This window comes from Myxococcus hansupus, from assembly GCF_000280925.3.
Classification (GTDB): Bacteria; Myxococcota; Myxococcia; order Myxococcales; family Myxococcaceae; genus Myxococcus; species Myxococcus hansupus.
Genome location: NZ_CP012109.1, coordinates 4,305,212 through 4,420,554 on the forward strand (window position 1 = coordinate 4,305,212; position 115,343 = coordinate 4,420,554).

Sequence of the window (115,343 nt, forward strand, 5' to 3'; positions counted from 1 at the left end):
AAGCTGAACGCGGACGAGCTCTTCGCCGAGGCGCCGACGCAGGCGATGAAGGAGTACCGGGACATCCACGAGAACACCATCGTGGGTGAAATGCCCGCGGCGCAGGTGGCCATCGAGTTCGAAATCGAGAGCCTGTCCACCATCATCGGTCCCCCGCTGCTCGAGCAGGCCAAGCGCGTCTGTGGCGAGGAGATCCTGGAGGGCATGTCCTTCCTGAAGGAGCACACCGAGATCGACGTGGGCCACACCGCGCTCAACGAGGTGATGCTCGGCAAGCTGCTGTCGCAGGTCCCGGACAAGGCGCCCATCATCGGGAAGACGGGCGCGGACGCGCTCGACATCTACCTGCGCTTCCTGGGTGATTGCGTGGATCGCGCCGGCAAGCTGGCCCAGCCCGCGGCTGCCTGAGACTCACCGCAGCAACGTTGCAAGGCGCCCCGGCCCGGGCGCCCGCACCCCGAAGCACCTCCGCGCGCGCCGCCTCAGCCCGCCCGCCGGACCTCCGCTCCCTTCTGCCGGGAGTGAGGACGGACGCGGCCCTTGAGCGAGCCCAGGAGGTGTCCCCGCATCCCATCCCGGGAAACACCAAACACGTAGTGGTCCGGACGGAGCACGACCAGGTCGGCCGAGTACTGGGCGAACCACGCGCTCAGACGGCCCTCCAGGTCCACCACCGCGCCCGGCCGGCCCTCCCCCGCTCGATGGGCGGGGGACACGTGCAGCCACCGCGCCCCCAGCGCCTCCACGAGGGCTGTCGCCTCCTTGTGCGCCTCGGGCGGCGCGCCCGGCCGCGTGAGCACCACGAAGCCCTCGCCCAGGACGTCGTCCAGCAGCGACGTCTCGCCGTCCGGACCTTCCACGCGCGGCTGCGGGAAGTACGAGCCTTCTGGCACGTCGCCCTTGGCGCGCTGGCCCCCCTGCAACAAGCCGCGCCGCAGCGGGAACGTCGGCTTCGCCTTGTACTGGCGGATGAAGTCCCCCGCCACCGGCAGTCGATAGAGGAGCTGGATGAGGGCGTTGCGCGCGCGCGCCGCCACGCGGCCTCCCGACATCATCACCCGGCCCATGGCGTCCGAGCCGCGAATGACCTCCGCCACGTGCCCCCGGCGCTCTTCCTCGTAGCTGTCCAGCAGTGACGCATCCGCCGCGCTCCCGAGCACCAGCCCCAGCTTCCACGCCAGGTTCGCCGCGTCGCGGAGGCCCGCGCAGAGGCCCTGGCCCAGGAAGGGCGGCATCAAGTGCGCCGCGTCTCCCAGGAGGAACGCGCGGCCCACCCGCCACTTCTCCGCCATGCGGCTGTGGTACGAGAAGATCTTCACCGAGACGATCTCCACCGTCGCCGGGTCCAGGTAGAAGCTGATGAGCCGGCGCACGTTGTCGAGCTCGCGCGCCGCCGCCAGGTCCACGCCGGGCTCCAGGATGATGTCGAACCGCACTTCATGCGGCGCGGTCCGCGCCACGAAGCCGCGGCGCACCGGCCCACACAGGTAGCTGGACATCTCCGGCTCGGCGGAGGCCGTCTTCACGGTGATGGCCAGTGAGTGCTCCAGCGCCGTCGTCCCCTCCAACCGCAGGTCCAAGCGCCGCCGGATGGAGCTGTGCGAACCGTCGCAGGCCAGCAGGTAGCGCGCGCGCACATTGACGGCGCGCTCGTCCGACAGGCTCTTCACGCGAACGGTGATGCCCTCGTCATCCTGGACGAAGGACTCCACCTCGTGGCCCAGCCACAGGTCCACGTGGGGATACCGCTTCATTCCCAGACGCAGCGCCGACTCCATGCGCGGCTGCTGGAAGAATGTCGCGGGGACATAACCAAACGGCCGGTCCAACCCGAGGAAGTCCACCTCCGCCAGCGCGCGGAGCGAGTCGTTCAAGTACCGGAGCCGCTTGCATGGATAGAACCCCGGGTCGAGGTGCCCCACCAGGCCCGCCGACTGGAAGATGCGCTGGGCCTCGTCGTCCAGACTGAAGGCTCGCGGCTGACCATGGGGCGTGGCTTCCCGCTCCACCACCAAGGTCCGAATCCCCTGCTGCCCCAGGAGGTTCGCAGCCATCGCCCCCACCGGACCACACCCCACGATGATGACATCAACGGATTCCGGAGCCATCTATCCCTCTCACTGTGAGCACGCGTTCTGAGCTGCGTTTGACCCGTCGCAATATCAAAACAACTCGACAATCCTCTCGCAAGGAATCAATCACAGGAAATTCCTGGATTCATTCAGCACGCCGGCAGGAAATACTCACGGGTCCCAAGCGGCCCGCTCCCTCGAAGACTGGCGTCATTTACAACCCGCCCCTGCGTTGTCTCTTCAACTCTTCAACGCGTGAAGGGGAAATCCTTGCATGTTTGAGTTTTCACCTTGGGATTGAAAGGTTGCAGCCGTATCAGCAATTACCCAGGGCGGCGGCGTGGGAGCGACGCAAGAATGACCACTTCCGCCCCGGCTCCGCAGGAATTGCACGCCCCACCTCGGAGGGCAGGCGACCACTCAGGTAACGAACAGGCCGCCACGGGTTTTGAAAGATGGCGACCAGGTCCCACGGTTGTGACGGCGACCCCTGTCGGGAAACCGGCACTGACGCTGCGCGCCAACGCGCGGCGGCGTGATTTTCCCGGCGCGAAGAGGTCGGATGCGCACGAACACTGCGGCGCGAAGGAGCACGCACATGGAATGGCTCGAGTTCACCCGATGGTCCCCGGAGGTGGAACAGCAACTGTCGATGCAGGCGGCCCGGCTGGGTGCCGTTGACCACCCCAGGACCTCGGCCCACCGTCGGCCGGGCTCCGGAACCACGGTGTCGGCCACGTGCCGGCTGAGCACCGTCCTCCGGCAATTCCCGCGCACCAATCCCTGGGGACACCCCGTCTCCGAGAGCTGAGGCGCGGCACCTCGGCAAGGTGGAGCGGAAGTGCCGGCGTCAGCGGAGGTTCTGCTTCCGCAACACCGTGCGCTCCACCTTGCCCATGGCGTTGCGGGGTAGCGCGTCCAGCCAGACGAACCGCGCGGGCACCTTGAAGCCCGCAAGGGAACTCCGGCACCACGCCTCCAGCGCCTCCCGCCCAGGCCGCTCCTGTCCCACGCGTGGGACGAGAAAGGCCACGGGTACCTCTCCCCACCGTTCGTCCGGGAAGCCCGCAACGGCCGCTTCCTGTACCGCGGGGTGATTGAGGAGCACGGCCTCCACTTCCGCCGGGTAGAGGTTCTCTCCACCCCGCACGATGAGGTCCGTTCGGCGTGACAGCACGGTGAGCCGCCCGCGCCCGTCCAGCACCCCGACATCCTTGGTGCGCAGCCAGCCGTCGCGGAGGGTGTCCCGCGTGGCCTCCTGCCGTTGCCAGTACCCGGCCATCACCGTGGGGCCACGAACCTCGATGTCGCCTTCGGCCCCTGGCTCCTGGACGAGGCCCTCTGCGCCAACGATGCGGACCTCGACGCTCGGAAGCGGGACGCCCGCGGTACGCCCGTCCGCTTCGCTCGGACGCTCGGTCGTTACCTGGGAGCAGGCTTCCGTCAGGCCGTAGGTCTGGAGGGCATGGAGGCGCGCGGCGCGTGCCCGGGCCAACAGGGGGACGGGCACCGGGCCTCCGCCAATCAATGCCAGCGCGAAAGACGGCGGCAGGGGCCGGTCGTGTCGCGCGTCGAGCACCCGCTCCAACGTCGTGGCCACGAGGCTCGCGTGGGAGACCCGTTCTGTATCGAAGGCACGGTTCGCGGCGTCGGCGTCGAAGCGCTCATGAAGGACCAGACAGCCTCCTTCGTACGCCGTGCGCGTGAGCATCGCGATGCCGCCCACGTGGAAGAGTGGCAGCGTCCCCAGCCACCGGGGCGCGGGATGGGCTCCCAGGTTCGCCGCCGACGCCCGTGAGGATGCGCGGAAGTTGCCTTCGGTCAGCACCGCGCCCTTGGGGCGGCCTGTCGTTCCACTGGTGAAGAGGACGACCCGCGGGGAGGCATCTTCCAGCGCGCCGCAGGTCTCCGAGGCCGTGTGGGCGGGTTTCACGAAGGCTTCGAGCGGAAGCGCAGCGGGCAGGCGCGGCAGGAGCGACTCCAGCGCCAGGATGAGTTGCGGCTGGAGGTCGTCCACCATGGGCGTCAGCTCCGCCTCGGTGAGACGGGCGTTGAGCGGAGCCAGCACCGCCCCCACACGCCCCAGTGCCCAGTAGAGGAACACCGAGGCCGCATGATTCGTGGCCAGCGTGGCGACACGGGCCCCCGCGCCGATGCCGTGGGCCTCGAGCGCCGCCACCCAGCGGGACACTTCCGCGTCCAGCGCGCGGTAGGTCCAGGCACCGCCGGCGAACGTCAAGGCCTCGGCGTCTGGGTGGTGGCGAGCACCTTCGCGAATGGGACAGGCATGGACCGGCATCGCATCACCTCGGGCCGGGTCCGCGCCCCTCCGCCCCATCACACCAGGGTCCGGGCGTTGAGTCCGAGGCCCGATTCCCCGGACAGACGGATGACGCCCTGCTGAGGCTGATACGGATGGTCCTCCGGCTCCTTCGCCAGCAAGCGCCCCACCGCGAGCCCGGACGCCAGCGCCCCCGAGGGCAACGCCGCCGCGAGATGCGCCGCGCCCGCCCGAGCCACGACGCCGTCGATGGAGCTCGTCACATAGGCCTGCATGCCCAGACGCGCCGCGCGCATCGCGACGACGAGACACGGGAGCAGCCCGCCCAGCACCATGGGCTTCAGCACCACCGCGCCCACCGCAGGACCTCCGCCCAACAGCGGGTCCACGGTCAGCAGCGCTCGCAGCGCCTCGGGGGCACTCAGCGACTCGTCCGCGGCCACGGTGCAGGGCGAACGGCGCTGGACCCGCCACAGCGCGGCGAGGTCGTCGGGCGGCGTGGGCTGCTCCACCAACTCCAGGCCGTACCACCCGAGACGATCCAAGGCGCGCTTGGCCTCCGGTTCAGACCAGCCGCCATTCGCGTCCAGACGGAGCTTCACGTCCGGCCCCACCGCGTCGCGGACGGCCTTCACGCGGGCCTCGTCCACGTCCAGCGGCCGCCCCGCGACCTTCAGTTTCAGCGTGCCGAAGCCCTCCTCCACGGCGCGGCGGGCCTCCTCCGCGAGGGCCTCCGGCGTGTCGGCGCCCAGAAGGGCATTGACCGCCACCTCCGTCCGGGCCTCCTCCGCGAGCAGCCAGCATAGGGGCACCCCCTGGCGCTGCGCGAGCAAGTCCAGCAACGCCAGCTCCAGGGCGTGCTCGGCGGCGGGCATGGGCCCCTGCGGCGTCGCCTGACGCGCGCGGATTCGCACGCCGTCGCCCCGCGCCACGGCCGGCGGGAAGGGAGACAGCGTGTCCTCGATGGCCCGGACCGAGTCCCCCAGGAACTGGCCCTTCAGCTCCGACAACCACGCCGTCAACGTGGCACCGCAGTCCGCGAGTGTCTCGGTGCCAAAGGCCGGGAGGGGCATGGCCTCGCCCAGTCCCTCGCGGCCCTCCTCGTCGACCACTCGGACGATGAATCCTTCGCGAGACGTGTGCGCGCCCTGGGACGTCTTCAGGGGCTGACGCAGCTCCAACCGGTGGGGAATGAGCGAAACCTGGGCAATCCGCATGGACTCACATCATCGCAGGTAGAGGCCCAGCGCGAACAGCAGTCCGAACACGAGTTGGAACCGCGCCGTGCCGCCCAGGGCGGGATTCAGCGCCGCGCCCGCGTCCTTCAGCACCAACTTCAGCGGGGGCACCGCCAGCGGCAGGCTCACCAGCGAGAGGAAGACCCAGGGGCTGGCCAGCTTCAGCGCGAACATCGCGAACGGCGTGGCGAACGAGACGACCAGCAGCAGCACGTACTCCGCCTTGCCCATCCCCGTGCCGAAACGCACCGCGAGGGTCCGCTTGCCCGCCTTCACGTCCGTCGTCACATCCCGCAGGTTGTTGACAACGATGAGCATGGTGCCACTGGCACCCACGGGCACCGCGGCCCACCACGCCGCCGGGTCCACCGTCCCCGCTTGCACGAAGTAGGTGCCCGTCACCGCCACCAGGCCGAAGAAGATGAAGACGAACAGGTCGCCCAGCCCGTTGTAGCCCAGCGGGAACGGGCCGCCCGTGTAGGCATAACCACACAGCAGCGAAGCGACGCCAATCGCGATGATGGGCCAGCCGCCCACCATCACCAGGTAGAGCCCCACGGCGGTGGCCAGCGCGAAGCACACACCCGCGCCCGCCAGGACGGTGCTCGGAGCGATGAGGCCGCTCTGCGTCACGCGCTTGGGGCCGAGCCGCTCGTGCGTGTCCGCGCCCTTCTTGAAGTCGTAGTAGTCGTTGATGAAGTTGGTGCCGATCTGGATGAGCACCGCGCCGAGCAGCGCCGCCAGCGCGGGCAACCACCGCCCCACGCCCAGGCCGAACGCGAGCCCCGTGCCCACCGCCACCGGCACCAGCGCCGCCGTCAGCGTCTTGGGACGCGCCGCCATCACCCAGTGCTTCACCCCAGGCCGCGGCTTCACCGACAGCGGGCCGGGCGCCGGAATCGAGGTGCTCACGACGTCACCCTTCCCTCACCCTGGGCCACGGGGCTTTCGAACTGCGGCGCCTCGTACCAGGGCGTCTGGAGGAACCCGAGGACCTCTCGGGCATAGTCCTCCGGGGACTCCAGGTGCGGCGCATGGCCACACCCCTCGAAGGCATAGCGCCACACCACCGGCAGCTCCGTGGCCATGCGCCGGGCGAGCTGCGTGAACTTGGTGTCCTCGGCGCCCGTCAGCAGCAGCGTGGGCAACCGCTGAGCGTGCAGCTCGGGCCAGAAGTCCGGCTGGACGCCCAGGCCCATGCACTCCAATGCGCCAGCGAGGCCCTCGGGCGTACACGCGCGGCGGAGGGCGCGCAGCGTGTCCTTGCGCTCCTGCGGAAGCCGGCCCAGCCCCTGGAACAGCGGCAGTTGCTCCCAGCGGTCCACGAACGCGTCCACACCGCGTGCGCGGATGAACGCCGCGAGCTGCCCATCCGAGTCACGCCGCGCCGCGCGCTCCTGACGCCGATGCAGTCCCGGGGAACCACTCTCCATGATGAGCCGCCCGAAGCGGTCCGGCGCGTGCACCGCCGCGGCCAACGCCACGCGGGCGCCTTGCGAATAGCCCAGCAGGTCCACGGGGCCTTGGCCCAGCGAGTCCACCAGCGACACGAGCGCGTCAATCGTCTCGATGAAGCCGTCGCGGCCCGGCTTGTCCGGCAGCGGCGTGGCCCCGTGGCCCGGCAGGTCCACCGCCACCGCGCGCACGTCACGCCCCAGGAGGGGACGCAGCCCGTCAAAGGCCCTGCGGCTCCCGGTGAAGCCATGCAGCAGCACGAGTGGACGGGAACCTTCACCCCACGTCTCGTAAGCCAGCTTCACGCCCATGGTCCTTCTCCCAGGGAAGCAGTCATTCGAGCGAACAGCCGCCGGTGCTCATCCACGTTGGCGTGCCGGTCCACGCGCACTTCCACCAGGTGGAAGCCGCCTTCCAGTCCCTCGCGCACCGCCGCGCGGAGGGCCGTGGGCGTCTGAGGCCGGTGCAGTCGCGCGCCGCCCAGCGCCGCCGCATGCGCCAGGTCGACCCCGTGCGGCGTGCCGAAGAGCGACTCGAACGCATCACGCGGCGCGGACTGGGCGATGGGCAGGAACGAGAAGATGCCGCCGCCGTCGTTGTTCACCACCACCACCGTCAGCGGCACCCGGGCGCGCGCGGCGGTGACGAAGGCGCCCACGTCGTGCAACAGCGCCAGGTCTCCGGTGAGCAGCACCGCGGGACGGCCCGCCGCCGCGGCCACGCCCAGCGCGCTGGAGACGATGCCGTCGATGCCGTTGGCCCCGCGATTGGCCAGCACACGCAGGGGCACGCCACCCGCCGGCGCGAAGGCGTCCACATCGCGAATGGGCATGCTGCTCGACACGAACAGCGGCGCACCTTCGGGCAGCGCCGCCACCACCTCGCGGGCGATGCGCGGCTCCGACAGTGCGTCGGCCTGCTCCGCGAAGGCGGCCTCCAGCGCCGTGCGGACGCGCTGCTCGGCGTTCAAGAAGCCGCGCGCCCACGGTCCCACGCCTCGCGCGAGGCCTTGGGACAACGCTTCACACGCCACCACCGCCGAGCCCTCCACCACCGTCGCCGCGCGATGCGCCGGGTCGAAGAGCGCGCCCCCGTCACTGAAGAGCACGATGTCCGCGCCGGAGCCGTCCAGCCACTGCTGCGGCACCTTGGGCGTCAGTCCACCGCCGAAGCGCAGCACCAGCTCCGGCCGGTGCGCCTTGGCGAAGGGCGCGTGACGCAACAGCGCGTCGTAGAACGACACGGTGAGCGGACCGCCGCCGTATCGGGCCTGGGAGGTGGCCTCGGCCAGCACGGGGTAACCCGTGGCCTGCGACAGGGCGCTGATGGCCTCGGCGAAACCATCCGTCTCGTCACGAGGTCCACAGACGATGACACCCCGCGGTGTGGCCGCGATGCGCTGGCGGACCGCATCCAGGACGGCCGCGTCCGGCAACGGCGCGGACGGCACGATGCGCGTGAGCGGAGCCCCGGGCCGCCCCGTCTTCGCGAGCGCACTCAACGACGCCTCCGCGAAGGGCTCCGCCACCGGCGCCAATGGCTCGCGGAACGGAACGTTGAGCTGCACCGCGCCCCGGGGCGAGCGCCATGCGCTCACGACCGCGCGCGCGACGGTGGCCCGCATGTGCAGCAGCGCCGCGTCATGTGCTTCGGGCAAGCCCAGGTCCGCGAAGAACCGCGCGTGCTCTCCGAAGTAGCGCGCCTGCGGCACCGTCTGCGGCGCGCCCCAGCCCTGGAGCTCCAGGGGGCGGTCCGCCGTGAGGACCAACAGCGGCACCTGCGACAGCGCGGCCTCGATGACCGCCGGATAGAAATGCGCGCCCGCGGAGCCACTGGTCGCAACCAGCACGGCCGGCGTCCGCGACTGCTTCGCGAGCCCCAGGGCGAAGAAGCCCGCGCTGCGCTCGTCGACGACGGACCAGGTGCGCAGTCCCTCCGCGCCAGCACAGGCCAGGGCGAGCGGCGACGAGCGAGACCCCGGACACACCACCGCGTGCCGGACTCCGCCGCGCACGAGCTCTTCCAGCAGCGCGCGCGCCCACAGCACGTTGAGGTTAGCGTCGGACGACATCCCCGCCTCCCAGCGCCCGCAGCATGGCCAGGCTCTTCATCTCCGTCTCCCGCCACTCCGAATCGGCGTTGGAGCCCGCCACCAGGCCCACCCCGACGAACAGCCGGGCCTTCGCGCCCTTCACCCGCGCCGAGCGCAGCGCCACCATCAAGTGCGCCCGCCCCGGCCCCACCCAGCCCACAGGCCCCGCGTACCAGCCGCGGTCCAGACCTTCGTGCTCCACCAGGAACGACAACGCTCGCTCCCTCGGCGTTCCACCCACGGCCGGCGTGGGATGCAGCGCCGCCACCACCTGCGCGGGCGTCACACCGTCGCGCAGCTCCGCGCGAAACCCCGTCCGCAGATGCACCACGTTCTTCAACGTGAGCAGCGTGGGCTCCGGGTCCGAGGCCACCTGCTCCGCCAGCGGCTTCAGCGCCGCGACGAGGTAGCGCACCACCGACTGGTGCTCGCGCACGTCCTTGTCGTGGCCCCGCAGCCCTTCCGCCTGTCCGGGCGCGGCCGAACCCGCGAGGGCCTCGGTCTCCAACACCTGCCCGTCCACGCGGCACAGCGTCTCGGGCGTCGCCCCCAGGAAGCACGTCTGGTCCGGGGCCTGGAACAGAAAGGTGGCGCAGCGCGGGTTCTGTTCACGCAGGCGCGCCAACACGTCCACCACATCAAAGGGAACGGGGCCCTCCGCGTCCAGGGGGCGGGCCAGGACCACCTTCTGGAGGTGGCCGGACGCAATCGCGTCCAACGCACGCTGCACCCGGGCGTCGAAGTCCGGCCGCGACGCGCTCAACTCCAACGCCACCGGCTCGCCGCGCGCATGCCGGTAGGTATCCGGAAGACACGCACGCACGCGATCCAGCCGCGAGCGCACCACATCCTCCCCCCCCCGGCCCTCCTCCGCGAACGCCACGACACACACGCCGCGGCTGGTGCGGAACACCAGGACCTCCGGGAGCGCCCAGCGCGTCACGCCGTGCGACGCCCACTCGGAATCCACCGTTCCGGAGACACCGAAGCGCATGCCGCCGAACCACGGACCCGGCATCGACTCCGGGGCCTCGCCCAGCCAGCGAATCGCCGCGCCACCCAACGAGGCCAGCACGCCCGGGATTTCGGAAGCGTCCTTCGCCTCCACCACTGCCGCCTCGCCCCACCCCGCCGCCGCTTCCTGGGCCAGCGGTCGCTCCCAGTAAATCGTTGGAACGCCCAGGACGTCCGCACCCGCGAGCGGATCCACCACCGCCAGGGGCATCATTCCGGCCACCCAGCGCTGGTTCTCAACGGGATTGAGCGTCTTCATCAGCGTTCCTCATCGGCGATTGCGTCGCAATCACCTTCGGTTGTCTTCTAAGCCATCTCGGCTATACATGCACCAAGGAGTTCAAAACCTCTTGAACTCGATGAATGGGAGGGTCCGTGGGAGGCAAGCGGCCAGACGAACCAGCCGGGTCCGGACGGGCCCCAGGCGCGCTGCGGGTGCTCCGCGCGGAGCGCCCTGAAGGCACCCGAGTGCGGGTGGGACCGGTGGAGTTCGGAGGTCCCGGCTTCGTCGTGATGGCGGGCCCCTGCGCGGTGGAAGGCGCCGAACAGGTGCAGCACGCGGCGTCGGTGGTGGCCGCGGCGGGCGCCCACGTCCTGCGCGGTGGCGTATTCAAGCCTCGCACCAGTCCCTACGCATTCCAGGGCATGGGCGAGCCGGGCCTGCACGTGCTGGCGGAGGCGGGAAAGCGCCACGGCATGCCCATCATCAGTGAGGTGATGGAGCAGGCGCAGATTCCGCTCATGGAGGAGTCCACGGACATCCTCCAGGTGGGCGCGCGAAACATGCAGAACTACTCGCTGCTACGAGCGCTGGGAAAGGTGCGCAAGCCGGTGCTGCTCAAGCGCGGCCTGGCGGCGACCCTTCAAGAGTGGCTGCTGGCGGCCGAGTACATCCTCGACGGTGGCAACGAAGCGGTGATGCTGTGCGAGCGCGGCATCCGCACCTTCGAGACCGAGCTGCGCAACACGCTGGACCTGGCGGCGGTGGCCTGGGCGAAGCAGCGCACCCATCTGCCCGTCATCGTCGACCCCTCGCATGCGACGGGCGACCCGGCGCTCATCCTCCCCATGTCGCTGGCGGCCGCGGCCGCGGGGGCGGACGGATTGTTGATTGAAGTCCACCCGAAGCCCGAGCAGGCCATGTGCGATGGGCACCAGGCCCTGACGCCGGAGCGCTTCGAGACGTTGATGCGGCGGCTGCCAGCCGTGCTAGACGCGGTGGACCGACACCTTTGGAGGCCGGAGAGTCCGGCCCAGGTCGTGAGGGCGCGATGAGTACCGAAGTCCGTGAGATGTTCTCTTCCATCGCCACGAAGTACGACGTGACGAACGAGGTCCTCTCCTTCGGCATCCACCGGCTGTGGCGCCGGAAGGCCGTCCGGCTCAGCGCGGCCAAGGAAGGTGACCGGGTCCTCGACTGCGCGTCGGGAACGGGCGACCTGGCCCTGGTCTTCAAGCGGAAGGTGGGCACCTCCGGCCGCGTCGTCGGCACCGACTTCTGCCCGGAGATGCTGGAGAGCGCTCCCGCCAAGGCGGAGAAGGCGGGCCTCCAGGTGGAGTTCCAGGTGGCGGACGCCATGGACCTCCCCTTCGCGGCCAACAGCTTCGACGTGGCATCCATCTCCTTCGGCATCCGCAACGTGGATGACCCGGTGAAGTGCCTCAAGGAGATGGCGCGGGTGGTCCGGCCCGGCGGCCGCGTGATGGTGCTGGAGTTCGGCCAGCCGACGGGCGTTTTCGGCGCGCTGTTCCGCTTCTACAGCAAGACGGTCATGCCCGCGGTGGGTGGCCTGCTGACGGGCAACCGCGCCGCGTATCAGTACCTGCCGCGGACCTCCGCCAACTTCCCCGCGGGCGACAAGTTCCTGGAGCTCATGGACCAGTCCGGCGCGTACGCGGAGCGGGCGGCGCACCCCCTCACGTTCGGCACCGCCTACATCTATGTCGGCACCGTCCGCTGAACAGCGGCGGCACCTCGTCGAAGAGATACTGTCCTCGGTGGATCCCCGGCTCGCGCCGGGACTGAGGGAGGCGGTCGCCCGCCCGGGGCCCGCCCACTACCCTGTCGTTGGACAGACGGTGGTGATTGCCGGGCACCGGAGCGCGGGCAAGTCGCGCCTGCTGCCCATGCTGGCGCGGATGCTCGCCCGCCCCGGGTTGGACCTGGACGCGCACCTGGAGCGCCTGCATGGGCGTCCGCTGCGGACCTGGGTGGCCGAAGCGCCCCAGGCGTTCCGAGCCGCCGAGCGCCAGGCCCTGCTGGAGCTGCCGCCCGGAGGGCTGGTGGCCGTGGGCGGCGGTTTCCTGTCGCACCACCCCAGCGCGCTGACCGGGCTGTTCACCCTGGTCGTCCCCGTGTGCTTCGACACGTACCGTGAGCGCCTGCTCGCGGACCAGACGCGCCCGCGCCTGCGTGCCGGGGTGTCGCTCGAAGAAGAACTGGCCACCGTGTTCCATGAGCGCGAGGCGCTTCACGCCCGCGTACCCACCGTGGCCCTGGAGGACTTCCTCCGGGGCTGCCTTGCCTCCGAGGTGCCCCTGTGACGCCCGCCCGGCGCGTCGTCACCCTGCCCCCCACCGTGCTCGGCGACGACGCCGTCCGCTTCGCGCGTGACGGCCAGCGCCGGGGCGCGGAGGTCCTGGAGATTCGCACGGACCTGCACGCACCGGATGCCGTGTCGCCCGAGGCGCTGGCCGCGGTGCTGCCCCTGCTCGTCTCCGAGCGCGGCAAGCCGGTGCCAGACGCGTGGGCCGCCGCCGCGTGGCGCGTGGACCGGGACCTGCTGGATGCGTCGGGACAGCACGCATCGCTGGCGGCGCCGCCGGGCAAGCTGCTCGCCTCGCACCACGCCAGCCGCCCCTTGTCCACGGAGGAGGCCCTCCAGCTCTGGGAGCGGGAAGTCCCCGCGGATGCCCTGGTGAAACACGTGGAGCCCATGACGGACCCGGCCCACGTGCGCACGCTGCTGGAGACGCAGCGGCGGATGGTGGAGCGCTTCGGCGTCACGCGCGTCACGGTGCTGGGCATGGGCGCGGTGGCGCTGCCCACGCGGACGCTGCTCGCTCGAAACAACGTCCTCGACTACGTCGCCACCGGAGGCACCTGGGCCGCGGCGCCGGGGCAGCGGCTGCTCGACGATGTCGTGCGCGAGCTGCGCGGCGCGGACCGGTACACGCTGGAGCCGCCGCTGCGCCTGGGCATCCTGGGGACGTCCATCGTCCACTCGCGCTCACCGCGCATCCACCGTCAGCCCTTCGACCGCATCGACCTGCCCGAGGACGGTCCCGTCGAGGCCATGGTGGACGCGCTGCTGCCGCACTACGCGGGCTTCGCTGTCACCAGCCCGTTCAAGCTCCGGCTGGCGAAGCACACCGGTTCGGCGCTGGACGCCATCAACACGCTCGTCCGCCGGGGCACCCGGTGGGAGTCCTTCAACACCGACACGTTCGGGGCGCACAAGGTGCTCGAACGACTCGGGGCCCGAGAAGTCTTCGTCCTGGGAGACGGCGGCGCCACGGCGGCGCTCCGCACCATGGCGAAGGACACGGGCTGCACTTTGCGCGTCTTGCGACGCGCGGACATCCAGGCGCCTCTCACAGGGGCGGGCGTCTGGACCTGGCCCGACAGGGTCCCCGCTCCTGACGACCTGCGCTTCGACGGAGCCCGTGTGGCGGTCATCGCCTACGGTGCTCCGGGACGGCGCATCGCCGCGGAGATTGTCCGCCGCGGCGGCACCCCCGTCCTGCTGGGCGCGGCCTGGTTCATCGCCCAAGCCCGGCAGCAGCGACAACTCTGGGAGTCCGCGACATGAATACCTTCGGCGAACTGTTTCGCCTGACGACGTTCGGTGAGAGCCACGGTCCCGCGCTGGGCGCGGTGCTGGACGGATGCCCTGCCGGCGTGCCCCTGACGCGCGAGCAGATTCAAGTCGCGCTGGACCGCCGCAGGCCCGGCCAGTCCACCATCACCACCGCGCGCAGCGAGCCGGACCAGGTGGAGATTCTCTCCGGTGTCTTCGAGGACAAGACGCTGGGCACGCCCATCGCGGCCATCGTGCGCAACACGAACCAGCGCTCCGGCGACTATGAGAAGCTGAAGGCCCAGGACCGGCCCGGCCACGCGGACGCCGTGTGGCGCGAGCGCTTCAAGCACCGCGACCACCGAGGCGGTGGCCGGACCAGCGGGCGCGAGACGCTCTGCCGCGTCATCGGTGGCGCCATCGCGGAGGCGTACCTCCAGCGCGACCTGCCCTCCATCCGCACCGTCGCGTACGTGTCGCAGGTGGGAGACCTCGTGGCCGCGGTGCCGGCGCCGGGCCTCACGCGCGAGCACGTGGACGCCCACGCCACGCGCTGCCCGGACACGAACATCCGCGACGAGATGTCACGCCGCATCCTCGCCGCGAAGGAGGCCGGTGACAGCCTGGGCGGCGCCATCGACGTGCGCGTGGAAGGCCTGCCCGTGGGCCTGGGCGAGCCCATCTTCGGCAAGCTCAAGGCGCGCATCGCGCAGGCGCTGGGCAGCATCGGCGCCGTCACGGGCGTTGTCTGGGGCCCGCCGGACCTGCTGGAGCGCATTGGCCAGCCCGGCATCCAGTTCCACGCGGTGAAGGACGCGTACGGCGGCATCCAGGGCGGTCTCGCCAACGGGGAGCCGATGCAGATCCGCACCTTCTTCAAGCCTCCTGCCACCCTGCAGGAGCACGCGAAGGGCGGCCGACACGACCCGTGCATCATGCCGCGCGCGGTGCCGGTGCTGGAGGCCATGGTGTCGCTGGTCATCGCCGACCTCGTCCTCCACCTCAACGCCAGGCCCCACACCCTATGAGCCCGCTCCCTCCTGGCGCCTACCGTCCGTCCACCGACCGCTGGGGCACCTTCGCCCGGCTCGCCAAGGGCCTGCCCGAGGGCAGCATCGCCGTGGTGGACCGCACCGTCGCGAAGCTCCACCCCACCCTGCTGCCCACGCTGGCGTCGCGAAACCCTCGCGCCATCATCCAGCTCACGGGCGGCGAGAGCGCCAAGACGTTCACCGCGCTGGAGAAGGTCCTCGCCAGCAGCCTGGCCCTGCCGCGCTCCGGCACGTTGCTCGCGGTGGGCGGCGGCACCATCGGTGACGTGTCGACCGTGGCCGCGCACGTCCTCAAGCGCGGGGTGCGGCTGGTGCAGGTGCCCACCACGCTGCTCGCGGCGGTGGACAGCAGCGTCGGCGGCAAGGGCGCGGTGGACATGACGGTGCGCGGGCGCGTGGTGAAGAACCCGGCCGGCGTCTTCCACTACGCGGACGTAGGCTGGGTCTGCCCCGAGTTCTTCGACACCCTCTCCGACGCCCAGCGGCGCGAAGGCGCGCTGGAGGCCTGGAAGATGGTGGTCAGCCTCGACGCGCCGCTCTTCCGCCGCTACGTGCGCAAGCCGCCCGCGATGGAGAAGCTGGTCAAGGACGCCCGCGCCATCAAGGAGCGCGTCTGCGCCGAGGACCCGTATGAGCAAGCCGGCCTGCGGCGCGTGCTCAACTTCGGCCACACCTTCGGACACGTGCTGGAGAGCGTGTCCCACTTCAAGCTGGCGCACGGTGACGGCGTGGGCCTGGGCATGTTGCTGGCCCTGGACGTGGGCCGCCACCTCGGCGTGACGCCAGAGCCGGTGGCCGCCGAGGTCGAGGCCGCGCTGGCGCAGGGGCCGGGTGTCCTCGGCCGGGAACGCGCCGCCGCCCTGCTCCGCCGCGCGCCAATGAAGGACATCCGGGCGCTGCTCACCGCCGACAAGAAGGCCGGCGCCAAGGGCGAGCTGCGCATGGTGCTGCTGACAGGCATCGGCACCACCGAGGTCCGTGACGTCACGGAGCCCGAATGGCGCGCGCTGTGGCCCGCCTGGACGAAGGGAGTGCGACCATGAGCACGACGGACAAGGCTTCTCGAATCCGCGTCGACCCGTCCGCGCTGCGCCCCGCCGCGCTCACGCCGCCGGTGTCCAAGTCGGACGCGCAGCGGGCGCTGGTGCTGGGGCACCTCACGGGCGCGTGGCCCTTGCCCTCCGTTCAAGCCGAACCCGACGAGGACCTCCCCGCCGACGTGCGCGTCCTTCGCCGGGGCGTCGAGGCCCTCCGGCTGCCGCCCGACGCCGTGCGCGACATCGACTGCGCGGACGGTGGCGCCCCCTTCCGCATCCTCGTCACCCAGGCCGCGGTGACGCCGGGGGCGCAGGCGCGCTTCACCGGCACGCCGCGCCTGGGCGAGCGGCCCCATGGCCCGCTCTTCACCTCGCTGCGCGAAGCCCTGTCGTCCGCCGGCCTCACGCTCACCGACGGCGCGCCCTGGCCCGTGACGCTCCACGCGCCCCGTGACACCTCGAATGTCACAGCCGTGTTCCGAGTCCCGGGCTCCCAGAGCAGCCAGTACGCCTCCAGCCTGCTGCTGGGCTGCGCGGCGCTGTACCTGCGCGAGCGTCGACCGTGGCGTGTGGAAATCGAAGGGGGCCTCACGAGCGCCGGTTACCTGGAGCTGACGCTCACGTGGCTGCGGCGCTTCGGCTTCGACATCCAGTCCGCGCCGTCCAGCTACACCGTGGCCGGCTACACGGCGCCCGCGTCCGTCCCCACGCTTCCGGGGGACTGGTCCTCGCTGGGCTACCTGCTCCTGGTGGCCTGGAAGACGGGCGGCACCGTGGTGCGCGCGGACACGGGAAGCGCCCATCCGGACGACGCGATGGTCCGGCTCATCGAACAGGTGGGCCTGCGCGCCGTCCCCACGGGTGAGACATTCTCACTGAAGGTGGAAGGGCAGCTATCAGGGGGCCTGCGTGCGTCCGGCGAGGAATGCCCGGACCTGCTGCCCACATTGGCGGCGCTCGCGTGCGTGCTCCCCGCCCCTTCGACGCTCACCGAGGTGGGCATCCTCCGCGTCAAGGAGAGTGACCGCCTGGAGGGCATCCGCACACTCGTGGCGGCCTTCGGCGGGACGACGGAGCTCCAGGGGGAGCGGCTCCAGATTCACCCACCCCGCACGCCACCCTCCGGGTTCGAAATGAGCAGCCAGGGCGACCACAGACTGGCGATGACGGCTGCCACACTGTGTGTCCTGTCCGGTAGCCCGCTGACCCTCACGGGGCCGGAGTGCGTGGAGAAGAGCTTTCCGGGGTTCTGGCGCCAGTTGTCCCGCGCAGGTGTTCGGATAACTGATGCACCCTGAGACCATCAGTGTCCGGCCAGCAGACTTATCGTTCTTTTTTGTTGAAAGCACTCTCCGCCCTGTGAAATCTCCGCCCCATGGCCAAGGACACGCTGACGATCACCGACAATCGGACCGGGAAGACCTACGAGGTCCCGATCGAGAACGGCTGTATTCGCACCAATGCTCTCCGCCAGATCAAGTCGGGCGACGATGACTTTGGTCTGATGGGCTACGACCCGGCGTTCCTCAATACAGCCAACTGTAAGAGCGCCATCACCTTCATCGACGGGGACAAGGGCATCCTGGAGTACCGGGGCTACCCCATCGAGCAGCTCGCGGAGAAGTCGAGCTTCATCGAGGTCGCGTACCTCCTCCTCAACGGTGAGCTGCCCACGCCGAAGGAGCTGGAGCAGTTCAACCACCTCGTCACGCACCACACCTACGTGCACGAGAACGTGAAGAGCTTCATGGACGGGTTCCGCTACGACGCGCACCCCATGTCCATGCTGAGCTCCACGGTGGCGGCGCTGTCGAGCTTCTACCCCGACGCGAAGAACATCAAGGACCCGCTCAGCCGCCGCATCCAGATCACCCGGCTGATCGCCAAGATGCCCACCATCGCCGCGTTCTCCTACCGGCACACGATGGGCCTGCCGTACATCTACCCGGACAACGACCTGTCCTACGTCGCCAACTTCCTGGCGATGATCAAGCGCATCGGCACGTCGACCTACAAGGTCCACCCGGTGCTCGAGCGCGCGCTCGACATCCTCTTCATCCTCCACGCGGACCACGAGCAGAACTGCTCCACCACGTCCGTGCGCACGGTGGGCTCGTCCGAAGTGGACCCCTACTCGGCGGTCAGCGCGGGCATCGGCGCCCTCTACGGCCCGCTGCACGGCGGCGCCAACGAGGCCGTGCTGCGCATGCTGCGCGACATCGGCCACATCTCGAAGATCCCCGAGTTCATCAAGTCGGTGAAGAGCGGCGAGGGTGAGAAGAAGCTGATGGGCTTCGGTCACCGCGTCTACAAGTCCTACGACCCGCGCGCCAAGGTCATCAAGCGCGTGGCTGACGAGGTCTTCGAGGTGACGGGCAAGAACCCGCTGCTCGAGATCGCCGTCGAGCTCGAGCGCATCGCCCTCGAGGACGAGTACTTCGTGAAGCGCAAGCTGTACCCGAACGTCGACTTCTACTCGGGCCTCATCTACGAGGCCATGGGCTTCCAGGTCGAGATGTTCCCGGTGCTCTTCGCCATCCCCCGCACGGTGGGCTGGTGCGCGCAGTGGGAGGAGATGGTCACGGACAACGAGCAGAAGATCGCCCGTCCGCGCCAGGTCTTCACGGGCGCCCCGCGCCGCGACTACGTCCCCATGGACAAGCGCGCCGCCAAGTAATCGGTGACGCCAGGGTCCACGCCACGCGCGTGGGCCTGAAGCACGAAGGGGCGAGGAACCGCGAGGTTCCCCGCCCCTCTCGCTTTTCCCTCGGCGGCGCTCAGCCCGTCCGAGAGGAGGTGCCCGGCTGCGACTCGTCGTAGAGGCCCTCGATGACGCGCGCGTACTTCTCCGCCACCACGTTGCGGCGCACGCTCAGCTTCGGCGTCAGCTCCCCGCCCTCCACGGAGAAGTCCTTGGGCAGCAGGGCGAAGCGCTTGATGGTCTCGAAGCGGGACAGCTTCGGATTCACATCACGCTCCACGCGTTCCTGGAGGAACTGGCGCACGCGCGCATCCTCCGCGAGCAGCGCCACATCCTCCGGCCAGCCCTGCGTCTTGGCCAGGGCCTTGGCCTTCTCCGCGTCCAGCGTGAGCAGCGCCACCAGGTAGTTGCGGCGCTCGCCCAGCACCACCGCCTGCCCCACGCCCGGCAGGGCCTTCAGCAGCTCCTCGATGTTGGAGGGCGACGTCTTCTTTCCGCCCGACGTGACGATGATGTCCTTCTTGCGGCCGGTGATCTGCACGAAGCCTTCCGCGTCGAGCTGCCCCACGTCCCCGGAGTGCAGCCACCCGTCCGCGAGCAGCTCCGCGGTGGCCTCCGGGTTCTTGTAGTAGCCCATGCAGACGTTGCCGCCCCGCACGAGCAGCTCGCCGTCGTCCGCGATGCGCAGCTCCACGCCCATCATCGCCCGGCCCACGGAGCCCAGCCGCGTGTAGGCCTCCGTGTTCACCGTGCCGGGGCCCGTCACCTCCGTCATGCCCCACACCTCGTGGATGACGATGTCGATGGAGGCGAAGAAGTCGAGCACGTCCCGGCCAATGGGCGCCGCCGCGGTGGCGAAGAAGGTCACCCGGTCCATGCCGATGCGCTCCTTGAGCGGACCGAAGATGAGCCGGCGGGCCAGGCGGTACTGGGCCTCCATCAGCATGGGCACGCTCTGCTGGCGCATCACCCGCGCGTTGCGCTCCGAGGCCACACGGCGCGCCCAAGCCACCACCTTGCGCTTCGTGGGCGGCTGCGCGTTGAGCCCGTCCTCCGCCTTCGCCTTGAACTTCTCCCACACGCGGGGCACGCCGAAGAAGAACGAGGGGCGCACCTCCCGCAGGCTCTGCGGCATCGCGTCCACCGACGTCGCGAAGTACACCTGGACCCCGTTCAGCAAGGGGCTGTGGAGCGAGATGATCTGCTCCGCGATGTGCGACAGGGGCAGATACGACACCAGCGAGGACGACTCCGGCCCGCCGAAGGTCACCGAGTCCGTGAGCTGTTTCGCCGTCCACACCAGGTTGTGGTGGCTGAGCATCACCCCCTTGGGGTGGCCGGTGGTGCCCGAGGTGTAGATGAGGGTGCCCATGGCCTCGGGCTTCAGCGTGTTGACGCTGTCCCAATAGGGCTTCTCGTCCGCCCCCGCGCCCTGGGCCAGCACGTCCGCGTAGCGCAGCACGCCCTGGGGGAGCGTCGTGGGGGCGTCCATGACGATGAGGTGGCGCAGCTTGGGCAGCCGCTCGCGCAGGGCCAGGCCGGTGCGCAGGTGCTTCTCGTTCTCCACCACCAGCACCGTGGCCTCGCAGTGCCCCAGGATGTACTCGAGCTGCTCCGGCGAGCTGGTGGTGTAGAGACCGACAGGGACCCCACCCAGGGCGATGGCCGCCAGGTCGGCGACGTGCCACTCCTCGCGGTTGAAGCTCAGGATGCCCACCGGCTGACCCGCGCCCACCCCCAGCGCGTGGAGGCCCAGGGCGAAGCGCTTCACCCGCTGCGCGTATTCGAACCACGAGGTGGGCGCATAGGCGCCCCCACGGCGCGTCCACAGCGCTGGCCGATGCTCCTGCTGCGTGGCCCGGTCATGGAGCGCATGCACCACCGTCTTGGGAAGGTCCATGCCCGGAACGCTAGCGGATGCAAGGCCTCCCACCAATGTCCCCACGTCTCGGACGTTGACATATGGTTGGAGTGCTTTGTATGCCGCGCCCGACCATGAGCATCGACTTCACCTGCCAGAAGTGCGAGGCGAGCTTCGAGCTGGACGCTCAGGACCTCATCGAGGGGACTGAGAAAATCGTCTGCCCGCATTGCGACGCCAAGGCGCCCGCCAACCTCACGGAAGATTTCGTGGCCGCCCTCACGGAGATGCGCGCGCAGATCGCCGCGCTGGACAAGCGCTTCGCTGTGTCGATGACACTCGAGTCCGAGGACCTGGAAGACGTGCTCGACGACGACGACGAGGACGACGACGAGGATGAGTCCGAGGACGACGACCTCGACGAGGATGAGGACGAGGACGTCGACGACGAAGAGGACTACGACGAGGACGAGGACGACGACGACCGTCGCTGAGCCTGTCCGCTTGCCCCTCGGCCCGGGGAGCGTCCACTGTGGGTGGGGGTAACCGGGCCTGGAGTGCAACCCTCCCGGCAGATGGCCGGGTGCGTAGCTTAAAGGCGTGAAAACGCCCAACCGAGCCACTTTGTTCGTCGCACCTCTCTCGGCCGTGCTTCTGGCGCTCGGAGGGCTGCTGTTGTTCCCCGCCTTCACCGCCCCGGAGGCCCTCGCGGCCCTCGGCGGCGCCCCGGGGCAACAGCCCTGCGTCACCGAAGGCGAAGAGGACCCCAAGGCCTGCTCCGAGCTCGTGGAGCTCGAGGTGCAGGACGTCGTCCCGCTGGAGGAGGCCCAGGCTCACGCCGTGGTGCTGGCCACCAAGGACAAGGGCATCGTCCTCCCGGTGTTCGTGGACGAGGCCTCGGCCATCTCCATCGCCTTCCGGCTCGCGGAGCGCCAGCCGCCTCAGCCACTCGCCCAGGACCTGCTGGATGACGTGGTGAACCGGCTCGGCGGCAAGGTCACCGAGGTCCGCATCGACGACCTCCGCGACAACGTCTACTCGGGCCGCGTCTTCCTGGAGCAGGGCCAGAAGAAGATGACGCTGGAGGCCCGGCCGTCGGACTCCATCGCCATGGCCCTCACCAGCCACGCCCGCATCCGCGTGACCCGCAAGGTGCTGACGCTGGCGGGCATCACCCGCGAGGAGATCGAGGGGCTGCAGAAGGAAGGCCCCGGCGTGGGTGGCAGCGGGCCCCTGGACATGACGCCCGGCTTCCCCTCGCCCGGCGCCCCGAACGAGCCTCCCATCGACATGGACCTGAAGGGCCTGCCGCCGGGCCACCCGATGCCCAAGACGCCGCCGCTGGGCACGGGCAAGGAGATTGAGCTCTAGTCCCAAGGCCCACGGCGGCGACGCGGCTCACCTTGAGTCCGCAGGGAGACTGGACCTCCCTGCGGACTCATTGCGTTTCATGGCAATTCGGTACGGAGGATCCAGCGCTCCAACTCGGTGGGCACGTAGTAATCCCCCGTCCAGGGGGGAATGGACTCGGGGAAGCGGCTGATCGGGTGGTTCGGCATGTACCTGAAGGTCTTCTCCGCCTCTCGCTCGTTCACGAAGAGCTGGTACGACGAGTACAGCTCGTGCTCGAGGTTGAGGATGTAGAGGCGTGAGTTCACCACCGCCGTCGCCCGCTCCGGAAGGGGGAGCATCAGGTCTTCAGGACGCAGGGGCGCTCCGGAAGAAGGCGTGCGGTGAGGAATCTTGTGCATCAGCTCGTGGCGCCGCTGCTGAAGAACCCGCTCCAGGTCATCGTTGACCTCCTCGTAGTTCCGATTCGTTCCGGGTCTGATCTGGAAGTGATGCCTTTGCTGCACCACATCGTTGATGTGGAAGCGGCGAAGCCGGTCGAGCGTCCAGGGCACCCGGCTGTTGCGCGCGTTCAGGATGGTCTCACGCCACCCCAACGCGTGGAGGGCCCACTCATGGGACAGGATGAGCGCGATGCCCCCCGGGTGGTGGGTCGCCATCCCACGGAGGGCCAGAATGACGCGAATCCGCAGGTGCTGGTTGATGTCGAAGCCGGGCAACTCTTCGCGGTCGAGGAACCGGAGGAGCTTCCACGTCCCACCCGGCGTCCGGGGGTCCGTCGTATCCAGCACCTCGATGTCGGAGGCCCCATCGATGCCATCCGGCGCGGTCTCCCGGACCTCAATCACAAGCGGGACGAAGTCCCGCGGCTCCGAGATGATGCGGAAGGGATCGATCACCCGCGAGACGAACACGGGCGAGTTTTCGATGACCTCCATGACCCGAGGGATGGTCCTCTTGAGTTCCTCGTAGCCCGGGATGGGGCGCAGATTCCTCAGCGGGGGTTGCTCCTCCGAGGACGTGTCCCCCACCGAAGTGGCGCTGCTCGAGGACCGGGCGCGATTGCGGACCGCCACGTTGGAGGGGCCCACGTCCACCTCCATGCCCGGCGCCCGGCGGACCGCGTCGATGGTCTGCCGGAGGTCCACCTGATCCAACGGTGACGCCCCCGAGCGCGAGGGCTGCACGTCCCCTCCAAGCTGGGCGGCCAGGACCCGCTCCTTCCACTGCTGGTTCTTCTCCGGGCTCCGGTTGGACGGGAAGGCCTTGTCGATCTGCTCGTTCAGGTTGGCGGAGTTCCGGGTGCTCTGCGCCGCCAGCGCCAGCTTCGTCGCCATCTCGCCGAACGCGCGCGCCGACTCCGCGTTGGTCGTCAACGCCGCCAGGGCGTTCTTCTGGTTCGCGTCCAGGCCCGTCAGGTTGGCGAAGGGGCTGGCCTGCCCGAGCGCCGTCAGCAGCGCGCCCACGCCCGTGGGGTCCGGCGCGGCCGGCGCGTTCTGGATGCTGACCAGGGACTGAGGCAGCGCCGTGGGCGTGGTGCTCTGCGGCGCCTGGTAGCGGCTGTCCGCGCTCACCGGGTTGATGGCGGTGGGCTCACCCAACGGAGACTGCTCCCACCGCCAGAAGCGCGTGTCGTCGATGCGCTCGCAGGCGTTGCACGCGCCGCGCACGGCCTCCGCGAAGACGCCCGGCGTCGGGACGCTCAGCCGGAAGACGGAGCCCTCCCCGCCCTCGCGCTCGGACTCCGTCTGATAGTGCTCCAGCAGCGAGGCATGGGCGATGGCGCCGCTCCCACTCTGGGCCGCCGTCCCCAGCTCGTAGGTGGGGTCCAGGTTGAAGCCGCGCGCCACAGGGAGGATCAGGCAGTTGCCCGCCACGCCCAGCAGCCGGTTCTCCACCAGCGAGGCCAGGGAGCGTCCCATCACCCCGCGCCGCGCGTAGACGGCGTTGAAGTCGTCCTGCGCCAGGTGGATGCGGTCCAGCATCATGTACCGCCGGTGCGCGGTGATGCCGTGGCACCAGATGACGTGGTGGTAGTGCTCCAGGTTCTCCAGGTTGAGGTGGTCCCGGAGCTGCTGGGCCAGCCGCTGGTCCTCCTGCCACGGGTTGCGCTGCTCCTCGGGGCTCAGGGGCGTGGGGAGGAACACCTGGTCCGCGGCGCCAATGTCGTTGCGGATGGCCCGGTCATTCACCAGCGTCCCGCTGAAGTGCCGCGTGCGGTAGCGCAGCGTGCCCCGGTCCACGATGGCGAAGCTGCCGGACTGGCTCACGCTGGGGCTCGTCAGCCGCAGCCCGAGAATCTGACCGCGCCGGAGGTCCGTGGGCGTGCCCGTGAAGGCCTGCGCCCCCACTCCGGCGCGCAACGCCCGCAGGTCCTGCGTGTGCGTGGACCGCACGGACACCGTCAAGGTCCGGCCCGGGGCGTAGTCCGTGAGCAGGGTGCAATCCAGGCGAAGGTCCCGCACGGTCGTCCCATCCGCGAGGATGGCCTCGAAGCGGAGCTGCTCGACGAAGTTGCGCGCGAGCACCGGGCCGTGCTGCTCCTGGAAGGCGCGCTCGCGATGCTCGGGCGAGAGCGCCTTGAACTGGTGGCCGATGCCGAGGATGTCCAGGCCCCGGAACACGTGGCTCAGCGTGGCCCAGGTGGCGGCGTCAATCGTCCCGTCCGTCTTGTCCGCGGGACGGGTCAGGGTCAGCCGCAGTTGGAGCTCGCCCGAGAACTCCTCGATGCCCTCCTCGCTGAACGGCAGGAACGTCACCGCCCCCGAAGGCGCCACCCGGTGGGGGAAGTCGGTGCCTTCGTACGCGGCGGCGATACGGTCCAGCGCGTCGAAGCCCTTGCGCAGCTCCTGCCCCTTGAGCGTGTCCGCCGCGTACAGCAGGTGCTCGGACAGGCACTCACGCCAGCGGAGGACCTTCGCGTCCGTGAAGCGGCTCATCATCAGCGGGACGAAGAGGCACTCCTGGACGTCCACCAGCGCCTGCTCGATGACGAAGTGCCGGAGGATTTCGAAGTACTGGATGGTGAGCGCGTGGCAGTGGTTGTGGTTGGCCACCACCTCCGTCTGCACCGACAGCGACTCGCCCTGTCGCGCGCTGGTGACGACGGTGGCCCGCTGGCTCCGGACCGCGGAGGTGGCCTGCATGGTGGCGTCCCGCAGCCGGTTGTGCAGGCTGGACGTCATGTCCCGGGTGTTGTCCTGCCACGCCGAGGACGAGGCCGACCCGCCCGAGATGCTGAAGCCCGTGGAGAGTCCCAGGGCCACGCCGTTCTTGCTGCCACTGCCCGCCAGTCCCAGTCCAAAGGCCGAGCCGCGCGTCTTGGCGGAGCTGCCTCCCTTCATGGACTCCTGGACGGTGCCCATGAGGATTTCGTCGATGTCCCGGTCCCTGGAGAGGGTGTGCTGCAGCGACTCCTCCACCACCGTGGCGTCCTCGCGCGACGCGCCCTCGTCCCGGTTCCAGTCGTGGATGACCAGTTGCTTCTTCTGCCCCGGCGCCAGCGGCAGGGAGTACAGCAGGTCTCCCATCGAGTACCCGTCCGCCTTGAAGGTCTGCTTGAAGTGCAGCACGTGGCCATGGGCCAGCGAGACGGCCTGGTAGATTTCGAAGTCCGTGGCCTCGTCGTCCCAGCGCAGGGGGTTCTTGCTCCCCAGCGTCTGACGCAGGGTGCGGTGCAGGTGCCTGGCGTAGCCCTCCAAGTCGGACGTGTCGCCGCTCCACTCCTCGGGCGAGGCCTCGCCCACGGGAACGAGCGTGCCGCGCGGATCGGTGGTGCGGACGATGGCGTATTGGCTGAACTCCTCCAGCGTCCGGTTGGGGACGGTGAAGTTCACGCAGGCGCCGCCAATGTCCTGCGAGTAGCTGGACTCACTGGCGACGAGCTCGTCCGTCCCCGGCAGCCGGGGCGTCGGGTCATGGCAGGCGCAGTCGTCCTCCTCCGCGCCAGTCCCCTGCCCGGGGCTCCCTGTCTCGGACACCAGCAAGGTGAAGGCGGGGAAGAAACCACCCGCGTCGAGCGGGATGGAGATGGGCTGCGCGGGACGCGAGGAGACGACCGCGTGGGCGCCGACAAATACCTCGTTGGGCACCACCACGGAGAAGTTGCCGCTGCTGTGGGTGGAGACCGAGGCCAGGGGGACCGCCACCGGCTCCGCGGCCGTCCCGTCATCGCGCAGGCCATAGAAGAGCACCTGCTGCCGCTTCATCGCCTTGCCCGACGGGTCCACCAGACGTCCCTTGAGGATGCGGGTGGCCACGGGCGCGCTCGCTCCGGGCGAGAGGACACGCGGAGAGAAAGGCTCCACCTTGATGAACACCTGGGCCACCCGGAGCGCCTGGCTCAGCGTGAGGTGCGTCGGCTCGAGGAGCCGTGTGGGCAACCCGTTGGGCGTGCGCACGACGAACGTGAGCGGGCTGTTGGCGAAGCGGCCAGCGTCCACCAGGTTCACCTGGAAGTTCCCATCCGGCCCCAGCAGAACCTCCTGGTGGATGGGCGTGGACTGCCCATCCCCGTCGATGGTGTCCGGGCAGGAGATCGCCAGCACGAAGCCCGCGACGGAGCCCTCCAAACTGGCCACCGTGCCTCGGAGTGGGACGAACTTCACCGGCTCCAAGGCCTGCGCGTCCGCCCGGCTCTGGCTGGTGGTCGTCGACGCGGACGTCGAGGTGCTGGCCCCTTCCCGCGACGCCTCCGTGGACACGAGCACCGCGGAGGACCGGCTCGCGGAGGACTGCTGCGACGCTTCGGCCTTCTTGAGGACGACGCGGTCGGGCACCGCGATGCCGAGCCGCCGGTCCTCCTCCGCGGGCTTGCTCTCCGCCAGCAACAACGCGTCCAGCCCGGCCTTGCTGTCGAACGCGCGCGTCGCGACGAGCTCCCCCTCGCGGAGGACGAAGACCGAGATGGGGAAAGGGAGCTTGGAAGAGGTGATCTTCTGGAAGAAGAACGCGCCCTCGGGGCTCGTGAACTCAGCGGTGAAGAGGGGCGCACCCACGACCTGCCCCAACAGCACCTTGTAGGACGCGGGAATACCTGCGTCCGACCCAATCAACTGTCCGTGAAGTCTCATAGCACGGGCAGAATGATGAAAAATTTACAAATTGCCCATCTTGATTCCGTGCGGGCAGCACTTTTCTTGGCGTGTCGCGTTCGGCCGTGCGGCGAGCGCTGGACGCAAGAAAGCCCGGCCCCCCTCCCAGGATGCCGGGCTTTCTCTCTCAGCCTACGAGAGCGCAAAGGCTCCGCGTGGCCCGAAGCCGGGCCCTGCGTAGAGCGAAGAGTTAGTCCCGTGGGCGCGAAGCTGTCAAGCCGGGCACCCCGCCGCCTAGGATGCGCGGCCCTATGCGCAAGGCGAAAATCATCTGCACCCTGGGCCCCGCTTCGGACACGCCCGAGGTCATCGAGGGGCTCATCCGCGCGGGCATGAACATGGCGCGGCTGAACTTCTCGCACGGCACGCACGAGGAGCACCGCCGCCGGGTGGAAACCATCCGCAAGGTGGCGAAGCGCCTGGGCACACCGGTGGCCATCCTCCAGGACATCCAGGGGCCCAAAATCCGCCTGGGCAAGTTCGAGGGCGGCCAGCTCCTGGTGAAGCCCGGGCAGCTCGTCACGGTGACGACGCGGAACGTCGTGGGGACGGAGGCGATCATCCCCACCCCCATCAAGACGCTGGTGAAGGACGTGGCGAAGGGCCACGAAATCCTCCTGGACGACGGCCGGGTGCGGCTGCGCGTCTTGCGCGTGCACGGGCCGGACGTGTCCTGCCGCGTGGAGGTGGGGGGCATCCTGAAGAACCACAAGGGCCTCAACCTGCCCGGCTCGCCCATGTCGGTGCCGACCATCACGCGCAAGGACGCGGCGGACCTGGCCTTTGGCCAGGAGGTGGGCGTGGACTACGTGGCGCTGTCCTTCGTCCGCACGCCGGAGGACATCAAGAAGGCGCGGGCGCACGTGGCGAAGCTGAAGACGCCGCTCATCGCGAAGATTGAGAAGCCGCAGGCCGTGGACCGCGTGGAGGAGATCGCCGCCGTCGCCGACGGCATCATGGTGGCGCGCGGCGACCTGGGCGTGGAGATGCCCCTGGAGCGGCTGCCCGCCATCCAGAAGCACATGGTGAACGCGGTGAATGCCCAGGGCGGGCTCGTCATCGTCGCCACGGAGATGCTGGAGAGCATGGTGAACAACGCCCGGCCCACCCGCGCCGAGGTCAGCGACGTGGCCAACGCCATCCTCGACGGCGCGGACGCCGTCATGCTGTCGGGCGAGACGGCCGCGGGCAAGTACCCCATCGAGGCGGCGTCCACCATGGCGTGCATCGTGGAGGAGACGGAGCGCGGCGTGGTGAAGCACCCGCACCCCTCCCCCTTCGAGCGCTCCGAGGACCTGGGCACCGGCGTGGCCGCGGCGGCCGTGGCGGCGGCCACGCAGTTGGGCATTGGCACCATCGTCGCGTACACGGAGGGCGGCCACACCGCGCGCCTCATCTCCGAGTTCCGCCCCCGCGCCCGCATCGTCGCCCTCACCCCGAGCGAGTCCACGGTGAACCGCATGGCGCTCTACTGGGGCGTGACGGGCATGCAGGTGGCGCGCGTGTCCACCACGGACGCCATGCTCAAGCAGGTCCGCGAGCTGTGCCGGCAGGAGAAGATCTGCAAGCCGGGCACGCCCGTGGTGGTGGTGGCCGGCGTGCCGCTCAACGTGCCGGGCAACACCAACCTGATGAGCATCCACCGCGTCTGAGCGAGCCCGCGTGGCCCCCGGAAGAAGTCACCGGGGGCCCGCCGCGGTACTCAGCCGCCGAGCACCTTCTGCTCGAAGTCGTAGAGCTTCTCGACGGGGAGCTGGCGGTAGCGCTCCACGTTGAGCGAGCGGCGGGCGCACTCCCACACCAGCTCGTTGGGCGTGCGGTCCGGCTCCTTCTTCTTGCGGCGCTTCACCTCCGCCTTGATGGCCTTCACGGCCACGCGGGGGTGGTAGCAGAACGCCGCGGAGAACAGCAGGTGCCCGCCGAACGGGATGAGCCGCGCCTCGATGATGTCACCCGTCTCCAGGCCCGCGACGTGGCGGCGCTCCGTCACGTCGAAGTCCTTGCCGGAGTAGAGCTCGCGCAGGCGGACCTCGCCCTTGCCAATCTTCCGGACCTCGAAGAGGCCGTGGACCGTCTCGGTGAAGCAGCGGATCGCGTTGGCCTCCTCGGGCGGCGAGCCGGCCATGCGCTGCTCGTAGAACTCCGTGGCCGGCGTCTTGCCCGTCAGCGGCGAGACGCGGTCATAGAGGTAGTAGTCCAGGAAGGACGCCATCCGCAGCTCGAAGAGCTTGTCGTCCTCGAAGACCTCGCCCGTCAGGCGGAAGTACTCCGCCTTGGCTTGGAGGAGGTCCTCCTTGCGCGACTCGACGCTGCCAAAGGCGATGAGCTGGTCCAGATACGGCTGATAGGAGAGCGGTGACAGCGACGAGGTCATAGTCGGTGGCGCCATCCTACCCCGCCATCAGCTTCGCGAACCGGCCGAAGAGATAGCGTGCGTCGTGGGGGCCCGGCGAGGCCTCGGGGTGGTACTGAACACTGAAGGCCCGGGCGTCCGGAACCGCCAGCCCCTCCACCGTGCCATCATTGAGGTTGATGTGCGTCACGACGGCCAGGCCCTTGAGGCTGGCGTCATCCACCGCGAAGCCGTGGTTCTGCGCGGTGATCTCCACCTTGCCCGTGGTGAGGTCCTTGACGGGCTGATTTCCGCCCCGGTGGCCAAACTTCATCTTGTACGTCCGGCCGCCCAGGGCCAGCGCCATGATCTGGTGCCCCAGGCAGATGCCGAACACCGGCACCTTGCCCAGGAGCGCCGCCACCGTGCGGTCCGCGCCCTTCACCGCCGCCGGGTCACCGGGGCCGTTGGCCAGGAAGACGCCGTGCGGCTTGCGCGCCAGCACCTCTTCCGCCGTGGTGGTGGCCGGAACCACCGTCACGCGGCAGCCCACGTCCACCAGGAAGTGGAGCATCGACTTCTTCAGGCCGTAGTCATAGGCCACCACGTCGAAGCGAGGCTCGACGGGCGCCTGCACCTCGCCCACGCCCGTGAAGACGTCCGGTGAGGGCTGGGTGAAGGTGTAGGCCTCCTTCGTGGACACGCCCGTGGCCAGGTCCAGGCCCTCCATGCCACGCGCCGTGCGGGCGCGCTCCACCAGCGCCGTGGGGGAGAGCCCCTCGCTGGAGATGACGCCCATCTGCGCGCCGTGCTCGCGCAGGTGACGCACCAGCCGCCGGGTGTCGATGCCCTCGATGCCGGCCACGCCGCTGCGCTTGAGGTACGCGTCCAGCGACTCCTTCGCGCGCCAGTTGGACGGCTGCTCGCTGAGGGCCCGCACCACCATGCCCACCGCGTGCACCCGGGAACCCTCTTCGTCCTCGGGATTGGCGCCGACGTTGCCCATCTCCGGGTACGACATGGTGACAATCTGTCCCACGTACGAGGGGTCCGTGAGGACCTCCTGGTAGCCGTACAGGGACGTGTTGAACACGACCTCACCCACCGTTTCGCCGACCGCGCCAAAGGCACGGCCCTCGAAGAGGGTGCCATCCGCCAGGGCGAGCACTGCCCGCTTCGTCATCACCGCGACTCCTTGCTCTGGCCGACCTGGCCCTTGTCGAACACCTTGAGGCCCGAAACCCACGTCTGGATAACGCGCCCCTTCTGCTTGCGGCCATGGAACGGCGTATTCCGGCTGCGGGAGAGGAACTGGTGGGCATCCACCGTCCACTCCACGTCCGGGTCCACCACCGTGACGTCCGCTGGCGCCCCAGGCGCCAGGTGACCGCCCGGCAGGCCGAACGCCTTCGCGGGCCCGTGCGTCAGCAGCTCCACCGCGCGGTTCGCGGTGAGCACGCCGGCGTGCACCAGCTCCAACGTCAGCCCCAGCGCCGTCTCCAACCCCACGATGCCGTTGATGCCCTTCTCGAACTCCACCAGCTTGTCGAGCACCCCGTGCGGCGCGTGGTCCGTGGCGATGGCGTCCACCGTGCCATCCACCAGCGCTTCCCGCAGGGCCAGCACGTCGCTGTCGGCGCGCAGCGGCGGCGCCATCTTCGCGTGGGTGTCGTAGTCGCCCACCGCGCGGTCATCGAGGATGAAGTGGTGCGGCGCCACCTCGCAGGTGACGCGCAGGCCGCGTTGCTTGGCCTCCCGGATGAGCCGCACGCTGCCCTCGCAGGACACGTGGGCCACGTGCAGGCGGCCCTTCGTCTCCTCCAGGAGCACCAGGTCGCGCGCCACCATGGCCACCTCGGCGGAGGCCGGGATGCCGCGCAGGCCCAGCCGCGTGGACACGGCGCCCTCGTGCATGGCGCCGCCCGCGGACAGCGTCAGGTCCTCCTCGTGGACCATGACGGGCACGTCGAACATGGTGGCGTACTGGAGCGTGCGCCGCATCAGCGACGCGTTCATCACCGGGCGGCCGTCGTCGGTGATGGCCACGCAGCCGGCGGACACCAGCTCGCCCATCTCCGCCAGCTCCTCGCCCTTGAGGCCCTTGGTGATGGCCCCCGCGGGGTAGACGTGGCACAGCGCCGCGGCGCGGGCGCGGTTGAGCACCAGCTCCGTCACCATGGCGTTGTCGTTGACCACCTTGGTGTTGGGCATGGCCACCACCGCGGTGAAGCCGCCCGCCACCGCCGCGCGGCAACCGGTAAGGACCGTCTCCTTCCCCTCCTCGCCCGGCTCGCGCAGGTGGACGTGCAGGTCGATGAAGCCCGGCAGCACCCACTTGCCGGCCGCGTCCACCACCTCGGCGCTGGAGGGCACCGGCAGCAGCGCCTCCGACACCTCCACCACCTTGCCGTCACGCACCAGCACGTCGCGGACGCCGTCCACGCCGTTGCGAGGGTCGATGACGCGGCCCCGTCTGAAGAGCACCGTGGAGCTCATGCCGCACACACCTCCAGGATGGCCCGCCGCACGGCGACGCCGTTGGACACCTGCTCCAGGATGACGCTGCGGGGCCCGTCCGCCACCGCCGGCGCCAGCTCCACGCCCCGGTTGATGGGCCCGGGGTGCATCACCACCGCGTCCGCCTTCATCCGCTCCTCGCGGGCGGCGTTGAGGCCGAACAGCCGTGCATATTCACGCGTGGAGGGCACGAAGGACTGCTCCTGCCGCTCCAACTGGATGCGCAGGCACATCACCGCGTCCGCCTGAGGCAGCGCCGCGTCCAGGTTGTGCGTCACCTCCGCGCCCATGTCCTCCAGGCCTGGAGGAATCAGCGTGGGCGGCCCACACAGCACCACCCGCGCGCCCAGCGCCCTGAGGCACAGCAGGTTGGAGCGGGCCACGCGGCTGTGGCGCACATCGCCCACGATGAGCACCGTGCGCCCGTCCAGCGCGCCCCAGCGCTGCCGCAGCGTGAAGGCGTCCAGCAGCGCCTGGGAAGGATGCTCATGGGTGCCGTCGCCCGCGTTGATGACGGCGCACTTCACGTGCTTCGCCACCAGGTGCGGGGCCCCCGACGAGCGGTGCCTCATCACGATGGCTGCGGGGCCCGTCGCCTCGATGTTCCGGGCGGTGTCGAGCAGCGTCTCCCCCTTGGACACGGAGGAGCCGGTATGGGTCCAGTTCAGTACACTGGCCCCCAGCCCCTTCGCCGCCATGTGGAACGACGTGCGGGTGCGGGTGGAGTCCTCGAAGAAGAGGTTCGCCACCACTTTGCCACGCAGCACGTGGGTGGTGTCCGCTCCGCCAGGGAGGTGCGCCTTCGCCCGGTCGAGCAGTGACTCCAGCTCGTCCCGGCGCCAGCCTTCGATTCCAAGCAGGTGTCTCATGGCCGGGGGCGCCGCGTACCCCGGTGCGTGCGGCACGTCAAGCGTCGTGCGCGGCGTGCCGGCTCGCCTGCTTCGCGGGAGTGCTTCAACGGACCGGTTCGAAGAACCTGTCCACGCGCAGGCCCGTGCCACCGAACAGGTTGTGCAGCAGGCCGTGGTAGCCCAGCGACAGCCACACCACCATCGCCTTGCCCTTGATGTGCCCGTACGGGACGTACTCCGCCTTGCCGTAGCCCGTGACGCCCAGGCCGTGGCGGCTGTCCGCGCTGTTGTCGCGATTGTCACCCACGGCGAACACGTGCCCCGGGGGGACCTCGTAGGGGCCCTCGCGGCGCGGCATGCGTGACAGCGTCTGCAGCGCGGCGTGCGTCACGCCCGACAGGTCCTCCTCGAAGAGGGCCTCCTGCTGGTCGTACCAACGCCCGTCCTCCGTGATGTTGTGGACCGTGAAGTCGCCGGAGACGAGCTGCCGCGCCTGCGGCTGGCCGTTGATGTGGACCACGCCGTTGATGAACTCCACGACGTCGCCGGGCACGCCCACCACGCGCTTGATGTAGTCCACCGACTCGTTCACCGGGTTGTTGAAGACGATGACGTCTCCACGCTCCGGTGGCCGGACGATGACGAAGGGCACCACGTTGAGGAACGGCAGGCGCACGCCGTAGATGAACTTGTTGACGAAGACCTGATCGCCAATCTCCAGCGTGGGCAGCATGGAGCCCGAGGGAATCCGGTACGGCTCCACGATGAAGGTGCGGATGACCAGCGCGACGAGCAGCGCCTTGCCGAACCCGCCCAGGAAGTCCGCCGCGCTCTGCTTCCGGAACGCGCCCAGGTGCTGCGCCGTGAGGCCGTCCAGGGCCTTCACCTCGGTGCGCAGCCGCTCCGCGTCGCCTTCCGCCGAGGCCTGCTCCACGCGCAGCGCCTGCTCCGCGATGCGCTCCTGGACCTCGCCCGGCACCTTCCCGTGCACGCCCGGCTTGCCGAGGATGCGCTCGTTCTCCGCGAGCAGCTCCGCCGCTTCGTGCCGCACGCCGCGCAGCGCCTTCTCCCTGGGGGAGACGTTGCGCCACACCAGCAGGCCCACGAAGTAGAGGACCATCAGCAGGCCCAGGCCCTTCATCACCGGCTGGGCCCACGCCGCGGAGGCGCGCGAGTACTCGATGAGCACCGTGTAGGGCACGTACAGCAGGCCGATGATGCACAGCGGGGCCCAGAGACTGGTGAGCCGCTCGCGCCACACCAGGGCGCGGTGGGCGCGGAGCATCTCCGGGGTGCGGCGGGCCGCCATGGCCTCGGACAGCTTCGCGGGAGGCGTGGCGGAGGGCATGGCGGCGTTCATGGGCTACTGCTCCGACTTGAGGACCGCGAGGAAGGCTTCCTGCGGAATCTCCACCGTTCCGACCTGCTTCATGCGCTTCTTGCCCTCCTTCTGCTTCTCCAGGAGCTTGCGCTTGCGGCTGATGTCACCACCGTAGCACTTGGCGAGCACGTTCTTGCGCATGGCGGAGATGGTCTCACGCGAGATGATCTTCGCGCCGATCGCCGCCTGGATGGCCACCTCGTACATCTGCTTCGGGATGACCTCCTTCAGCTTCTGGCACACCTCGCGGCCGCGCAGGTACGCGCGCTCGCGGTGCACGATGACGCTCAGCGCGTCCACCGGGTCCCCGTTGATGAGGATGTCCAGACGGGCCAGGTCCGACTCGATGTAGCCGGCCAGCTCGTAGTCGAGGCTGGCGTAGCCGCGCGACACGCTCTTGAGCTTGTCGAAGAAGTCGAAGACGACCTCGGCCAGCGGCATCTCGTACGTCACCTGCACGCGCTGGCCACTGCTGCCCAGGTACTTCATGTCCTTCTGGACGCCGCGGCGCTCCTGGCACAGCTTGAGGATGGCGCCCAGGTGGTCGTTGGGGACGTGGATGTGGCAGGTGAGGATGGGCTCCTCGAACTTCTCGATGTGCTGCACCGGCGGCAGCTTGGCCGGGTTGTCCACCAGCAGCGTCTCTCCCTTGCTGGTGGTGATGCGGTACACCACGCTGGGCGCGGTGGTGATGAGGTTCAGGTTGTACTCGCGCTCCAGGCGCTCCTGAACGATCTCCATGTGCAGCAGGCCCAGGTAGCCGCAGCGGAAGCCGAAGCCCAGCGCCGTGGACGACTCCGGCTCGTAGGTGAACGCCGAGTCGTTGAGCACCAGCTTCGCCAGCGCGTCGCGCAGGTTCTCGTAGTCCGCGGAGTCCACCGGGAAGATGCCGGAGAACACCATCGGCTTGACTTCCTTGAAGCCCGGGAAGGGCTCGGCCGTGGGACGCGCCTCCTCGGTGACGGTGTCACCGACCTTGGCGTCCTGCAGCTCCTTCACGTTGGCCACGAGCACGCCCACCTCGCCGGCGATGAGCTGCTGCACCGGGCGGGAGAACGGGCTGAACACGCCCAGCTCCTGGACCTCGAAGACCTTGTTGTTGCTGAACAGCTTGATCTTCTGCCGCAGCTTGAGCGTGCCTTCCAGCACGCGCACCAGCGTCACCACGCCCCGGTAGTTGTCGTACCAGGAGTCGAAGATGAGGGCCTTGAGCGGCGCGTCCGCCGAGCCGCTCGGAGGCGGCACGTTCTTGACGACGGACTCCAGAATCTCGTGGATGCCGATGCCCTCCTTGGCGGAGCACGGCACGGCGACCGACGCATCGATGCCGATGACGTCTTCAATCTCCGACCGGGTGCGCTCCACGTCCGCGCTCGGCAGGTCGATCTTGTTGATGACCGGGATGATTTCCAGGTTGTGGTCCAGCGCCATGTAGACGTTGGAGAGCGTCTGGGCCTCCACGCCCTGCGACGCATCCACCACCAGGAGCGACCCTTCACACGCGGCCAGGCTGCGGCTGACCTCGTAGGCGAAGTCGACGTGTCCCGGCGTGTCGATGAGGTTGAGGACGTACTGGTTGCCGTCCTTCGCGGTGTAGTTCATCCGCACGGACTGGGCTTTGATGGTGATGCCCCGTTCGCGCTCGATGTCCATGTTGTCGAGGAACTGGGCTTGCGCCTCACGCTTGGTCAGCGTCCCCGTCTTGTCGAGGAGACGATCCGCCAGCGTCGACTTTCCATGGTCGATATGGGCGATGATGCAGAAGTTGCGAATGTGCGCGTTTTCAGCCGGCATGATCAGGGCGCTCGTCGGAAGAAGCGGGCGTGCGTAACAAGGAATCGCGCGAAAATCTACGCGGACGCGTTCGCCCGATGAGCAACCCACCAGGGGAGCTTGTTTGTTCCCCAGTCATCAGCCCCCTCCGGCCCCGGAATGCCCCGAGGCCAGACCCTGGGGCCCCTCCCAGCACGCCCGGACCGCGGCCAAGGTGGCCATCAGCGTCTGGGCGCCTGGGGAACCGCCGCCCTCCCCCGCTCCCATGGGGAACGGGGGTTGGGGCACCGCTCAGCCGTGGATGCGAGCGGGCTCCGCGGCCTTCTGACGGAAGTACTCGATGGTGCGGCGCAGGCCCTCGCGGACGTCCGCGCTGGGCTCCCAGCCGAGCACCTTCTTGGCCAGCGCGTTGTCCACGCACGAACGCATCTGCTCACCCGGCTTGCCGGGGGCGTGGGTGACGGGGACGGTGGAGCCCGCCGCCTCGGCCAGCAGCGCGTAGAGGCGGTTGATGTCCGTCTCCACGCCGGTGCCGATGTTGATGGCGCCCACGTAGTCCTTCTCGAAGGCGAGCCGGTTGGCGCGGGCCACGTCCGGGCCGAAGACGAAGTCACGCGTCTGCTTGCCCTCGCCGTAGATGGTGCAGCCCTGACCGGCGATGAGCCGCTGGCTGAAGATGGCCACCACGCCGGCCTCGCCGTGCGGGTTCTGCCGGGGGCCGTACACGTTCGCGTAACGGAGCGCGACGTAGGGCAGCCCGTACTGCGCCCGGTAGTAGCCCAGGTACAGCTCGCCGGCCGCCTTGGAGACGCCGTACGGGGAGATGGGCCGCGTCGGGTGGTTCTCCGGCGCGGGGAACACGTCCTGCTCGCCGTAGATGGCGCCGCCCGTGGAGCTGAAGATGACCTTCTTCACCCCGGAGACGCGGGCGGCCTCCAGCAGGTTCAGCATGCCGCGGATGTTCACGTCCGCGTCGAAGCTGGGGTCGTCCACGCTGCGGCGCACGTCCATCTGCGCCGCCAGGTGGCAGAGCACGTCGGGCTTCTCCGACTTGATGAGCTCCGACGCCTCGCGGCTGCGGATGTCATGCACCGCCAGACGCACGCGCGGGTCCAGATTCTCCCGCTTGCCGCCGGACAGGTCATCCAACGCGATGACCTCATGGCCACCCCGGAGGAACTCGTCACACACATGCGAGCCAATGAAGCCCGCGCCACCTGTCACCAGGACCTTCACGCAACCTCCCGCCTGCAGGCCATCCTGAAAAATATCCCGAGCGGCAACCTATGCCGGGGTCCCTGGACCGGCAACCTCGCGGAACCACGCAATGGTCTCCCGGAGACCTTCCTCCAGGGGCACCTTGGGCTCCCAGCCCAGCAGCGTCTTGGCGCGGGTGATGTCCGGCTGACGCTGCTTCGGATCATCCTTGGGCAGCGGCTTCTCGATGATGGTGCCACCCCCGCCCGCCGCCGCGCGCACGGCCTCCGCGAACTGACGGATGGTCATCTCCCGGGGGTTGCCGATGTTCACCGGGCTGGACTCGTCCGACAGCATCAGCCGCACCAGGCCGTCCACCAGGTCCTTCACGTAACAGAACGAGCGCGTCTGGCTGCCGTCCCCGAAGACGGTAAAGTCCTCGCCCTTGAGGGCCTGGCCCACGAAGGCCGGAACCACGCGGCCGTCATTGAGGCGCATGCGCGGGCCATAGGTGTTGAAGATGCGCACGATGCGGACCTGCACGCCCTTGGTGCGCCCATAGGCCGCGGTGATGGCCTCCGAGTAGCGCTTGGCCTCGTCGTACACGGACCGGGGACCGATGGGATTCACGTTGCCCCAGTAGTCCTCGCGCTGCGGATGCACCAACGGGTCCCCGTACACCTCCGACGTGGAGGCCATCAGGAACACCGCCTGGTTCGCCTCCGCCAGCTTCAGCCCGTTCTCCGTGCCAATGGAGCCCACGCGCAGCGTCTCCAGCGGGAGCTGCGCATAGTCGATGGGCGAGGCCGGCGAGGCCATGTTGAACACGTAGTCCAGCGGCCCTTCCACCGGGATGCCCTCGGTGATGTCCGCCTTCACGAACGAAAAGCCCGGGCGCCCGTTGAGGGTGCACAGGTTCTCTTCGTTCCCCGTGATGAGGTTGTCCACGGCGATGACCACCGCCGCGCCGTCATCCAGAAGCCGCTCACACAGGTGCGACCCGACGAAGCCGGCGCCGCCCAGGACCGCTACCCGCTTGCCACGCATGCTCTTCACGTCACGCCTCTCTCTCACAGCTCGTCGAACGTGGACTGCCCCGGCAACTGCGCTTTGTATTTCTCCAGGACCAAGTCGATGCCCTGGCGGATGTACTCGGCCACGGGCACCTTCGTCTTCTGGTTCAGCGCCTTGAGGAGCTCGTTCTGCTCCGGGGTGATGTAGATGGTGGTGCTGACTTTCTTTCGGGCCATGGCGATATGTGAAAATATATGGAATGACGTGTCGCGCGAAAGCATCTCGTGCGGACCCCGTCGCCAGCCGGCCCCCGGACGCTGGGAGTTCTCGATGCCACGCTTCAAGCAGTTGATTTTCCTGGGCTTTATTGCCACGGGCGCGTTGACGGGCTGCGCCTCGGGCCGGTCGGCGGAGCGGGACGGACAGGCCGGCAAGGGCCGGGCGCCCGGGGACGCCATCCGCCCGGAGCGCGGCGGCAACGAAGAGGTCACGGAGCAGGACGCCAACGGCGACGGCCGGCCGGACGTGTGGACGTACACGGTGGACGGCCGCAAGGTGCGCCAGGAGCTGGACCTGAACTGGGACGGCCGCGTGGACCTGACGCGCTACTTCGACGCCAACGGCGACAAGGTGCGCGAGTCGCTGGACCTGGACTTCGACGGCCGGGTGGACGCGACCTACTTCTACGAGAAGGGCGTCAACACGCGGCGCGAGCGCGACACCAACGGTGACGGGCGCCCGGACAGCTTCACCTACTACGAGGCCGGCAAGCTGGTGCGCAAGGAGCGCGACACCCGCGGCACCGGCCGCATCGACTACTGGGAGTACTGGGAGAACGGCCAGGTGGACCGCATCGGCGAGGACCTGGACGGTGACGGCACCGTCGACAAGTGGACCCGCAACCCGAACAACACGGCCCGCGAGTAGGCGGGCCGTGGCGGTGGACGGAGGCTACGGGTTGCTGGTGCCCGTGCGCCCGTAGGCGTCCTCGAGCCGGACCACGTCATCCAGTTCCGGCGTGCTGACCTCGAGGATGTCGCAGTCGGTCAGCGCCACCATGCGGTGCTTGGTGAGCGGCTTGATGTGGTAGCTCTCACCGGGGTTCATCTCCTTCTCGATGAGCCCCTGGCCTTCGTCGACGACGAAGAGCAGCTTGCCGCTCTGGACGTGGATCGTCTCGTCCTTCTGGTTGTGGAACTGAAGGCTGAGCTTGTGGCCCTGCTTCACGTGCAGCAACTTCCCCACGTAGCGGTCCGTGTGAGCCCAGATGAGTTCGTATCCCCAGGGCTTCTCGACCCGCCTCGTCGTCGTCATGGCGCTTCCCGTCTTCCTCGGTCCGCTCTAGTTCGTGCCGGCCACGAAAGCGTCGAGCGAAGTCTCACGCTTGAAGTCTGACAGATACCGGGTGGCCGCATCCCGGGACGCGAAGCTTCCCATGCGGACGCGGTACCACGTGCCCTTTCCGGACACTTCCGCCGCCAGGATATAGGGGGCATAGCCCCGGTCACGCAACTTGGCCGCGAAGCGGTCGGCTTCCTGCTTGTCCTGGAACGCCGAGAGCTGGAGCGTGAAGGCCCCACCCTTCACCGCCTGCGCCGGCGGCGAGGCGGGCTGCGACGGCTGCTGGGTGGCGCGGGCAATGGCCTCCTTCAAGCCGCCGCCCTCCGTGGTGGTGGTGCGCGTGGGAACCGCGGCGGCCTCCACCTTGCCCGACACCGGCACCGCCTGGGCGACGGCGGTGGGCGGCGCCGTGGGCGCCTCGGCGACGACGACCTTCTCCGGAACGGCGGCCGCCTTCGGCTCCTCCGGCGGCAACTCGCCCGTGTCCGGGTCCGGCGTGGGCGCCAGCGCCGTCCGCTGGGCGGACGAGGGCTTGGACTCAGTGGGCTTCGCCGGCTCGGGCGGCTTCGGCGCGGCGGGCTTCTCCGCCGGCGGCGGGGCCTTGGCCACGGCGGGCTTCGGCGGCGGAGGCACCTCGGTCGAGGCCTTGCGCGTCAGCTCATCCGGGAAGATCAGCGCCTGGTCGTGCTGCGCGTTCTGGAGCGCCTGCGCGTTGGCATCCAGCGCGGAGAGCAGGTCCGGCGCGGCGACGGCGTCCGCATTGCCCGCGAGCTTCTTGCCCACGACGACGCCGAGCACGAAGACAGCGCCCATCACGACGATGCTGGCGATGAGCAGGCTGACGATCTGCCGGTTGTCCAGAGAGACGTCGAACTTCTCTTTCATCCGGTGAGCATCACGCATGGCTTGAAAGTCCTTGGGCACGAGCGCCGCGGGCCACACGAATCCGTGTTGCGGCCTGTAGCGACGGCATGGAGGGCAAAGTACGCCCCACCCCAGGGTCGGTCAAATTCGCGGTCCGCCTCGGGGCGCCGCCGTCAACCCGTCGCGGGGATGATGAACGCGGGTGTCGCGGCGAGGGGATGCGCGGGCAGTGCCCCATCAGGGGGTGGCGCCACACCGAGGCTTTCCGCCGTGGCAGGTGGGGCGTTGAGCCGCTCGCGCAGCTCCTTTCCCGCGGAGAACGACAGGGTCCGGCGCGTGGGTACCAGGACGCGCTCCCCCGTCTTCGGATTGCGGCCGGTGCGGGCTCGGCGCGTGCGCACGGCGAAGACGCCGAAGCCACGCAGCTCGATGCGCTTGCCGGCCACCAATGCACGGGACATCTCGTCGAAGACCGCATGGACGATGGCTTCCACCTCACGCCGAGGAACGTGCGGTGCACGCTCCACGATGCGCTCGATGAGCTCACTGCGCGTCATGCACACCTCCCGCTGGGCGACCGGGGACTCTATCGAAGCGGGGCCCCGCAGGACAAACCGCCCTCCCCTTCGCTCAGCGAAGCCGGACGTCGGCCGGGCCTTCGACTTCCACCTTCCGGCCATCCGGGGTGCGCAGCAGCACCTCCGCGCCGGACGGCACCACCAGCCGCACGGTGCGGCCCAGCGGGATGTCGCCGCCCTCCAGCAGCACGGCGGTGGCCAGGTCGTCGGTCTCCGCCACGATGTAGCCGTCCTCCACCGTGGCCACCACGCCTTCCTCGCCCAGCGAGCCGGCGTGGATGTGCGGCACGCGAGGCCGGTGAGGAGGCGGCGGCAGCGGCTTGCGGGGTCCGTCCGTCGCCGCCGCATCCGACGCCTTCTTGGACGACAGGCCATTGGGCGTGAAGAAGGCGGCGAAGTACCCGCTGGGGTTGTAGGGGTCGTCCTGCTGGGCGCTCGCGGGCGTCACCTGCACCTGCGTGTAGCGCGCGGCGATGATGCGCAGCGGCCGGGGCGCCTCCCGGAGCTTGCCCTCCACGATCTGGCGGGACGGCAGGTTGACGCCGTGGAGCTTCGCCTCGTCCGCGTCCCCCACCTCCAGGGAGTCACCCTTCTTCAGGAAGCGCAGGCCGCCGCCGAAGAACTCCAGCACGGCGGGCCCGGTGGCCTTCAGCTCGTCATGGCCGAGCAACTGAGAGCCCACGGCGATGGGCCGCCACTCCTTGCCCTCCGCGCGCAGCACGGGCGCCCCGGCCGCGAGCAAGCCCGCGACGGGCTTGTCCGAGCGCTCCTTGCACCCTGACGCCACGGCCATGACGACGGCCGCGAGCACACCGCTCACGAAGCGCTGCCCCATGTGATGTCTCCTCAAGCTGACGCGGGGTCAGACGATCCAACCACCGCCGAGCACGCGGTCCTGATCGTAGACCACCGCGGCCTGTCCCGGCGTCACCGCGCGCGCGGGCGCGTCCAACTTCACCGACACGAGCCCGTGCGGCGAGACATGAACCCGGCCCGGCGCGCCCGCGTGACGGTGGCGGATGCGGACCTCCACGGACTGGCTGGCCGGCGGCGGGCCGTCCACCCAATGCGGCTGGAGCAGACCGAAGTTGTCGCGGCCGGTGCCCTCGGCGGGGCCCACCACCACGCGCTGCGTCTCCGGCTCCAACCGGTGGACGTAGCGAATCTCGCCGCCGCCCAGGTTGAGCCCGCGCCGCTGGCCCACGGTGTAGCGGTGGATGCCCTGGTGCGTGCCGAGCACGTTGCCGTCGGTGTCGACGATGTCCCCGGCCGGCTGCGGCCCGGCGACCTTCTCCACGAAGCCCGCGTAGTCACCGTCCGGCACGAAGCAGATCTCCATGCTCTCCGGCTTCTGGCTGGTGACCAGCCCGTGACGCTCGGCGACGGCGCGGACCTCCGCCTTCGTCATGCCGCCCACGGGGAAGAGGATGTCGCGCAGCTCGTCCTGGCCCAGCGTGAAGAGGAAGTAGCTCTGGTCCTTGGCGGTGTCGACGGCGCGGCGCAGATGGTACCGGCCGTCCACCTCCTCCACCCGGGCGTAGTGGCCGGTGGCCAGACGGGCGCCGAGCGCCCGCGCGCGCTTGAGCAGGAAGTTGAACTTCACGTCCCGGTTGCAGGCGACGCAAGGGATGGGCGTGCGGCCCCCCAGGTACGACTGGACGAAGGGGTTGATGACGCGGTCCTGGAAGATCTCCTCCGCGTTGGCCACGTAGAAGGGAATCCCCAGCGACTGGGCCACGGCCCGCGCGTCGTCGATGTCGTCGGGACTGCAGCAGCTCCCGCACGTCGCCTTGCCCTCATAGGACCAGACGCGCAGGGTGATACCGATGACCTCGTGGCCCTGCTCCTTGAGCAAGGCGGCCGCGGCCGAGGAATCCACCCCGCCGCTCATCGCAACGACAACTCGCATGGTGCTCCTTCCTACACGCCCCCGCGTCCGGGCGCACGCGGCAGGACGTCCCACCCGCCCTTTCCCGACGAAGTCGCCCGGCCGGGCCGCTGGCTCAGCGAGCGGCCTGGGTGTGCCACGCCTTCAGCCGGGCCTGGAGTGCCTCCGCCGTGTTCAGGGCCGGCTCATCCAGCACGGACTCCACGAGGAAGCGCGTGGCCTCGCCAACGACGGGGGACGGGCCCACGCCCAGGGTGGCCATGATGTCGCCCCCCGTCAGCGCCAGGTCCTTCGCTGACAGCGGCGGCTTGGACGCGGTGATGGCCTCCAGCCGGGTGAACAGGGCCTCTACCTCCGGGAGCTGCTCCGGCGCCCGGACCTGGACGCGAGCCCGGGCCACCGCCACCCACAGCGGAAGCTGCGCCGGTCCCAGGCGGGCCAACAGGCGCCGCAGCGAGGCGTCCGAGGCCCCCACCTGGGCCTCCGCCTTCGCGTGCTCCACGAGCAGCGCCACCAGGTCCGCCGCCTTGTTGGGGAACTTCAGGCGCAGCCCGATGTCACGCGTCTGGGCGCGGTCGGCCAGGTCGGCCAGCAGCACGGCCATCCGGACCTCCACCTCCAATGGAGCGGCCTGGACGGCGGCGCGGGCCAGCGAAGCGGCCTGGGGCTCCGCGCGGGCGACCTCCGGCAGGAACACGTCCAGCAGCCCGGTGTCCGCGAGCAACCGCAGGCCGATTTCGGCGCGGGGCGACAGGAGCAGCTTCACCAGCTCCTCGCGCACGCGCTCCAGGGCGACCTTGCGGAAGACACCCAGCGTGGCGGGAATGGCGGCCCGGGTGGCGTCGTCGAGCGAGAACCCGAGCACCGCGGCGAAGCGCACCGCGCGCAAGGGCCGCAGGCCGTCCTCGGAGAATCGCTCCTGCGCGGAGCCCACGCAGCGGATGAGGTGGGCTTGGAGGTCCCCCTGACCGCCGAACGGGTCCACGAGCTCGCGATCCAACGGGTTGTAGGCCATCGCGTTGATGGTGAAGTCGCGGCGGGACAGGTCCTTGACGATGTCGCGTTCGAAGGCGACGGAGCTGGGCCGCCGGCCGTCGAGGTAGTCGCCCTCCGAACGGAACGTGGTGACCTCCACATGCGTGCCGTCCTGGAGGACGGTGACGGTGCCGTGCTGGATGCCGGTGGGGATGACCTTGCGGAAGGCGCGCTGGACCTCTTGCGGCAACGCGCTGGTGGCCACGTCGAAGTCCTTGGGATGGACCTGACGCACCATGTCCCGGACGCAGCCGCCCACCAGGTACACGGCGTGGCCCAGCTCGCGCAGCCGCGCGATGACGTCCAGCACGGGCTGGGGGATGTCGGCGTTGTGGAGGTTCGCGATCATGAGTCCCAGGACCCGGACGACATGCCCGGAGGCCCAGGACGCCTTGTACCGGCCGTCCTCGCCACATCCAAGCCCGGAGCCCTTCGCCCTGACGCGCGAAAGCAAGACGCGACGTTCTGCAATGGCTTGTTCATTCCACCGTACGGAAGTTTTCGCCAGGAAAGCAAAACGTAAATTCCCATTAAAACCAGTACCAATGCGCGGGATGCGTTCGTATGACAGTCATGGCGGCCATCCGGTACACGCGGGCATCGAGGGATGCAGTGCAGCAGGCGGACATGACTGGCTGGAGCGCCCAGTTGCTGGGCTACGCGCGCCTGCGAGGCCCCGATGGACAGGGAGTGAAGTTGGAGCGGCGTGCCGCCGCGCTGCTGGCCTACCTGGGGGTGGAGGGACCCGCCGACAAGGGCGCCGTGGCCGGCTTGCTGTGGCCCGACTCACCGCCCGCCACGGTGCGCAACAACATGCGCCAGTTGCTGCGCAGACTTCGGCTGCTCTGCGGCGGCGCGGAGCTGGTGGAGGGGGACCACCAGCAACTGGCGCTGTCGCCGGGCCTCACCCTGGACGTGGTCCGCCTGCGGCGAGCGGTGGGAGGCGCCGTGCCCCCGGACGTGCTGGCGTCCCTCTCGCAGGGCGCGGGCACGGGGCTGCTGTCCGGGCTGAGCTTCGACGACTGCGACGAACTGGCACGGTGGCTGGATGGGGCACGCACGGCGGTGGACGGCTGGGTGCGCAAGGCGCGCGAGGAGGAGGTCCAGCGCCGCATGGACACCCAGGACTGGCGGGCCGCCCTGGCCCTGGCCGAGGCGTGGGCCCAGCAGGAACCCGAGTCGGAGCAGGCGGGCCGCCACCTCATCCAACTCCATTACCTGTTGGGAGACCGGGGGGCGGCGCTCGCCGCCTTCGAACGGCTGCGCGCCACGCTGTCACACGACCTGGGCGTCACGCCGATGCCCGAGACACTGACGCTGGTGCGCAGCATCGAACGTTCCGCGCAGAGGGCACCGCCCGCCCTCCGTCCCACCCGGCGAGCCCTCCCCCTGAGCGTGCTCCGTCCGCCTGTGCTCGTGGGCCGGGAGGAGGCGCTGCGCCAGCTCCAGGAAGGCGCGGCGGCGGGACAACTGCTCTTCGTCACCGGTGAAGCGGGGAGCGGGAAGACGCGCCTCACCGAGGAGTTCGCCGCGTCGATGGGAAACTGGGTCCGCATGGAAGCGCGTCCCAGCGACCAGGACGTGCCCTATGCGTCGCAGACCCGCGCGCTCCGGGTGCATCTCGCCCGGAGCCCCGACGTTCAGCTCCCGGAGTGGGTCCGCGTGGAGGTCTCCCGCCTCCTGCCGGAGCTCGGAGGCTCGAGCCCCCTGCCCCCGATCGTTTCCGAGGCCGACGAGCTGCGCTTCTACGACGCCCACGCGGAGGCCATCGCCCTGCTGCACCGGGACTCCGACGTGGTTATCGTCGACGACGTCCAGTTCTGGGACCAGGCCAGCGCGAAGGTGTTCATGTACGCGCTCACCCGTCTCCTGGAGGGGAAACAGGGAGCGCGGAGGCCCGTCTTCATCGACTGCTACCGCAGGGGCGAGCTGCCCCACTACTCCGAAGCCAACGTGCGCAAGCTCGTGGACGCGGGCGTGGCGCGCGTCATCGAGTTGGGGACCTTGTCGGCCGGCGAGGTCCGCGAACTGCTCGCGGGCCTGGAGCTGCCTGACGCGGAGCACCACGCCGACGCGCTGGCGCGCTACACCGGCGGCAACCCGCTCTACGTCATGGAGACGCTGAAGCACCTCATCGAAACCGAGGCCCTCCACAAGGAATGGCCGCCGCGGCTGCCGCCACCTGGCCGCGTGGGCCCGCTCATCCAGCGCCGGATGGAGCGGCTCTCCCCTCGGGCCCGGCTGACCGCCCAGCTCGCCGCGATGGCGGACGTCCACTTCCGGGCCACGCTCGCGCCCGAGGCGCTCCAGCTCAGCGTCGAACATCTGCACGCCGCGCTGGCGGAACTCGAGTCCGCGCAGATTCTCGTGGGCGAGCGCTTCACCCACGACCTGGTGATGGAGGCGGTCCGCGCGAGCGTGTCTGCCTCCGCCGCGCGCTTTCTGCACGAACGGCTGGCGCGCGCCTTCGAACAGGACGCGGCGCCCGCCATCGTCGTGGCCCACCACTGGATGGAAGCCGGACAGGACGAGCGCGCGCTCCCCTTCCTGCTCACGGCCGCGCAGGTGGACGAACGGCTGCTGCCCAAGGGTCAGGCCGCGGGCCACTACGCCCGCGCGGCGATGCTGCTCGAAGCGGCGGGCCGGCACGAGGAGGCCGTCAACGCCCGCGCGGCCGAAGCCCGGTGCCGAAGGGCCGAAGGAGCGCCCGCCCCGGAGACGTCCGGGGCGTAGCGCCGGGGTGTCACGGGCAATACGTGCAGTAGAAGAATTGCGAGTGGAGCGCGTACTGCGACGACTCGCCCGTGCACGTCACCGTACAGTCATTGGCCGTGACACAGCGGCCGAGCTGCCCTTCACGCTCGATGGGGAAGGACGTCCAGTAGGTGGTGATACGGGGGCGGTAGAGCGTCGTGCAGGCCTGCGAGGAGACCTCGTCCGACGGAGCCTCGGCTTCTTGCGCCGCCTCGGCGGGCGTGAGCACCGCGCCCTCCTCGTTCAGGTCCATGTCTCCGCCGCATGCCACCAGGAAGCCAGCCACCACGGATACCGCCGCAGCCTGAATCGTTCTCACGGGCAAACCCTCTCAGTGAAGTTGCACAGCCACGGGATTGTGCCGCAGTAACCTGTTTCAACCGAGGAATAAGCGTCCTCCCAGAAAATCTTGAACGCGGCGGCCCTGGAAGGTAGGAGACCGGCATACCTCATGGATCTCACCGGTGACTCGGGATTGAATGACGCTGGGACGTGTTGACACGGGGACGCAGCGCATCGGTTATCGCCGCGAAACATCCACTCACGAGCCCTTTGACAACCGGTCCTGGGCGGTTGGCCACAGGTGTGCTAACGCAACGGACGTCCGCTCCACGGTCCCCCCGATGCCACCGGTAGCGACTACAGGCAATCATCCACATGCCACGAACCCGTAGCCTTCGTTCTGTTTCCTCACTTCAATCCACGCGAACCTCCCGGGTTCCCGCCTCGGCGCAGCCGCCGCTGGAGCAGGCGTTCCGCGCCGTGCTGCGCGAGGAGCTCGCCGGACAAGTGTCGCCCTTGACGGCCTCGCTCCTGCGCATCGCGGAGAGCCTGTCCCCCGGGAAGCAGCTCCGCCAGCCGCAGCGCCCGTTGTCGAACGCGGCGGCGCTGAGCGCCCTGGCCGCGCTGGCGCCGGTGGAGGCCGAGCACGAGGACGCCGAGCTAGAAGAAAGCGCGCCGGAAGCGCGGGCGTGCGCGGTCATTGGCTGCAAGCGGCCGGTGCGCAGCCTGGGCTACTGCGCGGCCCACTACCAGAAGCGGCGCCTGATGGTCGCCTCCGGGCGCCTGCATCAGGCCTGGACGGAAGACGCCGCGCCGCACAGCATCCCGGACGTCATCCTGGGCCGGCAGCGCCGGGAGACCACCGAGGCGCCGGCCGCGGCCGTCATCCCGCAGGCGGCGCGCGCCAGCGAGGACCTCGCGTCTGGGTTCGCAAGAAGGGCAGCGCCGCGACGGTGACGCCGACGAACGGCGACTCGCAGGCGCCCCTGCTGGGCCAGGCCTCGGTCATTCCGCCCATCCAGCCGTCCGGGCCGTCCGGGCAGCGCTCCGAGCGAGAGCAGGTCGCCTCCATCGTGGAGCAGTGGGCGAGCGAGTTCCGCGCGAACAAGCATCGCTCGTGACGCGCCCGGGGCCCTGGGGCTCCGACGCGGCGCGGCACGCAGCAACCATGGGCGGTGTGTGGCAATAGCACCGCCCATGACGGTCGCATGACAGAGCGCGGGCATGGTTCCACGGACTCGCATCAGCGGCAGCCGCCGCTGGGCCCTCCCTGGATCCTCCGCATGGACTCCGCGACCCGCAGCAGCGACTTCCCGTCACTCTCCCGAGACGCAGAACGCCAGCTCATCGCGCGCACGCGGCCCTTCGCCGCGCAGGACCCGCGCCGGAGCTGGTGGGAGGTGGGGACCACCTTCGCCGCGTTGGTGGCCGCGGTGGCGCTGGCCACGCTGCCGCCGTGGTGGCCCCTGCGGGTGGTGGGAAGCGTGGTGCAGGCGCTGGTGCTGATCCGCTCCTTCATCCTGGTGCATGACTACCTGCACGGTTCGCTGCTCTCGGGTTCGAAGTGGGCGCGGGCGATCTTCCACACGCACGCGGTGCTGCTGCTCACGCCCCCGAAGGTCTGGAGCGAGACGCACAACCACCACCACGCGAACACGGCGCGCCTGGCGGCCTCCGCGTCGGGGACGTTCACCACGTGGACGGCCCAGCAGTGGAAGGAGGCCACGGCGCTGGAGCGGTTGGCCTACGTCGTCGAGCGGCACCCTGTCATCATGCTCTTCGCGTACCCGTTCGCGTTCCTGAGCGGGCTGTGCATCGTGCCCTTCTTGAAGCAGCCACGGCGCTACTGGAGCGCGGGCTTCGCCGTGGCGCTGCACGTGGCCATCAGCCTGGCCGTCCTCCACTTCGGCGGCCTGGGTGTGTACCTCACGGCGATGGTGCTGCCGCTGTCGCTCGGCTACGCGTTGGGGGCGTACCTCTTCTTCTCGCAGCACAACTTCCCGGACGTGTCCCTCCGCGAGGACGCGGACTGGACGCACGCGAGCGCCGCGCTGGAGGCCTCGAGCTACCTGGCCTGTGGTCCGGTGATGGCGTGGTTCACGGGCAACATCGGCTACCACCACGTGCACCACCTCAACCCGCGCATCCCCTTCTACCGGCTGCCGGAGGCCATGGCCGCCATCCCCGAGCTCCAGCACCCGCGCACCACCACCCTGCACCCTCGGGACGTGCTGGCGTGTCTGCGGCTCAACGTTTGGGACGCGAACCGGGGCCGGATGGTGCGCTTCCGGGACGTCCAGGCCACGCGCTGAGAGGCCGCCAGGGCCCCGGGGGGCCGGGCTCCGTGGAAACGGGCGCGCAGGCGCGTTGCGCGCGCCGGGCCGCCTGCTATAACGCACGCCGTTGCGCATGCGCCCGCGGCCGTGGGGTGCATGGTGGTGGCTTTCTGGCGGACCTCCGTCAGTCAGCGCAGTGCGTGGAGTCCGTGGGACGCATGACCCCGTAGCTCAGTTGGATAGAGCGACGGTTTCCTAAACCGTAGGCCACAGGTTCGATTCCTGTCGGGGTCACTCAGTAAGTCGTCTTTGATTGTGGCACCTTTGTGGCGAGTGGGTTCAATCCTCGCACAGTACTGGTGCCAGTACGGCCGAGCCAAAGTCAGACACGCATGGCGAGGTGCTTGTGGACGGATTGCTCCGGCGCAGAGCCTTTTCGAATCCCCGACGGCCATGACAGCTTTGCGGCTGAGTGCTGCGGCGTTCGTGGCCATCGGCTGCGCCAGTGCCCCCGTACTGCGGGGCCATCTACTCACTGGGTGATGGCGTCTACTACGCCAGCATGCCCTCCCCCCTGAGCGAGCCGGCCCCCGTGGGTCCGTCGAAGAAGAAGACATGCATCCCCCCTCGCTACGTTGTCGATGAGAGAGGCCGGGCGATTGTGCTCGGGGACTTCCACAGCCATCCGTGGTCCCCCTCGGCGATGACGCCCACGGACCGCCTCGCCAGGACGCAATCTGGAGCATCCGCATCCAGTTCGACCGGGCCTGCACCATCACCAAACTGGTGCCGAATCTCGGCAGCGAGCAACCCGGAGAGGTCTACCTCCGACAACGCAAGCGCTGGAAGCTGGTGGGCATCATCAAGAACGAGGACAAGGGCCCCGGCTTCGTCACTTCGGTGGACGACTGAGGGCTGAGCGTGTCGATGCACATTCGGATTCGTGGCCCGCACGGAGGCCCCATGAAGCGCGTTCTGCTGCCCCTTCTCTGCATCCTCCCGGCATGCGCCCTGTTCCAGAAGCCGCCGCGCCCGGCCCACGCCCCGCCGGAAGAGGCTGCCACCGTCACCATCCCGCTCGCGTTTCCGACTGAGGGGCGGCACATCATCGACGGCACCATCCTGCGCGCCATCCAGCTCGCCATGGAGGACTACCTGCCCTGGGACCGGAAGCTGCCCAAGAACGCCACCCCGCTCTACGAGTGCCTCAACCGTCGCGAGTCCTACGTGGTCGCTGCGGCACCTGCCTCGCCGGGCGTCGTGCTCGTCAGCATCATCCCGAATCCGGATGTATGCGACATCGGCACGGCCCCGATTCTGGACGCGGGTGCCACCTATGCGGTTGATGTGAAGGGCTGGCGCATCCTCGCGGTGCAAGACTAGTCGCACAGTCGCCGCCGACATCCCCGGCGAGGCAGCCACATGCAGCCGCCCCGCCGGATGCGTCACGCGACCTGGGGCTGTCCCTCGTGAAGCGCCTGCTCCAGCCGGCGGGCCGCGGCTTCGCAGTAGCGCTCCTCGAGCTCCACGCCCACCGCGCGCCGGCCGAGCTGCTGCGCGGCGACGAGGGTGGAGCCGCTCCCCGCGAATGGGTCCAGCACCAGGCCCCCGGCTGGGCATGAGCGCTCAATCAACAGGCGAAGCAGGGAAACGGGCTTTTCGGTCGGGTGGAGCCGCTTGGGAGGGGGCACGGGCGCGAAGCCCGCGAGCACGGCCACCATGCGCTTGCCCACCAACGGCCGGCGCTTGCCGCCAACCGCGTGGAGGAGCACCTCGTAGTCCGGGGCGTACGAGCCGGTGCAGTCGCCCACGCCGCCGCGGTTCTTCCACCAGATGAGAGCCCCCTTCATCTTGAGGTGTGCCGCGACCGCGTCAGTGAAGTCCGGCCAGCTCGACCAGTGGCAGAAGACGAGGGCATGCGCATCTGCGGCAAGGCTGGGCCCAGCAGCCGTCAGAGCCTGGCGCAGCACCCGCATCCCCTGGCGCGAACCATCGGCCCGGATTGCGGCGGCGCGCTGCCCCCTCCCCTCGTACGCCATGCCGTAGGGCGGGCCCGTGAGCATCAAGTCCACGGATTCGGACGGTAGGCCCAGGAGTTGGTCGCGGCAGTCTCCGAGATACAGGGTAACGAGGTCGCTCTGGAAGTAGGGCTTCACGGGTCCTTTCTCGACGCGGCGAGCCCGACCCTGCACGGAGGATGCCGCCCGCCTCCCCCTAACGGCACTGACAGTCCGCCCGCCGTCACACTGTCGGGGGCGATTGTCACAAACCCTGGCGGCGCCGGGCACTCCAAAGACAAATGATCCGTTTGGGATTGATGTCTCATGACATCATCAAAAAGAGAAGCCCTAGCGCCGACCATCCCCTCTGGAAATCGGCATCCCATTGTCAATCACCACATCCGAAAGCTGTATTATCTGGCGCGACTGCTTGAACTGCTCTGCACACACACAACGCAACACGTCCCGCCCGCCCATGAATTGGGCGGACGGGAATGTGTCTCACCAGCCGAACGTGAACCGAGCACCGACACCGGCCATCCGCTCCCGTGCGTTGGCCTCACCGAAGGCAAATAGCCCGAGGTCCGACCAGAGCCGCGCCCCCGCTTCCAGGCGCGCGTAGGAGCCGGAGAGCGAGGACACGCCGGACTGGGCCTCCAGGCAACCGCTCCTCACCGGCACATCGGAGAGGACACGGGAGAGCCCCGCGGACACGGCTACCCGCGGGGCGTCGTAGGGACCGGCAGCACCCCGCCCAGGCCCGAGCTGGTGATAGTGTGCGCCATGGACAGGGACTCCGCGGCCCTGGTCTGCGCCGCCTTCAGCGAGGCCTTCTGCTCGCCGTGGATGGCGCTGAAGGACAGCTTCACCACCGCCTGCTCGTGCGGCTTGAGCGGGCGCCAGCCGTTGGCCCGGAACCACTCGTCCACCGCCTAGAGTCCGCGCGCAGCCTTGCCCCAACCGTTGTCCTCCGGGTTCTCCGCGGCGATGTCCTCCACGATGTTGAAGGCATGGAGCGCGGCCAGAGCGATGCGCCGCTTGCGCCGCTCGTTAAGCCAGCCACCGCCCCAGAAGAGGGCGACGCCGGAGCCGACGACTCCGAGCACCGTGGCGATGCCGGCGGGAGTGACGACGGACGCGATGATGGTGTCGAGGATGCCGCTCGTTGCGGCCCCGGTCGCCTACGCGAGAGCCACGGGGGCGGCGAGCATGATGCCGAGGGAGGCAGAGAGGATGAGGGTTTTGCGGTGCTTCATGGGTGCTTTCTCCTGGGGGACTGCGAGGTCGACAGCCCCCAGGAGAAGCGGCGCGCAGGCGGCAAACTCCGCGCGGCGCCGGAACACGTCCGCCGAGTAGTCCCGCCCGGTGGTGACGCTGTCCACCATGACCTGGCGGTGCTCGTCGCTGGCATCGGCAGCCACGCACCCGAAGACTGAGCGCACCCGCCCCAGCCCCGCGTTGTAGGCCGCGAGGGCGCCGGCCACGTAGCCGTTCAGCGAGTCCAGGTTGCGACGCAGGAGACGGCAGCTGTAATGCACGTTGACCGCCGGGTCCCGCCACAGTGGGCGCCCCAGGTCGTCCACGGCCCCGACGAAGCCCTTGTGGGCGCGGTCATCAATCTGCATCAGGCCGCGCCCGTGGCCGTGGTCCCCCGTCCCCAAGGGGCCTTTCGGGGTGAGCGCATCGCCGCCCAGGGACTCACGGTCCATCAGGGCGAGCACCAGCAGAGGGTCAAGGCGGTACAGCGAGGCAATGGGCTCCACGACGGAGCGCCAACGTTCAATACGAGACGGAACCGGCATTAAGACTCCCGATGGCAAAAGGTTGCCGTCGGAAGAAGGGGCGCCAAGTGGTGCGGACCCGCAGACAGCCGCTACTCTGTCAAAGCAGCACAAACAACCACATCCAGGAGAAGCAAATGCAAAGGCACGTCATAGGAGCGCTGCTGGCAGGCGTACTCATCGCGGGATGCGGTGGCGTCGAGGTAGACGAAGACGCCGCACTTGAAACTCGACGCGACGAGCTCCCCGCCTGTCTCGGTCAGGACTACACCATCACCTACTACACGGACGCCAGTCACTCCACGTGGCGAGGAACACTCACCTGTGGCTGCGGATATGACCAGTCGATTCTGTACGGCTTCCGGAGCAGCCACTTCGAGAAGGTCTACCAGTGCAACTAAAGGCACTCAAACAGAGACACGCCCATTGGCGTCTCGTGATGACCTGATGTTCGTACTCCCGAGGGTAGGATAGCCCCTCGGGAGTAGCGGCCCTCACGGGCGAGAGCGGCCCGCGTCCTGGGCGGCCACGACGTTCGCCGCGTGCTGCATCTGGCGGGCGCTGCGCTCCCCCATGAGGAGGTGCGTGTCGCTTGACGCGCGGGCGAGCTGAGGCCGGGCCTCGGCCTGCCAGGACTCCAGCGCCTTGAGACGCAGGTCCACCTGCTTCAGCATGGAGTCGTGTTCCCCGACGCGGCGCAGCTCCGCCTTGATGTCGCGCACTCCGTCCGCCACCGCGCCCAGGCGCTCCACCAACAGCGGCACCTGCTCCACGGCGGCCTCGTGCTTCGCCTGGCGCCGGGAGAGAAGCCCCTGGAGGAGCGGCACGAGAAGCTGGCTCGCCGCCAGGACGAAGACGGCGGTTTCGATGGTGGGCGTGCTCATGCCCCGTCAGAAGGGGTGCCGAGGAATCGGAGCCACGGGCCGCCACACCCCAACGGACGTCCGCACAGGCGGCACCGGGGAGGCCGCTTCTTCACGGCGCATCGCCTCCGAAAAAGTAGCTCGGGTCATCACACCGCCCCCGGGCCAAGCAGTATTCATCCTTGCACTTCGAGCAGGGGGGCGCGGTTGAGGACCAGGCAGGGGCAGACTCGGGAAGGCAGCCCGGAGCACAGCCACCGCCGCCCCGTCCGCGAGCGTCACCACTTTGACGTGGCGCCATAGGGTGCGGAGCGCCTGCTCCACGTTGGCCCTGAAGTCCTGCCCCTCCGACAGGGCCGCGCTCAACACTGCATCCCGCTCGTCGTACCGGCGGCGCCAGTGAGCGCGCCAGTACTCGGCATCCTGGAGCCGGCGGTAGACGACGAGGAGTTCCACGGCGAGGACTACTGCGACGACGGCAAGAAGGACTGTCACGCCCGCCAGAAGGGGCGCCGTCAGCCACTTAGCGTGCGTCACCCAGCGCACCGTACCCAATCAACCTCACAAACAACAAGCAATGCTTCGCCCTACTCGAGACATGAACTACCATCCTCACGCGCAGCAAGCGCCGCTCATTGCCGCGCATGCAGCCTCAGCACCCACCCTGCGGCCCAACCTCCGCACTCAAGGAAACAACTCACTCATGCCATCTCCCATCAAAACAATCATCTCCGCTGGCACTGTACTCCTTGCCGCATGTGGGGTTGGGCAGGAGCCCCTTTCGGATATATCCACCCCAGATTCATCGTCCGATGTAGGCGCGGTTCAAGCGGCATCGCATCAGTGCCTTCCAGCTACCGTCGTCGGAGGTACGGACCCTTTGGCGGACTGCTTCAACAGCGCTGCCGCCAGGAGTGACGCTGAGTTGGTCTGCCTTAGCCTTGGTACGGTGCTGACCTACTGGAGCTTTCATGACCCATACGCCAATTGTCAGCATGGCGAGGCGACCATGTTCCGATACACTTGCTGCACCCCGCATTAGGTCCCATCCAACGAGGGCAGCAGCGACACGACCGCGAAGCGGCGACACAGGAGGCGGAGGGCGGGCTCCACGTCGACCATGAAGCCCCACCCTTCCGACAGGGACGCACTCAATGGCGCGTCCCGCTCGTCGTGCCAGGGGCGCCAGTGAGAGCGTCAGTACTTGGCATCCTGGAGCCGGCGGTAGACAACGAGGAGCACCGCGGCGAGGGCGACAACGAGGACGGGCATGCCCGCGAGAAGGGGCTTGCCCGGCACCAAGCCCTGCACATTATGGCTATGCGCCCGAGCCCGCCGGGCGCTTGCGGTCCACAGAACCCGACGCCTCACGCAGAGCCGCATCGGCCCGCTCACACCAAACAGCCAGGGCAGTGACAGCCGGCGCCATCCGCATCCGCTCCTGCCACTCGGCAACAGCCATGAGCGTGTCGGTCGCATGCCGCTCCGCCAACACACCAAACTGCGCCTGGGCCGCGATGGAGGGCTCCATGCGAGCCCAATCCCGCTCGCGGACCTCCGACAGCCTGGCGCCGGCATCCTCAAAAGCCACGCGGAGCCGCTGTGGGCCCGGGGCACAAGTCCACATAAGCACGACACAACCAGCCCGGCGACGGGCGTTTGGGCTCGGCTAGACCGATTGCCCTCTCTCCGCCAAGAGCTCACGGCGCATCCCTCTCCAAAGAAGAAGGAAGGGTCATCGCACCGCCCCCAGGCCAAGCAGCACCTGTCGCCGCGATTCAGGCAAAGGGGGCGCGGTTGAGGACCCGGCAGCGGCAGGCTCGGGAAAGTAGCCCGGAGCCTCTGCCCCTGCCCCGTCCAAGGGCGTCACGATCTCGGCGCGGTGCCACAGAGTGCGGAGCGCCTGACCCACGTCGCCCCTGAGACCCTGCCCTTCCGATAGGGCCGCGCGCAACTCCGCGGCCCGCTCGCCGTGCCGGAGGTGCCAGCGAGCGCGCCAGTCTTCAACATCTTGGAGCCGGAGGTAGACAGCGAGTAGTACCACCGCGAGGACGACAGCGACGACGCCGGAATAGGAGGCTGCACGGCAACAAGGACTACGCCTTCAGGAAGAACCGGCGGGGGCTCCTCCTTCGCGGGATCGATCCTCGCATCGCGCGTCCGGGCATCGCATCCAAGGAACACCTGGGGCGTTATCGCGGGGTAGTGGCGCGCACGCAGGCTTGGAAGAATCAGCTTCGCAGACTTCGCATCCGCGACGACCGCACGGACAACGTCTACTTCGGCTGCATCGTCCTCGGATGCTGCCTCATGCTCCTACCTTGCCTCTGTCCTGACATTCATTAAAAGTCATAAGCTATTGCCTCTGCACATAACAAGCACCTATCATTGCCGTGCACGCAAGCTGACCATCCAACCATTGACTTCGCAGCCACACCTAGAAAGCAGACTGTCCATGCAATCGCTCAACAGAGCCTTCGTCTTCGTTGGTGCCGTGCTCCTTACCGCCTGTGGATCAGGCCAGGACTCACCCATGGATGAAACCGGCCCAGAATCCTTTCCTGCTGTGGGGGAGGTTCAAGCGGCGTCTCATGTTTGTGATCCGGCGGTCATCGTCGGCAGCGTGGAGCCTGGAGCGGACTGCTTCCATGGCCCGACTGCCTTCGCAGAAGCCCGGTCCGCATGCACAGACGTCGGCATGACATTGACCTACTCCAGTTGGAGTATTAGCCCAGGGGTCACTTGCCCTTCCGAATACGTCACTTTGGCCCGCTACATCTGCTGCGTCCCGCATTAGCGCCCAATCAGGCGGAACAGCGGGATTAATCAGCAGGGCTGGAATCCAATGGAAAGACTCCAGAGAGAAGTTGCGGCGCAAAGTCGCCGCAACTCCTAACAGATCATGGAGGGCCGGAACCGCCGGCTCCTCCACGCAACCAGCCCCAATCCTCGGGTGCGCCCTCCAACACGAGCACCAGCTCTCTAGGGCAACCGGGCGAGAGTTGCTTGCAGGGCGGCGATCTGGGTCGACACATCGTCCTTCACTGCCTCGTCACCTCCCCAGAGCTCCAGAAAGGTCCAATCGTCTGAGGGAGGGGCTATCATGTGGCCGAGCACCTCAATCGATTTGCGCAGCAGCGCGGCGAGCTCGTCAACATATCGCGACGGAACCATGAAAGGGCTGCCGAAGCTCGCAAGGACATGGGCAGCGGCCCTGAACTGTTCATACCGTTCTTCGACAGGATCAAAACTTTTGATCTCCGCGATCAGGAGGGGCCAACCTTCGGCCCAGAACCGGCCGAACCAATCGGCGCCCTCGTCGGTTTCCCACGCATGGTTTCCCCAATCGCCCAATGGAGTTCCTCTTCCTTCCCAGCTAGATGTTATAGCCGCTTTGGGCGCGCAGTGACTGAGAACTCTCGTTCTTGAGCCACTCGGGTTCTGTGACGTTCTCTCAAACTCTACATTCGAAGTACGGAACACACAGCCCGACACCGGGTTTACGGATACCCTCCACCCCAAATCCACTGACGATACTGTGATCGGAGATGCGGGCGCATCGTGTGCGACGAACAGCGTGGACTTCTGAGACGCTGCGCTGCTCTTGGTACCAGGGTGGGATGCAAACAACATCAGCAGAGGAAGCGCCTCTGCCCACACATAAAATCCCAGACACCATTTATCACAGCGGCACGCCCCCTTTTGGTCAGCCAGCACGATTCAAGGTTTGAAGCGAGAGTAATCAGTAGCGTCGATTCAACACGGTCCCGGTCGCGGACCACTTGAGGCGTACTCGCCCATCACCTCTTTCGAGGGTGTCCGCCAACCGAGACCACGGCGCATCAGAGCCGACGCAGGAACGCGATCAGATCGCTCTTCTGGTCAGGAGTGAGGGCCTCCGGTGGGCCTTCATTCTCTGGCGGATGCATCGGCGGCAGGTTGAGACTGGGGAACCGTCCCAGGACGAACTGACTGTAGAAGTCCACCACCTTGTGGAGCTCCACGGCGCTGTTGTCGTGGAAGTACGGGGCCGTGCGACCAATCCCACGCAGCGTCGGCACGTCGAAGGCCTCGAAATCGCTGGGGTTGCCCGTGATGATGGCTCGGCCGGGATCGGAGGAGAAGAACTGCGGAATCCGATTGGGGCCCACGAGGGGGTTTCCATCGGCGTCGATCTCGGGCTCGAAGTCCGACAGGTCTCCCCCTGTGAAGGGCGGAGGCTTCGGCGGCAGATCGACGACTCGCTCCGTGCGCGTACCGTCCGTGTAGAAGCGGTAGCGGTAACGCGGGAAGTTCACCGACTTGGTGAAGATTTCGGACTCGGGGTCGACCTGTCCCAGATACGTGACGAACGCTGCCCCGATGTTCATGAACCCGTTGCCCGGCGTCGCCGCGAGCACCGCCGTCGGCGGGTCGGTGGCGGGCACCTCGTACACCACGGTTCCGTCAGGCCTGAGGGCCGGGAACAACGAATCGTGGACCTCTTGATTCGTGAGGGTCACCTTGCTGGCCCCTCCGTGGCACGCCGCGCACGCGGCCTCGTACACCTCTCGGCCACGCTGCTCCGATGACGAGAGGCTCAGCGAATCTTCCACATCGGGAAGGCTCGACCCATCGCCACCACTCGCCAGGTGTCCTGCCACGATGCGGGCCCGGTCCGAAGTAAAGACGTCGCGCTGGAATGCGGCGATGCGCGCGAGCTCACTCGCGGGCACCGTCCCCCCTTCGCTGTGCGAAATGACGGCGGACTGCGCCTGCTCCTCCAGCGTCGCCAACCGGCCGTCGATCTGAAACGGCGCGGTCATCGCCGTGTCGGCAATCGAAGGGACTGACCGCCACACGAACAGCCTGCGGTCAGGCGGCGTCGTGACGTTGCCCTCCCCGTCAATCAAGTCCATGTTGTCCGGCAACGGGAGCCACACTCGCACGAGGCCCTTCTTCAGGTGCTCGTATGTCAAGGTCTCCGCGTTGGGGTCATCGGCGTCGATCGCGTTGAACAGCGGGTCGTCCGGGTTCGTCTCCAGCAAACGAGCCACATGGGTGGGCGTCAGCGTGAAGTTGTCCTCGGGCACGTGACAGGTGGCGCAGGAGCGCTTGTTGGCGCCTGGGAAGGGCAGCTCGAACAGCTCCTTCCCTGTGAGCACACTGCGCCGCGGGTCCTCCTCTTTGTCTGTGCGACAAGCGCCTGTCGCGACCAGCGCGACGGCCCCCAGGGTCCAGCATGACAGGTGGCTGACGAGGTGCCGGCGACGCATGCCGGCAGGCATCTGGAAACGTCTGCGAAACGGATTGGCTTTCATGCGCGTCCACTTGAGTGAAGGAGGGGCGGATTGGCTTTCGCATCGCCCGCGCTGCCTTTCCATGCACTCCCGACGAACCGTCGCGCACCTGCGACGACCTGAATCGTCGGACGCACGAACCGGAAATCCCCTGGTCGAAGCAGACACTCAGCACGACGAGCGCTGAGCGCCCTGCCCCACTCGCTCCAGACGAACGGTGCCGCTGTTGCGACGAGCCGTCGTACGGCGCGCACGAGCCGGAGATGCGGGCGCGCGACATTTTTCGAGGCGGCGTGGCGTCGGCAGGCAACCTTGCCAACCGCCAACGCGGACAGCTAGCTTGACCGCCTCTTGCAAAGCTCCGTTGCGCAGCATCCGATGCTTTTCGCTCGGCGGCGTTGGCTCGTCGGCATGGCCTTGGCCGTTGGCGTCGGCCTGCTCCAGACCGCCCCCGAGTTCCTCGAAGAGGAGCACCTCGCGAGCATCTCACTTCGATTCTTGCTCTGGGTGGTCGAGGCTCCAGTTCAACTGCTCGCGCTGTCCGCCACCTTCAACCACGGCGTCAAGCGGCAGCGCAGTCCGACGCGGGTCTTGGTCACCAGCCTCCTCGTCGCCGCGGTCATCGGGGTGCTCTTCGCCCTCGCCTTCGTGTTCGTGGTGGAAGGTCTCCTGGGGCTCGAACTCGACGGAGAGGGCCCGCTGTCACTCCCGCTCGCAGCAGGCTTCGGCGCGATGATGGGCATCTTCATCGCCGGTATCTGGGGGCTCGCCTTCGTGTCACCCCATGTGGCCGAGCAGACCCAACTCCGCGCGCTCGAGACGGAGCAACTGCGCTTCGAGGCCGAACAGCTCAGGGTTTCATCGGAGATGGCGCGGCTGCGCTCGCAACTCGAGCCCCATTTCCTCCTCAACACGCTCAACACCATCGCGGGGCTGGTGACGCAGAATCCGCGAGAGGCTCGGCGCCTGATTGGGTGTCTCGGGGACCTGTTGCGTGATGCGCTGCAGGGGCAAGAGGAGATGCAGACGCTCGACCAGGAAGTCACCTGGCTCCGGCGTTACGCGGAGATCCTCGAGTCGCGCCACGGGGATGCACTCCGCTTCGACTGGGACATTCCTCCTGACGTCGGCGGCGTGCTGCTGCCGAGACTGCTGCTGCAACCCCTGGTCGAGAACGCGGTCCAGCACGGCGCCCTGTGCCGAACCGGCGGCGGCCGGGTGGGCGTCCGCGCCTCGCTTCAGGAGACGGGCCCAGGGTTGCAGCTCGTGTGCACCGTGACGGACAACGGCCCCGGACTTCCGACGAGCGAGCCGCGCGCTGGAGCGCTCGGCCTCCACACGGTGCGGCGGCGGCTGGAGCTCAGGTGTCCCGGGTCGGTCTTGCAACTGCGCTCTTCAAGTGAAGGGACCTCCGCGGTCATCGAGGTTCCCGTGCCCCCAGGAGGACCAACATGAGCACGGAGGGTGGAGACAAGCTGCGTTCCCTCGTCGTCGAGGACGAGTGGGCGGCACGGAACTACCTCGTCGAACTCTTGGATGGCTCCAACCTCGCGCAAGTCACCGGCGCGGTCGCGTCCGCGGACGAAGCGAGGGAGCTCCTGCTCGGCGACGGACGTCACGCGTTCGATGTCGTGTTCCTCGACGTCCGTCTCTCCGGCGGCCGAAACGAGGGACTGGACATCGCGCGCGCTCTCTCAGCGCTGCCACAGACGCCCATGCTCGTGCTCGCGACCGCATTCAATGCGCACGCGCTCGAAGCGTATGACCTGGGCGTCGCCGACTACCTGCTCAAACCCTTCACCGAGCAACGCGTCGAGCAGTGTCTCCACAGGCTCCGAGCGCGCCGGCCGAAGCTGGAGCCCTCCGGCCCCCTGCGCATCGCCGCGAGGCGGCAGAAGAGCCTCGTCTTCTTCGACCGCGACGAGGTGTGGGCATTCGAGGCGGCGGAGCGCTTGACGCGAGTCCACACCGCCCAGGGCGTCTTCGATGTCGACCTGTCCCTCTCCGCGATCGAGGCGTCGTTCGGCCGTGCGCTCGCGAGGGTGCACCGCAACTGGCTGGTCAACGTGGCGCACATCAAGGAGTTCGAGCGCGACAGCGAGACCCGGGTCTGGGTGGGCGAAGGGCTCATGGCGGACGGTCGCGGCATCCATGTGCCGGTTGCCCGTGAGCGCGCGCAACAACTCCGCGACATGCTGCTCGCGAGCGCGGCGGGTGTGCGCCGGAGAACTTGAATCCCTCGCTCACGCGGGCCCCCGGTGAATGGATTGTCTTTCGGTCTACGGCTGCCTCGCGATGTAGCCACACCGCCGCCTACGTGATGCGGCGGTACGGCGCGCGAGCGATGAGAACTCCATCGCTTGCGCGTCCGCGGGCCTACTCAGTGAGAGCGGTAGCAGAACTGCCCCGGGTCCCCCTGGGTGCAGTCCTGGGGACACGAACGCGCTGTCTCTCCGGGGCAACACGCTCCGTTCCCGCAGAACTCACCCTGCGGACAGTCAGAGGGACACGTCCTCCGCTCGCCCAGCTCACAGATGCCGTCGCCACAGACGGCCAGGGCCGCTTCCGACGTGGTGAGTGACTCATCCGCGCCGTCGGACTCGACGACACCCGCTCCACAACCCACGGCGAGACCCACGGCCAGGGCCAACACAGCACTCCAAGCTGCCTTCATCGGGACGCTCCTTGCTCGAGTTGCTCGGTGAAAGGGTTGCGCCCGGATGCTCGCACGGCGGGCGTGGCGCAAAAGATGCGCTGCGTCCAAGCCGTGCATCGCCGCTCGAATCCGTGTATCTACGGGGCCCGACTTTGCCAACTTCCCGACGTTTCCCGGACCTCGCTCGGAGGAGACCGCCATGCTGGACCGCCCGATGTACCTCAAGCCGAACGTCGCCATCGAGCCCCTGTACAACCAGTGGTACGCGTGGTGGTACCTGCTGTCCCCGGCGACGGCCCCCCTCTTCGTGACGAACCTGCACCAGAAGCTGATGCAGTCCTTCGTGGCGAACCCGGACGTGCACGTGGCGGCCCTCAAGAACCCGATGCTGATGGGCGGCCCGTTCATCAACCATCCGGCGGCGAAGGCGCCTCGCGTGAAGGAGCTCCTGGAGCGGACGCAGAAGGAGCAGGCCAACATGCTCGCGTACACCAAGGCGGTGGCCGAGCTGGAACAGCTCATGGCCCCCAACAACGGCGGCTCCCTGGAGAGCCTCTACGCCAAGGTGCCGGACCTGCTCCGCGGCTACGTCGAGCTGACGTATGACTTGAGCAACCGCGCCAGCGCGCGCTTCATCGAGCCGCTCCTGTACCGCAGCCCCTTCAACAAGGAGTCGTCCCAGAGCGTGACGCTGATGCAGGTGGACGGCGACTGGCGCCCCTACATCTTCAGCACGCCCCGCCTGGAGGAGGACACGCCGCTGTGGCTCAAGGTCCCCTACAAGCACGAAGGTCTGGACGCGCTCTTCCGCATGCGTCACACGCCCGGCTCGCCTGGGCAGGTCGCGGAGATGCTCGGCGTGCCCGCCTCCGCCGCCGAGGCCTTCGCCGCGCTGTTCACCGAAACGGAGCCCCGCCGCGCCGAGCGCTACACCGGTGAGGGCGTGCGCGTGCGCTACTTCGGCCACGCCTGCGTGCTGATGGAGACGAAGGACGTCAGCATCCTGACCGACCCCGTCATCAGCTACGAGTTCCCCACCGACATCCCCCGCTACACGCACTCCGACCTGCCCGAGCGCATCGACTACGTGGTCATCACCCACGGCCACGCCGACCACCTGATGATGGAGACGCTCATCCAGCTCCGGCACCGGGTGGGCTGCATCATCGTCCCGCGCAACAACGGCAACTCGCTGGCGGACCCGTCGCTGCGGCTGATGCTCCACCACAACGGCTTCAAGAACGTGGTGGAGATCGACGACCTCCAGGAGATTGAAGTCCCGGGCGGCTCCATCACCGGCCTGCCCTTCCTCGGTGAGCACAGCGACCTGGCCATCCAGGCGAAAACGGCGCACCTGGTGCGGCTGGGCGGCAAGTCCATCCTGATGGCGGCGGACTCGAACGCCATCGAGCCGCGCATGTATCAGCACCTGCGCGACATCATCGGCAGCATCGACGTGCTCTTCATCGGCATGGAGTGCGAGGGCGGCCCGATGAGCTGGATGTACGGCCCGCTGCTGTGCAATCCCCTGCCCCGGAAGATGGACCAGGCCCGCCGGCTCAACGGCTCGGACAGCGCCCGCGCCATTGAAATCACCAACTACCTGGCGCCCAAGGAAGTCTACGTCTACGCCATGGGCCAGGAGCCCTGGCTGCGCCACGTGATGGTCCTCGTCTATGACGACAAGGCGCCGCAAATCGTCGAGTCGAACAAGTTCCTGGAGCACTGCCGCGCCCAGGGCATCCAGGCCGAGCGCCCCTACGTGAAGATGGAGCGCATCTTCACCTAGCGCACCAGGGCGTCCGCGGTGGCCTCACGCCGCCGCGGACGGCCCCAGCAGGCCGCGCTGGCGCAGCGTCTCCAGCACCCGCCGCAGCCCGGCCTCCACGGAGTCCACGTCCGAGCGCACCGTGACGGCGGGTGTCTCGGGCGCCTCGTAGGGGTCCGACACCCCGGTGAAGTGCGTCAGTTCGCCCGCCAGGGCCTTCTTGTAGAGCCCCTTCACGTCCCGGGCGATGAGCACCTCCAGCGGCGCCTGGACGAAGACCTCCACGAAGGGGATCCCGGCCTCCGCCGCGAGCCTGCGGACCTCCTCGCGGGCGCTGGCATACGGCGAGATGGCCGCCGCGATGACGCCCACGCCGTGCTTCGCCAGCAGCCGGGCCACATGCCCGATGCGACGCACGTTCTCCTCACGGTCCTCGCGCGAGAAGCCCAGGCCGCGCGACAGCCAGGTGCGGACCTCGTCGCCGTCCAGCACCTCCACGGGCCGCGAGGGCGCCAGGTGCTCCCGCAGGGCGCGTGACAGCGTGCTCTTGCCCGCGCCGGACAAGCCCGTCAGCCAGAGAATGAAGCCCACCGGGTGCGCCATCGAGACTCCCTTGGCACGGCATGGGAACCCCGTTGCCACGCGCGTCTGACACGCGGGGACGCTAACACGGCGTCTGGGCTCGGGGGCTTGACCCGTTTTCCATGCCCGTGCGACAGAGGTGTCTCGTCATGCACAGCGCGTCCCACTCGAGCCCTCAAGCCCCCGACCGTTGGTTCCCCACCCGGAAGCCGCTGACGGACCCGCGCGTTCGGCTGTTCTGCTTCCCCTTCGCCGGCGGCAGCGTCGCCATCTACAACACCTGGGCCCAGGGCCTGCCCGCGGGCGTGGAGCTGTGCCCCGTGCAGCTCCCCGGCCGTGAGCGCCGGCTGTCCGAGAAGCCCATCGACAACCTGCCCGCCCTCCTGGACGCGCTGCTGCCCGCGCTGGCGCCGCTGCTGGACCGGCCCTTCGCCTTCTTCGGCTACAGCATGGGCGCGCGCATCTCGTTGGAGCTCGCGCGTCGTCTCCAGGCACGCAACGGCCCCCGTCCGCTGGGCCTGTTCCTGGGGGCAGCGGGACCGCCGGTCATCAACACCCGCGAGCCCATCCACCTGCTGCCCGAGCCCCAGTTCATCGAGGCCCTGCGCCGCTACGACGGGACGCCCGAGGAGATTTTCAAGCACCGCGAGCTGCTGGAGCTGGTGCTCCCCATGCTCCGCGCCGACTTCGCCATCGCCTTCACGGAGAACGGCGCGCAGCCGGCGAAGTTGTCGGTGCCCCTCTCCGTCATCGGCTCGCCCGAGGACAAACACGTCCCCACGGAGAACCTGGAGCGGTGGCGCGACGAGACGACGAGCGAGGACGTCCGCGTCCGGCTCTTCCCCGGCGGCCACTTCTTCATCAAGTCGCAGCGGGACGCCATCCTCGCGAACGTCCGCGAGGACCTGGCGCGGTGGACGGGCACCGCGGCCTGAGCCACCCCGCTACGCCGCCTGGAACCTGGGCGGCGTGTCTCCGGCCAGTGGCACGGTGAACTGCCAGCGCACGGTCAGCGGTGTGCCCCGGGGACGGTTCACCGCCACCGCCGCCTGGTGCCGCTCGGAGGGGCGCAACTGCACGAACTGCCAGGCCTCGGGGATGTCTCGCATGCGCGGATCGAACGAGATGCGCGGCGCCTGGTCCGGCTCCAGGTGGAAGGCGAACTGGTCCAGCGGCAGGGACAGTCCCGCGCCCCGCGCCTTGATGTAGGACTCCTTCAGGGTCCAGTACTCGAAGAACCGCTCGCGGTGCCGCTCCGGGGGCAGCGCCTTGAGCGCCGCCACTTCCGACGCGGCGAAGTAGTGGTCGGCGATCTCCACCGTCTCGCCGCTCCGCTGCGCGTCCTCCACATCCGCGCCCAGCTCCGAGTCCCAACCCACCGCCACCAGCGCCATCCCGTCCGTATGGGACAGGTTGAAGCGCAGCCGTGGCCCCCACTCCCCCCGCACCACGGGCCGCCCGTACTCGTTGGTGTCGAAGGCCCAGGCCTCCGGCGCCACCGGCGCGTAGCGTGACAGGGACAGCCGCACCAGCGCGTGGCTCACCAGGTACTGGCGTTGATGGCGCTCGAAACGGAAGCGCTGCTGCTTGTCACGCTCCTTCGCATCCAGCAGCGCCCAGTAGGCGTCCAGGAGCCGCCGGTCATTGATGCGCTCGGGTTCGACAATCCAGACATGGACCTCGTCCGGGCGCAGCGCCAGGGGCTCGAAGGCGGTGGACATGGCCGCTTTTTATCACCGCTGCCCGCCTGCCCTCGCGGGATTCGATGTCGGAGTCATGGCCACTGATGGCCAGTGAAGCTGACCCCCGAGGCAGTTGGCACACACCCTCGCCCCCTCCCACCTTCTCGTCGCTCAGGAGTGGGGCGCGGAGGCAGGGGGGGCCGCGAGAAGAGCCGCTGGTGGCGTGATGGGGGACAGGGACGGATGGAGCTCTTTCCAATTCAGTTACTCTTCATGGTGGTTCTGATGAACCGCTATGTCCTCGGGCCGCTGCTACGGCGCCTGAAGGGGCGGCAATTCGACCGCGTGGACGACACGTATCTGCCGCGTGTCGCCATCGTCATCCCGCTCTTCAACGAAGGCGAGGGCATCTACCACGGCGTGCGCAGCCTGCTGGAGCAGGACTACCCCAGCCATCTGTTGCAGATCGTCGTCGTGGATGACTGCTCGAAGGATGACAGCTACGCCTGGGCCCTGAAGGCGGCGGAGGGCAACCCCAACGTCATCGTCATGCGCAACCCGGAAAACATGGGCAAGCGCAAGGGCATCAACCGCGCGGTGAAGGCCGCCACCGATGCGGAAATCATCGTCTCGGTGGACTCGGACGTCATCGTGGACAAGGCCGCCGTGCGCCAGTTGGTGCGCCGCTTCGTCAGCCCCCGCATCGCCGCGGTGGGCGGGCGCACGTATGTGACGAACCGTCATCAGAACTGGATGACGCGGATGATTGAAATCAAGTTCCACTTCGCCCAGGAGTGGCTCAAGGACCTGGAGCGCAGCTTCCGTCAGGTGATGTGCCTGTCCGGTTGCCTCACCGCGTACCGCCGCCACGTGCTGCTGGAGCTGGAGCCCATCCTCGAGGCGCGCGCCATCGCGGGCATTCCCATCAAATACGGTGAGGACCGGTTCCTCACGCGGCAGATCGTCAAGCACGACTACGAGACGGTCTACACGCTGGATGCCTACTGCTTCACCGCGGCGCCGTCGACGCTGGCCGGATACTTCTCCCAGCAGCTTCGCTGGCGCCGCTCCAACCTGGTGGACCTGCTCGGCGGACTGTCCCACGCGTGGCGGCTGCACCCGGTGGTGACGGTCCATTACGTGTCACAGCTCGCGCTGCTGCTCTCGTACCCGCTGGTCATCGTGCACAACGTCCTCACCGGAGAGTTCTGGGACATCCTCGCCTTCCACTTCCTCGTCATCGGATTGCTGGGCGTCATCTACCGAATCGAGACGCGGCACCTTCCGGTGGAGCGGCGCGTTCACGGCGCCAGCTTCCTGCCCATGGCCCTGCTGATGCCCGTGACGTACGCGCTCTTCACACCGCTCGCACTGCTGACCCTGGACTCGGGGAGCTGGGAGACGCGAGGCAGCGCCAACGCCGCTCCCGCACCGTCCCCCGTGGACTCCGGGGGCCGCTTTCCTCCCACCCATGCTGGTGAGGGCTCTACGCCATGAACCAACGCGTCGCCAATCGGGTCAACAGCATCGCTGTCTCGGCCTACAAGTTCGTCGGTTCGCTGCTGCTCACGCTCATCATGCTGGGCCTGGTGTCCTTCCTCTCCGTCCAGGGCTTCTTCCTGGTCAGCCGGGGCTGGGTGTCACCCACGGTCATCTCGCCCACGGATGAGCAGATCCTCACCCTCAACACCCAGGTCGCCGCGCAGACGTCCGCGAGGGACCACGTGCTGTCGGACCGGCGCTCGGTGGAGAACCGCATCTCCGACGCGGAGCGCACCATCTCCGCGGAGCGCGCCTTCCAGCAGCGCTTCCTGGTGGCCCTGCGCGGTGAACGCGACGCCCGCGACCGGGTGGCGCAGCGGCTGTCGCTCCTGCGCCGCGAGTACAGCAGCGCCCGCGCGGAAATCATGCAGTCGAACCGCGCTTACGCGGGCCTGGCCCGCACGCGGACCGACGCCCTGTATGACGCCCGGCTGCTGGAGCAGGAGGAGAAGCTCACCATCAACCACCACCTGGCGCAGCTCGCACAGAGCAACCTGTCGCTGGCGCAGTCCTCGGTGGATCTGGAGACGCGGCTGGATTCGCTCCACCGGGAGATCGCCGGCCTCTCCGCGGTGCAGTCCGGCATGGGCAAGAGCGAGACGCCCCAGGGCATGACGTCCGACGTGCTGCTGCTGGAGCGCGAGTACACGCACTCCGTCCTGGAGCAGGCCCGCGCGGAGGCGACGCTCACCAGTCTCCAGACGGACCTGGCCGCCCTGGATGAGGTTGCGCTGCGCTACGACACGTTGATTGCGTCCCTGCGGGCGTCGCCGTACCTCAAGGCCATCGAGAAGGACCTCACGGTCGCCTTCGTGCCCTACGAGAACATCCCGAACGCGGAGCAAGGCACGCCGCTGTACGCCTGCGCGGCCAAGGTCGTCTGGTGCCACGAGGTCGGCGTCATCGGGCGCATCCTCGAAGGCGAGGTGTCCATCAAACACCCCATCCGCCAATACATGCTTCGCGGCGTGATGGTGGAGATCCAACTCACGGATGGACCTTCCGCCCGGGAAGACCTGCTGCACCTGGGCCGCCCGCCGCTGCTGCTGTGAGCCGACCCACCCTTGACTGGAGACGGCCTTGGGGCCGGAGACACTCGACTATGCGGAAGACCGTCACATGCGGCGCGCTCCTGTCGCTCGCCGCGCAGATTGCGCTGGCCCAGCCCGGCCCTTCTCCCGCGGGAGAAATCACGGCGTCCTCTGAAGAGGACCGGGCCGCCGGCTACTGCGACTTCGTGCGCGGCGTGGGCAGCGCGGAGGCCGCGCTCGAAGTGGCCCCCGAGCTGTTCGCCGCCTTCGGCGTGGTCAACGCCGGTGAGGCCACGGCGGGCGCCGGGACCACGCCGTTGGGGGAGCCGACGCCTCGGGTGACGGCGGGCGTCAACTACGACGTCGTGGGACTGTATCGCGGCCGCGCCATCCGCCGGCGCGCGGAGGCCGACTGCCGCCGGCAACGCGCCCTCATCGTGCTGGAGTCCGCCATCCGGCAGGGCAACGGCCTGGGCGAGGAGACCGCGTTGGAGGCCCGCGCGCGGGTGCTCGACGACGCCCTGCCCCACGCCGAGGCGATGCTCAAGGCCCTGCGCGATGACCTGAAGCTGGGCCAGGTGACGCTGGAGGAGATGAACGCGGTGCAGGTGCGGCTGGATGGGCTGCGGCAGCTCGCCACGACGACGCAGGTCGCTCGCGAGCGCCTGGCGGCGCGGCCCCGGTTCAAGGCCGGCGAGCGGCTGGAAGGCGTGCTGAACGAGCTGCGCGCCGCGGATGACCAGTTCGAGGAGTACAACGGTTCGCTGCGCCGCTCCCGCGCGTGGCGGCTGAGCCTGCGCGGCGGTTACGACCGGCTCATCGATGTCGACCAGGATGTGCCGCTCTTCGGGCAGCTCACGCTGAGCTACAACCTGGGCCACCTGTGGCAGGGCTCCGCGAATGCCCGGGCGCGGGAGGGGCGGCGCAAGGCGACCATCGACGACGTGTCGGGGGTGCCCCAGCGCGTCAACGAGCTGATCGCGGAACTGCGCGTCGTGCAGCGCACCGAGGAGGGACGGCTGCGCGAGGTGAGCACCCTGGTGTCGGACCTGGAGGCGCAGCTCCAATCGATGGAGGCGCTCCAGACGCGGGAGATTCGCCGCTTCCGGGGGTACGTCATGCTCGAGCTGACGCGGCTGCGGGCGGAGCAGGCCTATCTGCGCGCGCATGTGGAGTCGCTGCAGACGTTCCTGGGCGCGCGGGCACAGTGAGGCCGTTTGACGCCGGTGCGCACGCGGGGGCGGCGGGCCGACCCGCCACCACGGGTGGCCTCGCCACGGACCTTCCGGGGCGAGCGCGCGCGGTGAAGTGCATGGGCGACTCGCGGCGCGCGCGCATCGTGTGCGCGGTCCTGGCCGCGCTGAGCACGCAGAGCGCTGATGCTGAGGACTCGCGCGCCGGTCGTGTGCCCTCGCTTCCGATGACAACTCCTGCCCAGGCAGCCCCGCTGACGGCAGCCCCCTCGCGAACAGATGAACCGGAGCGGCCCCCTGCCCAGACAGCCCCGCTGGCGGCAGCCCCCTCGCGAATAGATGAACCGGGGCGGCCTCCTGCCCAGACAGCCCCGCTGGCGGCAGCACCCGCGCGAGCAGATGAACCGGGGCGGCCTCCTGCCCAGGCAGCTCCGCTGACGGCAGCCCCCGCGCGAACAGATGAACCGGGGCGGCCTCCTGCCCAGGCAGCTCCGCTGGCGGCAGCCCCCGCGCGAGCAGATGAACCGGGGCAGCCCCCTGCCCAGGCAGATCCGCTGGCGGCAGCCCCCGCGCGAACGGATGAACCGCAGCGCCCCCCTGCCCCAAGCACGCCCGGTCTGCCGGCGCGACAGCAGCAGGCGAAGAAGAAAGGCAAGGCCACGATGATTCCCATTCCGATCTCCCGCCTGAAGGTCACCGAGGGCAGCCTGGAGCCAGGCCCTGGCGAGCAGTTCCTCGTCGATGGCCCTCGGATGCGCGCGGTCGTCCAAGGCAGCTCGACGAGCACCGTGGAGCTGCGCTTCACCCTGCTGGGCCCCACGACGAACCAGGTGGCCCTGGCTTCGGGGGAACAGCGACAACAGGTGGGCCTCAAGCTGTTCGCCGTGGATGCGTGCAACGTGCTGTACGCGATGTGGCGACTGGCGCCGAAGCCGGGGCTCGTCGTGAACTTCAAGCGCAACCCGGGACAGCACAGCAGCCGCGAATGTGGCAACCGTGGGTACACCATCGTGCGGCCCGCTCAGCACGCGCTGCCGGGGCCACTCGAGCTCGGTGTGCCGCACACCCTGCGCGTCAGATTCGACGGACCGACGCTGCGCGTCTGGGTGAACGACACGCTCGCCTGGAGCGGCACGGTGCCCGAAGAGGCGCTCGTTCCGGGCGCTCCGGTGGGGATTCGCTCGGACAACGTCCGCCTGGCGCTCCAGCTCGCCGCGCCGCTTCGCTGAAGCAGCGCGGGTAGCAACGTCACGGAGCTCAGCTCGCGCAGGCAGCCAATCGCCGCCGGGCCCGCCACGTCACCGCGCGCTGGAGCGCGACGTCAGCCTCTGGCGCCAGCAGACACGCCAGGGCGGCTGAGGCGTGCGCCACGCTCGCGCCAGCCACGACGCCACTGCACCCACGAAGCCGCGGCACCTCCGCGACTTCGTGGGCGAACGCCCTCACCTCACACCTGCGGCTGAGGATCCACCGCGGGCGCCTGGGGCTTCTCCTCGCGCTCGGGGAGCACCTCCGCGCACAGCGAGGACCCGTTCTGCGCGCAGACGCCGCCCGCCTCCAGGTCGAACTGCCAACGGTGGCGCGGGCACACCAGGAAGCGGCCCTCCTCCACCCACCCTTCGGACAGGTCGGCGCCCTGGTGCGGGCAGAAGCGCTGGATGGAGTACCGCTTGCCGCCCGCCTCCACCACCGTGCGCTCGCGCTGGGACTCCGTGGAGCGGATGCCCTCGCAGAACTCGCGCATGTCCTCGATCTCCACACCCAGGAAGCCGTGCAGCACCGGCTCATACACGTCCGGGTTGCGGCTCAGCCTCAGGCGGAAGGACAGCAGGAAGTCCTCCCACGTGAGCTTCCGGTCCAACACGCGGCCCACGTCGGCGGCGCTCGTCTTCAACGTGTAGCGGACCTCTTCCTGAATCTCCGCCACCACGTGCACACGCCGCGCCTTGAAGTCCACGCGCAGCAACTGTCCCGGCGCCTCGGTCAGCTCGACGTACAGCGGCATCCCCACACGCTCGTGCAGGTCCAACAGGTCCAGCTTGCGCTGAAGCTCCGTGCGCAGCCGGTCGTGAATCTCCGCCACCTCCGCGACGAGCAGGTTGCGGCGCCGCTCGCGGAACACCGACTCCTGCCGCTTCGCGTAGTCCTGCAGGTACGCCTTGAAGTTCTCCGGCGTCACCCGCTCGGGCGACGTGGACGTGAACTCCAGCGACTTCGCGTCCAGCACGTCTCCCGGCATGGGCTCCAGGTAACGCGTGGTCCCCAACGGCAACCGCTGCTGGAGGAACGCGAAGAGCTGCGTCGCGTTCGGGAAGATGTTCACCTTCTCGAAGTTGAGGTGGAACTGCGCCGGGTCCAGGAACGCCGCCGGGCCGGCCGCGGCGATGTAGGCCCGGGGCTGGATGACCTCGAGCGTGCGCGCCACCGCCTCGAACTTGCTCTCCCGCTTCTTCAGCGAGATGGAGGCATACGTGTCCGGCGCGTACTCGTAGCAGGTGGGGTGCCAGATGGCCCCGGAGAACTGCGCCGAGAACACGTCGATGGGCCCCTCCTCCGCGACGATGCGCGCCATCCGGTCGTGCAGCTTGCAGTCGTTGATGTTGAGGAAGCACTGGCCATCCCCGCGCACCATCACCGCCGAGTCGCGGTTGGTCCCCTGCTCGGACACGAACAGCTTGATGTAGCCGTCCTTGATGGGCACCTCGTGGCCATCCTCGCAAGCGATGACCCGCTTGCAGCCATACCTGGCGAACACGTCCTGCAGCTCGGAGCGGTGGAAGCGAGGCACCAGCACCGTGAAGTCGCGCTGCCGCACCGTGGCCAGGAACTCCGGGTCGAAGTGGTCCTTGTGCTCGTGGCTGACGTAGAGGAAGCGCTCCTTGCCCGGCGTCTCCAGCTTCTCCCGGACGAGCGGTGCCAGGTGGTGGTTGCACGGCAACTGCATCCAGGCCGAGTCGAAGGCCCCTCGGGACGACAGCCATGGGTCCATGACGACGAGCGCCCCCGCCGTTTCGACGATGAACCCGGCGTGGCCCAGAAACGTAATCAGCATGGGACGTCTTCCTCTCTGACAGCCAGCGGGCCGGCCTGAGCGCCGAGCCCGGACACAGGGCCGCCGGCGGCTGGCTGGCGCGTCGGCGCCCGCAAGGTGGGGCGCCCGCAGTCCCACGGGCCACCCGCCCGGGAGATGGATGCCGCCGTCCATGGACGCACGAAGGGCGCGAAGGTCCCTTGCAGGTCCTCCGCGCCCTCGCGCCAACAGACAGGTGCTACGTCACCGGCTCACTCCGGCTGGATTTCACGAACGGACAGCCACTTGAAGTCCACGTCCTCGGTGCTGTCCCAGCGGAACGTGGCGATGGGACCGCCCCAGGTGATGGGCATGGCGCCCACGGAGCCGCCGCAGTGCTCGGCGTCCCCGCCCCAGTCACCCGCGTCCACGAAGTCGTAGACCTTCTGCCAGGAGACCTTGTCCGCGTTGTCGTTGAGGTACAGCTCCAGGTGCACGGCTTCCTTGCCGTTGACCTGCGTGTTGCGCATCACGGCCTTGAAGCCCACCCACCGGCCCGTCAGCGGCGTGGTGGCCTCCTTGTACGGCGCCGCGTCGTAGGAGACGTGCCACGTCTCCTTCTGGTAGCGGACCCGGCCGTCGAAGTGCAGCGCGGCCTTGTAGCTGCTGCCCTCGCAGCCCTCGTACTTGTCGTTGTGCTTGCCGCCACGCGCGTACAGGTCGAAGTTGTCCGACATGTCGGACGCCGCGTTGAGCTTCACGAAGCCCGTCATCTCGATGTTCTTCCAGTCGTTCGGCGACTGCATGTAGCCGCGGCTGGCGAGCACTTCACGGTCGTACGTGGCGATCTCGTTCGGCTTGTAGCCCGTGGACGTGAAGACGGCCATGCGGACCTTGTTGCTCTTGAGGTTCCAGGAGCCGTCCGAGTTGCGGGTGATGTCGTTCTGGGGGTCGAACCGCTTGTCCGACGTCGCGTTCTCCGCGAGGAACCACTCCTCACCGCCCTGAAGGGTCGGGTGGAGCATCGTCACGCCGAACCGGTCCTCACCGGACTGGGAAGGCTCCTCGGACTCGTCGGTCGGCTGCTCCGGATTCGTCGAGGGCTCCTCCGGGGGCGTGGTGGCGACCGGCTCGTCCGGCGAGTCTTCATCAGAGGTCCCGGGCGCCGGCGTGCCAGGGGTCTGCCCTCCAGGCGTCTGCTCGGACGGAGAGGGAGCAGGCCGCTGAGGGGTCTGACCAGGGGGCTCGGTCCGCCCTGGCTCATTGGGGTCCTCGTTGCCAACGTTACTTCCGCAGCCAGTGATGGCAGCCAGAGCGAAGAGCGCGCCGCACGTCGAGGACAGAAAACGGTTCCGAGTCAAAATAGCGTCCTTACTGCTTGAGGCATGAGCGTGACGAAGCCCCCGGCGCCCATCGCCGGGAGTGGGGTCGTCGCGTCGGGCCCGTCGGGAGGGGGGGGGACAATCCTCAGGGACGGTGACGCCTGGCTGGTCTCATAGCCCCGTGTTTGATTTTTCCAACCGGGACGATTCCAAACCCATCGCCTTCCAGACCCCATCCCGAACCATCGGGAGGTTTTTGACTGTCCGTATGCCCTCCAGGCCTCGGGACGGGCGCGCCGCAATTTGCCAGGGTCCTTCGGTTTTCCCGATGGACTCCTCCTGGAATTCCTATTTGTAGAAGCCTCGGGTGACTCCTATCTGACGCTCCTATATGGAAACCTTCCCAAGCGTCGGGAGCCCGGGCCTGTGGGCCGGCTTCGTCGCCTTCGTTGTCGCGATGCTGGCGCTCGACCTCGGCGTCTTTCACCGCAAGGCTCACGTGGTGAAGTTCAAGGAGGCGCTGGGCTGGAGCGCCATCTGGGTCAGCCTGGCGCTCGTCTTCGGCGTGGGTGTCTGGTGGAAGTTCGGGCCTGAGCCGGGCCTCCAGTTCATCACCGGCTACCTCATCGAGAAGTCGCTCTCCGTCGACAACATCTTCGTCTTCGTCGTCATCTTCTCGGCGCTGCGAATCCCGTCGCTGTACCAGCACCGGGTGCTCTTCTGGGGCATCCTCAGCGCGCTGGTGCTGCGAGCCATCATGATCTTCGCGGGCGTGGCGATGCTGGCCCGCTTCCACTGGCTCATCTACGTCTTCGGCGGCTTCCTCATCCTCACGGGCGTGAAGCTGTTCCTCCAGCGCAACAAGGAGGACAACCCGGAGGACGGCGCGCTGATGCGGCTGGCCCGGAGGACCATCCCCTCCACGCCCAACTTCGACGGGCACCACTTCTTCACCGTGGAGAACGGCCGCAAGCTGGCCACGCCGCTGCTGATGGCGCTGCTGCTGGTGGAGGCGTCGGACATCCTCTTCGCGCTCGACTCCATCCCCGCCATCTTCGCCGTGACGACGGACCCCTTCATCGTCTTCACGTCCAACATCTTCGCCATCCTCGGCCTGCGCTCCATGTTCTTCATGCTGGCCGGCGCGGTGGAGAAGTTCAGCTACCTGAAGGTCGGCCTCTCCGCGGTGCTCGTCTTCGTCGGCACCAAGATGGCGATCATCGACTTCGTGAAGGTGCCGCCCGCGGTGTCCCTGGGCGTCATCGCCGGCCTGCTGGGCGCGAGCATCGTCGCCTCGCTCATCAAGGCGCGGCAGACGCCCACCGTCGAAGTGCCCAAGGCCTGAGGCCGCGTCCCGGCCCACTCCGTGACGTCCGCGGGGTGGGCTTCTTGCTTTCGCGTGGGTGCCGGAATCGTGGCCCGCAAAGCAGAAAGGCCGTGAGTCCTGATTCGGACTCACGGCCTTTCTTGAGTGGGCGCAGCAGGGTTTGAACCTGCGACCCCTGCCGTGTGAAGGCAGTGCTCTACCGCTGAGCTATACGCCCTTCTGCTGTCTGCTGCCCGCCGCCGGTGTTGCCAGCGGCGAACGCGGGTGTAGATGCCATTCGCCCGCTCAGGTGTCAACGCATTTTCGACTACAGCCTGCCGAGCTTCTCTTCGAGCTCACGCAGCCGGCGCTTCAGGCCGGAGAGCTGCTTGCCCACGGCCTTGAACTCGCTGCGGGGCGCGAAGTTCAGCGCCTTCAACAGCTCCTCCTGGCCGCGGTCGAGCGCCTGCTTGCCACGCTGGGCTTTGCCAATGGCGTTGGCGATGGCCATCGCGCGGCGGTCGTCGGCCATGAGCTTCTCCATGGCCTTGCCGGACACGTTGAGGGCCTGCTTCTTGAGGTCGTCCGCGATTCCCATGTGCTCCCCCGCTCAGGGCTCGTCGATGTACTGCGTCTGCAACTGCGCGAAGACGCGATCGGCGATGCCCTTGTATTTCATGCGCTCGATGAGCGGCTGCAGATCACCCTTCATGGAGATGCGGCGCTTGAGCACCGCCTCCACCGGATCCAGCGTCCCCTTGAGGAGCTGCTTCCAGACGCTGTAGGGCGCCCGAGCCAGATACACCGGCTCGATTTCCTCCAGGTCGTCTGGATCCGCCAGCACGCGCGCCTTCTCGATGCGGCAGTCGCCGGGGACGACGTGGACGACGAAGGTCTTCGCCAGCTTGCCGGGCTCGGCCTCCACCACCGCCCCGAAGTCGCCGGTCCAGCCCTTGCCGGCCATGGCGCATTCGGGATCCTCATTGGTGAGGCGCACGGCCTCATCCAACCACTCCTTCGACGGGAACTTCGCCATCTGGACTCCTAGCCCCTCCGGAAGATGCTCTTGATGCTGGAGAAGAGCCCCCGGTCGTCGCTCCCGCTGCTGCTGGAGCTGGGCACCTGCTGTGTATTGCGCGACGCGACTTCCTGGAGCGCCCGCTTGAGCTGCTCCGGCGTGTCGCGGGTGGCGAGGTCCACCTTGCGCATCCCGCTCGCTTCCTCCACCGTCACCTGGAGCAGACACTCCTCGGTGAGGCGAAAGTCGATCTTCCGGCCCGCCGCGGCCGAGGGCACGCGCACGGTGCCCAGATACTCGTTGTCCACCAGCAGGTCGCTGTCCCCCTGGTAGATGTCCAGCTCGATGAAGGGCGAGCCCGGCTCCTTCGGAGGCGGCAGGCGGAAGCTCTTCACCATGGGGATCAGCGAGTTCTTCTCGATGATGCGCTTCACGCGGCCGTTGGGCATCGCGTAGCCAATGGGCATGGACAGCGCGTCCAGCAGCGTCACCGCGTCGATGCTGCCCAGCGAGTCGCCCAGCAGCGCCGCGCCCAGGGCCACGCACTCGTCCGGGTGGACGCCCTTGCGCGGCGCCTTGCCGAAGTGCGCCTGAATCTTCTGCTGCACCAGCGGCATGCGGCTCTGACCGCCCACCAGGATGATTTCGTCGATCTCCGCGCGGGAGATGCCCTTCTCCTCGAGGACGCGGTCGCAGATCTCGAAGGTGCGGTCCACCAGGTCGCCGGTGAGGCTGTTGAGGAACTCGCGCGTCAGCGGGATGCGCAGATCCAACGGCTTGCCCTTGCGCTCGTCGATGAAGGGCAGGTCGATGACGACGTTGGGGATCAGCGTGAGGTCGATCTTCGCCGCCTCGGCCGCGTTCTTGATGCGCTGGAGCGCGATGGGGTTCTCCGTGCCGAGGTCGACCTTGGTCTCCTCGCGGAAGCGCTCCAGCACGTACTCCATGATGCGGTTGTCGAAGTCCGCGCCGCCCAGGAAGGCGTCGCCGCCCGTGGCCAGGACCTCGAAGACGTTGCCGGCCAGGTGCAGCACGGACACGTCGAAGGTGCCGCCGCCCAGGTCGTAGACGAGGACCTTCTGATCCAGGCCCCGGTTGAAGCCGTAGGCCAGCGCGGCGGCGGTGGGCTCGTTGACGATGCGCTTCACGTCGAAGCCCGCCAGCCGGCCAGCCTCCTTCACCGCGTTGCGCTGATTGTCGTTGTAGTAGGCCGGGACGGAGATGACGGCCCCTTCGATGGGCCCTCCGAGGAACTGCTCCGCGATGGTCTTCACCTGGCCGAGCACGAAGCTGGAGACCTGGGGCAGCGAGTACAGCTTGCCGCCCATCATCACCGCCGCGTCGCCGTTGGCGCCCTCGACGATGTCGTACGGGAAGTACCCCTTCAGGTCGTCCACCGACTTGGAGTTGTACTTCCGGCCGATGAGCCGCTTGGTCCCCCAGAGCGTGTTCTTGGGGTTGGTGACCATCTGATCCTTGGCCACCCCGCCCACCAGCAGATCACCACGCGACGACAGCGCGACGACGGAGGGCAACGTGAGGTTGCCGCGATCCGTGGGGACGATCTTCGGGATGCGGTTGCGGACGGACGCCACCAGCGTGTTGGTGGTGCCCAGGTCAATCCCGATGATGCGAGGTCTGTCCGCCATGAAGTGAGGGGGCGCGCGCCGGAAGACGCCGTCCCTGTTGCCACTGTCTATCACGTCGCGCTGGCGAGTGCGCGTTTCTGGGCGACGGTGTCAGTCCGCCGGGTCCGTTCCACCCGGAGGGGGCCCATCCCGCCCCATGACCACCCCGGCCTCCGCCTCCAGGGCGGACGGAGCGTGCCGGTCGAACGGAGCCTCCTCCCCGCCGGGCAGTTCCAGGAGGAACCGGGAGGGCCGCAGGAGGATCCGCTCCCCGTCCCGGGGCAACACGCTCAAGGGGTACACCAGCGCCAACGCGTCGCGCGCTCGGGTGAGGGCCACGTAGAACAACCGGCGCTCCTCTTCCTCCTCCTCGGGCAGGCGTGTGGCCAGCGACAGGGGGAACCGCCCATCCGCCAGCCAGAGGACGAAGACGGCCCGCCACTCCAGCCCCTTGGCCTGGTGGACGGTGGAGAGCGTCAGGACGGCCCCCGACGCCTCCTCCCCCAGGGCCTCCCCCGCCGCGAACTCCGCCACCAGGGCGATCTCCGACAGGAACCGCGCCACGTCCTCGAAGCGGCGGGCGAACTCCGCCAACTGCCGGACGTCCTCCTCCCGGTGCTCCTCCTCGGAGAACTCCGCCTTCAGGAACTCGGCGTAGCCCCCCGCCAGCACGCCGTCGATCAGCCGCTCTGGCGCGTTGGACGCCCCGGGCCCCGTCAGCCGCCCCATCAGGTCGGCGAAGGCCTGGAACCCCTTCCGGGATTTGCGCGGCAGGTGCGCCTGGACGTCCGCATGGGCCAGCCCCTCCGCCAGTGGCGTGCCCTCGGGCAGCGCGCGCAGGGCCGTCCAGAGGTGCTCCGCCGTCGCCGGTCCCACGCCTGGGACGCGCCGGATGACGCGTTTGAAGGCCAGCTCGTCCCCGGGGTTGTTCACCACCCGCAGGTGGGCCAGCACGTCCTTGATGTGGGACTGTTCGAAGAAGCGCACCCCGGAGCGCACCCGGAAGGGGATGCCGCGCCGGGTCAACTCGAGCTGGAGCTCCAGCGAGTGGCTGTGGGCGCGGTACAGCACGGCCATGGCCTCCAGGGACATGCCCTGCTCCCGCAGCGCCAGGACACGCTCGGCCACGAAGGTGGCCTGCCCCGCGGCGTCCAGCGTGGGCACCAGGAGGGGCTTCACCCCGGCGGGCCGCGCCGCCGTCAGCACCTTGGGGAACTGGTTCGTGTTGAGCGCGATGGAGGTGTTCGCCAGCCGCAGGATTTCCGGCGTGGAGCGGTAGTTGCGCGTCAGCGAGTGGACCGAGCACCCCGGATAGCGCTGTGGGAAGCCGATGATGTTGGAGAAGTCCGCGCCCCGGAAGCTGTAGATGGATTGGCAGTCATCCCCCACCACCGTCAGGTCCTTGCGCTCCCCCGCGAGCAGGTCCACGAGGTCGCCCTGGAGCCGGTTGGTGTCCTGGTACTCGTCCACCAGGACGCACTGGAAGCGCTCGGTGATGGCCTGACGCACGTCCGGGTGGTGCGTCAGCAGCCGCTTGAGGTGCACCAACAGGTCGTCGAAGTCCATCAGGTGCATCTGCGCCTTGCGCTGCTGATAGCGCGCGGCGGCGGCGAGCACCTCGGGGGCCAGCGGGAGCAGTTGGGGCCGGCGGTCCATCAGCACATGGGACACGGGCTCCTGGAGGTTGGCCGCCAATGACACCAGGTCCAGCACCAGGTCCGGCCGGGGGAAGCGCTTGTCGCTCTTGAGCCGGCGCTCCGCGATGCACGTCACCATCAAATCCCGGGCGTCCTCGCGGTCCAGCACGGTGAAGTTCGTGGAGAAGCCGAGCACCGCCGCGTACTGGCGCAGCAGCACGTGCGCCGCGTGGTGGAAGGTGCCGCCGAGCATGCGCCGCACGTCCACCGAGGCGCCGGCCAGCTCCTCCACCCGGCGCGTCATCTCCCGCGCGGCCTTGTTGGTGAACGTGAGGAGGAGGATGCCCTCGGGAGGAACGCCCCGCTCGAGCTGGCGCGCCACCCGGAAGGTCAACGTGCGCGTCTTCCCGGAGCCCGCGCCGGCGATGACCAGCACGGGGCCCTCACCGGCCTCCACCGCGCGGAGCTGCTCCTCGTTGAGCAGCGCGGCGTAGTCGATCCGCAGCGAGGGCCTCGCCGGATCCGCCCGGAGCGTGTCGGTGCGCGTGGCCATGGGGGCGCCGACTCTAACCGCCCCGCCCGCTTCGGACATCCGGATCCGGACGGCTCAGGGCACGCCGTTGAGCGCGGTCAGCTTCGCGGAGGCGGCCGCGCGGACCTGGGGCGACGGATCCCGCTCCTTCGCCACCTCCAGCAAGAGCCGCCCCACCTGCGGCAGCTTCGTGGCCACCGCGTTCAGGGCGGCGGTGCGCTCCTTCTCGGCGCTCTCCAGGCGCTCGCGGACGCCGCGGTCCGCGCACGTCTTGGCGCCCGGCGCCTGCTCGCGCAGCACCAGCTCTGCGTCCGCCAGCCGGGCTTCCGCCAGCCGCTTGGCGTCCGCGGCCTTGCGCTCGAACTCCGCCAGGTCCTCGGGGAACTCGGTGCTCACGGCCCGGGCCCGGGCGATGGCGTCCGCGGCGAAGCGGGCGTTGACGGCCGCCGCGCAGAGCTGCCGCGCCGAGGCCAGCGGCACGCGGCCCTCCGGCGTCACCTGGGACTCCTGCGCCACCTCCAGAGACCACAGCGCGAGCTGCCGCGCGGCGACGCCCGAGGAGAAGTGCTGACGCCGCTCCTCGCGAATCTGCACCCAGCGCCGGAGGATGACCGGATCCGCCGCGCCCGATTCGGCCGCCCGCTGGTACTCCGTGGACGCCTGGGCGAGCTGGCCGGACAGGTCCAGCAGCGCCGCCACCGTGAGGTACAGCTCGGCGCTCGTCGCGCGCGCTCGCAGGGCGTCCAGGCGGGACGTCACCTCGTACTCGGCCACCGGCTTCGGCAGCGCGGCCAGGACGCTGCGCAGGGAGTCGAAGGCGTGCTGACGGATCAACGGATTGCGGGCCGCGCGCAGCGCCTCCAGCAGCGGATCCAACACCCGCACCGAGACGTGCTGCCCCAGCTCCTCCGCCGCCTGCCAGCGGTCCAACGCGTCGGGCGCCACGAGCGCGCGCTTCAGGTCCTCGATGTCCCTCAGGTAGTGCCCCACGTGCGCCGCCTGGGCCAGGGGCTCTGAACGGGTCATCGCCGCGAACTCGGCGCGGGCGCGGGCCAGCCGCTCGGGGAACGCCGTCAGCTTGGGGCCCAGGGGATGGGCCTTCACCCGCGCCTCGGCCTCGTCCACCAGCCCCGACACGAGCAGCCCCTCCACCTCCAGGCCCAGCAGCAGGATGCGCGCCTCCTCGCGGTGCGCGCCGGCCGGGAAGTCCTTGAGGTACGCGAAGAGCTTCGCCGCGCCGGAGGCCTTCGCCTGGGCGAAGGCCTGCGCGTCCAGCCGGGACTCCACGTCCAGGCGGCGCGGATCATCCGGCGCCGCGCGCAGGTACTCGGCCAGCTTGCGGGGGTCCTCCGTGGTCGCCAGCTCGCGCGCCTCCACCGCCGTCAGCAGCCGCTTCGCCTCGTCGCGCTGGACCCCATCCGGGTGCTCCTGGAGGAACTGGCGCCACCCGGCGACGCTGTCCGCCTCCTGCGCCGCGTTGAAGCGGAGGCCTTCCAGCAGCGTCTTCACCGTGCGCGCATGGGCCCCGTCCGGGTGGGCCTCCAGGAAGCGCTTGTAGGCAATCACCGTGTGCAGCCGCTTCGCCTCCTCGAACTCCAACTCCTCCAGCCGGGCCTCGGCGGCGTCCACCTCGTCGTGCTGGGGGTATTCGCGCAGGAAGGCGCGGTAGCCATCGATGGTGTCCGACTTCGCCGCGCGCTCATACGGCGAAGGGACGCAGCCAGTGGCCAGCAACAGGACGGCGAGGGCTCGGCGAAAAGAGGCCATGTCCCTGGAGCAATACCGCACCCGCGCCCACCCGGAAACCCGAGGCCTGACGGACGGTTGCCTGGGTAGGTTTTTTGACGACACAGCTTCTTGGACGGAGCATGTGCCCCAGGACGCTACAGGGAGGTCGCGCCATGAGGACATTCACGCTGATGGGAGCCCTCGCCATGCTGGCGACGGGATGTGCCACCACGGGAGCGCCGCTCGAACCGTGGCTGGATTCGTATGCCCTGCGCTACCGGTCCGCGTCACCGCCCGCCTTCCCCCGCGAGCCGCTGTCCAAGCCGGTGGCCACCGCGAGCAACGATTCGCAGCAGGCTCAGGGGAGCACCCGCCCGGGCAAGAAGGTCGCGGGGGGAAAGGCGCGCGCGTCGGCCGCCCGCTCGAAGCCCGCCGCCGTGCCGGCCAACGCGCGCGAGAAGGTGGTGACCACCGCCCGCTCGCTCGTGGGCAAGACGCAGGTGCAGCTCCAGGGAAAGAAGTACCCCTCCGACTGCACGGGCCTCATCGAGGGCGTCTACGCCCAGGCTGGCGTCAAGTTCCGTGGCACCGTCCAGCCGGGCGACAACGGCGTCACCGCCATGTACCGCTTCACCCGCGCCCAGGGCCGCGTGTACTCGAATGGCCGGCCGACTCCGGGAGACCTCGTCTTCTTCAACGAGACGTATGACCAGAACCGCGATGGCCGCCGCAACGACGGCCTCACGCACGTGGGCATCGTGGAGAGCGTGAGCAACTCCGGCACCGTCACCGTCATCCACCGCGTGCGCCGGGGCGTGGTGCGCTACCGCATGAACCTGGAGCGGCCCCACCTGCGGCGAGATCCGCAAACGGGCGAGGTCCTCAACGACATGCTCCGGCACCCGGGCCCCAACCGGGATCCCGTCCTCACCGGTCAGCTCTTCGGTGGCTACGGCAGCGTGCTGCCCGCCAGCCCCAAGGCGACCAAGCCCGTCCCGGTGGCCTCACTGCGGTAACGGGTCACAGCAGAACGCGAACCGGCCGGACACCCCTTCCCCTCTTCGAGGAAGCGGCCTCCGGCCGGGTCGACGACACCGTTCGTCAGGTCAGGCGCGGGCCGTGCGGTCCCACGCGGCGCGCTGCGAGTTGCGCAGGAAGCGCCAGAAGCCCACGACGATGGCCAAGTTCATGGTCACGAAGTAGTACGCGACCGACGCGGCCTTCTTCGCCGTCCCCCGCTTCAGCACGCCCGTCTTCCCCAGGTACGCCAGCGCGTAGAACAGCACCTGCATGAACAGGCTGAACTGGTAGAAGTGCCGGTCGAGCAGGAACAGGTTCGCCACCAGCGCCAGCCCCATCAGCGCGGGCGCGCACCAACGCAGCAGCTTGTGCGACCAGAAGGCGAACGCGGGGAAGCCCGCGGTCGGCAGCAACAGCCCCGGCACCATGCGCAGGCTCTGGAAGTTGCCCGCGGCGATGCGCGCCCGGCGGCCGAACTCCTTGCCGTAATCCTCCGTCGTCTCCTCGTGCGCGACCGCGTGCTCCTCGTAGACGACCTTGAAGCCGTTCTCCAGGATGCGCAGCGGAATCACGAAGTCGTCCACGATGGTGGACGGCGGCAACTGCGTGAACAGCGAGCGCCGGATGGCATACAGCCCGCCGTTGGCCCCCACCACCGCGCCGCGACGGCCCTCGTACATCTTGATGAGGGACTCGTAGCTCCAGTACGCGCTCTCCTCGTAGTCCTGCTTCGTGGGGTTGTAGAGCCGCAGCTTCCCGCAGACGGCGCCCACCTCGGGGTCCTCGAAGTGGCGAACCAGCCGCTCGATGGCCTCCGGCTCGATCATCGTATTGGCATCGGAGAGGACGACGATGTCCCCTTGCGCCATGGGGATGCAGCGATTCAGCACCGTCGTCTTGCCCGCGCGCGGCGCTGGCGACAGCCGGACACGCGCGTCCGTGCAGCCTCGCACGAGGTCATCCGTCCCATCCGACGAGCCATCCGAGCCGATGAGCACCTCGAACTTCTCCGCCGGGTACGCCAACGCGAGGCTGTTCTCCAGCTTCTGCTGGATGCACGACGCCTCGTTGTAGGCGGCCACGACCAGGCTCACCGAGGGCAACGGCCGCTGCCTGGCCACGCCCTGTTCATCCCCGCCCCCCTGCCGCACCTTGCGTGCGTTCTTGAGTACCTGCGCGGCCCCTTCGAGCAGAAAAAGACTCAAGGGGTATAGAAAGTACGTGTGCGCGAGCAGCAGCACCGCACACCAGAAGAAGACCTCCGCCATCAACCCTGCCTCCCAAGCACCCAGTCCTCGAACCTGCGCCGGGTTCAGCAAGAGGCATGCCTCGCCCACTTCCCGAGAATCACACGGGGAAAGGCCCTGGGGTCGCGGGGCTCGCGGTGCGGGACTGGACTTTCTCCAGCCCCCCAGGCGGAGAAGCCGGTCGTCGTTTCAGGGTGCCGAAGGAGCGTCCGCGTCGATCTGGGCGATCAGCCGGCTCGCCATCGTGTGTCCGGGGTTGAGCGCCAGCGCGTCGTCCAGCAGTGAACGTGCCGTGTCCGGGTCCTTCTGCCGCAGCGCCAGGCGGGCGCCCAGCAGGTACGGCCGGAGCAACGAGCTGTCGGCCTGGCGCAGCGTCTCCAGGTCCTTCGACACCGCCACGAGCGTGTCCGGGGGCGAGCCCGCGCTCAACGCATATTCGGCCCGGGCCATCGTGCTCCAGACATGCGGCGCGCCTTCCGCGTTGCGCAGCCGCTCCGCCAGGGCCAGTGCGTCGGGCGCCGCCAGGACCGCGGCGTACAGGGCCTGTGCCCTCAGCCGCGCGGTCGCCGCGGACGCGGGTTCATCCTCGGGGGCCTTGCTCAGCAAGGTGCGCTGCGTGTCGAGCTCCTTGCGGAGGGTGTCGATGGAGGCGCGCACGCTCGCGGCGTCATTCGCGACAACGCCGGCCTCCTGCTGGAATGCCACGAGCCGGGCTTCCCGCTCGGGCTTGGCGAGCGAATTGAGCGCTTTCGTCTTCGCTCGGGCGAGGGCCTCGCCCTTGAGGCGAAGTCGCTCGCTGTCCGCCTGACGGTCAGACAGGTTGAGCGCCAGGACGACCGCGAGTTCCGCCTGGGCCTCGACGTAGCGAGGTTGTTTCGCAACCACGGCCCGCACGTACTGGAGGGCCTGTTCGCGGGCGGTCGCATCATCGCGGCGGAGCAGCACCGCCGCGCGGTCCGTCTCCTCGACCACCGACGCGGGAATCTCCGCCTCTCGGCTCTTCAGGAAGCTGTAGGCCAGCGCGCCGATGAGCGCGAGCCCCGCCAGGATGGCGACCACGAGTTGGGGGCGCACACTCGACGAGGCGCCACTGGCGTATTCGATGGTGCTGTCTGTCGACATGCGGCCAGCGGACAGCAGCTCCGGCGGGAGTTCGACGGGGGGACGGCGCGTCGTGGGCCCGCCCTGCGCCGCGGCCCCGGGGGCGGCCGGAATCTCCGTGGCTCCGAAGTCTCCGGACAGGCCACCGAGGGGGGCGAACGGCTCGTCGGGCTCCGGGGGGAGCTCGATGCGGGCCTCGGATTCGGGCAGCGCGGCCAGGCCGAAGGGCTGCGTTCCGCGGGCGCGAAGTGTGGGCTCTGATCGAGCGGCTTCGGATTCCGGACTCGCGGCACGGGGCTCGGGGAACTCCACGGGCGGTGAGACGGGCGGCACGGAGCCGAAGAGGCTCTTGGAGCCGACGGGGGCTTCCGCGACGGCGCTGTAGGTCTGACTGCGGCCCAGGGGCGCGCGGGCGTCGCTCGCTGGCTTGGTGCCGAATGCATGCTGAGGGGCTTCAGGGGCGGCGGCGCTCGGGCCCGCGGCCGAAAGCGGGCTGACCGGGGGCGGCGTCAGGACCTGGCCGTGCGCGGCCCCGAAGACCTGGGTGGTGTTGCCGGGCGCCGCGCCGCCTCTCGCGGGCTCCGCGGCCGGGCGCTGAGTGTCCGTGAAGGCGCCGAAGGTCTGAGTCGCGTTGCCGGGCGCCGGGCTTCCGGTTGCGGTCCCCTGCACGGCGGCGACACCAGGAGCCTGCGCGGGCGGCGCGCTCCGGGTCTGTCCCGAAGGCGGGCCAGAGACCGCGCCGTACGACTGTGTCCGTACGACCGGGGCCACGGGCGGCACGGCCCCGAACGCCTGCGTGGCAGAACCCGGCGCAGCCGATGGGAGGGAGCCCGCTGGCGCCGCACCCTGCGGTGGAGCGGGTCTGAAGGACTGCGTTCCCACGGGAGGGACCGCGCCGAAGGCCTGCGTGCCGCTGTCGGGCCCCGTGCCTCGGGAAGCAGCGCCGAACGTCTGTGTCGTGGCGACCGGCGGCACGGCGCCAAAGGCCTGCGCGCCGTTGTCCGCGCTTCGTGGAGCAGCACCGAACGTCTGTGTCGTGGCGACCGGCGGCACGGCGCCAAAGGCCTGCGTGCCGTTGTCCGCGCTTCGTGGAGCAGCACCGAACGTCTGTGTCGCGGCGACCGGCGGCACCGCGCCGAAGGCTTGCGTGCCGTTGTCCGCGCTTCGTGGAGCAGCGCCGAACGTCTGCGTAGTCCCCACCGGCGCGACAGGTGGCACCGCCCCAAAGGCCTGCGTGCCGTTGTCCTCGCTTCGTGGAGCAGCACCGAACGTCTGTGTCGTGGCGACCGGAGGTACCGCGCCGAAGGCTTGCGTGCCGTTGTCCGCGCTTCGCGAAGCAGCGCCGAACGTCTGCGTCGTCCCCACCGGCGCGACCGGCGGCACCGCGCCGAACGCCTGCGTGCCGCTATCCGGCCCCGTGCCCCGGGCTGCAGCGCCGAACGTCTGCGTCGTTGCGACCGGCGGCACTGCACCAAAGGCCTGCGTGCCGTTGTCGGGCCCCGTGCCTCGGGAAGCAGCACCGAACGTCTGTGTCGTTGCGACCGGCGGCACCGCGCCGAAGGCCTGCGTGCCGTTATCCGGTCCCGTGCCCCGGGATGCAGCGCCGAACGTCTGCGTCGTTGCGACCGGCGGCACTGCACCAAAAGCCTGCGTGCCGTTGTCGGGCCCCGTGCCTCGGGAAGCAGCACCGAACGTCTGTGTCGTAGCGACCGGAGGGACCGCGCCGAAGGCCTGCGTGCCGTTATCCGGTCCCGTGCCCCGAGAAGCGGCACCAGACGTCTGCGTCGTCCCCGCCGGCGCGACAGGCGGCACCGCGCCGCCTGACTGCGCCCCGCCAAACAACTGCGTGGACTTCATCGGCGAGCGCGCCTGCCCAGCGCCTCCGCCCACCGTCGGCGTCGACCGCGACGGCGTCGCCGTGCCATGCGGCGCCGCCATGAAAACGTGACCGCAACGCGTGCACTGGACGGAAGCGCCTCCCGGCGGAAGCAGGCGGGAGTCGAGGACGTACTGCATCGAGCACTGAGGGCACGCGATCTGCACGCGACGTGCTTACCACACGGGCCCGGCGTCCGGAGGACCTCCAAGTGCCGTGGCCGCCTGGAGGGTCTGCAACTTGGCAGCACCCACCCCGCGCACGGCGTCCACATCCTCCCAGCGCTTGAAGCCGCCCTGCGCCTCCCGAGCGTCAACGAGGCTCCGCGCCAGCGAGCGCCCCACCCCGGGAATCAGGGCAAGCTCCTCCTCCGTCGCGGAGTTCAAATCCAACCGGAGCCCCAGGGCCAGCGCCTGCGCTCCCGTGGGCACGGCGCCGTCCCCACAGGTGGCCACACCATCCGGGCGAATCCGCACAGACTCCGGGGCACACTCCAGCGCGGGCGCGGCATCCGGCCAGCGCAGGCGTGCGACGACGCCCACGCCCAATACACCCAGCGCGACGGCGGCGAGCGCGGCGGTCCGGCTCGCCATCGCGTCAGGCCTTCTCGCCCTTCAGGGCCGCCGTCTCGGAGACCGCGCTGACGCCCTCGGGCGGCATCGGCTGATCCAACCCGAAGGCGGAGTGCAGCGCGCGCACGGCCAGCTCGGTGTACTTGGCGTGGACCACGCACGACACCTTGATCTCCGACGTGGAGATGATCTGGATGTTGATGCCCTCGGCCGACAGCGCCTGGAACATCCGCGCCGCCACGCCCGAGTGGTTGCGCATGCCCACGCCGACGATGGACACCTTCGCGATCTCCGCGTCCGTCTCGATGCCCGCGGCGCCAATCTCCTCCGCGACCTTCCTCACCACGTCCTGCGCGGTCTGGAAGTCCGTCTTGCCCACGGTGAAGGTGACGTCCGTCCGGCCATCCCGGGACGGGTTCTGCACGATGAGGTCCACCACGATGTGCTTCTCATCGAGCGGACCGAAGATCTTCGCCGCCGCGCCCGCGATATCCGGCACGCCGCACACCGTGATCTTCGTCTCGTTCCGGTCGTAGGCGACCCCGCGGACCAGCACATCCTCCATGGAACTGTCCTCCTCACACACGAGGGTGCCGGGGTCATCCGTGAAGGACGACTTCACCCACAGCGGCACCTTGTACTTCATGGCGAATTCGACCGAGCGGATCTGCAACACCTTGGCGCCCACGCTGGCCAGCTCCAGCATCTCCTCGTAGGTGATGCGGTCCAGCTTGCGCGCGGAGGGGACCATGTTCGGGTCGGTGGTGTAGACCCCGTCCACGTCCGTATAGATTTCACAGGCATCCGCGTTCAGCGCGGCGGCCACGGCCACGGCGGTGGTGTCGGAGCCGCCGCGGCCCAGCGTCGTCACGCTGCCGGACTCGTCCACGCCCTGGAATCCCGCCACCACGACGATGTGCCTGCGGGCCAGCGCGGCGCGGATGGGCTGCGCGTCGATGCTCTTGATGCGCGCCTTGGAGAAGGTGCTGTCGGTGACGATGCGCACCTGATGGCCGAGGAAGCTGGTCGCCCGCCCCTGCTGTGCCTGGATGGCCATGGCCAGCAGGCCGATGGTGACCTGCTCACCGGTGGCGACGACCACGTCCTGCTCGCGCTCATCCGGGCGGTCGGTGATCTGCCCCACGAGTTTCAGCAGCCGGTTCGTCTCGCCCGACATGGCGGATACGACGACCACCACATCGTGACCCGCCTCCTGGGCGGCCAGGCAGCGAAGGGCCACGTTCTTGATACGGGCCACGTCACCTACGGAGGTACCGCCATACTTCTGGACGATGAGTGCCACGGCGCCTGCAACCTCCCTCTTCGAACAGCCGGAGCTATACGAGCCCGTCCGCCGGGTGTAAAGCGCCCGCAACCATCGCACCCGTTTACGTTAGGGTGCCTGCCCTTTCGCCACACCCCTTGGAGCTCCCAATGTCGCGCCCCCGCATCCTCATCGACGGTGACACGCTGAAGCTGGAGGAGATCCTCCAGGTGGCCCGCAACGAGGCCACCGTGGAGCTGTCTTCCGACGCCGCCACCCGCGTGCGTGCCTCGCGTGCGCTGGTGGACCGCGTCGCCGCCGGAGACACGCCCGCCTACGGCATCAACACGGGCTTTGGCACGCTGGCCGAGGTCCGCATCGACAAGAAGGACCTGCGAGACCTCCAGCGCAACCTCATCCTTTCGCACGCCTGTGGCGTCGGCACGCCCCTGCCCTTCACGGAGGCCCGGGCCCTGCTGCTGCTGCGCTGCAACGTCCTCGCGAAGGGTTACTCCGGCATCCGCATGGAGACCCTGGCGCTGGCGCTGGACATGCTGAACCGGAACGTGGTGCCCGTGGTCCCCGAGCGGGGCAGCGTGGGCGCCTCGGGCGACCTGGCCCCGCTGGCGCACCTGGCGCTGGTCTTCATCGGCGAGGGTGAGGCCTTCTACGAAGGGCAGCGGATGCCTGCGCGGCAGGCGCTGGACCGCGCCGGCTTGAAGCCCGTCATCCTGGAGGCCAAGGAGGGCCTCGCCCTGGTGAACGGCACCCAGGCCATGTGCGCCGTGGGCACCCTGCTCCAGCTCCGCGCCGAGTCCCTGGCGGACATCGCGGACGTCGCGGGCGCGATGACGCTGGAGGGCCTGCTCGGCAGCCACAAGCCCTTCATCCCGGAGATTCACGACGTGCGCGCGCACGCGGGACAGAAGGACGTCGCCGCGCACCTGCGGCGCATCCTCGTGGGCAGCGAGCTGGTCGAGTCGCACATCAACTGCAGCAAGGTGCAGGACCCCTACTCCCTGCGCTGCATCCCGCAGGTTCACGGCGCGGCGCGCGAGGGCATCGCCTTCTCCCGGCGCATCCTCGAGGTCGAGGTGAACAGCGCCACCGACAACCCGCTGGTGTTCGCGGAGACGGAGCGCATCGTCTCGGGTGGCAACTTCCACGGCCAGCCCATCTCCCTGGCCATGGACGTGGTGGCCATGGCGCTGACGCAGCTCTCGTCCATCAGCGAGCGGCGTGTGGAGCAGTTGGTGAACCCGGCGCTGTCCAACCTGCCGGCGTTCCTGGCGAAGAACTCCGGGCTGAACTCCGGCTTCATGATCGCGCAGGTGACGAGCGCGGCCCTGGTGGCCGAGTCCCGCGTCCTCAGCCATCCCGCGTCGGTGGATTCGATTCCGTCCTCGGCGGGCCGCGAGGATCACGTGTCCATGGGCATGACGGCGGCGCTCAAGGGCCGTCAGGTCAGCGACTTCGCGCGCTCCTGCCTCGCGATTGAAATCCTGGTCGCGGCCCAGGCGCTGGACTTCCGCCTGCCCCTGAAGCCCGGCAAGGGCGCCCTCGCGGCGTACGAGCTGGTGCGCTCCAAGGTGCCGCACATGGAGAAGGACCGCGAGCTGCACCGCGACATCGAGGCGGTGAGCCAGCTCGTCGACTCCGGCGAGCTGCTGGCCGCGGTGCGCTCCGCCACGGCCTGATGGCCCATCACGGGCGCCTGGCATTCCAATCACCAGGCGCCCCAGCGGGTGGGGCAGCGGCATGCTACGCCCGCGTCGTGCCTTTCTTCGAACGCCCGGCCGCCACTCAAGTCACAGCGGCCTCTGGCCTCGTGAGCTGGCGGCGCAGCTCCTCCGTGGCAATCACGGGCGTACCGTCCTTCCCCATCAGCGACTGCCCGTCCTCGGCGTAGAGCGCGGGGCGGCGGTACAGCATCCGCAACGCGTGCAGGTGCGGGTACACCTGGGAGGCCTCCGGGTTGAGTTCCCGCAGGTGCTTGCGCAGCAGCGGCGCGAACTTCGGACTCATCGCCGGGAAGATGTGGTGCTCCTGGTGATGACTGAAGTTGTAGTGCATCCAGTCCATCGCCGGGTGGGTCGCCACGCTGGCCGTGTTCACGAAGGGGTTGTCGGACTCCTCGTGCGCCGCCAGCAACCAGTGGTTCGTGGCGATGTAGATCATCAACGTGAAGTTGCCGATGAGCAGCGGCAGGATGAGCGCGTAGAGCGCCCCCAGTGGCCCCATCCACCACCCCACCGCGACCCACCCCAGCAGCACGAGCACCGTGAGGATGCGCTCGCGCGTCCGATGCATGTGGACGTGCTTGAACTGGGGCAACGCGCTGTGGCGCCACAAGAACGCCTGGCCCTGTGCCGTGAAGAAGAAGAAGAAACTCACGAAGCTCAGCAGTGAGCCCGAGCCCGGCGACATCGCGTGGAACACCTTGGCGAACCACTGGGTCCGCCACTCGCTCTGGCGCGGCAGGATGTCGGGGTCACGGACCAGGACGTTCGCCGCGCTGTGGTGCGCCTGGACGTGCCAAGCCCGCCAAGTCCCAGGGGTCACCAGGAACGGGCCGAAGCCCACCCAGCCCAGGAGGCTTTCGAGCGCCCTGCTGCGAAACACCGCGTGGTGCAGCGCCTCGTGCGCGGCCAGCCCCACGGCGGTCGCCAGTTGTCCCAGGACGAACGAGCCGAGCAGACACGCCCACCACGGCAGCCGCCCGCTGGCCACGGCCCACATCAACACGCCCATCAACGGCACGAGCCCCAGCGCGACGACGCCACGCAGCGGCTGCGGTTGGAAGGACTCGGGAGGCATGACCCGCCGGAGCTCGGCTCGGAGCTTGCGCGGATCATCGGCGGGAATCGGTCCCGCCTGAGAAATGGAAGCACTCATGCGTTCACCCGATCGTGGAAGGTTTCAAGCCATGGGCCGCGCGAGGCCGCCTTCGATCAGCATCCGCAGCCGCCCCGCTTCATCCAGCGCCGCGACGCTTCCGCACTCGAGCAGGTCTCCCTCCACTCGCGGAGGAAGCGCCTTCAACGAGAGCCGAAGCGGCGCGCGCCCCTCGCCCTCCACCAGGCCCCGGTCGAACGTGGCCCGCTGGACCTGGATGGGAGCGAACACCGTGCTCGACTCCCCATCCACGTGCATCGCGCTCAGCCGCAGCGCCGCGTCCATCACGAGCGCGGGCACCGTGCTCCCCGCCTGCTCGGGCGCCGTTGGCAGCCCCAGCCGGGCGAAGCGCGCGGCGGGTTCGATTTGAATCTCCTCCAGGCAATCGAACATCTTCCGCAGCTCGATGGGGCCCCCCGTGGCGCAGTGCGGGTCATGGACACGCAAGGCCCGTCCCGTCGGCGTCGCGGCATCCAACGCGGGCGTCCCCCGAGGCGGCTCCGCCGTCAGCGTGAACCGCGCCTCCGCATAGACGAGGTCCCGCTCCAACACGACGCCAGACCCATGGACGATGTCCCCCATGAGCCGGACCTGCACGCGGTACCGGTTCGGGACGTCCTCGATTGGCGTGCATTCCGCGCGCAGATGCTGCTGCCCCCCCGGCTTCACCCGGATGAATCGTGAGAACCGAACGTCCTCGATGGTAACGGTCCGCAGCTCCGGCCGCCCGGTGCCCACCGCGGATTGCAGCATCAAGTCCAAGGCCCAGGCCCCCGGGAGCGTGGGCGTCCCCCGGACGAGGTGGTCCTCCAGGCAGGGCACACTCGCGGCATCGACGACCAGCGGGCGATGCACGGGCGCGGCGGAGGCGTCCGCGGACAGGACCTCCAGCCCGTAGAACCCACGCTCGCTGTCCGTGAGCTGGACGTTGATGGCCTCGCGGGGCCGTCCGTCCACGAGCTGAAGGAAGAGCGCTTCACCCTCCTCCGCCCGGATGCCACGCAACTGCCGGCTGGCCCCCAGCACGCGGTACTCCGAGCCGCGCGTCATCCCGATGCCATCCCAGGCGAGCCAGCCCACGCTGCACCACCGCACCTCACTGCTGGCGTCGCTCACCCAGGCACAGAGCCGGTCCAGGGCCTCGTTCGCCGCGCCGTAGTCCGCCTGTCCGTCGTTCCCGATGTAGCTGAACGCCGAGGTGAGGACATGGAACGCCACGGGGCGGGCGAGCCGTGACACGCAAGCATCGTGCAGGTTCCGGAGACCGAGCAGCTTGGTCCCCAGGTTCGTCCGAAGCTCCCCGAGCTGCCGCCGGTTCAACTTCTTCGACGTCTGCGTCCCCGCCCCGTGGACCACCAGGTCGAGCCGCCCATACACATCCGCCACCTCTTGTACGACCCGGACGACGTCCTCGGCCCGCGTCACGTCCGCGGCGCGATAGCGCATCTCTCCCGGGAGCCGGGCGAGCCCCTCCAACGTGGACTTCAACTCGCGCGCGGCCAGGAACCGCTCGAAGCGCTTGCGCAACTCCGGCATGCGCGTGCTCGGGTTGCGGGCCAGCTCGGCTGTGTAGAACTCGCGCTCCACCTGGGGCAAGTCCTCCGCGCGAGCATGGAGCACGTGCGGCGGCGCTTCGTCCGGATCACTCCGGCCCATGAGCACCACCTTGCAGCCGTACCGCTTGAGCAAGGCTCCCGCGAGGACCGCCGTCACGCCACGCCCTCCGCCCGTCAGCAACACCACCGAGTTTGAGTCGAGCGGCGCCGCCGGTTCCGTGGTGACGGCTGTCGCTCGCAACACGCGGACGCAACGCCGGGAGCCGTCGAAGCAGACCTCGATGGAGGGCGTTCCCTGTGGCTCGGCGCTCAGCTCCCCTTCAGCCAGGTCCAACGCGGCCTGAAGCGGCATGGCCGAGGTGGACATCGCATGGACATGCCGTGCAGGCACCTCACGGCCAATGGACTTGAGGATTCCCGCGAACAACCCGGACATCGGATGCAGGCACCGGCGTGCTCCCACGGCGCCGATGCACAGGCTCGCCAGCTCGACCCCACCGCGCGACAGCCGTTCGTAGACGCGGCGTGCGGCCAGGAAGAGCAACTCCAACGCGCCATGCTCCATCGCCGTGTCGGCCACCACTTCGGCCTGTCCCGCCCGCGTGTTCACGCGGCTGACCGCGAGGATGACCTCGGGCTCGAACGCCAGCGCGGACAAGCCTGCCTCCGCCGACGCTTCCGTCGTGAGGTCGATGCTCCGGATGCGCCCCTCGTCCCCGGAGTTCCCCGCACAAACAATGCGGTAGTCCGGCCCACACAGGGTGTCGACGTGTTCCGCCAGCTCACGTGCGAGCAGCACATCCTGCGCGATGAACACCACCCGGCGCCCTCGGAGATACCCCGGCCGGCGCGGCCCCGTCGGCCTCTCGACAAGCACCGGCGCGTGGTAGCGGATGGTCCCCGCATGGTCGAACCCACTGGGTGCCTCGGACGCTGAAGCCACGGCAGCAGTCGGCACGGCTTCCGCGGGCCGCACAGCGACCTTCCGTGGTGCGTCGGAAGGTGGCACCAGCGTCACCTCGAACCGAATGCCGGTCGCGGCCTCCGGGTGGAACCTCAGCGTCGTGGGCTGGCCTTCAGCGGCGGCTTGCACTGCCCGGAAGAGCGCCAGGCTCTCGCCCGCGGAATGCGCGGGGAGCTCAACATGGGCCCCTGCCACGACACCCTGCCGGAGATGGCACAGGGGCTTCAAACCCAGGCTTCGGGCCTTCGCGACCGTCGTCACCGCGAACAGCGCCGCGCCTTCCTCGGGATGTAGCGCGCCCCGAGCCTCACCAGGCCGACTGATATGGGTGCTGCCCACGAAGACCAGGTCGAAGCCGCTCTCCAACACCCCACGGGCCGCCCTCAGCGCGGCGGACGAGGACGCAGCGCCAGCATCCACCACGAAGTTCGGGCCCTTGACGTCGAGCACCCCCGCGACACGGCCGGGCGTGACGTTCGGCATCATCCCCTGGAGCGTGTACGGCCCCGTGGGACGCAGCGTCTCCGTCACCGTCGAATGCAACCGGTCCGCGAGCGGAAGTACCGCGGCGGACGCGGGCTCGCGCGCGGCCTGCTCGTGCAAGCGCCTCCGAAGGGAGAACGCCAGGACACGCTGGACGGCCTCGACGCCTCGACGCGTCTTCCCTTCGAGCCCGAGCACGATGGCCGTCTTCGAGCGAAGCGCGTCGAACGCACCCAGCTTCCGTGCCAATGCGCTCGCTACCACGAGCCCCAGGCGCTGGGTCGCATCCATGTCCTCGGAGATGTCGGGCAACAAGCGGACCGAGGGAGGCAGACTCAACGCCGCGAGGTCGAAACGGGGGCCAACGTCGGTAGGAGCCCCCGCCACGGCAAGTCCTTCACGATCCGGGAACAGGCCCTCCGCGGCCACCACCACCAGCTCGGCATCCTCCGTGTTTCCAGCCACCCGCCGAGGCGAGGCCGTGGGCCCTCGGTACTCCTCCAACACCAGGTGTGCGTTGGTGCCACCAAAGCCAAAACCGTTGGTGGCGGCACGTCGCGGGAGGGCACCGTTCTCCGGCCAGGGTTGCTCGTGGGTGTTCACCTCGAAGCCGGGTCCCATGCCGCGGAGCGCGTCACCCGGCTGCGCGAAGTTCGCCTGCACCGGGAAGAGTCGGTGCTCCAGCGCCTTGCACAGCTTGATGACCGAGGCCGCGCCAGCCGCCCAGCCCACGTGGCCGATGAGCGCCTTCACGCTGGCCAACTGGAGGCCACTTCGCTTGCCGCCAAAGACGTGGGCAATCGACTTGAGCTCGGTGGCGTCCCCCGCGGGCGTGGCCGTGCCATGGGCCTCGATGTACTGGATGCTCGCGGGGCGAGCTCCGCGCCGGAGTAACACGCCTCCATCGCGGCCACCTGCCCCTCCACCCGAGGCACGTTCGCCGAGCTGCTCCGGCCATCGCTGGACAGCCCCGCGCCGCGAATGACGGCATGCACCCGGTGCCCCGCCGCCACCGCATCCTTCAGTCGCATCAAGCCGACGATGCCCGCGCCCTCGCCAAAGATGACGCCATCCGCGCTGGCGTCGAAGGGCCTGCTCCCCGTGGCGGAGAGACCGTTGAACTGGGAGAAGAGACAACTGTTCCCAGGTCCCGGAGAGAAGACGCCCCCCGCCAACACGAGGTCCGCGTCGCCGCGTTCAAGCGCCTTCATGCCCAACGCCATCGCGTAGAGCGATGACGCACAGGCCGCGTCGAGCAGCGTCGTGGCGACACCCGCGCCCACCACGTCGGACACCACCGCCTGGAGCGTCGGATACGGTGCCAAATCGCTGGAGATGGCCTCCACCCCCAGCGCGGCACGTGCGGCCATCGAAAGCGCGGCCACGTCGTGGACCCGCTCGCCACTCGCGCACAGGAGCGCCTCGCCCGCCTCGACACTCAACGCCGCGTCGTACTCAGCCGAGCCCTCCGCCGTCGATCCAAGCAGGCACTGGATGCGCCCCGGCGAACGCGACGCCACGGCCTTCAAGCCCCGCATGGCCTGTTCGAGCGCGATGGCCAGCAACTTCTGCTCGCGGACATACTGCTGGAAGCGCGCCGGGTCGAATCCCGGAGGAGGCACCAGGTCCGCCTCCCGCACCTGCCCCGTGAGCAACGTATACGCACGGTCGGGCGTTCCCCGAGGCCCCATGAAGTCCGCCACCCACTCCGGACGCGCCACGCTCGGGTCGACGATGCCACTGACACCCTGGCGGATGTTCTGCCAGTACGCCTCTGGATCCTCCGCGCCCCCCGGCAGGATGCACCCCAACGACACCACCGCCACCCCGTCATCCTCCATGGGCACGGGGAGGGCCTCGCGGGACGCGGGCGTCGAAACGGGCGCGGGCGGCCCCTCCGGAAGCATCTTGCTGATGACACGAACCGCGTCGGATGCCACCGAGGGAAGGATCTTCTGGACGATGCGCGCCAGGACGCCGGTGGTTCCACAGTCCACGAAGCGCGTACATCCGGCCCGGGACAGGGTCTCCACCGTGCCCAGGAAGTCGAACGGACGCACCAGGTGCGAAGCCAGTGCCTCCGCCAGCTCGGGCTGCCCGCCTTGGTACTGGCGCTGCTCGATGGGTGAATAGACGCGGCCCTGGGGTGCCCGCATGGGCACCTGCGTCAGCAACGCACGGAAGTCCTGGGACGCCGTGGCCAGGCCCGGGTGGTGGAACGGGTACCGGCTGGTCACGAAGGAGAAGCCCTGCCCTCGGGACTCCAGCAATGCACGGAGGCGCCCGAGTTCACCGCGAGCCCCCGCGACCACCGTCTGCCGGGCGTGGTTCCGCCCCGCGACGACCAGCCCCGAAGCGCCACATTCCGCGATGGCGCGGACAGCTTCCGACTCACCCAGTGCCAGCGCCGCCAGTGTTCCGAAATCGTCCGGGACCTTCTGGAGCGCCCGGATGCGGTGACAGACCACCTGCGCCCCCGCCGCCAGGTCGAGCGCCCCGGCCGACGTCATCGCGGCAATCTCTCCGAAGCTGTGCCCCACGAACACGTCCGGGCGCAGCCCCTGATGCTGCAACCAGCGGGCGCCCCATACTCCCGACAGGTAGATGCCGAGCTGGTCGAGCTGCGGCACCGCCTCGAGCGCCTTCCGGACCTCCACCGCATCCCGGGCGAAGAGCAATGGCGCCGCGTCCACGCCCGCCACGAGGCAGGCGGTCGAGACACCGTCCAGCTCCGCCTCGAGGCCGGCATGCAGCGCCTTCAACCGGAGGAAGAGCTCCGGCTCGAACGAGCCCTGCCCCGCGAAGAGAAACGCGGTCGCCTCCGCTGGGAGCGTCAGCGACGCCGCGGACTCCAACGGACGAGGAGACTCGGATGGCGCCACCGACACCACCCGGGACGTCCCCAGCGACGCGGGGTCCGCGAGCAGCGACTTCGCCAGCGTCTGGAGCGACTCGGGGAACAGCTCCTTGATGGCGGCGCCGCCCTGATGTGCGCGCTCCCGGAAGCTCCGTGGCGCGGGCTGCTCCAAGATGTCCGACAGTGACTCGAAGCACCGTTGGAAGGACCGCGGCCAGGGACACAAGGTCCCCTGTGCCCGGTCCGCGCAGAGCACCGTCTGGTAGCCGCAGGCCACCGGCGTGCCGTCGCTCTTGAACGTCCGGAAGCAGAAGCGGAGGGAGACCTCTCCCCGCTCCTCCAACGACGTCAGCACCACGAGCCGGTCCCCCAGGGATGCGGGCGCCAGGTTGCGCGAATAGCCCTCGTAGGTGAGCAACAGCACCTGATCGAAGTCGCGGCGGAACTCCGGTACGTCGAAGACCGCTGGACTGAAGAGCAGGTGCTCCCGGCCCGCGCACTGGAACTTGAAGTTGGTGAGGAAGTGATGGCTCCCGTAGGCCATCGTGTCATCGAAATGAATGTCGTACGGGACGGCGAAGAACCCCATGGTCGTTGCCTCCAGTGCGAAGTTCAGGAATCGAGCGCGAGCAGCGCCCGCACGTCATGGTCGGAAGAGTGGCTCCACCGCGGCTCCGTGGGCCGTCGAGCCGGCACCTCGGAGGTTCCAGGCAGCAGCCCGTCCACCGTTCCAGAGAGGCCCCCATCCACCACCCAGATGGCGCCATTCACCCGGCGCGTCTTGGGCCCCAGGAGGAGCTCGGTGACGTCGGCGACATCCTCCGCCGTGCAGATCTCCCCGCCCGGCGTGGCGGCCTCCCAACGCGCGACGCGCGCCGCCGCGTCCGGGAACATGCCGAGCAGCTCCCCATGCACCGGCCCCGCGGACACGCAGTTCGTGCGGATGCCCTCCGGCGCCAGCTCCGCGGCGAGATATCGCGTCAACGACTCCACGCCCGCCTTCACCACGCCCTGGCACCCCAGGTCGTGCATGTAGCGCTGGGACATGGACGTGGACATGGTCACGATGCTGCCGCCGCCTCGCGCGGCCATCAGCGGCCTCGCACGCATCGCGCACTCGTAGGTCCCGGTGATGCAGGTGCGGAAGGCCTTGTCCCAATCACGCGGCGCGATGCGATCGAACGGGCCGATGAGGCCGTTGGAGGCATTGCACACCAGGAAGTCCAAGCCGCCACATTGCGCCACGATGGTGGCGAACATCCGGTCCAGGTGCTCCTCCTGCGCGACCGAGCCCCACACGTGGAGGGCCTTGCCTCCCGCGGCATTCAGCTCCGCCACCGTGCGCTCACCCTCATCGCGCGAGTGGAAGGAGTTCACCACCACTGTGGCGCCCGCACCCGCCAATCGCGCCGCGATGACCTTGCCAATCCCCTTCCCCGCCCCCGTGACGAACGCAACCTTGCCTTCGAATGGAAGCTCCACCGGAGGGGGTGAACGGCGTGGCGTCTGGACCCCACGCACGGGCTGCGCGGGCGTGGGTGGAGGTGCCAGACGTGAGCGCGCCATCTCACAGATGGCGGCGATGGTGCGCAGGCGCTGGGAAGGCGGTGGCGCGTCCGTCAGCCCCAACTCCCGCACGAGCACGGCCAGGATCTCCGCCTGCTTGACGGAGTCGATGCCCAGCTCGTCCTCCAGGTCCGCGTCCGGCGTCAGCAGCGCTTCCGGATACCGCGTGACGCGCGCGAAGACGTCACGCACCCGAGCTTCCAGCTCGCCATTCACCGGCGCCGACGGCGCGCGCGGAGCCACGGGTGCTGGCGGTGCGGAAACCCCTGGCGCCGCGACGGGAGCTGGCGACGGCTGCGCCCGCGCGACCCACTGCCCCACGACCTCCGCGACGGCCCCCAACGTGCGCGCCTGTGCGCCGCGAGGCAGCCGGTCCGACGGAATGTCGAACTCGCGTCCCACCACGGCGGCAATCTCGGCGAGCTTGACCGAGTCGATGCCCAGCTCATCCTCGAGCTGCGCATCCGCCGTCAGGATGTCGAAGGGATAACGCGTGACCTCGGCGGCACAGCGACGGATGCGCTCCAGGATGTCCGCGGCGGCCAGAGTGCTCTGATGTGATGCATGGTGTGTAGTCATTGCCGACCCTCGTGCTCTGGTTCGCGGCAATGAATGCATCAGCGGTCTGACACGACTTGCGGAGGCGGGTGACGCGTCACACACCGTTCACAAAGCGGCACGCAAACCGCATGCGTGCGAAATATTTCCTGGGCACTTTACATCAGCACAGCGTCGGTGCCGGCGCGTTCACGGGCGCCGGCGGCCTGCTCGCTGGGCGGACGGCGCTCGCGCCTCCAACCTGGCGCCGTGGCACGGATGCCACGGCCGAGCTTCACTCACCTGTCCTTGGACAGAATGAGCACGCTGTAGGGACCCAGGTTGTTCAGCGTGCCGCTGGCGGGCATGCCGTCCTTGCCATTCCACCGGCCGCCCACGTCGAAGCTCTGGGCATTGCCGAAGTCGCCGGAGTAGCCCTGCCAGTCGCTGTTGAAGCGGACCTTCCACGTGCCGTCATCGGGCAGCCCCAGGTCGTAGTTGGACAGGTGCTTGCCGCCCATGTTCACCACGACGATGGTGTCATCGCCCGCGCCGCCCTTGTCCCAGCGGTGGAAGGCGACGACCTTGTCGTTGTTGTTCACGTGGTGGACGTTGACGTTCTCACCGCGCAGGCCGGCGGTGTTGTCGTTCCAGTTGCGGCGCAGCTTGATGAGGTCCGTGTACGCCTGGTTGATGCCGGCGAAGGTCTCCTTCTTCTTCCAGTCGAGCGGGTCCGCGTCCTGGAAGTGACCGTCCTCGAGGAACTCCTGGCCCTGGAAGATCATCGGGATGCCGGGGCTCGTCATCGTGAGCGCGGCGCCAATGATGGAGCGCTTCTTGGCGTGGTAGCCGCCGGCGTCCCAGCCGCCCACCTCGCTGGGCAGACGCTGCTTGCCGTTGGCCACCTCGTCGTGGCTCTCCGTGTAGATGACGCGCTGGAGGGCGCTGCCGTTGTACTTGAAGCGGATGGCGTCAGCGACGGCGTTCATGTCCCGATCGCTGTCCGAGAACGCCGTCAACGCTTCACGCATCGGGTGGACGAAGTTGGAGTCCCACTGGCTGTCGAAGTTCGCGCCGTCCGGGTGCGTGAGGGCGCCGTCGCCGCCCAGGTCCTCGGCGATGATGATCTTCTGCGGGAACTCGCGGTTGACGGCATCGTTGATGTCGCGGAGCAACTGCCACCCTTCCGGGTTGTCCACGCCGCTCGCCATCCGGATTTCCTTGGTGGCGTCCACGCGCAGGCCATCCATGTGGTACTCGCGCAGCCACATCATCGCGTTGTCGCGCAGGTAGTCGCGGACCTCGTGGCGGCCGTAGTCGGGCCGGGTGTCGCCCCACGGCGTCTTGGCGCGCCAGTCCGTGTAGAAGTAGCTGCCGCCCTTGCCGTACGTCTCACCGTCGAAGTCCCAGTGCGGCAGGTCGGTGGGCCCCAGGTGGTTGTAGACGACGTCCATCACCACGCCGATGCCGCGCTTGTGGGCCTCGTCGACGAAGCGCTTGAGGTCATCCGGCGTGCCGTACGCGCTCTCCGGCGCGTTGGGATAGGCCGGGTTGTAGCCCCAACTGAAGTCCGCCGCGAACTCGGCCGACGGCATCATCTTGATGACGTTGATGCCCAGGTCCGTCAGGTGGTCCAGCTTGTCGATGGCACTCTGCCAGTTGCCCGGGCCCCAGCCGGGCTCGTCGTTGAAGGTGCCCACGTGCATCTCGTAGATGACCGCCTCGTTCCAGGGCGGCATCCGGAAGTCGTGGTCGTGCTTCCACTGGTACGAGTTGTGGTCGACGACGATGGAGTTGCCCGTGGAGTTGGTGACGTCATAGGCGCGCGGGTCACCCTTCCACCGCCAGTCGCCGTACTTGCCCTGGATGACGTACTGGTACTGGTCACCCGCCTTCGCGCCCGGGACATCGAGCGAGAAGTTGCCGCTCGGCTCCCGCTGCAGCTCCACGGCTTGCCAGTTGCTGAAGTCACCCGCCACCTGCACGCGCTGCGCGTTGGGCGCCCACACGCGGAACATGGTGCCGCCGTCGTACGGCAGCGCGCCCATGCCGGGGCGGCTGGACGGCTGGGTGGGCATCGCCGTCGCGCTCAAGCGCAGGGGCTCGGGCAGCAGGCTGCCGCTCTTGCGCGACAGCGTCTGCGGCGTGGGCGCACCGCCACGGCTCGCCTGGAACGTGTTGACCTGGCGCTGGGAGTCGGCGTTGCGCGTCTGCTTCGCGTCGTCGAAGAAGTCCTTCACGGACGCACGCGGAGTCGCGGGCTTCGCGGACGCCGCGTTCTCCTTCGCGCGGGGCTCGGCGGAATCCGAGGAACGCTGCGAAGCGGCGCTTTTGTTGGAGGAGGCGGGTCGGCTCGGTTGATGGATCCGGGAGGTCATGGCTCGGCCGCTGTTCGATCGAAGAAGTGGGGGGCTTCGTCCCAGTATCGGCGGCGTGGAGGGCGGGTTGCGTACGCCACGCGCAATTTTCCGCTGATGTCCGACAACGGACCGGCCCTTTGCCGCGAATACCGTGATTGCTCGGTTCAGAGGCGCCCGGCGCCACCGGTCCACTCGGTTCAGAGGCCCATGGCGACTGCGCTAGAACCCCAGCATGTCGGACTCAGACGACTTCCGCCTCAACGCGCTGTCCCGGTACCGAAAGACGTCCAACCACCTCGCGCTCGAGGTGCACAGCTCGTGTGAGGTGCCGGCGGGCTGCGGCGGCGTGGTGCTGCGCTGGCGGAAGCCCGGCGCGCCCATCGGTATCTCACTGAGGGTGTATGTCGCCGGTGGCGCGAAGGACCTGTGCCTCGACGGGAAGCCCCTGGTGGAGCAGCGGACAACGCTGACACCTGGCCCCCACGTCGTGTCCTTCCAGGCCGACGCACCTGGCAGCGCGGGCTTCGTCTTGATGAAGGCCGAGCTCAACCCCGAAATCTCCACCGCCTCCAACCCGGTGGCCGCGTCGTCAGCGAATGGCCAGTGGAAGGCCTCCACGCGGCCGCCGCACGATGGATGGCGGCACCCAGGGTTCTTCGATTCGGACTTCGCGCCCATGGTGGCGCTCCCCGTTCCCAAACCGGCCCCGTCGTCGCAGGAATGGCTCTGGGAATGGCTGCGGAAGGACGTCACAGGACTGGGAGTGGAAACACCGGCGGCGATGGCCTGGGTCCGTTGGTCCTTCCACCTGGACGACAAGGGCTTCTCATGAGCCGCCCTTCCCTGGTGCTCATCCCGCAGCACTTCGGCGCCCTGCTCTTCGACCGGCGCTCGTCGCGGTACCTGCCGTTCGACGCGGACGCGGCCGACGTGCTCGGCCGACTGACGGAGCGCCCCGCCCATGACGTCATCGACGAAGCGTCCGAGGCATCACGCGACGCCGTCGAGGGACTCGTTCGGCACTTGAGCCAGAAGGGCTACTTGCGGATGGATGGCCGGCTCGCGGCGGCGCGCATCGACCGCGCTGCTCCCCCGGCGGACCATCTCCTGGGCCCGCTCGCCGTCCACCTGGAGGTCATTGGTGCGTGCAACCTCACGTGCTCGCACTGCTTCGCGGGTGAGTTGCCACGCAATCAGTCCCCGCTGTCAGTGAAGGAGATGGACGGCCTCTTCGCGCAGCTCGCGGCGCTGGGGAGCTTCCGCCTGGGGCTCACGGGCGGAGAGCCGTTGATGCGCAAGGACCTGCTGGACATCCTCGACGCGGCCACCGGCCACGGCCTCCATCCGTGCATCACCACCAACGCGCTGCTCATCGATGAACGGTGGGCCCGCGAGCTGGGCCAGCGCGAACTCGTCTGGCTGAACGTCTCGCTGGAGGGCGGAAACGCGGTGACGAACGACGCGGTCCGCGGCGCTGGCGTCTTCGACCGGGTGGTCGAAAAGCTCGCCCTGCTCGGCCAACACGCGCGCTTCACGCTCGCCTTCACCCTCACGCGCAACAACGTGGCGGAGGTCGAGGCGTGCGTCGAGCTGGCCCGGAAGGTGGGCGCCCACACCGCCGTCTTCCGTCCCCTCTACCCCGTGGGCACGGCCGTGAAGCACCCGGAGCTGATGCCCACGTTCGAGGGCTACGTGGACGCACTCGAGCGGCTGGAGCACGTCGAGGCGGACTCCGACCTGTTCGCGATCGACCCCTTCAGCCCGTCGGCCCGAGAAGCGCTGCGCGGCGTGGTGACGCAGGGGCCGGGCTGCGGCGCGGCGAACACGGTGGCCTCCGTGTCCGTGCAGGGCAACGTGAACCCCTGCAGCTTCCTGGGCCGCGCGTTCGAAGCCGGCAACATCCGGGCACGGCCCTTCGAGGACATCTGGCGGGACGGACAGGCCTTCATGCGGCTGCGCGCGCAGCAGGCCGGAGACCGCTTCACGGGCGGGTGCCGCGCCCGCGCGCAGTTCTTCAACGGCTCCGCGTTCGCGGAAGACCCCTGGCAGGCACAGGCGCAGGCACAGCGGGGACCCCGCCGATGATCGCCGCCGCCCTGTCACGTGCCCGCCTGCAGCGCGCGAGTGGCGACCTCGAAGGCGCTGCCGCCACGCTGGACGCGGTCGCCTTTCAAGCACGAGTGGAAGTCGTGCCGCTGCTCCGAGACGTCCTGAATCAGCTTGCCGTGGTCGAACAGGGGCTCCGGTTCCGCTACATCCCCGCGGGCACCTTCATCATGGGCAGCCATGAGGGCGAACCCGACGAGCGGCCGGAACACGCGGTGGCGCTGCCCGGGTTCTGGATGAGCGAGGTGCCGCTGAGCTGGAGCGACTTCACGCGGCTGCTGGGGTGGCCCGACCCATCCGAGCTCCCCACGGCGGACCAAGTCGAGGGACTGGAGGCGCCCCTGAAGTACGCCTTCGACTCGCGAGTCCGCCTCCAGTACTGCGAGGACGCAACGGTCCAAGCCAGGCAGGATTGGCACGCCCATGATCCCAACGCCTGGCGGCCCCGCGACGGCCAGCGCAAGTCGTCCCAAGAGATGTTCGGGGCCCCCGAACGCACGAGCGCGGGCCCGTACCGGTACAGCACGAAGCCCATGGTCGCGGTCGATCACGCGCTCGCGGAGGGGTTCGCCCGCCGCATCAGCACCCCATCCATCACCTACCGGCTGCCCACCGAGGCGGAGTGGGAACGCGCGGCCCGAGGCTGCTTCCAGCGCGCGCGCTACCCATGGGGAGACGCGCCACCCGACAGCCGACACGCGGACTTCGATCGCTTCGGAGACTTCTCGCTCCGGCCCTCGCGCGGGTTCCCGCCGAACGACTACGGCCTGTTCAGCATGGCCGGTGGCGTGAGCGAGTGGTGCCAGGACGCCTACGACGCGCAGGCCTATGCGACGCCGGGCCACGGCACCGGACCGGCCACCGTCTTGAGTCAAGCGCCAGAGCAGCTCGCGCACGTGCTGCGCGGAGGCGCCTGGGCGGACTGCGCGGAAGCACTGCGCGTCAGCTTCCGGTCCGCGAGTGACTCAGGCCAGTCCCCCACCATCGGCTTCCGGCTGGTCCGGATGCCCGCACGGCGGTGACGCGAGGCCCCGGCGACGGGGCCCGCCGCCCGCGAAACTAGCCGACCGCGGCGACCGGTTCGGTCGCCGCCTCCGGGAGCGCATCGAAGCTCTCGAAGGGATTCTCCAGCATCTCCCGCAGCGTGTTGGCGAGCACGCCCGCATGGAAACCGTCGATGAAGCGGTGGTCGAAGGTGGCGTTGATGTTCATCACCTTGCCCGGCACCACCTTGCCGTCCTCCACCACGGGGACCTCCTTCACCGCGCCGGGCGCGACGAAGATGGGCACGCGGGTGTACGGCGCCAGCGGCACGTAGGCCGTGTCCAGCCCCAGCGAGCCCACGTTGGTGATGATGGCGGACCCGAAGGCGTCCTTCGGCATGCCGAACCGGCTCATGTCCAGGTTCAGCGTGTACATGAAGAAGGACAAGAGCCAGGTGAAGGTGTTGAGGAAGAGGTAGGGAATCTTCTGGATGGTCCCCTTGCCCTTCTCCAGCGCCACGTCGCGGCGCTCGCGGACGCGGCGGACCGCCTCCTCCAGATCGTTGGCGATCTCCTTCAGGTTCTTCTTGTCCGCGTCCTCGATGCGCGCCGACGTGAGGTCCACCTTGCCGCCGTCCGTCTGGACCACCAGCGTGGACAGCGTCACCCGCTGGCGCAGGTAGATGCGGTTGAAGCGGAGGATGGCGTTGGCGTCCGGGCAACGGCGCAGCGCCTCGCCCATGGCCTTGGCCACCAGGTGCGTCACTGTGAGACGGATGCCGGTCCGCTGACGGAAGGCCTCGATGTAGGCCATCGCCTTGTCCATGCGGACGGTCAGCGTTCCGTAGACGGTGGGATCATACGCCGTCTTCCAACTGCCAATCGCAAGCTTCCGAAAGCTCGACAGGTCCCGCTTGGGGATCAACTCCAGATGCGCCATGGCCCCAGTGTCGCCGCTCGCCCCACCTCAAGGGAAGGCCGGCAGGCGCCTTCGCTCCGCCTGCTCGCTCCCGACTCAACATGACGCGCTGGGTCGCCGTTCAGACCCGATCGGAAACCCGCCCTCACAGGCCCGCGAAACGCGCCCCACCCACCACGACTTCCGGGGTTGGCCCTGGCGGGCGCTGGCGCGGGCCAGGAATTCGCCGGAAACGGAAAATTAAAGGCATTCACTGGCTCGCTCGTGCACTCGGGACGTCAATTCCAAGCAACGCCAGTTGTTTCTCGGGAGAGGTCGGGAAGACCCATTTACATCCGGGGTCCAGACGGAAGACCATACGCACTCCATGGCTGGCTTCCGCTTCTGCTCCGTGCGTGCGTTCGTAGCGCCCACGCGTTTCCTGCTGGGCTCCGCGCTTCTGCTGATGTTCGCTCTGACCTCCACGGCCCAAGCGGCGGAGTCGGGGCCTTCTCCCGTCAACGTGCTCGACGGCTGGCGCTTCCGGTGGGGGGACTCCCCCGTGGCATCGGATGGCGCGTTCCTCTGGGCAAAGGAGGCGGGCGACACGAAGGACTGGCGCACGACGCCGGCCCTGGTGACGCCCGAAGGCCGGGGCGACAACACCTTCATGTGGCTCAGCATCCCGATTCCCGAGGGTGGCTGGACCGAGCCCGCGCTGTACCTGGGCGAGGTCACCCACGCGATGGAAGCGTACGTGGATGGCAAGCACATCTACACGAACGGCAAGCTGCGCACGAACACGCATGAGATCAGCGAGAACCTCTCCTGGCATCTCATCCCGCTGCCGCGCGAGGTCCAAGGCAAGCGCGTGCTGCTGCGCATCCAATCCAACAACCCCAACATCGGCGTGTTCCAGGCCGCGCAGGTGGGCGCGCGCTACGACCTGCTCGTGTTCGTCACGCGCCAGGGCGAGGCGGCCTTCGTCGTCGCCTGCCTCCTCTTCGCGGTGTCGCTGGGCGCGGGCGGCGCATTCGCCCTGCACTGGCGGCGGCGGATGCTGGCCGGCCTGGCCGTGTCGGCGGGCAGCGGCGGCGCCATCCTGCTGGGCCTGAGCGGCATGCCCATGGCGCTCTGGGGCACGTCGGGCCCCGCGACGCTGGGCACCACGGTAGGCATCTTCCTGCTCGTCGCCGGATTGATGGAGTTCGTGTCGGACGCGCTGCTCGACAACCGGCGCGGCTGGTTCCAACGCGCGACGACGGTGTTCACCCCCGTGGCGGCGGTGTGCGCCCTGGCCTCGCTGATGGACCTGGGCATTGGCCAGCGCATCCTCGTGCCCTTCCTGCCCCTGGCCGTCCTCACCCTGGTCGTGGTGCTCGTGGTGGCGGTGGTGCAGGCGTGGATGGGCAACCCGGACGCGCGCCTGTTCGTGGGCGGCTTCGCGGGACTGGTGCTCTCCATCGTCATCACCATCCTCCCCGTCATCGGCCTGGTGAGCTGGAACATCGGCAACGTCACGCACTGGGGCTACGTCACGCTGGTCATGTCCCTGCTGGGCATCGTCACCCGCCGCTCCATCCAGGTGGTGCGCACGCTGGAAGCGCACACCCACCAGTTGGAGGCGCGCGCGCAGGAAGTCCGCAACCTGGCCGAGCGCATGGGCAACGGCGCCGGCGAGCTCGCCACCGTGGTGCAGCAGCTCCGCGCTTCCAGCGATGAGCAGACCGAGGGCGTGAGCCGTCAGGCCGTGGCGCTCCAGGAGGCGGAGCAGACGGTGAAGGAGATCCGCCGCAGCTCGCAGATGACGGCGGAGAAGGCCAGCGCGCTCGCGTCCTCGGCGGAGAGCGCCGAGCTGGTGGGCCGCGAAGGCACGGCGGCCCTGGAGCGCACCCTGTCGGACCTCGCGGCCATCCGCACCGAGGTGTCCGACATGGCCCGGCGCATCTTCGCGCTCGACGAGCGCACTCGCGAGGTCTCCGGCATCGTGGACTCCGTGAAGGACCTCGCGGACCAGTCCAACATGCTGGCCATCAACGCCGCCATCGAAGCGGCGCGCAGCGGCGAGAGCGGCCGGGGCTTCGGCGTCGTCGCCCGCGAGATGCGCGGCCTGGCCGACCAGTCCATCCAGGCCACGCACCGCATCCGCGAGGTGCTCGACGGCGTCAGCAACAGCATGCGTGAGGCCGCGCGCTCCAGCGAGAAGGGCGACGAGCGCGTCAAGCAGAGCCTCGACGCCGTTCGTACCTCCAGCGCGCAGTTCCAGCAGTTGGCCGACATGATTGGCGACACCAGCTCCAGCGTGCGGCAGATCACCGCCGCCGTCAGCGCGCAGGACGCGGGCACGCACCAAATGGCGCAGGCCATCCAGGAGCTGTCCGGCCAGATGCAGCGCACGCTGAAGACGGTGCAGGAGACGCAGGAGGCCACCCGCTCCGTGCAGACGCTCGCGGAGAGCATGTCCTCCATGGCCAGCCAGACGCTCAAGGCGGAAGGCCTGTCCGTCCCCGGCGCGCAGCCTCGCTAGAACGCAGTTCCGGTGCGCCTCCGGGCCTCGCGGCATCCTCGCCGCGGCTCGGAGGCCACCTCCGTGGGCGCTGTCAGCGCAGCGCCTGCGCCAGGAAGGGCGCGGTCGCGCTGAAGGGCTGCTCCACCACCACCTCGGGGGGGCCGGCCACGACGACGCGCCCGCCCTTGCCCCCCGCGCCCGGTCCCATGTCGATGACCCAGTCGCTGGCGGCCACCACGCGCATGTCGTGCTCCACCAGGATGACGGTGTTGCCCGCCGCCACCAGTCCCTCGAGCTGCGACATCAGCTTGTCCACGTCCGAGGGGTGCAACCCCGTGGTGGGTTCGTCCAGGACGTAGAGCGTGTTGCCCCGCTGAGGCCGCTGAAGCTCCGTCGCCAGCTTGATGCGCTGGGCCTCGCCACCGGACAGCTCCGTCGCGGGCTGCCCCAGGCGCAGGTAGCCCAGGCCCACCTCCCGCAGCACGGCGAGCGGACGCTGCACCAGGGGCTCCTCGCTGAAGAAGTCGTGGGCGGCGTCCACCGTCAGGCCCAGCACTTCCGCGATGTTCTTGCCCCGGTATTGAACCTCCAGCGTCTTCGCGTTGTACCGGGCGCCCTGGCACGTGGGACACGGCGCGTAGACGCTGGGCAGGAAGAGCAGCTCCACGCTGACGAAGCCCTCGCCCTCGCACGTCTCGCAGCGGCCCTTGGCCACGTTGAAGGAGAAGCGGCCCACGTCGTAGCGACGAGCCCGGGCGGTGGGCGTCGCGGCGAAGAGCTTGCGGACGCTGTCGAACAGGCCCGTGTACGTCGCCAGGTTGGAGCGCGGCGTGCGGCCAATGGGCTTCTGGTCCACGCGGACCAGCCGCTTGATGCCCTCCATGCCCGAGGCAATCCGGCCGCCGGTGGTCTTCACGACGGTGCGCTCCAGCTCCTCGCCCTCGTCGTCCTCCAGCGGCGCCTCATGGCCCAGGTGGCTGGCGACCAGCTCCACCAGGACCTGGCTCACGAGGCTCGACTTGCCCGAGCCAGACACGCCCGACACCGTGGTGAGGACGCCCAGCGGGAACTCGACATCCAGCTCGCGCAGGTTGTTGCGGGACACGCCCTGGAGACAGAGCCACCCCTTGGGCGAGCGGCGCGTCCGGTGGGGCGCCTTGGCGTCGCCGAACAGGTAGCGCCGCGTGTGGGACGCCTTCACCGACGCCAGCCCGTCGAGCGGCCCGCTGTAGAGCACCCGTCCGCCCTGCTCGCCCGCCTCGGGGCCCACGTCGACAATCCAGTCCGCGTGGCGGATGACGTCCACCTCGTGCTCCACCACGAACAGCGAGTTGCCCGCGCCCTTGAGCTGGTCCAACGCGCGCAGCAGCGCCTCGGTGTCCGCGGGGTGAAGGCCGGCGGAGGGCTCGTCGAGCACGTACACCACGCCGAACAGGTTGGAGCGCACCTGCGTGGCGAGCCGCAGTCGCTGAAGCTCCCCCGGCGACAGCGTGGGCGTGCTGCGCTCCAGTGCCAGGTAGCCCAGCCCCAGCTCCGTCAACACGCTGACGCGCGCCAGGACGTCCCGCGCGATGCGCTGGGCGACCAGGACCTTCTCGGGGTGCGCCTTCGCGAGCGCCGCCACGTCCTGGGCCGTCCCTTCCGCCACCGGCGTCAGCAGGTCCGAAAGCTCGCTCAGCGGCAGCCGCGACAGCTCGCCGATGTCCAGCCCCGCGAACTTGACGGACAGGGCCTCGCGGCGCAGGCGCTTGCCGTGACACTGCGGGCAGTCACCGCTCACCAGGTACTGGGAGACGCGCCGCTTCATCATCGCGCTCTGCGTGGTGGCGAACGTCTGGAGCACGTAACGGCGCGCGCCCGTGAAGGTGCCCATGTAGCTGGGAGCCGCCTTCCGCTTGAGGGCCCGCTGCGTCTCGGCGGGCGTGAAGCCCGCGTACACCGGGACGGTTGGCTGCTCGTCCGTGAAGAGAATCCAGTCGCGGTCCTTCTTGGGCAACTCGCGCCACGGGCGGTCCACGTCGTAACCGAGCGTCACCAGGATGTCGCGCAGGTTCTGACCGTGCCACGCGGGCGGCCAGGCGGCGATGGCGCGCTCCCGGAGGGTCAACGTGTCGTCCGGCACCATCGACTTCTCGGTGGCTTCGTAGGTGCGGCCCAGGCCATGGCAGTGGGGGCAGGCGCCCGCGGGCGTGTTGGGCGAGAACGCGTCCGAATCCAGGTGCGGCTGGCCCTTCGGATAGGTCCCCGCGCGCGAGTAGAGGAGCCGCAGCGAGTTCGCCAACGTCGTCACGCTGCCCACGGACGAGCGGGTCGTCGGCGCGCCCCGGTGCTGCTGGAGCGCCACGGCGGGAGGCAAGCCGTCGATGGCGTCGACCTCCGGGATGCCGGCCTGGTCGATGAGGCGCCTCGCGTAGGGCGCCACGGATTCGAAGTAGCGCCGCTGGGCCTCGGCGTAGAGCGTCCCGAACGCCAACGACGACTTGCCTGAACCCGACACGCCCGTGAAGACGACCAGCGCGTCGCGCGGCATCTCGACGTCGACGTTCTTCAGGTTGTGCTCGCGCGCGCCACGCACCTGAACGAAACCGGCGCTGGCCGGGGGAGACGACTCGGAACCCTGCTTCGGACGACGCGCCCTGGCCATGCCCACCACGCTCAGATGTCGGAGGAAAAACGCGGCGGCGTTCTACCCGATGCGTCAACGCATGGGCAGCGTCAACACCAGCCGGGCGCCGGGGCCCGTGCTCTCGGCGACATGGGCATCGCCCCCGTGTCCACGCGCCACCTCTCGCACGAGGCTCAGACCCAGCCCCACGCCCCCCGCGTCCCGCTCCAGGCGGTGGAACGGCGTGAAGACGTCCTCGCGGTGGATCTCCGGGATGCCCCGGCCCTCGTCCCGCACCGCGACCTCCCATTGAGCGTCGCGACGTGCCAGCTCCAACCACACCGTGGACCCGCGTGGCGCGTAGCGGAGCGCGTTGGCGAGCAGATTGTCCACCGCCCGGCGAACCGCCATGGCGTCCATCCGGCACGGCGCCTCCGTGGGGCCTTCGACCCGCAGCGCCACGCCGCGCCGGTCCGCCTCCGCCCGGGCCCCCGCCGCGGAATCGTCGAGGAGCCCTCGCAAGTCACCGTCCTGCAAGTCGAGCGCGGCGCCCCCGGCGGCGGACAGCTCCAACAACGCATCCGCCACGGCGGCCAGCCGGTCCACCTCCCGGCGATTCTCCTCCAGCACGGTGCGCAGCTCCTCCGCCCCGCGCTCACGCCGCAGCGCCAGGTCCAGGCCGGTGCGCATCAACGCCAGGGGCGTGCGCAGCTCGTGCGCGGCGCGGGCAATGAGCCGCTCCTGGGCCTCGCGCGCGGCCCGGACTCGCAGCGACGCGTCGGCCAGGGCGAGGTGCACCTCCATGATTTCGTCGCGAGGCTCACTGGCGGACGCGGGGGACACCACGCCGCCGTCCCTGGACCGGACCACCTGCTCCGCGATGCCGTGCAGCCGGCGCGCGAGCCCCTTCGCCTGCCACCCCTGGATGCCAATCAACACCCCGCCCAGGAGCAGCGCCAGCACCGTCGCGACGGAGGTGAAGGTGCCCACCGGCTGGTCCACCGTCGCCAGGGACGCCACCAACTGGAGGACGTGGGGCACGCCCTCGGGTGAACGCACCTGCACCGTCAGCACGCGAACCCGCTGGCCCGAGACGAGCGTCCGCGTCTCCAGCCGGGACGTGGGCCCCGGCTCCGGCACCACCCGGTCCGAGACGGTGGGCGATTCAGGAGGAAAGACGCCGAGCAAGGTCCCATCCGGCCCATACAGCCGCGTGGCGGGCACGAAGGCGCGCACCTCGCCAGCCAGGGGAGAGGGCTCCACGTGCAGGTGCGGGCGGCCGTCCGGGGCATCGAAGAGGCTGACACTCTCCGCGGCGGCCTGCGACAGGAGCGCCTCATCCAACGCGCGCTCGAGCACCACGCGGAACACCTGGACGGCGACGCCCAGCGCGGCGGCCACCGCCACCACCGGCACCACCGCGCCCCACAGCCACATCCGGCGGACCAGCTTCACTTGTTGGAACCCTCGACGACCAGCCGGAAGCCCACCCCACGCACCGCCTGGATGGACACGCCGTCCGCCTTCACTTCCGCGAGCTTCGCGCGCACATACCCCACATAGACATCCACGATGTTGGGCGGACCATCGAAGCTGGGGCCCCACACCTTCGCCAGCAGGCTGGAGCGCGTGTGGACCTCGCCCGCCCGCGAGGCGAACTCGCCCAGCAGCGCGAACTCCCGGCCGGTGAGCGCCACCTCCCGGTCCTCGCACGTCAACGTCCGCCGCCGGGCATCGATGTGGATGGGGCCCACCGCCCACGTCTGGGCCTGGCCCTCGGAGCGCCGGTGGAGCGCCTCCAGCCGGGCGAGCAGCTCCTCGAAGGCGAAGGGCTTCACGAGGTAGTCGTCCGCGCCCGCGCGCAGGCCCGTCACCCGCTCCCCCACCGTGCCCCGGGCGGTGAGCATCAGGACGGGCGTCGTCAGGCCCCGTTCGCGCCAACGCCGGAGCAGGGCCACGCCGTCCATTCCGGGCAGCGCCCAGTCGAGGATGATGGCGTCGTAGGCCACCTCCCCCGCCTGGTCGAGGGCGTCCTCCGCCGTGCGGCAGGTGTCCACGAGGTGGCCCTCCTCGCCGAGCCCTCGGCGCAGCAGGTTCGCCATCCGCTCCTCGTCCTCCACCAGCAACAGCCTCAAGGAACCGCCCTCCTTGGCGCCATCATGCACCGGCTCCGGCGCGGCGGCCTCCCGCGAACCACGGATAGAGCGTGGGCAGGATGACCAGCGTCAGCAACGTGGACGTCACGAGCCCGCCCACCACCACCGTGGCCAGGGGCCGCTGCACCTCCGCGCCCACGCCCTGGGCGAGCATCATCGGGATGAACCCCAGCGCCGCCACCAGCGCCGTCATGAGCACGGGCCGCGCCCGCTCACGCGCCGCCAGCACCACCGCCTCCGCGGGGGCGTGGCCCTCCTCCTCGAGCCGCTGCTCGCGGGACATCAGCACCACGCCATTGAGCACCGCGATGCCGGACAACGCGATGAAGCCCACCGCCGCGGAGATGGACACGGGCAAATCGCGCACGGCCAGCGCCATCATCCCGCCCACGCAGGCGAACGGGACGTTGGCGAAGATGGCCAGCGCGGGGCGCATCCGGCGGAAGGCGAACAGCAACACGGCGAAGATAAGGACCGCCACGGCGGGAAGCACCAGCGAAAGCCGCTGCCGGGCCTCCGTCAACGTCTCGTATTGGCCGCCCCAGGTCAGCCGGTAGCCATCAGGCGGAGCGAGCGACTGCTCCACCCGCGCGCGCGCCCGCGCCACCACCGTGCCCAGGTCCGCGCCGCGCACGTTGAAGCCCACCACCAGGCGGCGCTGCCCCCCTTCCCGGCTGACCAACCCAGGCGAGGACGTCAGGCGCACGTCCGCCACGCGGGAGAGCGACACCAGGCCGCCACTGTCGGTGGGCACGGGCAAGCCGGCGAGCGAGAAAGCGTCCTGCGCCCCCGTCAACCGCAGGACGATGGGCACCCGCACCGCGCCGTCCCAGGTGGCGCCGACCTCCACGCCGCTGCGCACCGCGCGCACCACCTCCAGCACGTCCACCGCGCCCAGCCCCGCGCGCGCCGAGTCCAGCGGCCGGGGCGCCACCTCGAAGAGCGGCACCTCGGGCGGCGCGAGGACACGCACGTCCACGGCGCCGGGCTCCTCGCTCAACATCGCCGCCGCCTTGCGCGCAAGTCGGCTCAGCTCGCCCAGGTCCTCGCCGTAGATGCTGAGCGCCACGTCCGTCACCGCGCCACCCAGCAGCTCGTTGAAGCGCATCTGGATGGGCTGGGTGAAGGAGGGCTCGCCGCCCGGGGCGCCCGCTTCGAGCACCTGCTCCATCTCCGCGATGAGGGACTCGCGCGTGAGCCCCGGACGCCACGCATCCCGCGGCGCCAGCGACACGAAGACGTCCGCCATCTCCAGGCCCATGATGTCGGTGGCCACCGCCGGGCTGCCCACGCGCGAGACGACCTGCCGCACCTCCGGGATTCCCTCGAGCAGCGTGCGCTCCATCCGCCCGGCCTCGACGACAGCGGCCTCCAGGCTGATGTCCGGCGCGCGGGTGGTCTGGATGACCATGTCCCCTTCATCCAACTGGGGTGTGAACTCCGTGCCCGCGCGGGCGAACAGCCAGCCGCCCGTCCCGAGCAGGAAGAGCGCGACGGCCGCCACGGGGATGCGCGAGCGCACGCTGCGGCCGAGCACTGGCGCATAGAGCCGCTCGAACCAGCGCACCAGCAGCGGCTCGCGCGCGGGGACGTGTTCGGGCCGAATCAACCAGCTCGCGGCGGCGGGGATGAAGGTCAACGACAACACGAGCGCGGTGGCGAGCGCGAAGACGACGGTCATCGCCATGGGCCGGAACATCTTCCCGTCCACGCCCCGCAGCGACAGGATGGGCAGGTACACCAACAGGATGATGAGCACGGAGAAGAAGACGGGCCGGGCCAATGACACGGCCGTCTCCTCGACGTGCTCCCGGGGCTCGCGTTTCTTCTCCTCGGGCGACAGGTGGGCCAGCCGGTGGAACAGGCCCTCCACCATCACCACCGCGCCGTCGACCAGCAGGCCGAAGTCGATGGCGCCCAGGCTCATCAGGTTGCCGGGGATGTCCAGCGCCACCATGGCGGCCGTGGCCCCCAGCATGGACAGCGGAATGGCGGACGCGACGAGCAGACCCGCGCGCACGCTCCCCAGCAGCAGGAAGAGCACGCCCACGACGAGCAAGCCGCCTTCCAGCAGGTTCTTCCCCACCGTGCGCACGGTGCC

General features: G+C 69.2%; 92 protein-coding genes, 2 tRNA genes and 2 pseudogenes (2 of these 96 running past the window's edge). 37 read left to right on the forward strand and 59 right to left on the reverse strand.

Annotation, left to right across the window (positions count from 1 at the left end):
• A protein-coding gene (locus tag A176_RS16280) for a hypothetical protein (protein WP_044890430.1) crosses the window boundary here: on the forward strand, positions 1 to 408 show its 3' portion. The gene continues 336 nt to the left of window position 1, outside the view; the window shows 408 of its 744 coding nt (coding positions 337-744); its start codon lies off the left edge, out of view; its stop codon occupies positions 406 to 408.
• A 74-nt stretch (positions 409 to 482) separates the two neighbouring features.
• On the opposite strand, the gene A176_RS16285 is transcribed toward A176_RS16280, so the two are convergent.
• Complete coding sequence (locus tag A176_RS16285; RefSeq protein WP_002640610.1) at positions 483 to 2,108, reverse strand: bifunctional 3-(3-hydroxy-phenyl)propionate/3-hydroxycinnamic acid hydroxylase; 1,626 nt, start codon at positions 2,106 to 2,108, stop codon at positions 483 to 485.
• Positions 2,109 to 2,670: 562 nt separating this feature from the next.
• On the opposite strand from A176_RS16285, the gene A176_RS16290 reads away from it, so the two are divergent.
• The gene (locus A176_RS16290) at positions 2,671 to 2,883 is read left to right on the forward strand and encodes a hypothetical protein (RefSeq protein ID WP_044890431.1); all 213 of its coding nucleotides are present in this window, start codon (positions 2,671 to 2,673) and stop codon (positions 2,881 to 2,883) included.
• A gap of 39 nt (positions 2,884 to 2,922) precedes the next feature.
• Here A176_RS16290 and menE read toward each other — a convergent pair whose 3' ends face one another.
• The 6 genes from menE to A176_RS16320 are packed head-to-tail and all read right to left on the reverse strand — an operon-like array spanning position 2,923 to position 10,411.
• On the reverse strand, positions 2,923 to 4,371 hold the full coding sequence (gene menE / locus A176_RS16295) for an o-succinylbenzoate--CoA ligase (RefSeq protein ID WP_002640609.1): 1,449 nt from the start codon (positions 4,369 to 4,371) through the stop codon (positions 2,923 to 2,925).
• 38 nt (positions 4,372 to 4,409) lie between these two features.
• Positions 4,410 to 5,570, reverse strand: a complete 1,161-nt coding sequence (menC, locus tag A176_RS16300) for an o-succinylbenzoate synthase (protein ID WP_002640608.1) — start codon at positions 5,568 to 5,570, stop codon at positions 4,410 to 4,412.
• Positions 5,571 to 5,579: 9 nt separating this feature from the next.
• A complete protein-coding gene (locus tag A176_RS16305) occupies positions 5,580 to 6,503 on the reverse strand; it encodes a 1,4-dihydroxy-2-naphthoate polyprenyltransferase (protein ID WP_002640607.1) in 924 nt (307 codons plus the stop codon).
• Positions 6,500 to 7,357 carry a 2-succinyl-6-hydroxy-2,4-cyclohexadiene-1-carboxylate synthase gene (menH, locus tag A176_RS16310; protein ID WP_002640606.1) on the reverse strand — a complete coding sequence of 286 codons (858 nt, stop codon included), beginning with the start codon at positions 7,355 to 7,357 and terminating at the stop codon, positions 6,500 to 6,502. The genes A176_RS16305 and menH overlap by 4 nt, the downstream gene beginning before the upstream one ends.
• The gene (gene menD, locus A176_RS16315) at positions 7,348 to 9,117 is read right to left on the reverse strand and encodes a 2-succinyl-5-enolpyruvyl-6-hydroxy-3-cyclohexene-1-carboxylic-acid synthase (RefSeq protein WP_002640605.1); all 1,770 of its coding nucleotides are present in this window, start codon (positions 9,115 to 9,117) and stop codon (positions 7,348 to 7,350) included. The genes menH and menD overlap by 10 nt, the downstream gene beginning before the upstream one ends.
• The gene (locus tag A176_RS16320) at positions 9,101 to 10,411 is read right to left on the reverse strand and encodes an isochorismate synthase (RefSeq protein WP_002640604.1); all 1,311 of its coding nucleotides are present in this window, start codon (positions 10,409 to 10,411) and stop codon (positions 9,101 to 9,103) included. The genes menD and A176_RS16320 overlap by 17 nt, the downstream gene beginning before the upstream one ends.
• Before the next feature lie 104 nt (positions 10,412 to 10,515).
• Here A176_RS16320 and aroF point away from each other — a divergent pair, with 104 nt between their 5' ends.
• The 8 genes from aroF (at position 10,516) to A176_RS16360 (ending at position 18,718) form a co-directional block, all read left to right on the forward strand.
• Complete coding sequence (gene aroF, locus A176_RS16325; RefSeq protein WP_082282757.1) at positions 10,516 to 11,427, forward strand: 3-deoxy-7-phosphoheptulonate synthase; 912 nt, start codon at positions 10,516 to 10,518, stop codon at positions 11,425 to 11,427.
• Positions 11,424 to 12,113 carry a bifunctional demethylmenaquinone methyltransferase/2-methoxy-6-polyprenyl-1,4-benzoquinol methylase UbiE gene (gene ubiE, locus A176_RS16330; RefSeq protein WP_002640602.1) on the forward strand — a complete coding sequence of 230 codons (690 nt, stop codon included), beginning with the start codon at positions 11,424 to 11,426 and terminating at the stop codon, positions 12,111 to 12,113. The genes aroF and ubiE overlap by 4 nt, the downstream gene beginning before the upstream one ends.
• Before the next feature lie 37 nt (positions 12,114 to 12,150).
• Positions 12,151 to 12,696 carry a shikimate kinase gene (locus A176_RS16335; RefSeq protein ID WP_226994338.1) on the forward strand — a complete coding sequence of 182 codons (546 nt, stop codon included), beginning with the start codon at positions 12,151 to 12,153 and terminating at the stop codon, positions 12,694 to 12,696.
• On the forward strand, positions 12,693 to 13,964 hold the full coding sequence (locus tag A176_RS16340) for a hypothetical protein (RefSeq protein ID WP_002640600.1): 1,272 nt from the start codon (positions 12,693 to 12,695) through the stop codon (positions 13,962 to 13,964). Before A176_RS16335 ends, A176_RS16340 begins: the two co-directional genes overlap by 4 nt.
• Positions 13,961 to 14,980: a chorismate synthase gene (aroC, locus tag A176_RS16345; RefSeq protein ID WP_002640599.1), complete on the forward strand. Its 1,020-nt coding sequence runs from the start codon at positions 13,961 to 13,963 to the stop codon at positions 14,978 to 14,980. The genes A176_RS16340 and aroC overlap by 4 nt, the downstream gene beginning before the upstream one ends.
• Complete coding sequence (locus A176_RS16350) at positions 14,977 to 16,047, forward strand: 3-dehydroquinate synthase (RefSeq protein ID WP_002640598.1); 1,071 nt, start codon at positions 14,977 to 14,979, stop codon at positions 16,045 to 16,047. The genes aroC and A176_RS16350 overlap by 4 nt, the downstream gene beginning before the upstream one ends.
• Positions 16,044 to 17,339, forward strand: a complete 1,296-nt coding sequence (locus A176_RS16355; RefSeq protein WP_002640597.1) for a 3-phosphoshikimate 1-carboxyvinyltransferase — start codon at positions 16,044 to 16,046, stop codon at positions 17,337 to 17,339. The genes A176_RS16350 and A176_RS16355 overlap by 4 nt, the downstream gene beginning before the upstream one ends.
• Before the next feature lie 77 nt (positions 17,340 to 17,416).
• Positions 17,417 to 18,718 (forward strand): citrate synthase, encoded by a 1,302-nt coding sequence (locus A176_RS16360; RefSeq protein ID WP_002640596.1) that lies wholly within the window; start codon positions 17,417 to 17,419, stop codon positions 18,716 to 18,718.
• A 100-nt stretch (positions 18,719 to 18,818) separates the two neighbouring features.
• Here the strand turns inward: A176_RS16360 and A176_RS16365 are convergent, their stop codons facing one another.
• Positions 18,819 to 20,642 carry an AMP-dependent synthetase/ligase gene (locus A176_RS16365; protein ID WP_193409847.1) on the reverse strand — a complete coding sequence of 608 codons (1,824 nt, stop codon included), beginning with the start codon at positions 20,640 to 20,642 and terminating at the stop codon, positions 18,819 to 18,821.
• 80 nt (positions 20,643 to 20,722) lie between these two features.
• On the opposite strand from A176_RS16365, the gene A176_RS16370 reads away from it, so the two are divergent.
• The gene (locus tag A176_RS16370; RefSeq protein WP_002640593.1) at positions 20,723 to 21,097 is read left to right on the forward strand and encodes a hypothetical protein; all 375 of its coding nucleotides are present in this window, start codon (positions 20,723 to 20,725) and stop codon (positions 21,095 to 21,097) included.
• Positions 21,098 to 21,227: 130 nt separating this feature from the next.
• Positions 21,228 to 21,974, forward strand: a complete 747-nt coding sequence (locus tag A176_RS16375; protein ID WP_193409867.1) for a bifunctional nuclease family protein — start codon at positions 21,228 to 21,230, stop codon at positions 21,972 to 21,974.
• Between the two features lie 77 nt (positions 21,975 to 22,051).
• On the opposite strand, the gene A176_RS16380 is transcribed toward A176_RS16375, so the two are convergent.
• Positions 22,052 to 27,007: a hypothetical protein gene (locus A176_RS16380; RefSeq protein WP_021781387.1), complete on the reverse strand. Its 4,956-nt coding sequence runs from the start codon at positions 27,005 to 27,007 to the stop codon at positions 22,052 to 22,054.
• Between the two features lie 290 nt (positions 27,008 to 27,297).
• On the opposite strand from A176_RS16380, the gene pyk reads away from it, so the two are divergent.
• A complete protein-coding gene (gene pyk / locus A176_RS16385) occupies positions 27,298 to 28,698 on the forward strand; it encodes a pyruvate kinase (protein ID WP_002640589.1) in 1,401 nt (466 codons plus the stop codon).
• A 50-nt stretch (positions 28,699 to 28,748) separates the two neighbouring features.
• Here pyk and A176_RS16390 read toward each other — a convergent pair whose 3' ends face one another.
• The 9 genes from A176_RS16390 to A176_RS16430 all read right to left on the reverse strand — a co-directional run bounded on the left by A176_RS16390 (position 28,749) and on the right by A176_RS16430 (position 38,347).
• Positions 28,749 to 29,420 (reverse strand): DUF7986 domain-containing protein, encoded by a 672-nt coding sequence (locus A176_RS16390; RefSeq protein ID WP_002640588.1) that lies wholly within the window; start codon positions 29,418 to 29,420, stop codon positions 28,749 to 28,751.
• A 16-nt stretch (positions 29,421 to 29,436) separates the two neighbouring features.
• Positions 29,437 to 30,561: a glutamine-hydrolyzing carbamoyl-phosphate synthase small subunit gene (gene carA, locus A176_RS16395; protein WP_044890433.1), complete on the reverse strand. Its 1,125-nt coding sequence runs from the start codon at positions 30,559 to 30,561 to the stop codon at positions 29,437 to 29,439.
• Entirely contained in the window at positions 30,561 to 31,874 is a 1,314-nt protein-coding gene (locus A176_RS16400) for a dihydroorotase (RefSeq protein WP_002640586.1), read from the reverse strand. Before A176_RS16400 ends, carA begins: the two co-directional genes overlap by 1 nt.
• Complete coding sequence (locus tag A176_RS16405; protein WP_002640585.1) at positions 31,871 to 32,764, reverse strand: aspartate carbamoyltransferase catalytic subunit; 894 nt, start codon at positions 32,762 to 32,764, stop codon at positions 31,871 to 31,873. Before A176_RS16405 ends, A176_RS16400 begins: the two co-directional genes overlap by 4 nt.
• A gap of 85 nt (positions 32,765 to 32,849) precedes the next feature.
• Complete coding sequence (lepB, locus tag A176_RS16410; RefSeq protein ID WP_002640584.1) at positions 32,850 to 34,106, reverse strand: signal peptidase I; 1,257 nt, start codon at positions 34,104 to 34,106, stop codon at positions 32,850 to 32,852.
• Positions 34,107 to 34,109: 3 nt separating this feature from the next.
• Positions 34,110 to 35,921 carry a translation elongation factor 4 gene (gene lepA / locus A176_RS16415; protein ID WP_002640583.1) on the reverse strand — a complete coding sequence of 604 codons (1,812 nt, stop codon included), beginning with the start codon at positions 35,919 to 35,921 and terminating at the stop codon, positions 34,110 to 34,112.
• Between the two features lie 270 nt (positions 35,922 to 36,191).
• On the reverse strand, positions 36,192 to 37,136 hold the full coding sequence (locus A176_RS16420) for an NAD-dependent epimerase/dehydratase family protein (protein WP_002640581.1): 945 nt from the start codon (positions 37,134 to 37,136) through the stop codon (positions 36,192 to 36,194).
• A gap of 48 nt (positions 37,137 to 37,184) precedes the next feature.
• Complete coding sequence (locus tag A176_RS16425; protein WP_044890487.1) at positions 37,185 to 38,144, reverse strand: UDP-glucuronic acid decarboxylase family protein; 960 nt, start codon at positions 38,142 to 38,144, stop codon at positions 37,185 to 37,187.
• Positions 38,145 to 38,167: 23 nt separating this feature from the next.
• The gene (locus A176_RS16430; RefSeq protein ID WP_002640579.1) at positions 38,168 to 38,347 is read right to left on the reverse strand and encodes a ribbon-helix-helix domain-containing protein; all 180 of its coding nucleotides are present in this window, start codon (positions 38,345 to 38,347) and stop codon (positions 38,168 to 38,170) included.
• 94 nt (positions 38,348 to 38,441) lie between these two features.
• On the opposite strand from A176_RS16430, the gene A176_RS16435 reads away from it, so the two are divergent.
• Positions 38,442 to 39,038, forward strand: coding sequence for a hypothetical protein (locus A176_RS16435; protein WP_002640578.1), 597 nt, complete (start codon positions 38,442 to 38,444; stop codon positions 39,036 to 39,038).
• Positions 39,039 to 39,062: 24 nt separating this feature from the next.
• Here A176_RS16435 and A176_RS16440 read toward each other — a convergent pair whose 3' ends face one another.
• From A176_RS16440 to A176_RS16465, 6 genes are all read right to left on the reverse strand, one after another.
• On the reverse strand, positions 39,063 to 39,425 hold the full coding sequence (locus tag A176_RS16440) for a cupin domain-containing protein (RefSeq protein WP_002640577.1): 363 nt from the start codon (positions 39,423 to 39,425) through the stop codon (positions 39,063 to 39,065).
• A 27-nt stretch (positions 39,426 to 39,452) separates the two neighbouring features.
• Complete coding sequence (locus A176_RS16445) at positions 39,453 to 40,355, reverse strand: SPOR domain-containing protein (protein ID WP_044890488.1); 903 nt, start codon at positions 40,353 to 40,355, stop codon at positions 39,453 to 39,455.
• Between the two features lie 134 nt (positions 40,356 to 40,489).
• Positions 40,490 to 40,873 carry an integration host factor subunit beta gene (locus A176_RS16450; protein WP_002640575.1) on the reverse strand — a complete coding sequence of 128 codons (384 nt, stop codon included), beginning with the start codon at positions 40,871 to 40,873 and terminating at the stop codon, positions 40,490 to 40,492.
• A 73-nt stretch (positions 40,874 to 40,946) separates the two neighbouring features.
• On the reverse strand, positions 40,947 to 41,729 hold the full coding sequence (locus A176_RS16455) for a hypothetical protein (protein WP_002640574.1): 783 nt from the start codon (positions 41,727 to 41,729) through the stop codon (positions 40,947 to 40,949).
• Between the two features lie 27 nt (positions 41,730 to 41,756).
• Complete coding sequence (gene mnmA / locus A176_RS16460; protein ID WP_002640573.1) at positions 41,757 to 42,803, reverse strand: tRNA 2-thiouridine(34) synthase MnmA; 1,047 nt, start codon at positions 42,801 to 42,803, stop codon at positions 41,757 to 41,759.
• 94 nt (positions 42,804 to 42,897) lie between these two features.
• Positions 42,898 to 44,166, reverse strand: coding sequence for a CCA tRNA nucleotidyltransferase (locus tag A176_RS16465; RefSeq protein ID WP_002640572.1), 1,269 nt, complete (start codon positions 44,164 to 44,166; stop codon positions 42,898 to 42,900).
• A gap of 224 nt (positions 44,167 to 44,390) precedes the next feature.
• Between A176_RS16465 and A176_RS16470 the strand changes: the two genes are divergently transcribed.
• On the forward strand, positions 44,391 to 46,550 hold the full coding sequence (locus A176_RS16470; RefSeq protein WP_044890434.1) for an AAA family ATPase: 2,160 nt from the start codon (positions 44,391 to 44,393) through the stop codon (positions 46,548 to 46,550).
• 10 nt (positions 46,551 to 46,560) lie between these two features.
• Here the strand turns inward: A176_RS16470 and A176_RS16475 are convergent, their stop codons facing one another.
• Positions 46,561 to 46,890, reverse strand: a complete 330-nt coding sequence (locus A176_RS16475; RefSeq protein WP_044890489.1) for a hypothetical protein — start codon at positions 46,888 to 46,890, stop codon at positions 46,561 to 46,563.
• 338 nt (positions 46,891 to 47,228) lie between these two features.
• Between A176_RS16475 and A176_RS16480 the strand changes: the two genes are divergently transcribed.
• From A176_RS16480 to A176_RS16500, 6 genes are all read left to right on the forward strand, one after another.
• The gene (locus A176_RS16480) at positions 47,229 to 47,810 is read left to right on the forward strand and encodes a cell wall protein (RefSeq protein WP_226994343.1); all 582 of its coding nucleotides are present in this window, start codon (positions 47,229 to 47,231) and stop codon (positions 47,808 to 47,810) included.
• Positions 47,807 to 47,974, forward strand: coding sequence for a hypothetical protein (locus A176_RS39950; protein WP_226994344.1), 168 nt, complete (start codon positions 47,807 to 47,809; stop codon positions 47,972 to 47,974). Before A176_RS16480 ends, A176_RS39950 begins: the two co-directional genes overlap by 4 nt.
• Positions 47,975 to 48,136: 162 nt before the next feature.
• Positions 48,137 to 49,165 carry a fatty acid desaturase family protein gene (locus A176_RS16485; protein WP_002640568.1) on the forward strand — a complete coding sequence of 343 codons (1,029 nt, stop codon included), beginning with the start codon at positions 48,137 to 48,139 and terminating at the stop codon, positions 49,163 to 49,165.
• Positions 49,166 to 49,349: 184 nt separating this feature from the next.
• Positions 49,350 to 49,423, forward strand: a tRNA-Arg gene (locus A176_RS16490).
• A gap of 393 nt (positions 49,424 to 49,816) precedes the next feature.
• Positions 49,817 to 50,041 (forward strand): hypothetical protein, encoded by a 225-nt coding sequence (locus A176_RS16495; RefSeq protein WP_002640567.1) that lies wholly within the window; start codon positions 49,817 to 49,819, stop codon positions 50,039 to 50,041.
• Positions 50,042 to 50,092: 51 nt separating this feature from the next.
• Complete coding sequence (locus tag A176_RS16500; protein WP_002640566.1) at positions 50,093 to 50,512, forward strand: hypothetical protein; 420 nt, start codon at positions 50,093 to 50,095, stop codon at positions 50,510 to 50,512.
• 62 nt (positions 50,513 to 50,574) lie between these two features.
• On the opposite strand, the gene A176_RS16505 is transcribed toward A176_RS16500, so the two are convergent.
• The 5 genes from A176_RS16505 to A176_RS39965 all read right to left on the reverse strand — a co-directional run bounded on the left by A176_RS16505 (position 50,575) and on the right by A176_RS39965 (position 52,892).
• A complete protein-coding gene (locus A176_RS16505) occupies positions 50,575 to 51,285 on the reverse strand; it encodes a DNA-methyltransferase (protein WP_002640565.1) in 711 nt (236 codons plus the stop codon).
• Between the two features lie 345 nt (positions 51,286 to 51,630).
• Positions 51,631 to 51,771, reverse strand: a complete 141-nt coding sequence (locus A176_RS16510) for a hypothetical protein (protein ID WP_226994345.1) — start codon at positions 51,769 to 51,771, stop codon at positions 51,631 to 51,633.
• A 74-nt stretch (positions 51,772 to 51,845) separates the two neighbouring features.
• On the reverse strand, positions 51,846 to 52,058 hold the full coding sequence (locus tag A176_RS39955) for a hypothetical protein (RefSeq protein ID WP_002640563.1): 213 nt from the start codon (positions 52,056 to 52,058) through the stop codon (positions 51,846 to 51,848).
• Between the two features lie 3 nt (positions 52,059 to 52,061).
• Complete coding sequence (locus tag A176_RS39960; protein WP_021781389.1) at positions 52,062 to 52,235, reverse strand: hypothetical protein; 174 nt, start codon at positions 52,233 to 52,235, stop codon at positions 52,062 to 52,064.
• Between the two features lie 75 nt (positions 52,236 to 52,310).
• A complete protein-coding gene (locus A176_RS39965) occupies positions 52,311 to 52,892 on the reverse strand; it encodes a transglycosylase SLT domain-containing protein (protein ID WP_226994346.1) in 582 nt (193 codons plus the stop codon).
• Between the two features lie 155 nt (positions 52,893 to 53,047).
• Here A176_RS39965 and A176_RS16520 point away from each other — a divergent pair, with 155 nt between their 5' ends.
• A complete protein-coding gene (locus A176_RS16520; protein ID WP_002640561.1) occupies positions 53,048 to 53,311 on the forward strand; it encodes a hypothetical protein in 264 nt (87 codons plus the stop codon).
• Positions 53,312 to 53,404: 93 nt separating this feature from the next.
• Here A176_RS16520 and A176_RS16525 read toward each other — a convergent pair whose 3' ends face one another.
• The 4 genes from A176_RS16525 to A176_RS16545 all read right to left on the reverse strand — a co-directional run bounded on the left by A176_RS16525 (position 53,405) and on the right by A176_RS16545 (position 58,917).
• The gene (locus A176_RS16525) at positions 53,405 to 53,794 is read right to left on the reverse strand and encodes a hypothetical protein (RefSeq protein WP_002640560.1); all 390 of its coding nucleotides are present in this window, start codon (positions 53,792 to 53,794) and stop codon (positions 53,405 to 53,407) included.
• A 1,297-nt stretch (positions 53,795 to 55,091) separates the two neighbouring features.
• Positions 55,092 to 55,304 carry a hypothetical protein gene (locus A176_RS16535; RefSeq protein ID WP_002640557.1) on the reverse strand — a complete coding sequence of 71 codons (213 nt, stop codon included), beginning with the start codon at positions 55,302 to 55,304 and terminating at the stop codon, positions 55,092 to 55,094.
• A gap of 1,451 nt (positions 55,305 to 56,755) precedes the next feature.
• Entirely contained in the window at positions 56,756 to 57,127 is a 372-nt protein-coding gene (locus tag A176_RS16540) for a hypothetical protein (protein WP_044890437.1), read from the reverse strand.
• Between the two features lie 488 nt (positions 57,128 to 57,615).
• Positions 57,616 to 58,917: a cytochrome c peroxidase gene (locus tag A176_RS16545; RefSeq protein ID WP_002640556.1), complete on the reverse strand. Its 1,302-nt coding sequence runs from the start codon at positions 58,915 to 58,917 to the stop codon at positions 57,616 to 57,618.
• Between the two features lie 546 nt (positions 58,918 to 59,463).
• Here A176_RS16545 and A176_RS16550 point away from each other — a divergent pair.
• Both A176_RS16550 and A176_RS16555 read left to right on the forward strand, forming a co-directional pair.
• Positions 59,464 to 60,507, forward strand: a complete 1,044-nt coding sequence (locus tag A176_RS16550) for a sensor histidine kinase (protein ID WP_002640555.1) — start codon at positions 59,464 to 59,466, stop codon at positions 60,505 to 60,507.
• Positions 60,504 to 61,286 (forward strand): LytR/AlgR family response regulator transcription factor, encoded by a 783-nt coding sequence (locus tag A176_RS16555; protein WP_002640554.1) that lies wholly within the window; start codon positions 60,504 to 60,506, stop codon positions 61,284 to 61,286. The genes A176_RS16550 and A176_RS16555 overlap by 4 nt, the downstream gene beginning before the upstream one ends.
• Positions 61,287 to 61,432: 146 nt before the next feature.
• Here the strand turns inward: A176_RS16555 and A176_RS38025 are convergent, their stop codons facing one another.
• Positions 61,433 to 61,726, reverse strand: a complete 294-nt coding sequence (locus tag A176_RS38025) for a hypothetical protein (protein WP_226994347.1) — start codon at positions 61,724 to 61,726, stop codon at positions 61,433 to 61,435.
• Between the two features lie 181 nt (positions 61,727 to 61,907).
• Between A176_RS38025 and A176_RS16560 the strand changes: the two genes are divergently transcribed.
• The gene (locus A176_RS16560) at positions 61,908 to 63,497 is read left to right on the forward strand and encodes an MBL fold metallo-hydrolase (RefSeq protein ID WP_002640553.1); all 1,590 of its coding nucleotides are present in this window, start codon (positions 61,908 to 61,910) and stop codon (positions 63,495 to 63,497) included.
• A 24-nt stretch (positions 63,498 to 63,521) separates the two neighbouring features.
• On the opposite strand, the gene cysC is transcribed toward A176_RS16560, so the two are convergent.
• On the reverse strand, positions 63,522 to 64,079 hold the full coding sequence (gene cysC, locus A176_RS16565; RefSeq protein ID WP_002640552.1) for an adenylyl-sulfate kinase: 558 nt from the start codon (positions 64,077 to 64,079) through the stop codon (positions 63,522 to 63,524).
• Positions 64,080 to 64,207: 128 nt separating this feature from the next.
• Here cysC and A176_RS16570 point away from each other — a divergent pair, with 128 nt between their 5' ends.
• Positions 64,208 to 64,993: a thioesterase II family protein gene (locus A176_RS16570; protein WP_002640551.1), complete on the forward strand. Its 786-nt coding sequence runs from the start codon at positions 64,208 to 64,210 to the stop codon at positions 64,991 to 64,993.
• Positions 64,994 to 65,002: 9 nt separating this feature from the next.
• On the opposite strand, the gene A176_RS16575 is transcribed toward A176_RS16570, so the two are convergent.
• A complete protein-coding gene (locus tag A176_RS16575) occupies positions 65,003 to 65,779 on the reverse strand; it encodes a 4'-phosphopantetheinyl transferase family protein (RefSeq protein ID WP_002640550.1) in 777 nt (258 codons plus the stop codon).
• Between the two features lie 204 nt (positions 65,780 to 65,983).
• Here A176_RS16575 and A176_RS16580 point away from each other — a divergent pair, with 204 nt between their 5' ends.
• From A176_RS16580 to A176_RS16595, 4 genes are all read left to right on the forward strand, one after another.
• Entirely contained in the window at positions 65,984 to 67,237 is a 1,254-nt protein-coding gene (locus tag A176_RS16580) for a glycosyltransferase family 2 protein (RefSeq protein WP_002640549.1), read from the forward strand.
• On the forward strand, positions 67,234 to 68,334 hold the full coding sequence (locus tag A176_RS16585) for a hypothetical protein (RefSeq protein WP_002640548.1): 1,101 nt from the start codon (positions 67,234 to 67,236) through the stop codon (positions 68,332 to 68,334). The genes A176_RS16580 and A176_RS16585 overlap by 4 nt, the downstream gene beginning before the upstream one ends.
• A gap of 50 nt (positions 68,335 to 68,384) precedes the next feature.
• The gene (locus tag A176_RS16590; RefSeq protein WP_002640547.1) at positions 68,385 to 69,524 is read left to right on the forward strand and encodes a hypothetical protein; all 1,140 of its coding nucleotides are present in this window, start codon (positions 68,385 to 68,387) and stop codon (positions 69,522 to 69,524) included.
• A 644-nt stretch (positions 69,525 to 70,168) separates the two neighbouring features.
• A complete protein-coding gene (locus A176_RS16595) occupies positions 70,169 to 70,735 on the forward strand; it encodes a hypothetical protein (protein ID WP_002640546.1) in 567 nt (188 codons plus the stop codon).
• A 218-nt stretch (positions 70,736 to 70,953) separates the two neighbouring features.
• On the opposite strand, the gene A176_RS16600 is transcribed toward A176_RS16595, so the two are convergent.
• Positions 70,954 to 72,558: a Rieske 2Fe-2S domain-containing protein gene (locus tag A176_RS16600; protein ID WP_002640544.1), complete on the reverse strand. Its 1,605-nt coding sequence runs from the start codon at positions 72,556 to 72,558 to the stop codon at positions 70,954 to 70,956.
• Positions 72,559 to 72,788: 230 nt separating this feature from the next.
• A complete protein-coding gene (locus tag A176_RS16605; RefSeq protein ID WP_002640543.1) occupies positions 72,789 to 73,877 on the reverse strand; it encodes a hypothetical protein in 1,089 nt (362 codons plus the stop codon).
• Positions 73,878 to 74,229: 352 nt separating this feature from the next.
• Between A176_RS16605 and A176_RS16610 the strand changes: the two genes are divergently transcribed.
• Positions 74,230 to 75,183, forward strand: coding sequence for a TerC family protein (locus tag A176_RS16610; protein WP_002640542.1), 954 nt, complete (start codon positions 74,230 to 74,232; stop codon positions 75,181 to 75,183).
• Positions 75,184 to 75,310: 127 nt separating this feature from the next.
• Here the strand turns inward: A176_RS16610 and A176_RS16615 are convergent.
• The 6 genes from A176_RS16615 to A176_RS16640 all read right to left on the reverse strand — a co-directional run bounded on the left by A176_RS16615 (position 75,311) and on the right by A176_RS16640 (position 81,726).
• Positions 75,311 to 75,382, reverse strand: a tRNA-Val gene (locus A176_RS16615).
• Between the two features lie 90 nt (positions 75,383 to 75,472).
• Positions 75,473 to 75,742 (reverse strand): hypothetical protein, encoded by a 270-nt coding sequence (locus tag A176_RS16620; protein WP_002640541.1) that lies wholly within the window; start codon positions 75,740 to 75,742, stop codon positions 75,473 to 75,475.
• A gap of 12 nt (positions 75,743 to 75,754) precedes the next feature.
• Complete coding sequence (locus tag A176_RS16625; RefSeq protein ID WP_002640540.1) at positions 75,755 to 76,180, reverse strand: SCP2 sterol-binding domain-containing protein; 426 nt, start codon at positions 76,178 to 76,180, stop codon at positions 75,755 to 75,757.
• A gap of 8 nt (positions 76,181 to 76,188) precedes the next feature.
• Positions 76,189 to 77,811 (reverse strand): Hsp70 family protein, encoded by a 1,623-nt coding sequence (locus A176_RS16630; RefSeq protein WP_002640539.1) that lies wholly within the window; start codon positions 77,809 to 77,811, stop codon positions 76,189 to 76,191.
• A gap of 90 nt (positions 77,812 to 77,901) precedes the next feature.
• Positions 77,902 to 79,980: an ATP-dependent helicase gene (locus A176_RS16635; protein WP_002640538.1), complete on the reverse strand. Its 2,079-nt coding sequence runs from the start codon at positions 79,978 to 79,980 to the stop codon at positions 77,902 to 77,904.
• A 54-nt stretch (positions 79,981 to 80,034) separates the two neighbouring features.
• Positions 80,035 to 81,726: a serine/threonine-protein kinase gene (locus A176_RS16640; RefSeq protein ID WP_002640537.1), complete on the reverse strand. Its 1,692-nt coding sequence runs from the start codon at positions 81,724 to 81,726 to the stop codon at positions 80,035 to 80,037.
• 134 nt (positions 81,727 to 81,860) lie between these two features.
• On the opposite strand from A176_RS16640, the gene A176_RS16645 reads away from it, so the two are divergent.
• Positions 81,861 to 82,703 carry a CHAP domain-containing protein gene (locus A176_RS16645; RefSeq protein ID WP_021781392.1) on the forward strand — a complete coding sequence of 281 codons (843 nt, stop codon included), beginning with the start codon at positions 81,861 to 81,863 and terminating at the stop codon, positions 82,701 to 82,703.
• Positions 82,704 to 82,793: 90 nt separating this feature from the next.
• Here the strand turns inward: A176_RS16645 and A176_RS16650 are convergent, their stop codons facing one another.
• The 5 genes and pseudogenes from A176_RS16650 to A176_RS16665 all read right to left on the reverse strand — a co-directional run bounded on the left by A176_RS16650 (position 82,794) and on the right by A176_RS16665 (position 88,806).
• Positions 82,794 to 83,975, reverse strand: a complete 1,182-nt coding sequence (locus A176_RS16650) for a glycosyltransferase family 2 protein (RefSeq protein ID WP_002640535.1) — start codon at positions 83,973 to 83,975, stop codon at positions 82,794 to 82,796.
• A 168-nt stretch (positions 83,976 to 84,143) separates the two neighbouring features.
• The gene (locus A176_RS38030) at positions 84,144 to 86,993 is read right to left on the reverse strand and encodes a hypothetical protein (RefSeq protein WP_237076921.1); all 2,850 of its coding nucleotides are present in this window, start codon (positions 86,991 to 86,993) and stop codon (positions 84,144 to 84,146) included.
• Between the two features lie 6 nt (positions 86,994 to 86,999).
• Positions 87,000 to 87,098: pseudogene (locus tag A176_RS41215) on the reverse strand (zinc-ribbon domain-containing protein); the annotation flags it as partial.
• 9 nt (positions 87,099 to 87,107) lie between these two features.
• A complete protein-coding gene (locus A176_RS16660; RefSeq protein ID WP_002639335.1) occupies positions 87,108 to 87,524 on the reverse strand; it encodes a ComEA family DNA-binding protein in 417 nt (138 codons plus the stop codon).
• A 4-nt stretch (positions 87,525 to 87,528) separates the two neighbouring features.
• The gene (locus tag A176_RS16665; RefSeq protein WP_002639336.1) at positions 87,529 to 88,806 is read right to left on the reverse strand and encodes an aspartate kinase; all 1,278 of its coding nucleotides are present in this window, start codon (positions 88,804 to 88,806) and stop codon (positions 87,529 to 87,531) included.
• Positions 88,807 to 88,937: 131 nt separating this feature from the next.
• Between A176_RS16665 and hutH the strand changes: the two genes are divergently transcribed.
• Positions 88,938 to 90,464: a histidine ammonia-lyase gene (gene hutH, locus A176_RS16670; RefSeq protein ID WP_002639338.1), complete on the forward strand. Its 1,527-nt coding sequence runs from the start codon at positions 88,938 to 88,940 to the stop codon at positions 90,462 to 90,464.
• 106 nt (positions 90,465 to 90,570) lie between these two features.
• Here the strand turns inward: hutH and A176_RS16675 are convergent, their stop codons facing one another.
• From A176_RS16675 to A176_RS16690, 4 genes and pseudogenes are all read right to left on the reverse strand, one after another.
• Positions 90,571 to 91,662, reverse strand: a complete 1,092-nt coding sequence (locus tag A176_RS16675) for a fatty acid desaturase family protein (RefSeq protein ID WP_002639339.1) — start codon at positions 91,660 to 91,662, stop codon at positions 90,571 to 90,573.
• Between the two features lie 24 nt (positions 91,663 to 91,686).
• Positions 91,687 to 98,111 (reverse strand): annotated as a pseudogene (locus tag A176_RS41220) (SDR family NAD(P)-dependent oxidoreductase).
• 23 nt (positions 98,112 to 98,134) lie between these two features.
• Positions 98,135 to 99,667, reverse strand: coding sequence for an SDR family oxidoreductase (locus tag A176_RS16685; RefSeq protein ID WP_002639341.1), 1,533 nt, complete (start codon positions 99,665 to 99,667; stop codon positions 98,135 to 98,137).
• Between the two features lie 257 nt (positions 99,668 to 99,924).
• Complete coding sequence (locus A176_RS16690; RefSeq protein WP_002639342.1) at positions 99,925 to 102,003, reverse strand: alpha-amylase family glycosyl hydrolase; 2,079 nt, start codon at positions 102,001 to 102,003, stop codon at positions 99,925 to 99,927.
• Between the two features lie 214 nt (positions 102,004 to 102,217).
• Between A176_RS16690 and A176_RS16695 the strand changes: the two genes are divergently transcribed.
• From A176_RS16695 to A176_RS16705, 3 genes are read left to right on the forward strand one after another with little or no spacing between them, the layout of a single operon-like run.
• Complete coding sequence (locus A176_RS16695) at positions 102,218 to 102,817, forward strand: hypothetical protein (RefSeq protein ID WP_044890440.1); 600 nt, start codon at positions 102,218 to 102,220, stop codon at positions 102,815 to 102,817.
• Positions 102,814 to 104,070, forward strand: a complete 1,257-nt coding sequence (locus tag A176_RS16700; protein WP_002639345.1) for a radical SAM protein — start codon at positions 102,814 to 102,816, stop codon at positions 104,068 to 104,070. Before A176_RS16695 ends, A176_RS16700 begins: the two co-directional genes overlap by 4 nt.
• Complete coding sequence (locus tag A176_RS16705) at positions 104,067 to 105,113, forward strand: formylglycine-generating enzyme family protein (protein WP_002639346.1); 1,047 nt, start codon at positions 104,067 to 104,069, stop codon at positions 105,111 to 105,113. The genes A176_RS16700 and A176_RS16705 overlap by 4 nt, the downstream gene beginning before the upstream one ends.
• Positions 105,114 to 105,150: 37 nt before the next feature.
• Here the strand turns inward: A176_RS16705 and A176_RS16710 are convergent, their stop codons facing one another.
• Positions 105,151 to 106,014 (reverse strand): 2-oxo acid dehydrogenase subunit E2, encoded by an 864-nt coding sequence (locus tag A176_RS16710; protein ID WP_002639347.1) that lies wholly within the window; start codon positions 106,012 to 106,014, stop codon positions 105,151 to 105,153.
• Positions 106,015 to 106,360: 346 nt separating this feature from the next.
• Here A176_RS16710 and A176_RS16715 point away from each other — a divergent pair, with 346 nt between their 5' ends.
• Complete coding sequence (locus A176_RS16715; RefSeq protein WP_002639349.1) at positions 106,361 to 108,499, forward strand: methyl-accepting chemotaxis protein; 2,139 nt, start codon at positions 106,361 to 106,363, stop codon at positions 108,497 to 108,499.
• Between the two features lie 73 nt (positions 108,500 to 108,572).
• Here A176_RS16715 and uvrA read toward each other — a convergent pair whose 3' ends face one another.
• The 4 genes in view from uvrA to A176_RS16735 are tightly spaced (at most 54 nt apart) and all read right to left on the reverse strand, a layout consistent with a single transcriptional unit that may run on beyond the window.
• Positions 108,573 to 111,125, reverse strand: a complete 2,553-nt coding sequence (uvrA, locus tag A176_RS16720) for an excinuclease ABC subunit UvrA (protein WP_044890494.1) — start codon at positions 111,123 to 111,125, stop codon at positions 108,573 to 108,575.
• 54 nt (positions 111,126 to 111,179) lie between these two features.
• Complete coding sequence (locus tag A176_RS16725) at positions 111,180 to 112,541, reverse strand: sensor histidine kinase (protein ID WP_002639351.1); 1,362 nt, start codon at positions 112,539 to 112,541, stop codon at positions 111,180 to 111,182.
• A complete protein-coding gene (locus tag A176_RS16730) occupies positions 112,538 to 113,221 on the reverse strand; it encodes a response regulator transcription factor (RefSeq protein WP_002639352.1) in 684 nt (227 codons plus the stop codon). The genes A176_RS16725 and A176_RS16730 overlap by 4 nt, the downstream gene beginning before the upstream one ends.
• A gap of 22 nt (positions 113,222 to 113,243) precedes the next feature.
• On the reverse strand, positions 113,244 to 115,343 hold the 3' portion of the coding sequence (locus A176_RS16735) for an efflux RND transporter permease subunit (protein ID WP_002639353.1). The gene runs 990 nt beyond the window's last position; 2,100 of the gene's 3,090 nt are visible here — the last part of the coding sequence; the start codon falls outside the window, past its right edge; it ends in the stop codon at positions 113,244 to 113,246.

Coding starts and splice junctions, on each gene's coding strand:
- A176_RS16285 (WP_002640610.1), bottom strand. CDS start 2,108: ATGGCTCCGGAATCCGTTGATGTCATCATCGTGGGGTGTGGTCCGGTG.
- A176_RS16290 (WP_044890431.1), top strand. CDS start 2,671: ATGGAATGGCTCGAGTTCACCCGATGGTCCCCGGAGGTGGAACAGCAA.
- menE (WP_002640609.1), bottom strand. CDS start 4,371: ATGCCGGTCCATGCCTGTCCCATTCGCGAAGGTGCTCGCCACCACCCA.
- menC (WP_002640608.1), bottom strand. CDS start 5,570: ATGCGGATTGCCCAGGTTTCGCTCATTCCCCACCGGTTGGAGCTGCGT.
- menH (WP_002640606.1), bottom strand. CDS start 7,357: ATGGGCGTGAAGCTGGCTTACGAGACGTGGGGTGAAGGTTCCCGTCCA.
- menD (WP_002640605.1), bottom strand. CDS start 9,117: ATGTCGTCCGACGCTAACCTCAACGTGCTGTGGGCGCGCGCGCTGCTG.
- A176_RS16320 (WP_002640604.1), bottom strand. CDS start 10,411: ATGAAGACGCTCAATCCCGTTGAGAACCAGCGCTGGGTGGCCGGAATG.
- aroF (WP_082282757.1), top strand. CDS start 10,516: ATGGGAGGGTCCGTGGGAGGCAAGCGGCCAGACGAACCAGCCGGGTCC.
- ubiE (WP_002640602.1), top strand. CDS start 11,424: ATGAGTACCGAAGTCCGTGAGATGTTCTCTTCCATCGCCACGAAGTAC.
- aroC (WP_002640599.1), top strand. CDS start 13,961: ATGAATACCTTCGGCGAACTGTTTCGCCTGACGACGTTCGGTGAGAGC.
- A176_RS16350 (WP_002640598.1), top strand. CDS start 14,977: ATGAGCCCGCTCCCTCCTGGCGCCTACCGTCCGTCCACCGACCGCTGG.
- A176_RS16355 (WP_002640597.1), top strand. CDS start 16,044: ATGAGCACGACGGACAAGGCTTCTCGAATCCGCGTCGACCCGTCCGCG.
- A176_RS16360 (WP_002640596.1), top strand. CDS start 17,417: ATGGCCAAGGACACGCTGACGATCACCGACAATCGGACCGGGAAGACC.
- A176_RS16365 (WP_193409847.1), bottom strand. CDS start 20,642: ATGGACCTTCCCAAGACGGTGGTGCATGCGCTCCATGACCGGGCCACG.
- A176_RS16370 (WP_002640593.1), top strand. CDS start 20,723: ATGCCGCGCCCGACCATGAGCATCGACTTCACCTGCCAGAAGTGCGAG.
- pyk (WP_002640589.1), top strand. CDS start 27,298: ATGCGCAAGGCGAAAATCATCTGCACCCTGGGCCCCGCTTCGGACACG.
- A176_RS16390 (WP_002640588.1), bottom strand. CDS start 29,420: ATGACCTCGTCGCTGTCACCGCTCTCCTATCAGCCGTATCTGGACCAG.
- carA (WP_044890433.1), bottom strand. CDS start 30,561: ATGACGAAGCGGGCAGTGCTCGCCCTGGCGGATGGCACCCTCTTCGAG.
- A176_RS16400 (WP_002640586.1), bottom strand. CDS start 31,874: ATGAGCTCCACGGTGCTCTTCAGACGGGGCCGCGTCATCGACCCTCGC.
- A176_RS16405 (WP_002640585.1), bottom strand. CDS start 32,764: ATGAGACACCTGCTTGGAATCGAAGGCTGGCGCCGGGACGAGCTGGAG.
- lepB (WP_002640584.1), bottom strand. CDS start 34,106: ATGAACGCCGCCATGCCCTCCGCCACGCCTCCCGCGAAGCTGTCCGAG.
- lepA (WP_002640583.1), bottom strand. CDS start 35,921: ATGCCGGCTGAAAACGCGCACATTCGCAACTTCTGCATCATCGCCCAT.
- A176_RS16425 (WP_044890487.1), bottom strand. CDS start 38,144: ATGCGTGGCAAGCGGGTAGCGGTCCTGGGCGGCGCCGGCTTCGTCGGG.
- A176_RS16430 (WP_002640579.1), bottom strand. CDS start 38,347: ATGGCCCGAAAGAAAGTCAGCACCACCATCTACATCACCCCGGAGCAG.
- A176_RS16435 (WP_002640578.1), top strand. CDS start 38,442: ATGCCACGCTTCAAGCAGTTGATTTTCCTGGGCTTTATTGCCACGGGC.
- A176_RS16440 (WP_002640577.1), bottom strand. CDS start 39,425: ATGACGACGACGAGGCGGGTCGAGAAGCCCTGGGGATACGAACTCATC.
- A176_RS16445 (WP_044890488.1), bottom strand. CDS start 40,355: ATGCGTGATGCTCACCGGATGAAAGAGAAGTTCGACGTCTCTCTGGAC.
- A176_RS16450 (WP_002640575.1), bottom strand. CDS start 40,873: ATGACGCGCAGTGAGCTCATCGAGCGCATCGTGGAGCGTGCACCGCAC.
- A176_RS16455 (WP_002640574.1), bottom strand. CDS start 41,729: ATGGGGCAGCGCTTCGTGAGCGGTGTGCTCGCGGCCGTCGTCATGGCC.
- mnmA (WP_002640573.1), bottom strand. CDS start 42,803: ATGCGAGTTGTCGTTGCGATGAGCGGCGGGGTGGATTCCTCGGCCGCG.
- A176_RS16465 (WP_002640572.1), bottom strand. CDS start 44,166: ATGATCGCGAACCTCCACAACGCCGACATCCCCCAGCCCGTGCTGGAC.
- A176_RS16470 (WP_044890434.1), top strand. CDS start 44,391: ATGGCGGCCATCCGGTACACGCGGGCATCGAGGGATGCAGTGCAGCAG.
- A176_RS16480 (WP_226994343.1), top strand. CDS start 47,229: ATGCCACGAACCCGTAGCCTTCGTTCTGTTTCCTCACTTCAATCCACG.
- A176_RS16485 (WP_002640568.1), top strand. CDS start 48,137: ATGGACTCCGCGACCCGCAGCAGCGACTTCCCGTCACTCTCCCGAGAC.
- A176_RS16500 (WP_002640566.1), top strand. CDS start 50,093: ATGAAGCGCGTTCTGCTGCCCCTTCTCTGCATCCTCCCGGCATGCGCC.
- A176_RS16520 (WP_002640561.1), top strand. CDS start 53,048: ATGCAAAGGCACGTCATAGGAGCGCTGCTGGCAGGCGTACTCATCGCG.
- A176_RS16525 (WP_002640560.1), bottom strand. CDS start 53,794: ATGAGCACGCCCACCATCGAAACCGCCGTCTTCGTCCTGGCGGCGAGC.
- A176_RS16535 (WP_002640557.1), bottom strand. CDS start 55,304: ATGGAGCCCTCCATCGCGGCCCAGGCGCAGTTTGGTGTGTTGGCGGAG.
- A176_RS16550 (WP_002640555.1), top strand. CDS start 59,464: ATGGCCTTGGCCGTTGGCGTCGGCCTGCTCCAGACCGCCCCCGAGTTC.
- A176_RS16555 (WP_002640554.1), top strand. CDS start 60,504: ATGAGCACGGAGGGTGGAGACAAGCTGCGTTCCCTCGTCGTCGAGGAC.
- A176_RS38025 (WP_226994347.1), bottom strand. CDS start 61,726: ATGAAGGCAGCTTGGAGTGCTGTGTTGGCCCTGGCCGTGGGTCTCGCC.
- A176_RS16560 (WP_002640553.1), top strand. CDS start 61,908: ATGCTGGACCGCCCGATGTACCTCAAGCCGAACGTCGCCATCGAGCCC.
- cysC (WP_002640552.1), bottom strand. CDS start 64,079: ATGGCGCACCCGGTGGGCTTCATTCTCTGGCTGACGGGCTTGTCCGGC.
- A176_RS16570 (WP_002640551.1), top strand. CDS start 64,208: ATGCACAGCGCGTCCCACTCGAGCCCTCAAGCCCCCGACCGTTGGTTC.
- A176_RS16575 (WP_002640550.1), bottom strand. CDS start 65,779: ATGTCCACCGCCTTCGAGCCCCTGGCGCTGCGCCCGGACGAGGTCCAT.
- A176_RS16580 (WP_002640549.1), top strand. CDS start 65,984: ATGGAGCTCTTTCCAATTCAGTTACTCTTCATGGTGGTTCTGATGAAC.
- A176_RS16585 (WP_002640548.1), top strand. CDS start 67,234: ATGAACCAACGCGTCGCCAATCGGGTCAACAGCATCGCTGTCTCGGCC.
- A176_RS16590 (WP_002640547.1), top strand. CDS start 68,385: ATGCGGAAGACCGTCACATGCGGCGCGCTCCTGTCGCTCGCCGCGCAG.
- A176_RS16595 (WP_002640546.1), top strand. CDS start 70,169: ATGATTCCCATTCCGATCTCCCGCCTGAAGGTCACCGAGGGCAGCCTG.
- A176_RS16600 (WP_002640544.1), bottom strand. CDS start 72,558: ATGCTGATTACGTTTCTGGGCCACGCCGGGTTCATCGTCGAAACGGCG.
- A176_RS16610 (WP_002640542.1), top strand. CDS start 74,230: ATGGAAACCTTCCCAAGCGTCGGGAGCCCGGGCCTGTGGGCCGGCTTC.
- A176_RS16620 (WP_002640541.1), bottom strand. CDS start 75,742: ATGGGAATCGCGGACGACCTCAAGAAGCAGGCCCTCAACGTGTCCGGC.
- A176_RS16625 (WP_002640540.1), bottom strand. CDS start 76,180: ATGGCGAAGTTCCCGTCGAAGGAGTGGTTGGATGAGGCCGTGCGCCTC.
- A176_RS16630 (WP_002640539.1), bottom strand. CDS start 77,811: ATGGCGGACAGACCTCGCATCATCGGGATTGACCTGGGCACCACCAAC.
- A176_RS16635 (WP_002640538.1), bottom strand. CDS start 79,980: ATGGCCACGCGCACCGACACGCTCCGGGCGGATCCGGCGAGGCCCTCG.
- A176_RS16640 (WP_002640537.1), bottom strand. CDS start 81,726: ATGGCCTCTTTTCGCCGAGCCCTCGCCGTCCTGTTGCTGGCCACTGGC.
- A176_RS16645 (WP_021781392.1), top strand. CDS start 81,861: ATGAGGACATTCACGCTGATGGGAGCCCTCGCCATGCTGGCGACGGGA.
- A176_RS16650 (WP_002640535.1), bottom strand. CDS start 83,975: ATGGCGGAGGTCTTCTTCTGGTGTGCGGTGCTGCTGCTCGCGCACACG.
- A176_RS38030 (WP_237076921.1), bottom strand. CDS start 86,993: ATGGCGGCGCCGCATGGCACGGCGACGCCGTCGCGGTCGACGCCGACG.
- A176_RS16660 (WP_002639335.1), bottom strand. CDS start 87,524: ATGGCGAGCCGGACCGCCGCGCTCGCCGCCGTCGCGCTGGGTGTATTG.
- hutH (WP_002639338.1), top strand. CDS start 88,938: ATGTCGCGCCCCCGCATCCTCATCGACGGTGACACGCTGAAGCTGGAG.
- A176_RS16675 (WP_002639339.1), bottom strand. CDS start 91,662: ATGAGTGCTTCCATTTCTCAGGCGGGACCGATTCCCGCCGATGATCCG.
- A176_RS16685 (WP_002639341.1), bottom strand. CDS start 99,667: ATGACTACACACCATGCATCACATCAGAGCACTCTGGCCGCCGCGGAC.
- A176_RS16690 (WP_002639342.1), bottom strand. CDS start 102,003: ATGACCTCCCGGATCCATCAACCGAGCCGACCCGCCTCCTCCAACAAA.
- A176_RS16695 (WP_044890440.1), top strand. CDS start 102,218: ATGTCGGACTCAGACGACTTCCGCCTCAACGCGCTGTCCCGGTACCGA.
- A176_RS16700 (WP_002639345.1), top strand. CDS start 102,814: ATGAGCCGCCCTTCCCTGGTGCTCATCCCGCAGCACTTCGGCGCCCTG.
- A176_RS16705 (WP_002639346.1), top strand. CDS start 104,067: ATGATCGCCGCCGCCCTGTCACGTGCCCGCCTGCAGCGCGCGAGTGGC.
- A176_RS16710 (WP_002639347.1), bottom strand. CDS start 106,014: ATGGCGCATCTGGAGTTGATCCCCAAGCGGGACCTGTCGAGCTTTCGG.
- A176_RS16715 (WP_002639349.1), top strand. CDS start 106,361: ATGGCTGGCTTCCGCTTCTGCTCCGTGCGTGCGTTCGTAGCGCCCACG.
- uvrA (WP_044890494.1), bottom strand. CDS start 111,125: ATGGCCAGGGCGCGTCGTCCGAAGCAGGGTTCCGAGTCGTCTCCCCCG.